The organism is Pseudoalteromonas sp. SG43-3, assembly GCF_014164385.1.
GTDB lineage: Bacteria > Pseudomonadota > Gammaproteobacteria > Enterobacterales > Alteromonadaceae > Pseudoalteromonas > Pseudoalteromonas distincta.
In genome coordinates, this window is record NZ_JACJFC010000015.1 from 1 (window position 1) to 112,905 (window position 112,905).

At 39.2% G+C, this 112,905-nt stretch carries 94 protein-coding genes, 15 tRNA genes and 1 pseudogene; 44 read left to right on the top strand and 66 right to left on the bottom strand.

Annotated elements, in window-relative coordinates; translation table 11 throughout:
* Window positions 1-450: 450 nt before the first annotated feature.
* Both H5157_RS14035 and H5157_RS14040 read left to right on the top strand, forming a co-directional pair.
* On the top strand, window positions 451-1,866 hold the full coding sequence (locus H5157_RS14035; RefSeq protein ID WP_182694390.1) for a sodium:alanine symporter family protein: 1,416 nt from the start codon (window positions 451-453) through the stop codon (window positions 1,864-1,866).
* 164 nt (window positions 1,867-2,030) lie between these two features.
* On the top strand, window positions 2,031-3,629 hold the full coding sequence (locus H5157_RS14040; RefSeq protein ID WP_182696262.1) for a BCCT family transporter: 1,599 nt from the start codon (window positions 2,031-2,033) through the stop codon (window positions 3,627-3,629).
* A gap of 469 nt (window positions 3,630-4,098) precedes the next feature.
* Here the strand turns inward: H5157_RS14040 and H5157_RS14045 are convergent.
* From H5157_RS14045 to H5157_RS14100, 12 genes are all read right to left on the bottom strand, one after another.
* Window positions 4,099-4,185: transfer RNA gene (locus H5157_RS14045), tRNA-Leu, on the bottom strand.
* 38 nt (window positions 4,186-4,223) lie between these two features.
* A tRNA-Cys gene (locus H5157_RS14050) sits at window positions 4,224-4,297 on the bottom strand.
* A gap of 19 nt (window positions 4,298-4,316) precedes the next feature.
* Window positions 4,317-4,392: transfer RNA gene (locus H5157_RS14055), tRNA-Gly, on the bottom strand.
* 49 nt (window positions 4,393-4,441) lie between these two features.
* Window positions 4,442-4,528 (bottom strand) — tRNA-Leu (locus H5157_RS14060).
* Between the two features lie 39 nt (window positions 4,529-4,567).
* A tRNA-Gly gene (locus H5157_RS14065) sits at window positions 4,568-4,643 on the bottom strand.
* 64 nt (window positions 4,644-4,707) lie between these two features.
* Window positions 4,708-4,794: transfer RNA gene (locus H5157_RS14070), tRNA-Leu, on the bottom strand.
* Window positions 4,795-4,831: 37 nt separating this feature from the next.
* Window positions 4,832-4,905: transfer RNA gene (locus H5157_RS14075), tRNA-Cys, on the bottom strand.
* A 31-nt stretch (window positions 4,906-4,936) separates the two neighbouring features.
* Window positions 4,937-5,012, bottom strand: a tRNA-Gly gene (locus H5157_RS14080).
* Window positions 5,013-5,224: 212 nt separating this feature from the next.
* Entirely contained in the window at window positions 5,225-5,770 is a 546-nt protein-coding gene (pgsA, locus tag H5157_RS14085; protein WP_032827134.1) for a CDP-diacylglycerol--glycerol-3-phosphate 3-phosphatidyltransferase, read from the bottom strand.
* Between the two features lie 42 nt (window positions 5,771-5,812).
* Window positions 5,813-7,636, bottom strand: coding sequence for an excinuclease ABC subunit UvrC (gene uvrC / locus H5157_RS14090; RefSeq protein WP_182724910.1), 1,824 nt, complete (start codon window positions 7,634-7,636; stop codon window positions 5,813-5,815).
* 9 nt (window positions 7,637-7,645) lie between these two features.
* A complete protein-coding gene (uvrY, locus tag H5157_RS14095; protein ID WP_002963136.1) occupies window positions 7,646-8,296 on the bottom strand; it encodes a UvrY/SirA/GacA family response regulator transcription factor in 651 nt (216 codons plus the stop codon).
* A 108-nt stretch (window positions 8,297-8,404) separates the two neighbouring features.
* Window positions 8,405-9,556: a dicarboxylate/amino acid:cation symporter gene (locus H5157_RS14100; RefSeq protein WP_182724911.1), complete on the bottom strand. Its 1,152-nt coding sequence runs from the start codon at window positions 9,554-9,556 to the stop codon at window positions 8,405-8,407.
* A 362-nt stretch (window positions 9,557-9,918) separates the two neighbouring features.
* Between H5157_RS14100 and cysK the strand changes: the two genes are divergently transcribed.
* Window positions 9,919-10,887, top strand: coding sequence for a cysteine synthase A (gene cysK, locus H5157_RS14105; RefSeq protein ID WP_002963138.1), 969 nt, complete (start codon window positions 9,919-9,921; stop codon window positions 10,885-10,887).
* Window positions 10,888-11,029: 142 nt separating this feature from the next.
* Entirely contained in the window at window positions 11,030-11,464 is a 435-nt protein-coding gene (locus H5157_RS14110) for a hypothetical protein (RefSeq protein ID WP_002963139.1), read from the top strand.
* 343 nt (window positions 11,465-11,807) lie between these two features.
* Here the strand turns inward: H5157_RS14110 and H5157_RS14115 are convergent, their stop codons facing one another.
* On the bottom strand, window positions 11,808-14,084 hold the full coding sequence (locus H5157_RS14115; RefSeq protein ID WP_182724912.1) for an acyl-CoA dehydrogenase: 2,277 nt from the start codon (window positions 14,082-14,084) through the stop codon (window positions 11,808-11,810).
* 167 nt (window positions 14,085-14,251) lie between these two features.
* On the opposite strand from H5157_RS14115, the gene H5157_RS14120 reads away from it, so the two are divergent.
* Window positions 14,252-16,099, top strand: a complete 1,848-nt coding sequence (locus tag H5157_RS14120; RefSeq protein WP_182724913.1) for a M2 family metallopeptidase — start codon at window positions 14,252-14,254, stop codon at window positions 16,097-16,099.
* Between the two features lie 66 nt (window positions 16,100-16,165).
* Here the strand turns inward: H5157_RS14120 and H5157_RS14125 are convergent, their stop codons facing one another.
* The 8 genes from H5157_RS14125 to H5157_RS14160 form a co-directional block, all read right to left on the bottom strand.
* Complete coding sequence (locus tag H5157_RS14125; RefSeq protein WP_182724914.1) at window positions 16,166-16,969, bottom strand: putative porin; 804 nt, start codon at window positions 16,967-16,969, stop codon at window positions 16,166-16,168.
* 664 nt (window positions 16,970-17,633) lie between these two features.
* The gene (locus tag H5157_RS14130; protein WP_002962833.1) at window positions 17,634-18,428 is read right to left on the bottom strand and encodes a putative porin; all 795 of its coding nucleotides are present in this window, start codon (window positions 18,426-18,428) and stop codon (window positions 17,634-17,636) included.
* Window positions 18,429-18,627: 199 nt separating this feature from the next.
* Window positions 18,628-19,002, bottom strand: coding sequence for a PH domain-containing protein (locus tag H5157_RS14135; RefSeq protein WP_007377979.1), 375 nt, complete (start codon window positions 19,000-19,002; stop codon window positions 18,628-18,630).
* Complete coding sequence (locus H5157_RS14140; protein WP_182724915.1) at window positions 19,002-19,910, bottom strand: ABC transporter ATP-binding protein; 909 nt, start codon at window positions 19,908-19,910, stop codon at window positions 19,002-19,004. Before H5157_RS14140 ends, H5157_RS14135 begins: the two co-directional genes overlap by 1 nt.
* Window positions 19,907-20,734, bottom strand: coding sequence for an ABC transporter permease (locus H5157_RS14145; protein ID WP_165740937.1), 828 nt, complete (start codon window positions 20,732-20,734; stop codon window positions 19,907-19,909). The genes H5157_RS14140 and H5157_RS14145 overlap by 4 nt, the downstream gene beginning before the upstream one ends.
* Before the next feature lie 143 nt (window positions 20,735-20,877).
* Window positions 20,878-22,059 carry a cystathionine beta-lyase gene (locus H5157_RS14150; RefSeq protein ID WP_182724916.1) on the bottom strand — a complete coding sequence of 394 codons (1,182 nt, stop codon included), beginning with the start codon at window positions 22,057-22,059 and terminating at the stop codon, window positions 20,878-20,880.
* A 9-nt stretch (window positions 22,060-22,068) separates the two neighbouring features.
* Window positions 22,069-22,989, bottom strand: coding sequence for an NAD(+) diphosphatase (gene nudC, locus H5157_RS14155; protein ID WP_002962842.1), 921 nt, complete (start codon window positions 22,987-22,989; stop codon window positions 22,069-22,071).
* Between the two features lie 174 nt (window positions 22,990-23,163).
* A complete protein-coding gene (locus H5157_RS14160) occupies window positions 23,164-23,667 on the bottom strand; it encodes an NYN domain-containing protein (RefSeq protein ID WP_182724917.1) in 504 nt (167 codons plus the stop codon).
* Between the two features lie 150 nt (window positions 23,668-23,817).
* On the opposite strand from H5157_RS14160, the gene H5157_RS14165 reads away from it, so the two are divergent.
* Entirely contained in the window at window positions 23,818-24,441 is a 624-nt protein-coding gene (locus tag H5157_RS14165) for a hypothetical protein (protein WP_182724918.1), read from the top strand.
* Entirely contained in the window at window positions 24,441-25,196 is a 756-nt protein-coding gene (locus tag H5157_RS14170; RefSeq protein WP_182724919.1) for a DUF3307 domain-containing protein, read from the top strand. Before H5157_RS14165 ends, H5157_RS14170 begins: the two co-directional genes overlap by 1 nt.
* Window positions 25,197-25,320: 124 nt before the next feature.
* Here H5157_RS14170 and H5157_RS14175 read toward each other — a convergent pair whose 3' ends face one another.
* Entirely contained in the window at window positions 25,321-26,715 is a 1,395-nt protein-coding gene (locus H5157_RS14175; protein WP_024595752.1) for a DEAD/DEAH box helicase, read from the bottom strand.
* A 362-nt stretch (window positions 26,716-27,077) separates the two neighbouring features.
* Window positions 27,078-27,917 carry an isopenicillin N synthase family oxygenase gene (locus H5157_RS14180; protein WP_182724920.1) on the bottom strand — a complete coding sequence of 280 codons (840 nt, stop codon included), beginning with the start codon at window positions 27,915-27,917 and terminating at the stop codon, window positions 27,078-27,080.
* A gap of 267 nt (window positions 27,918-28,184) precedes the next feature.
* Here H5157_RS14180 and H5157_RS14185 point away from each other — a divergent pair, with 267 nt between their 5' ends.
* A complete protein-coding gene (locus H5157_RS14185) occupies window positions 28,185-29,387 on the top strand; it encodes a bifunctional alpha/beta hydrolase/OsmC family protein (RefSeq protein ID WP_182724921.1) in 1,203 nt (400 codons plus the stop codon).
* A 58-nt stretch (window positions 29,388-29,445) separates the two neighbouring features.
* Here the strand turns inward: H5157_RS14185 and H5157_RS14190 are convergent, their stop codons facing one another.
* Complete coding sequence (locus tag H5157_RS14190) at window positions 29,446-30,198, bottom strand: alpha/beta hydrolase (protein WP_182724922.1); 753 nt, start codon at window positions 30,196-30,198, stop codon at window positions 29,446-29,448.
* 129 nt (window positions 30,199-30,327) lie between these two features.
* On the opposite strand from H5157_RS14190, the gene H5157_RS14195 reads away from it, so the two are divergent.
* Window positions 30,328-30,651, top strand: a complete 324-nt coding sequence (locus H5157_RS14195) for a hypothetical protein (protein ID WP_002959968.1) — start codon at window positions 30,328-30,330, stop codon at window positions 30,649-30,651.
* Between the two features lie 72 nt (window positions 30,652-30,723).
* On the opposite strand, the gene H5157_RS14200 is transcribed toward H5157_RS14195, so the two are convergent.
* The 3 genes from H5157_RS14200 to aspS all read right to left on the bottom strand — a co-directional run bounded on the left by H5157_RS14200 (window position 30,724) and on the right by aspS (window position 33,463).
* On the bottom strand, window positions 30,724-31,320 hold the full coding sequence (locus H5157_RS14200) for a pentapeptide repeat-containing protein (RefSeq protein WP_182724923.1): 597 nt from the start codon (window positions 31,318-31,320) through the stop codon (window positions 30,724-30,726).
* Window positions 31,321-31,334: 14 nt separating this feature from the next.
* Entirely contained in the window at window positions 31,335-31,565 is a 231-nt protein-coding gene (locus tag H5157_RS14205; protein ID WP_182724924.1) for a hypothetical protein, read from the bottom strand.
* Between the two features lie 119 nt (window positions 31,566-31,684).
* On the bottom strand, window positions 31,685-33,463 hold the full coding sequence (gene aspS / locus H5157_RS14210; protein ID WP_182724925.1) for an aspartate--tRNA ligase: 1,779 nt from the start codon (window positions 33,461-33,463) through the stop codon (window positions 31,685-31,687).
* Between the two features lie 247 nt (window positions 33,464-33,710).
* On the opposite strand from aspS, the gene H5157_RS14215 reads away from it, so the two are divergent.
* From H5157_RS14215 to H5157_RS14240, 6 genes are all read left to right on the top strand, one after another.
* Window positions 33,711-34,559, top strand: coding sequence for a DUF72 domain-containing protein (locus H5157_RS14215; RefSeq protein WP_182712731.1), 849 nt, complete (start codon window positions 33,711-33,713; stop codon window positions 34,557-34,559).
* A gap of 24 nt (window positions 34,560-34,583) precedes the next feature.
* A complete protein-coding gene (locus tag H5157_RS14220; RefSeq protein ID WP_165722927.1) occupies window positions 34,584-35,084 on the top strand; it encodes a M48 family metallopeptidase in 501 nt (166 codons plus the stop codon).
* Window positions 35,085-35,281: 197 nt separating this feature from the next.
* Complete coding sequence (locus H5157_RS14225) at window positions 35,282-37,465, top strand: YHYH protein (RefSeq protein WP_182724926.1); 2,184 nt, start codon at window positions 35,282-35,284, stop codon at window positions 37,463-37,465.
* 12 nt (window positions 37,466-37,477) lie between these two features.
* Complete coding sequence (locus tag H5157_RS14230; RefSeq protein WP_182692507.1) at window positions 37,478-37,987, top strand: hypothetical protein; 510 nt, start codon at window positions 37,478-37,480, stop codon at window positions 37,985-37,987.
* A 221-nt stretch (window positions 37,988-38,208) separates the two neighbouring features.
* Window positions 38,209-39,567 (top strand): ATP-binding protein, encoded by a 1,359-nt coding sequence (locus H5157_RS14235; RefSeq protein WP_259399365.1) that lies wholly within the window; start codon window positions 38,209-38,211, stop codon window positions 39,565-39,567.
* A gap of 4 nt (window positions 39,568-39,571) precedes the next feature.
* Entirely contained in the window at window positions 39,572-40,249 is a 678-nt protein-coding gene (locus H5157_RS14240; RefSeq protein WP_182724928.1) for a response regulator, read from the top strand.
* Window positions 40,250-40,401: 152 nt separating this feature from the next.
* On the opposite strand, the gene H5157_RS14245 is transcribed toward H5157_RS14240, so the two are convergent.
* Window positions 40,402-41,088 carry a DUF3334 family protein gene (locus H5157_RS14245; RefSeq protein WP_002959987.1) on the bottom strand — a complete coding sequence of 229 codons (687 nt, stop codon included), beginning with the start codon at window positions 41,086-41,088 and terminating at the stop codon, window positions 40,402-40,404.
* Window positions 41,089-41,204: 116 nt separating this feature from the next.
* On the opposite strand from H5157_RS14245, the gene cmoA reads away from it, so the two are divergent.
* The 5 genes from cmoA (at window position 41,205) to H5157_RS14270 (ending at window position 45,552) form a co-directional block, all read left to right on the top strand.
* Window positions 41,205-41,930 (top strand): carboxy-S-adenosyl-L-methionine synthase CmoA, encoded by a 726-nt coding sequence (gene cmoA / locus H5157_RS14250; RefSeq protein WP_007378000.1) that lies wholly within the window; start codon window positions 41,205-41,207, stop codon window positions 41,928-41,930.
* A 12-nt stretch (window positions 41,931-41,942) separates the two neighbouring features.
* Window positions 41,943-42,911 carry a tRNA 5-methoxyuridine(34)/uridine 5-oxyacetic acid(34) synthase CmoB gene (gene cmoB, locus H5157_RS14255; RefSeq protein ID WP_182724929.1) on the top strand — a complete coding sequence of 323 codons (969 nt, stop codon included), beginning with the start codon at window positions 41,943-41,945 and terminating at the stop codon, window positions 42,909-42,911.
* 190 nt (window positions 42,912-43,101) lie between these two features.
* Window positions 43,102-44,154, top strand: coding sequence for a phosphoribosylformylglycinamidine cyclo-ligase (purM, locus tag H5157_RS14260; RefSeq protein WP_182724930.1), 1,053 nt, complete (start codon window positions 43,102-43,104; stop codon window positions 44,152-44,154).
* A complete protein-coding gene (gene purN, locus H5157_RS14265; RefSeq protein ID WP_002959994.1) occupies window positions 44,154-44,801 on the top strand; it encodes a phosphoribosylglycinamide formyltransferase in 648 nt (215 codons plus the stop codon). The genes purM and purN overlap by 1 nt, the downstream gene beginning before the upstream one ends.
* Before the next feature lie 16 nt (window positions 44,802-44,817).
* Window positions 44,818-45,552: a DUF3108 domain-containing protein gene (locus H5157_RS14270; protein ID WP_002959996.1), complete on the top strand. Its 735-nt coding sequence runs from the start codon at window positions 44,818-44,820 to the stop codon at window positions 45,550-45,552.
* 58 nt (window positions 45,553-45,610) lie between these two features.
* Here the strand turns inward: H5157_RS14270 and H5157_RS14275 are convergent, their stop codons facing one another.
* On the bottom strand, window positions 45,611-46,375 hold the full coding sequence (locus tag H5157_RS14275) for a class II glutamine amidotransferase (RefSeq protein WP_182724931.1): 765 nt from the start codon (window positions 46,373-46,375) through the stop codon (window positions 45,611-45,613).
* A 323-nt stretch (window positions 46,376-46,698) separates the two neighbouring features.
* Between H5157_RS14275 and fadE the strand changes: the two genes are divergently transcribed.
* Window positions 46,699-49,155, top strand: coding sequence for an acyl-CoA dehydrogenase FadE (gene fadE / locus H5157_RS14280; protein WP_002960075.1), 2,457 nt, complete (start codon window positions 46,699-46,701; stop codon window positions 49,153-49,155).
* Here fadE and H5157_RS14285 read toward each other — a convergent pair whose 3' ends face one another.
* From H5157_RS14285 to dnaQ, 11 genes are all read right to left on the bottom strand, one after another.
* On the bottom strand, window positions 49,156-50,271 hold the full coding sequence (locus H5157_RS14285) for a DUF6136 family protein (RefSeq protein WP_182724932.1): 1,116 nt from the start codon (window positions 50,269-50,271) through the stop codon (window positions 49,156-49,158).
* Window positions 50,268-50,858, bottom strand: coding sequence for an ATP-binding cassette domain-containing protein (locus tag H5157_RS14290; RefSeq protein WP_182724933.1), 591 nt, complete (start codon window positions 50,856-50,858; stop codon window positions 50,268-50,270). The genes H5157_RS14285 and H5157_RS14290 overlap by 4 nt, the downstream gene beginning before the upstream one ends.
* A 550-nt stretch (window positions 50,859-51,408) precedes the next feature.
* Window positions 51,409-51,485 (bottom strand) — tRNA-Asp (locus H5157_RS14295).
* A gap of 54 nt (window positions 51,486-51,539) precedes the next feature.
* Window positions 51,540-51,616 (bottom strand) — tRNA-Asp (locus H5157_RS14300).
* Between the two features lie 37 nt (window positions 51,617-51,653).
* Window positions 51,654-51,730 (bottom strand) — tRNA-Asp (locus H5157_RS14305).
* Between the two features lie 38 nt (window positions 51,731-51,768).
* Window positions 51,769-51,845: transfer RNA gene (locus H5157_RS14310), tRNA-Asp, on the bottom strand.
* A 31-nt stretch (window positions 51,846-51,876) separates the two neighbouring features.
* Window positions 51,877-51,953 (bottom strand) — tRNA-Asp (locus H5157_RS14315).
* 41 nt (window positions 51,954-51,994) lie between these two features.
* A tRNA-Asp gene (locus H5157_RS14320) sits at window positions 51,995-52,071 on the bottom strand.
* Window positions 52,072-52,098: 27 nt separating this feature from the next.
* Window positions 52,099-52,175 (bottom strand) — tRNA-Asp (locus H5157_RS14325).
* A gap of 97 nt (window positions 52,176-52,272) precedes the next feature.
* Entirely contained in the window at window positions 52,273-53,643 is a 1,371-nt protein-coding gene (locus H5157_RS14330; RefSeq protein ID WP_182724934.1) for a TIGR03503 family protein, read from the bottom strand.
* 9 nt (window positions 53,644-53,652) lie between these two features.
* Window positions 53,653-54,366 carry a DNA polymerase III subunit epsilon gene (gene dnaQ / locus H5157_RS14335; RefSeq protein WP_182694170.1) on the bottom strand — a complete coding sequence of 238 codons (714 nt, stop codon included), beginning with the start codon at window positions 54,364-54,366 and terminating at the stop codon, window positions 53,653-53,655.
* Between the two features lie 68 nt (window positions 54,367-54,434).
* On the opposite strand from dnaQ, the gene rnhA reads away from it, so the two are divergent.
* A complete protein-coding gene (gene rnhA / locus H5157_RS14340) occupies window positions 54,435-54,899 on the top strand; it encodes a ribonuclease HI (protein WP_002963021.1) in 465 nt (154 codons plus the stop codon).
* Window positions 54,900-55,062: 163 nt separating this feature from the next.
* Here the strand turns inward: rnhA and H5157_RS14345 are convergent, their stop codons facing one another.
* Window positions 55,063-55,848, bottom strand: coding sequence for a class I SAM-dependent methyltransferase (locus H5157_RS14345; protein WP_002963022.1), 786 nt, complete (start codon window positions 55,846-55,848; stop codon window positions 55,063-55,065).
* Window positions 55,849-55,901: 53 nt separating this feature from the next.
* On the opposite strand from H5157_RS14345, the gene gloB reads away from it, so the two are divergent.
* A complete protein-coding gene (gene gloB / locus H5157_RS14350) occupies window positions 55,902-56,675 on the top strand; it encodes a hydroxyacylglutathione hydrolase (RefSeq protein WP_182721490.1) in 774 nt (257 codons plus the stop codon).
* A gap of 155 nt (window positions 56,676-56,830) precedes the next feature.
* Window positions 56,831-58,411 carry a LysM peptidoglycan-binding domain-containing protein gene (locus H5157_RS14355; protein WP_149602939.1) on the top strand — a complete coding sequence of 527 codons (1,581 nt, stop codon included), beginning with the start codon at window positions 56,831-56,833 and terminating at the stop codon, window positions 58,409-58,411.
* 69 nt (window positions 58,412-58,480) lie between these two features.
* Here the strand turns inward: H5157_RS14355 and H5157_RS14360 are convergent, their stop codons facing one another.
* The 3 genes from H5157_RS14360 to H5157_RS14370 are packed head-to-tail and all read right to left on the bottom strand — an operon-like array spanning window position 58,481 to window position 60,007.
* Entirely contained in the window at window positions 58,481-58,930 is a 450-nt protein-coding gene (locus H5157_RS14360) for a flavodoxin (protein ID WP_010553680.1), read from the bottom strand.
* A complete protein-coding gene (truC, locus tag H5157_RS14365; RefSeq protein ID WP_002963028.1) occupies window positions 58,930-59,694 on the bottom strand; it encodes a tRNA pseudouridine(65) synthase TruC in 765 nt (254 codons plus the stop codon). Before truC ends, H5157_RS14360 begins: the two co-directional genes overlap by 1 nt.
* The gene (locus H5157_RS14370) at window positions 59,687-60,007 is read right to left on the bottom strand and encodes a YqcC family protein (protein WP_002963030.1); all 321 of its coding nucleotides are present in this window, start codon (window positions 60,005-60,007) and stop codon (window positions 59,687-59,689) included. Before H5157_RS14370 ends, truC begins: the two co-directional genes overlap by 8 nt.
* Window positions 60,008-60,111: 104 nt before the next feature.
* Here H5157_RS14370 and H5157_RS14375 point away from each other — a divergent pair, with 104 nt between their 5' ends.
* Together H5157_RS14375 and H5157_RS14380 are read left to right on the top strand one after the other, a co-directional pair.
* On the top strand, window positions 60,112-61,140 hold the full coding sequence (locus H5157_RS14375) for a DUF3549 family protein (RefSeq protein WP_182724935.1): 1,029 nt from the start codon (window positions 60,112-60,114) through the stop codon (window positions 61,138-61,140).
* On the top strand, window positions 61,141-61,440 hold the full coding sequence (locus tag H5157_RS14380; protein ID WP_002963032.1) for a DUF3301 domain-containing protein: 300 nt from the start codon (window positions 61,141-61,143) through the stop codon (window positions 61,438-61,440).
* Between the two features lie 850 nt (window positions 61,441-62,290).
* Here H5157_RS14380 and H5157_RS14385 read toward each other — a convergent pair.
* Window positions 62,291-62,944 carry a GNAT family N-acetyltransferase gene (locus tag H5157_RS14385; protein WP_024597670.1) on the bottom strand — a complete coding sequence of 218 codons (654 nt, stop codon included), beginning with the start codon at window positions 62,942-62,944 and terminating at the stop codon, window positions 62,291-62,293.
* 153 nt (window positions 62,945-63,097) lie between these two features.
* Here H5157_RS14385 and H5157_RS14390 point away from each other — a divergent pair, with 153 nt between their 5' ends.
* The 3 genes from H5157_RS14390 (at window position 63,098) to H5157_RS14400 (ending at window position 64,484) form a co-directional block, all read left to right on the top strand.
* On the top strand, window positions 63,098-63,334 hold the full coding sequence (locus tag H5157_RS14390; RefSeq protein WP_002958240.1) for a DUF2789 domain-containing protein: 237 nt from the start codon (window positions 63,098-63,100) through the stop codon (window positions 63,332-63,334).
* Between the two features lie 96 nt (window positions 63,335-63,430).
* A complete protein-coding gene (locus H5157_RS14395; protein WP_007378199.1) occupies window positions 63,431-63,697 on the top strand; it encodes a hypothetical protein in 267 nt (88 codons plus the stop codon).
* A gap of 13 nt (window positions 63,698-63,710) precedes the next feature.
* On the top strand, window positions 63,711-64,484 hold the full coding sequence (locus tag H5157_RS14400; RefSeq protein ID WP_182724936.1) for a Zn-ribbon-containing protein: 774 nt from the start codon (window positions 63,711-63,713) through the stop codon (window positions 64,482-64,484).
* A gap of 66 nt (window positions 64,485-64,550) precedes the next feature.
* Here H5157_RS14400 and syd read toward each other — a convergent pair whose 3' ends face one another.
* Window positions 64,551-65,090 (bottom strand): SecY-interacting protein, encoded by a 540-nt coding sequence (gene syd, locus H5157_RS14405; protein ID WP_182724937.1) that lies wholly within the window; start codon window positions 65,088-65,090, stop codon window positions 64,551-64,553.
* Window positions 65,091-65,149: 59 nt separating this feature from the next.
* On the opposite strand from syd, the gene queF reads away from it, so the two are divergent.
* Entirely contained in the window at window positions 65,150-65,995 is an 846-nt protein-coding gene (gene queF, locus H5157_RS14410) for an NADPH-dependent 7-cyano-7-deazaguanine reductase QueF (RefSeq protein ID WP_039488544.1), read from the top strand.
* A gap of 205 nt (window positions 65,996-66,200) precedes the next feature.
* Here queF and H5157_RS14415 read toward each other — a convergent pair whose 3' ends face one another.
* From H5157_RS14415 to H5157_RS14425, 3 genes are read right to left on the bottom strand one after another with little or no spacing between them, the layout of a single operon-like run.
* Window positions 66,201-67,106: a peptidylprolyl isomerase gene (locus H5157_RS14415; protein WP_182724938.1), complete on the bottom strand. Its 906-nt coding sequence runs from the start codon at window positions 67,104-67,106 to the stop codon at window positions 66,201-66,203.
* Window positions 67,107-67,138: 32 nt separating this feature from the next.
* A complete protein-coding gene (locus tag H5157_RS14420) occupies window positions 67,139-70,828 on the bottom strand; it encodes a translocation/assembly module TamB domain-containing protein (protein ID WP_182724939.1) in 3,690 nt (1,229 codons plus the stop codon).
* Window positions 70,828-72,555, bottom strand: a complete 1,728-nt coding sequence (locus tag H5157_RS14425; RefSeq protein WP_182724940.1) for an autotransporter assembly complex family protein — start codon at window positions 72,553-72,555, stop codon at window positions 70,828-70,830. The genes H5157_RS14420 and H5157_RS14425 overlap by 1 nt, the downstream gene beginning before the upstream one ends.
* A 214-nt stretch (window positions 72,556-72,769) precedes the next feature.
* Here H5157_RS14425 and H5157_RS14430 point away from each other — a divergent pair, with 214 nt between their 5' ends.
* Complete coding sequence (locus H5157_RS14430) at window positions 72,770-73,105, top strand: ribonuclease E inhibitor RraB (protein ID WP_007378192.1); 336 nt, start codon at window positions 72,770-72,772, stop codon at window positions 73,103-73,105.
* Window positions 73,106-73,149: 44 nt separating this feature from the next.
* Here the strand turns inward: H5157_RS14430 and H5157_RS14435 are convergent, their stop codons facing one another.
* The 3 genes from H5157_RS14435 to H5157_RS14445 form a co-directional block, all read right to left on the bottom strand.
* Window positions 73,150-74,901: a DEAD/DEAH box helicase gene (locus tag H5157_RS14435; protein ID WP_182724941.1), complete on the bottom strand. Its 1,752-nt coding sequence runs from the start codon at window positions 74,899-74,901 to the stop codon at window positions 73,150-73,152.
* A gap of 124 nt (window positions 74,902-75,025) precedes the next feature.
* The gene (locus tag H5157_RS14440) at window positions 75,026-75,328 is read right to left on the bottom strand and encodes an H-NS family nucleoid-associated regulatory protein (protein ID WP_007586043.1); all 303 of its coding nucleotides are present in this window, start codon (window positions 75,326-75,328) and stop codon (window positions 75,026-75,028) included.
* 168 nt (window positions 75,329-75,496) lie between these two features.
* A complete protein-coding gene (locus H5157_RS14445) occupies window positions 75,497-78,313 on the bottom strand; it encodes a TonB-dependent siderophore receptor (protein ID WP_024597662.1) in 2,817 nt (938 codons plus the stop codon).
* A gap of 314 nt (window positions 78,314-78,627) precedes the next feature.
* Here H5157_RS14445 and H5157_RS14450 point away from each other — a divergent pair, with 314 nt between their 5' ends.
* The 3 genes from H5157_RS14450 (at window position 78,628) to H5157_RS14460 (ending at window position 82,850) form a co-directional block, all read left to right on the top strand.
* Window positions 78,628-79,791: a DUF547 domain-containing protein gene (locus H5157_RS14450; RefSeq protein WP_182724942.1), complete on the top strand. Its 1,164-nt coding sequence runs from the start codon at window positions 78,628-78,630 to the stop codon at window positions 79,789-79,791.
* A 63-nt stretch (window positions 79,792-79,854) separates the two neighbouring features.
* On the top strand, window positions 79,855-81,651 hold the full coding sequence (locus H5157_RS14455; protein ID WP_182724943.1) for a putative 2OG-Fe(II) oxygenase: 1,797 nt from the start codon (window positions 79,855-79,857) through the stop codon (window positions 81,649-81,651).
* A 5-nt stretch (window positions 81,652-81,656) separates the two neighbouring features.
* Window positions 81,657-82,850, top strand: a complete 1,194-nt coding sequence (locus H5157_RS14460) for a DUF547 domain-containing protein (RefSeq protein ID WP_182724944.1) — start codon at window positions 81,657-81,659, stop codon at window positions 82,848-82,850.
* A gap of 46 nt (window positions 82,851-82,896) precedes the next feature.
* Here H5157_RS14460 and H5157_RS14465 read toward each other — a convergent pair whose 3' ends face one another.
* The 3 genes from H5157_RS14465 to H5157_RS14475 form a co-directional block, all read right to left on the bottom strand.
* The gene (locus H5157_RS14465; RefSeq protein WP_182724945.1) at window positions 82,897-84,549 is read right to left on the bottom strand and encodes a tetratricopeptide repeat-containing sulfotransferase family protein; all 1,653 of its coding nucleotides are present in this window, start codon (window positions 84,547-84,549) and stop codon (window positions 82,897-82,899) included.
* Between the two features lie 58 nt (window positions 84,550-84,607).
* On the bottom strand, window positions 84,608-87,472 hold the full coding sequence (locus H5157_RS14470; RefSeq protein ID WP_024597657.1) for a TonB-dependent receptor domain-containing protein: 2,865 nt from the start codon (window positions 87,470-87,472) through the stop codon (window positions 84,608-84,610).
* 277 nt (window positions 87,473-87,749) lie between these two features.
* Complete coding sequence (locus tag H5157_RS14475) at window positions 87,750-90,089, bottom strand: DNA polymerase II (protein WP_182724946.1); 2,340 nt, start codon at window positions 90,087-90,089, stop codon at window positions 87,750-87,752.
* 108 nt (window positions 90,090-90,197) lie between these two features.
* Between H5157_RS14475 and H5157_RS14480 the strand changes: the two genes are divergently transcribed.
* From H5157_RS14480 to H5157_RS14510, 7 genes are all read left to right on the top strand, one after another.
* Window positions 90,198-91,931 carry a tetratricopeptide repeat-containing sulfotransferase family protein gene (locus tag H5157_RS14480; protein ID WP_182724947.1) on the top strand — a complete coding sequence of 578 codons (1,734 nt, stop codon included), beginning with the start codon at window positions 90,198-90,200 and terminating at the stop codon, window positions 91,929-91,931.
* Window positions 91,932-92,015: 84 nt separating this feature from the next.
* Window positions 92,016-94,091, top strand: a complete 2,076-nt coding sequence (gene dinG, locus H5157_RS14485; RefSeq protein ID WP_182724948.1) for an ATP-dependent DNA helicase DinG — start codon at window positions 92,016-92,018, stop codon at window positions 94,089-94,091.
* Window positions 94,091-94,867: a TSUP family transporter gene (locus H5157_RS14490; RefSeq protein WP_182724949.1), complete on the top strand. Its 777-nt coding sequence runs from the start codon at window positions 94,091-94,093 to the stop codon at window positions 94,865-94,867. Before dinG ends, H5157_RS14490 begins: the two co-directional genes overlap by 1 nt.
* 1 nt (window position 94,868) lies before the next feature.
* Window positions 94,869-95,477, top strand: coding sequence for a primosomal replication protein (locus H5157_RS14495; protein ID WP_182724950.1), 609 nt, complete (start codon window positions 94,869-94,871; stop codon window positions 95,475-95,477).
* Between the two features lie 13 nt (window positions 95,478-95,490).
* The gene (locus H5157_RS14500) at window positions 95,491-96,384 is read left to right on the top strand and encodes a histone deacetylase (RefSeq protein ID WP_182724951.1); all 894 of its coding nucleotides are present in this window, start codon (window positions 95,491-95,493) and stop codon (window positions 96,382-96,384) included.
* Window positions 96,385-96,435: 51 nt separating this feature from the next.
* Window positions 96,436-96,717 (top strand): late competence development ComFB family protein, encoded by a 282-nt coding sequence (locus tag H5157_RS14505; RefSeq protein WP_165725429.1) that lies wholly within the window; start codon window positions 96,436-96,438, stop codon window positions 96,715-96,717.
* Entirely contained in the window at window positions 96,701-96,853 is a 153-nt protein-coding gene (locus H5157_RS14510; protein WP_007584045.1) for a DUF2496 domain-containing protein, read from the top strand. The genes H5157_RS14505 and H5157_RS14510 overlap by 17 nt, the downstream gene beginning before the upstream one ends.
* Window positions 96,854-96,855: 2 nt before the next feature.
* Here the strand turns inward: H5157_RS14510 and H5157_RS14515 are convergent, their stop codons facing one another.
* Window positions 96,856-97,383, bottom strand: a complete 528-nt coding sequence (locus H5157_RS14515) for a sel1 repeat family protein (RefSeq protein WP_182724952.1) — start codon at window positions 97,381-97,383, stop codon at window positions 96,856-96,858.
* A gap of 105 nt (window positions 97,384-97,488) precedes the next feature.
* Here H5157_RS14515 and H5157_RS14520 point away from each other — a divergent pair.
* Window positions 97,489-98,372 (top strand): annotated as a pseudogene (locus tag H5157_RS14520) (DMT family transporter).
* A gap of 30 nt (window positions 98,373-98,402) precedes the next feature.
* Here H5157_RS14520 and H5157_RS14525 read toward each other — a convergent pair.
* The 3 genes from H5157_RS14525 to H5157_RS14535 are packed head-to-tail and all read right to left on the bottom strand — an operon-like array spanning window position 98,403 to window position 100,169.
* Entirely contained in the window at window positions 98,403-98,915 is a 513-nt protein-coding gene (locus H5157_RS14525; protein WP_182724954.1) for a CC0125/CC1285 family lipoprotein, read from the bottom strand.
* Window positions 98,916-98,943: 28 nt separating this feature from the next.
* Window positions 98,944-99,681 carry an anti-sigma factor gene (locus H5157_RS14530; RefSeq protein WP_182724955.1) on the bottom strand — a complete coding sequence of 246 codons (738 nt, stop codon included), beginning with the start codon at window positions 99,679-99,681 and terminating at the stop codon, window positions 98,944-98,946.
* The gene (locus tag H5157_RS14535; RefSeq protein WP_182724956.1) at window positions 99,678-100,169 is read right to left on the bottom strand and encodes an RNA polymerase sigma factor; all 492 of its coding nucleotides are present in this window, start codon (window positions 100,167-100,169) and stop codon (window positions 99,678-99,680) included. The genes H5157_RS14530 and H5157_RS14535 overlap by 4 nt, the downstream gene beginning before the upstream one ends.
* Before the next feature lie 131 nt (window positions 100,170-100,300).
* Here H5157_RS14535 and H5157_RS14540 point away from each other — a divergent pair, with 131 nt between their 5' ends.
* On the top strand, window positions 100,301-101,647 hold the full coding sequence (locus tag H5157_RS14540; RefSeq protein ID WP_182724957.1) for a S8 family serine peptidase: 1,347 nt from the start codon (window positions 100,301-100,303) through the stop codon (window positions 101,645-101,647).
* On the opposite strand, the gene H5157_RS14545 is transcribed toward H5157_RS14540, so the two are convergent.
* The 3 genes from H5157_RS14545 to H5157_RS14555 form a co-directional block, all read right to left on the bottom strand.
* Entirely contained in the window at window positions 101,631-102,584 is a 954-nt protein-coding gene (locus H5157_RS14545) for a surface lipoprotein assembly modifier (RefSeq protein WP_182724958.1), read from the bottom strand. The two genes, H5157_RS14540 and H5157_RS14545, sit on opposite strands and share 17 nt — an antisense overlap.
* A gap of 62 nt (window positions 102,585-102,646) precedes the next feature.
* Entirely contained in the window at window positions 102,647-103,528 is an 882-nt protein-coding gene (locus H5157_RS14550) for a hypothetical protein (RefSeq protein WP_182724959.1), read from the bottom strand.
* Between the two features lie 143 nt (window positions 103,529-103,671).
* On the bottom strand, window positions 103,672-105,825 hold the full coding sequence (locus H5157_RS14555; protein WP_220496861.1) for an exonuclease domain-containing protein: 2,154 nt from the start codon (window positions 105,823-105,825) through the stop codon (window positions 103,672-103,674).
* A gap of 128 nt (window positions 105,826-105,953) precedes the next feature.
* Here H5157_RS14555 and H5157_RS14560 point away from each other — a divergent pair, with 128 nt between their 5' ends.
* Window positions 105,954-106,448 (top strand): dual specificity protein phosphatase family protein, encoded by a 495-nt coding sequence (locus H5157_RS14560; protein ID WP_182724960.1) that lies wholly within the window; start codon window positions 105,954-105,956, stop codon window positions 106,446-106,448.
* Between the two features lie 8 nt (window positions 106,449-106,456).
* Here the strand turns inward: H5157_RS14560 and H5157_RS14565 are convergent, their stop codons facing one another.
* From H5157_RS14565 to H5157_RS14580, 4 genes are all read right to left on the bottom strand, one after another.
* Window positions 106,457-107,176, bottom strand: coding sequence for a DUF6445 family protein (locus H5157_RS14565; RefSeq protein WP_182724961.1), 720 nt, complete (start codon window positions 107,174-107,176; stop codon window positions 106,457-106,459).
* On the bottom strand, window positions 107,169-107,909 hold the full coding sequence (locus tag H5157_RS14570; protein ID WP_182724962.1) for a SapC family protein: 741 nt from the start codon (window positions 107,907-107,909) through the stop codon (window positions 107,169-107,171). The genes H5157_RS14565 and H5157_RS14570 overlap by 8 nt, the downstream gene beginning before the upstream one ends.
* Before the next feature lie 38 nt (window positions 107,910-107,947).
* The gene (locus tag H5157_RS14575) at window positions 107,948-109,504 is read right to left on the bottom strand and encodes a tryptophan halogenase family protein (protein ID WP_182724963.1); all 1,557 of its coding nucleotides are present in this window, start codon (window positions 109,502-109,504) and stop codon (window positions 107,948-107,950) included.
* A 71-nt stretch (window positions 109,505-109,575) separates the two neighbouring features.
* Complete coding sequence (locus H5157_RS14580; RefSeq protein WP_182724964.1) at window positions 109,576-112,869, bottom strand: TonB-dependent receptor; 3,294 nt, start codon at window positions 112,867-112,869, stop codon at window positions 109,576-109,578.
* Window positions 112,870-112,905: the final 36 nt, after the last annotated feature.

Genomic DNA, 112,905 nt, shown 5'->3' on the forward strand with positions numbered 1-112,905 from the left:
AGTAGGTTGGCTGTTAGAACTCAATCTGTACGAGTGCCCACACAGATGATTGCTTTATATTGTTAAAGAACGTTTTGAGTCGCTTTAGCGTCTCAAGGGATGCGAATAATACACCCTTTATTTTTTGAGTCAACACTTTGTTTTAAACTTTCTTTTTAGAAGATTTAAAACCGAAGTTTTATTTAACTCTCTGAGCAGTTCGTGCTTCGCTATGCTTCGGCGTTTCCCGTTTCAGTGGGGTCGCATTATAGGGAGCGGCGGATTTTACGCAAGCGTTATTTGCATAAAATAGTAATTAAAATTAAGCCCCAAGCAAGTGCACACGATAGGCACAAGTTACCCACAAAACCCTGTTGATAACTCTGTTTTTGAACTTTAAAACTAAACACTTTTATCCTGATGTGATAAGTTGCGGTCACTTTTTTTAACTCATGTATTTAGGCAGTATCCATGACAGACATAATAAATAGTATAAGTGCCCTTCTATGGGGGCAAGTTCTCGTCTACTTATTAATAGCAGCGGGCCTCTTCTTTACTTTTCGACTAGGCTTTATTCAATTTGTGCAATTCCCACATATGTTCAAAGTTATGTTTGGTTCTCGTAAATGTGCCGATAACGAAATTTCATCCTTTCAGGCTTTTTGTACTTCATTAGCAGCTCGTGTCGGTACTGGCAATATGGCAGGTGTTGCTGTCGCCTTATACCTAGGTGGCCCAGGTGCTATTTTCTGGATGTGGCTTATTGCATTAATAGGTATGGCTACAAGTTTTGCCGAGAGTACTCTAGCTCAGGCTTATAAAACAAAAGATGCAGATGGTAATTTTAGAGGTGGCCCTGCTTATTATATGCAAAACGGTCTAGGCAAACGTTGGATGGGAACTTTATTCTCGTTATGTTTAATTTTAGCCTTTGGTTTAGTATTTAACGCAGTACAGTCAAACTCTATTGCTGCAGCATTTGAAGTAGCGTTTGATGTACCTAAGTATATAGTAGGCATTTGCTTGGTTATTGGTTCTGGCATCATTATTTTTGGTGGCCTAAAAACAATTTCTCGCTTTGCTGAAATGGTTGTGCCATTTATGGCATTAGCTTACCTGCTGGTTGCACTTTATGTATGCGCCATTAACTTTACTGCACTACCAGATGTGCTAGTGCTTATTATAAAAAGTGCTTTTGGTATTGAACAAGCTGGTGCTGGTGCTATTGGTTATGGTGTTACACAAGCGATGATCCAAGGTATAAAGCGTGGTTTATTCTCAAACGAAGCTGGTATGGGTAGTGCAGCTAATGCCGCGGCTACTGCGACACCTTACCCTCCTCACCCAGCATCACAAGGTTATGTGCAAATGTTAGGCGTATTTATTGATACTATTGTTATTTGTACAGCGACTGCTTCTCTTATTTTACTATCGCAGCAATTAGTACCTGAATCTGGTGTTATGGGGATTGAACTTACACAAGCAGCATTACAAGAACATGTCGGCGACTGGGGTACTTACTTTATTGCTATTGCTATATTGTTTTTTGCTTTTACTTCTATTGTGGCTAATTACTCTTACGCTGAAACAAATTTAATGTTTTTAGAGCACAACTCTAATAAAGGTATGTTTATCTTTAGACTTGTTGTTTTAGGTATGGTGATGTTTGGTGCTGTTGGTGAGCTTGGTTTAATTTGGACGCTGGCAGATATATCAATGGGTTTAATGGCCATTGTAAACGTTATAGCGCTATTTATGCTTTCAGGTGTTGTTGTATGGCTTTCAAAAGACTATAACGAACAACGCAAAAAGGGCTTAATACCCACCTTTGATAAAAGTAAGCATCCTAAACTTGCTAAAGAGGTTGACCCAGAGGCCTGGGAATAGAAAATAATCAGCGAGCTACGGCTCGCTTTTTTAGTTCTAAAAATAACAAATACTACGCTTAATCATCTCATTTCTTATAAATAAAAGTTATATTAATTTTAAAACTATTTTATATTTAATTACGTAGGATGTATGAATTAAGTTATCTATAAAAAGGAGAACCGATGGATGACATGACAAAAAAATACAGTATAGACACTACTGATTACCAAGTTGGGCAAGATAATGTACAAAAGTGGGGATTTGATATCCATAACCCAGTATTTGGTATAAGCGCCTTCTTAGTTGTTTTATTTGTAATACTTACCCTAGTTTTTGACCCTACCGTTACCCGTGATGCACTAACCTCGACTAAAGACGCAATAATTAATCAATTTGATAGTTACTTTATGTTACTAGCCAATGCCTTTGTGATATTTTGCGTTATTTTAGCATTTTCTCCTTTAGGTAAAATTCGGTTGGGTGGCGTAAAAGCTCGTCCTGAACATGGTTACATGTCATGGCTTTCAATGCTCTTTGCAGCAGGAATGGGGATTGGCTTACTGTTTTGGGGAGTTGCTGAGCCAACTGCATATTATACTGGTTGGTATCATATGCCTATGGGCGTTGAGCCAAACTCACCGCAAGCACACTCTTTAGCTTTGGGTGCAACCATGTACCACTGGGGTTTACATGGATGGGCGATTTACGCTGTTGTTGGATTAAGCTTGGCTTTTTTTGCATTTAATAAAGGCCTTCCTTTATCTATACGTTCGGTTTTTTATCCATTATTTGGTGATCGCGCCTGGGGATGGCTCGGTCATATCATAGATATACTCGCTGTACTGTCTACTTTATTTGGTTTAGCTACATCGCTAGGCCTTGGCGCTCAACAAGCTACCAGCGGGATAAATTATCTGTTAGGCACTGATTACGGGACTGCTTTTCAAATATCTGTTATTGGTTTAGTAACGTGCATTGCAATTTTCTCAGTTATTAGAGGTATTGAGGGGGGTGTTAAAGTACTGAGCAATGTTAATTTAATTTGTGCATTTATTTTATTATTAGCCGTTATTGCCCTTACTTTCTCTGATGCAATTACTGCTATTTGGTTTACCCTTGGGGCGTACGTAGAGCACTTTGTACCTTTGAGCAATCCATTCAATAGACCCGATGAAGATTGGATGCACTCTTGGACTGTGTTTTATTGGGCATGGTGGATATCATGGTCGCCGTTTGTTGGGATGTTTATTGCCCGAGTTTCAAAGGGGCGCACTGTACGCGAGTTTTTACTCGTCGTCATTGGCCTACCCACGCTTCTTAGTTTGGTTTGGATGGGCGTATTCGGAAATATGGCAATTACACAAGTTATAGATAAAGTTGGCCCACTTGGACAAAATGGTTTAACTGATATCTCAGTGACTTTATTTCAAGTATACGAGCAGTTACCTCTTTCTAGTTTTATTTCTATTATTTCTATAGCACTCGTTTTGGTGTTTTTTATAACGTCGTCTGATTCAGGATCGCTTGTAATAGATGGTATAACTGCGGGCGGTAAAATAGATGCACCAGTGCCACAACGTATATTTTGGGCTACAGTCGAAGGCGTGATTGCAGCAGTATTGCTCTGGGTTGGTGGCTCGCAAGCATTGCAAGCGCTTCAGTCGGGCGTAGTTACTACAGCTTTGCCGTTTTCAATAGTACTTATTTTAATGTGTGTTGCGCTTATTCAAGGCTTGTTGAGCGAGTATCCAATTTACAAAGCTCAGAGTAAACTGCAATAACAATTTATCCTTTATAAGCGATCCTCAAGGGTCGCTTATAAAATCTTCGCAATTCGTATAACTATGTGCTTAACGCATTCCTTATACTCCTACCTTAAATTTATTTTAGACACCGCACTTCTATTACATTCATTAATGCCACCCCTCGTTAAAACTTAGGTACAGGAGTAATTGCCAAGAAAATTAAATAACCAGCGTTCTGATTTTTTGCTTTGTTATACACAGGTGCTCTTATACCAATTCAGTTAATTAACCAGCTGGGATAAAAGTAGTAACGGTTAATTACAAACAGGGAGCTTTATAAATGTATGATGATGAAACTCTAAGATAATAAAAAGAAATAGATTTTAAAGGTAAGTAGGTATTAAAAATAAGATTAGAGAATTTAAGTAAGAATAATTTTTGAATGTTTTAAAATTAGAAGCAATTTAGAATTTAAGTGAATTTTATCTGAGGATTTTAGTAAAGATGGTGCCCGAGGCCGGACTTGAACCGGCACGACTTGTTAGTCGAGGGATTTTAAATCCCTTGTGTCTACCAATTCCACCACTCGGGCATCGAGTTTGCTAATTAAAGCGTGTGGAGTAAATTATATGGAGGCGGAACCCGGAGTCGAACCGGGGTAAACGGATTTGCAATCCGGTGCATGGCCACTCTGCCATTCCGCCTAAATATTTCCAAATAATTTGGAGCGGTACACGAGGCTCGAACTCGTGACCTCGACCTTGGCAAGGTCGCGCTCTACCAACTGAGCTAGTACCGCAAAATACTATTTTATCAACTTTAAATTATCTTGGTTAAACAATTTAAAGTGGTGCCCGAGGCCGGACTTGAACCGGCACGACTTGTTAGTCGAGGGATTTTAAATCCCTTGTGTCTACCAATTCCACCACTCGGGCATCGAGTTTGCTATTTAAAGCAAGTGGATAAAACTAATATGGAGCGGTACACGAGGCTCGAACTCGTGACCTCGACCTTGGCAAGGTCGCGCTCTACCAACTGAGCTAGTACCGCATCATATTAATTCTAAATTAACCATTTTATAAATTACACTTGGTAATGCAATTAAACCACAAAGTGGTGCCCGAGGCCGGACTTGAACCGGCACGACTTGTTAGTCGAGGGATTTTAAATCCCTTGTGTCTACCAATTCCACCACTCGGGCATCGAGTTTGCTAATTAAAGCGTGTGGAGTGTTGAAATGGAGGCGGAACCCGGAGTCGAACCGAGGTAGACGGATTTGCAATCCGGTGCATGGCCACTCTGCCATTCCGCCCCAGTACGGGGTATTAACCTTAAGACAAACTTGGAGCGGTACACGAGGCTCGAACTCGTGACCTCGACCTTGGCAAGGTCGCGCTCTACCAACTGAGCTAGTACCGCATTTTATTTATCAGTTATTTGAATTAGCACATGATGATTTATGTGAACATTCAGGTAACTGATTAATTACCGTTTTGTTTATCTCGGGGGCTATGCCCTCTCAACACGGACGCATTCTACAGAGATTATTAAACGCGTCAATACAAAAAATGCTAGTTTTGAACTGTTTGCTTGTTTTTTATCTAAAACGGTGCGTTATTATACATTTAGAGTTAATTTTTAGTCAATTCACCCCATGCTGCACGTAAATATTGCATCATAGAACTCAAGGTTAAAAAGGTCGCAATGTACAGTAGTCCAAAACTTAAATAGTTCATCCATGTATCATATTGCCAAATCAAACCGATAATGGCTAACATTTGTGCAGCCGTCTTAATTTTACCCATGTTTGATACAGCGACATTACCACGCTTACCCTGCTCTGCCATCCATTCACGAAGTGCAGATATGATAATTTCACGGCTTATTATAATAAGAGCAGGTATTGTCATGTACATTGACTGGTACTGATCAGATAACGCTACAAGTGCGGCACATACCATTACTTTATCAGCAACAGGATCTAAAAAAGCACCAAAAGGGGTTGATTGCTCAAGCTTTCTTGCTAAATAACCGTCTAGTATATCGGTGATTGATGCAAGCCAAAAAATAAAGGCGGCAGCAAAAAAAGCCCAGCTATAAGGCAAATAAAATATCACCAAAAAAACGGGGATAAGAAAAAGTCTAAATGTTGTGAGTGTGTTTGGAATATTCCACATAACTACTTGGATATGTCTTTTTTGCTATATTCGCATGTAGGGCTAGCCCTTGTCATGCAAATGGTTAAATATCTTCTCAGCCATGTCAGGGCTGATCCCAGGAACTTTCTTTAACTGTTCTATATTAGCAGCTTTTACTCCCTGCATGCCCCCTAAATATTTTAATAATGTTTGGCGACGTTTAGAACCTACTCCATTTATTTCTTCTAATAGTGATTGTGTTCGTTGTTTTTGACGTTTATTACGATGCCCTGCAATAGCAAAGCGATGAGATTCGTCGCGTATATGCTGAATCAAATGCAGTGCAGGTGCATCAGAATCCATTGGGATAGTTTTTCGACCACCGTCAATCAATAGTGTTTCAAGGCCTGGTTTACGGCTAGTACCTTTAGCAACACCGACCAATAATGGCATTTTTGTATGCGGCCAGTTAGAAAAGTACTGCTCCGCGCGCCCCAGTTGCCCCTTACCACCATCAATAAAGATAACGTCTGGAATTTTGTCTTCATCTACTAATTTGTTGTAACGCTTATTAAGTGCAAACTCCATTGCAGCATAATCATCACCACCGGTTATACCCGTTACATTATAGCGCCTATACTCTCTCGTATTTGGGCCTTGTGAGTCAAATACAACACAACTTGCAACAGTGTTCTCACCCATGGTGTGGCTTATATCAAAACACTCCATTCGGGTAATATCATCAAGTCGCAGTGTTGCTTTTAATTGTGCATAACGTTTATTAATAGAGTCTTGGGTACTTTGCTTAACTGCAATACTGTTTAATGCATTTTTATTGGCCAGTTGTAAGTATTGAGCACGCTCACCACGGGTAACTACTTTAAGTGTTACTTTGCGCTCACTTATTTGTGTGAGTGCTTCACCGAGTGCCCCGCTCTCTTCTATTTCAAAAGGTAATATGATTTCTTTTGCAATACGCCCTGTTGCTCCTGGCGCTAAATAGTACTGTCCTAAAAATGAAGTCAATATTTCTTGCTCACTTGAATCTTTAGGTACTTTTGGAAAATACGTTTTACTACCCAATACTTTGTGATCGCGGATCATTAATAAATGAATACCATTTAAACCATTTAAATGAGCAAAACCAACTACGTCCATTTCAGCAAAATTACCTGATATAGACTGTTGCTCCTGCATTTTACGAAGTAGCATTATTTGGTCGCGAACTTTTGCCGCCAGTTCAAAGTTTAATTGTAGGCTGGCTGCTTCCATTTTTTTTATTAAATCAGCAATAACTTCGTGAGATTTACCCGTTAAAAACTTACGGACATAGTCAACTTGCTCGCTGTAATCATCATCCGTGACTTTATTCACACACGGAGCTGAGCAACGCTTAAGCTGATATTGCAGACACGGGCGACTTCTTGCGCGGTAATAGGCATCTTCACATTGACGAACAGGAAATATTTTTTGCATTAACCGCAAGCTTTCAGATACCGCTCCCGCGCTCGGGAAAGGCCCAAAGTACTCACCTTTAATTTTACGACTGCCACGATGAAACGCTAAACGAGGGTGTTTATGGCTAGTTAATAAAATATAGGGATACGACTTATCGTCGCGTAATAATATGTTGTAGCGAGGCTGGTATTTTTTTATTAGATTATTTTCAAGCAGCAGCGCTTCTGTTTCAGTATTAGTGAGTGTGACTTCGATGTCACAAATATTACTCACTAAAACGCGTGTTTTGCTATCGGTAATGTTACTTCTAAAGTAACTGCTCACACGCTTTTTTAAATGCTTAGCTTTACCAACATAAATAACTTGGTTGTCACTATCAAGCATGCGGTATACACCCGGCTCACTTGATAGCGTTTTGAGAAAATGTACGTGATCAAATTCAGACATAAATTATAGTTAGTACGAAACGTCTATATCAATCATTTTATGACGGATTGCTAAATGGGTAAGCTCAACATCACCACCTACATTTAGCTTTTCAAACATACGGTAGCGATAGCTATTTACTGTTTTTGAACTTAGGTTTAAACGCTCAGCTATATTTTGTGCTTTTTCACCTTTAGTGATCATAAGCATAATTTGCAGTTCGCGTTCAGATAAGCTCTGAAAAGGATTTTCGTCTGTGCGACCTGTCACTTGCGCAAGTGCTATTTGCTGTGCAATTTCAGGGGCAATATAACGCTGACCGGCATGAACACAACGAATGGCACGCACCATTTCGTCAGAGCCAGCACCTTTAGTTAAAAAGCCATGTGCACCAATTTGCATTACTTTACTCGGAAACGGGTCTTCACAGTTAACGGTAAGCACAATAATTTTTACATCAGGGCAGTAACGACAAATCTTTTTAGTCGCTTCTAATCCGCCCATGCCTGGCATATTCATATCCATTAATACTATGTTTGGCGCATGCTGACGACAAAACTGTACAGCCTCTTCGCCAGTTTTAGCTTCACCAATTACTTTAAACCCTCGTACATCATCAAGAATACGCTTTATTCCTGTTCGTACAAGTTCATGGTCATCAACTAAAAGTACATTAATCAATGGAACATCCTCACTTACCTAACAACATGCAATTTAATTAAATTAATTTGCCACAGTAACATACATAAAGCGAAACAATAACTAATATTATTGCCTCGCCCTAATAGTTTAAGATGACGATTTTTCGCTAAATCTGTCAACCCATAACGCAATGATACCATCACCCGTTACATTACACGCAGTACCAAAGCTATCTTGTGCCAAATAAAGTGCAATCATTAATGCAACTGCTCCTTCATTAAACCCAAGCATGCTTGTTAATAGACCAAGCGCCGACATAACTGCGCCACCTGGAGCACCTGGTGCTGCAATCATTACTACACCTAACATCATAATAAACGGTAGCATACCCATTAATGAAGGGACTTCCATGCTTGGCGATAAAAACATAACAGCCATTGCACAGGTTACTATAGTGATAGTTGAGCCAGATAAGTGAATAGTCGCGCAAAGTGGTACGGTAAAGTTTGCTACATCTTCTTTAACGTTATTTGCTTTACTTGATTGAAGCGATACTGGAATCGTTGCTGCACTTGACATAGTACCTAACGCTGTAAAGTAAGCTGGTAGCATATTTTTAACTAATTCGATTGGATTACGTTTCAATAGTACACCTGTCGCTATATATAAAACGCTTAACCATAACCAGTGCATAACAAGCGCTGCAATTAGTACTACGCCAAATGTTCGCAGTGTATCTACCACAGTACCCGCTACCGTCATTTCGGCAAATACACCTGCAATGTAAAATGGTAAAGCAGGGATAATTACTTTTGATAATAATCCGTCAATCACATCACGGCCCTGATCAGACAACTTTTTAAGCGTATCAAGCTCTAATTGGCTCATGCCTATACCAAATACAAAAGCAGTTACTAATGCGGTCATTACCCCCATCAAAGGTGGAATTTCTAAATCAATAAAGCTGCCAATTTCTGTAGCAACTTCTGCCTCGAATGTAATACCACCGCTTAAAAAAGGGATAACAGCACTTACTAATAAAAATGCAAGCGTACCTGCAATAATTGTAGAGCTATAAGCAAACCCGACTGTTTTACCAAGTAAGTGACCAGACCCTTTTGGTAGGCCTGCAATACCTGATGCAATAAAAAATAATATAATAAGTGGAATGGTAAAGGAGATAATTTGACCAATCAGCTCTTTTACTGTGAATAAAAGTTCAACACCAGTTATAGGTACATATAGTCCAACTAGGATACCGGCCACAATACCGGCAATTAATTTTAAGATTAATTTCATTGTGATTGCTTAATTGAATTTAGATACGTGTTTTTATCATGTTTTAGACGCATTGTGTGATAAAACTATTCAAGTTACATTCATATGCACAAATATTGAACAAACACAGCTTAATTCAATACTCTTTTGAACATTTTTTGACTAAACGAAGTTTTACTCTTTAAATTTTAAATTAAGCCCGCACCTATAATAACTAAAGCACCGCTAATAATTGATTTTTATTTCGACTGGTTATAAGCCCAATAGATATATGTTATAGCCAAACTTTACTTTAGTTTTTTTAAACTCACAGTAAAGTGTGTTTATATAGTTAGTAGCAAAGGCTATTAACACGTTGATCAGATTGCATCCAAAGGAACATTATGTCTACTATTTTTGAAGATAACTCACTAAGCATCGGTAATACACCGCTGGTAAAACTTAACCGTGTTACAGGTGGGAATGTATACGCTAAAGTTGAATCTCGTAATCCAAGCTTTAGTATCAAATGCCGCATTGGTGCATCGATGATTTGGGAAGCTGAAAAGTCAGGTCAGCTTGTTGAAGGTAAAGAACTTATTGAACCAACATCAGGTAACACTGGTATTGCACTTGCATTTGTTGCAGCAGCACGTGGTTACAAGTTAACGCTTACTATGCCAAACACCATGAGCCTAGAACGTCGCAAGCTATTAAAAGCATTAGGTGCAAATCTAGTACTTACCGACGGTGCAAAAGGTATGAATGGCGCAATTGAAAAAGCAAAAGAAATTCAAGCAACAGCACCTGATAAGTATATTTTATTACAACAATTCGAAAACCCTGCAAACCCAAAAATTCACTTTGAAACAACAGGCCCTGAAATTTATGATGCGCTTGATGGCAAAGTAGACTTTTTTGTAGCCGGTGTTGGTACTGGTGGTACTATTACAGGTGTTAGCCGCTACCTTAAAACAGAAAAAGGTCTAAACGTTAAGTCTATTGCTGTTGAGCCAACTAACTCTCCAGTTATTAGCCAAACGCTTGCCGGTGAAGAAATTAAACCAGGTCCTCATAAAATCCAAGGTATTGGTGCTGGCTTCATTCCTGGCAACTTAGATATGGACTTAATTGATGGCGCAGAGCTTGTATCTAACGAAGACGCAATTGCAATGGCGCATCAGTTAATGAAAAAAGAAGGTATTTTAGTAGGTATTTCGTCAGGTGCAGCGGTTGTTGCAGCTAAGCGAATTGCTGAAAAGCCTGAAAACGCAGATAAAAATATTGTTGTTATCCTACCTAGTGCAACTGAGCGCTACTTATCAAGCCCAATGTTTGATGAAGAGTTTAGTGAACAAGAACTAGTACAATAAGTAATTTTAAGATTTTTAGAAGGATGCTTTAGGCATCCTTTTTTATTATTTATTATCCAATTTTCTATTTATTGCCTGCCATACCTTTACATCTGCATAGATAAACCACACACTTTAAAAAAACTAATTAATAATAATTAATATGAAAAAAATCACGAGTTTATTAAGTTTGGTCATCTGTTTATTTTTATCAGCCTGTGGTGACGATACCAAAACACTTGGCGACACTCCTGGCGATACAGCAACCGCTTATTTTGATGCGCTTTATAACCAGCAAGACCTTCAAAAAGCCAGCACCATGGCAACCCCCAACCTTACACGTATAATGAAATCCTACGGCACCGCTAAACAGTTTTCTCGTAACTTAGTAAATATGCAATACGATGAAGTCACCATTGAAGTTGATATGACCAATATGAGCGTCCGTGAACAATACGGCGATAACGCTAAAATAAACCTTATTTTTACCGGCTATTTAAATGGTGATAAAATTGACGAAATGCGCAGTGTAAAAATGCTTCGTAAAAAGGGAAAATGGTATATAGATAAAATTGTTGCCGACCCTTACGCTCGTTAAAAATAAATGAATTAAACATAAAAAAGGCCTTACATTCGTAAGGCCTTTTTCGTTTTAGCAGGGCGTGTTGATCTTTGTGGATTGAAATTTGTTCAATCTAGGGGCGATTTAATCGCGGCGCGAGGTTTGTAACCTAGTGGGCTAAGTAAAAACCGAGCAACAAAGAGTTAATCGTCCCTAGAAAGAACCCAAAGGGCAGCGCATGTTTGGCATTTATGCTGCGTTATCGCCTATTTATGGGGAATAACCACACTACATAGGCTCTGCCTTGCCTAAAAACCAAACAGCCTGCTGCAAATTCAACCACGAAAGGTCAACACGCCCTAGTATTTAAAGTAGTGCGCTACAGCTCACCAGGTTGAAAGTTATCAACTGCAATGGCTTTCTTACGTAGCTTATTAGCATGATGCATTGCATCAGCATCCGTTTGCTCTAACAACTTATTTTCAAGCGCATAATTTATAGCACCTTCAATATCAAGCGTTGCAGGCACACTGCCCTTACGCTGCCATTGTTTTAAGTCTTTAAACTGCGCTTGCATATCATGCATAGCTAAAAATGCGCTTTCCATGACCCCTGTACCTGCATTTTCATCTACATAACATAAATGCGTTAAGCGGTTTCTAAATACACCAGGTTGAGTCATACGCTCGCAAATACTTTGTGCTATTTCATCACTTGGTCTGTGGTAATGGTTTCCAAGCGGGAACACGATACGTTTAAGGATAAAATTAACAACCGGGTTTGAAAAGTTTTTAAAGAAGCCATTAAACGCTTGGCCAATTTCAAATAATGAGTTCTCAATTGCATATTTTACAAATGGTAAATCCGCTTGTTGGCGCCCTTCATCTTCATAACGTTTTAAAACAGTTGATGCTAAGTACAAATGACTTAATACATCACCCAAACGCGCTGATATCATTTCTTTACGTTTAAGCTCACCGCCAAGCATTAACATTGCAACGTCTGTACAAATAGCTAAGCCTCGGCTCATTCTACTCAGTTGTTTATAATAAATAGCCGTTTCACCACCTACAGGCGCTTTAGCAAAGTAGCTACGTGTTAAGCCATGCACAAATGCCATACCTGCATTACTTGCTGCAAATATTATATGGTTCATTAATAAACCATCAAATTGTTCAAGTGCTGCGTCGTCATCTTCCATTGCAGCGGCTTCCATTTCTTTTAAAACAAATGGGTGGCAGCGCGTTGCACCTTGACCAAATATCATTAAATTACGCGTTAGAATATTCGCGCCTTCAACTGTAATTGATACTGGAATCCCCATATAGCCATGCGCCAAATAGTTATTAGGCCCTACTTGAATTCCTTTACCTGAATGAATATCCATTGCATCATTCATTATCGTACGACCCATTTCAGTCATATGGTATTTAGCAATCGCTGTTACAACCGATGGGCTTAATTTTAAATCAATCGCACCTGCGGTCATTAATCTGCACGACTCAAGTGTGTAAGTTAAACCACCAATACGCGCAAGTGCCTCTTGCACGCCTTCAAATTGCCCTATAGATACACCAAACTGCTGGCGTACCATGGCATATGCCGATGTCATTTTTGAAGCTAAATGCCCAGTTGCTGCACTTAATGCTGGTAGTGATATTCCACGCCCTGCACTTAAACACTCAACAAGCATTCTCCAGCCACGCCCTGCACACTCTTGACCACCAATGATCCAATCCAGTGGTATAAATACATCTTTACCGTAAGTGGTACCATTCATAAAGGCCATATTAAGGGGATAATGACGCTCACCCGTTTCAACACCCGGATGATCGGTTGGTATAAGCGCACACGTTATACCTAGCTCTTTTTTATCACCTAATAAAGCGTCTGGATCATACATTTTAAATGCTAAGCCGAGTACAGTAGCCACTGGTGCAAGCGTAATGTAACGTTTTGACCAATTTAAACGCAGGCCCATTACTTGCTCGCCATTGTGCTCACCCATACACACAACGCCTGAATCAGGAATGCTGCCAGCATCAGAGCCCGCCTCTGGGCCCGTTAATGCAAAACAAGGAACATCTGTACCATTAGCTAAACTTGGCAGCCAACGATCTTGCTGCTCTTTAGTGCCATAGTGAAGAAGTAACTCGCCCGGACCTAAGCTATTAGGCACCATAACAGTGACTGCGGCTGTTAAGCTTTTAGTCGAAATTTTTGACACTATCGTTGAATTAGCAATTGCCGAGAACTCACGACCGCCAAATTTTTCAGGAATGATCAGCGCAAAAAAACCTTCTGTTTTTAGGTAATCCCACACTTCTTTTGGCAAGTCTTTGTCTTTTTGTACAATTTGATAATCATCAAGCATCGCCAATAAGGTTTCTACTTGGTTAGCCATAAATGCGTTTTCTTTATCGCTAAGCTCTGGTTTTGGAAAGTGGTGCAGTTTTTGCCAGTCTGGGTTACCACTAAATAACTCACCATCCCACCAAACATCACCTGCTTCCATTGCCTCTCGCTCTGTTTGCGATAATGGCGGAAGCACCTTTTTGAACATTTTAAACGTAGGACGACTAATCAAGTTTAGGCGAATATCTTTAACCGCAAAAATAACCACCACCACGACCAGCAATATTATAAATATTAACATGCGCACATTCCTTACACATTGAATGAAAATAGTAACTTAATTATGACCCATCTTAATTTAAATACAATCATTGCACGACGAGTCGTGAGCCTTAACGCATTCATTTTATTGTTTTAAACATCACTGCTATTATCAACGTTTTAATAACAATAAATTAAAGGAATAGCATGACCCCCTTTCGATTTAAACTAAGTATGAGCGCCTTAATGGTAGCAAGTACTCTTGCTTTAACGGCCTGCGATGCGCAAGTATCTATCGACACTACCGATTCACCACACACTAAAAAAGCTGTAACAGCTAAAGATGCAAATACATTTATAACAAACACAGAAAAAGAACTAAGTGCACTTTATTTAGAATCGAGCCGTGCAGAGTGGATTTACGCAAACTTTATTACTCACGATACATCTGCTCTATCGGCTGAAGTTAACCGTAAAATGACCGAAACAGTCGTGCGTTTAGCAAATGAAGCTGCAAAATACGACGAACTAGAGCTTGATTACGATGCTCGCCGTAAGCTTGATAAACTAAAACTAGCACTTACACTTCCAGCCCCACAAGACGCTGATAAAACAGCGAAGCTTTCACAAATTGTTGCAGAGCTTGGCGGGCTATATGGTAAAGGTAAATACTGTAAAGAAGATGGCAGCTGTTTGAGCCTTGGCGACATGACCTCAAAAATGGCCACCAGCCGAGATTACAACGAACTACTTGATTTATGGCAAGGCTGGCGTGAAATATCAAAACCCATGCGCCCACTTTACGAGCAACAAGTAGCACTTACCAACGAAGGTGCGAAGGAGCTTGGTTATGCCGATACGGGCGCTATGTGGCGCAGTAAATACGATATGCCTGCTGATGACTTTACCACTGAGCTTGACCGTATTTGGGGCCAAGTTAAACCACTTTATAACTCGCTACATTGCCATGTTCGCGCAAAGTTAGGTGAAAAGTACGGCACCGACAAAGTACCTCAAGATCAGCCAATACCAGCGCACTTACTCGGTAATATGTGGGCGCAAGCATGGGGTAACATTTACGATGTTGTTGCACCAGAAAATGCCGATCCGGGTTACGATGTAACCGAGTTATTAGCTCAAAATAATTACGACGAGCTTAAAATGGTAATAGGGGCTGAAACCTTTTTTACCTCAATGGGATTTGAGCCACTGCCAGAGACCTTTTACGAGCGCTCGTTATTTGTAAAACCAAAAGACAGAGACGTGCAATGTCATGCATCTGCATGGAATATAGATAGCAAAGACGATTTACGTATTAAAATGTGTATTCAGCGCACGGGCGAAGAGTTCTCTGTTATTCACCATGAGCTAGGCCACAATTTTTATCAGCGCGCTTACAACAAACAGCCTTTATTTTATCAAGAAAGTGCCAACGATGGTTTTCATGAAGCCATTGGCGACACCATTGCCCTTTCGGTTACACCAGGCTACTTAAAAGAAATTGGCTTACTAGAGCAAGTACCTGATGAATCAAAAGACATTGGTCTATTAATGAAAATGGCACTTGATAAAGTGGCTTTTGTGCCATTTAGCTTAATGGTTGATCAGTGGCGTTGGCAGGTATTTTCAGGGGAAGTAGCACCAGAAAATTACAATAAAGCATGGTGGGAACTACGTGAAAAATACCAAGGAGTGCAAGCGCCTATCGCACGTAGCGAAAACGACTTTGATCCGGGTGCTAAGTACCACGTTCCGGGTAATACGCCTTATACACGTTACTTTTTAGCGCATATTTTACAATTTGAGTTTCATCGCAGCTTATGTGAAATTGCCGGTAACGATAAAGCCATTCATCGCTGCTCTATTTATAATTCAAAAGAAGCAGGGGATAGGCTAAACGCTATGCTTGAAATGGGTTCATCTCGCCCTTGGCAAGAAGCGCTTGAAACTGTAACAGGTAAGCCGCAAATGGATGCAACAGCAATGCTCGATTACTTTGCACCATTACAAACATATTTAGATAAACAAAACGAAGGCCGCAACTGCGGCTGGTAAATAGCGCTGAACAAAAAGCCCGCTCAAATGAGCGGGCTTTTTATTCATATTCTAATTTTAGTTAAATTAAAACTGTAAGCTTAAATTTGCAAAGTAAGCATCATAATCAGAATCATCCCAGTTATTGCCGTAACCTGCTTCTAAACCAACATTGTTGTTGAAAAAGTGTTGAGCACCAAGAGTGTAATCATCATTTTTATTAACTGTAACAAAAACCGATGTTGCTTTGCTGAAATAGTAGTTAGATGCTAATTCCCAGTTACTTGAACCGCCATCAACATCTTCAAGTTTACCTTCAACAGTCAAGTAGTTACCTTGCTGTAAATCAACAAAGTACTTAGCTGCTACTGCACGGTAATCAAACTCATCATCTGCTGTTACTGTAAAGCCAATATAATCAGTGCTGTTTAACTGGTGGTTATATGCCAAATCAAACACAAACTGATTGTCAGCATCTTCTACATCAACAAACGTAGCTTTTAATACAAGGTTTGGGTTAAAGAAGTAACCAGCTGAAAGTTCAATTACATCCGTGCTTGAGCCAAAATCACTATCGAAATTATTGTACTGTGCACCTAATACAAAATCTTCTACAAAATACTCACCGCCAATGCTAGTAACATCTGCAAAATCATTATCACTGTATGCACCATAAACATTTGTTTGCTTATTGATGTACTCAAATTGATCGTAAGGACCTAACGTCGCTTTTGGAGAAAAATAATAAGTTGAGTCAACACTTAGTGTGTCATCACCATCTACATCCACGTATCCTACATGGCTGATTGATTGGTAAGTATCTGCGGCTATTGCAGTGGTTGCAGCGCTTGATAATAAAATGCTCGAAATGATAACGGCTAATTTTTTCATTTTAAATTCCCTATAAATATTACTTTTATGCCTCAGCTGTCTAGCCAAAGTCGGGGCGCATCCTAACGCCAAAAAAATGAACAAAAACTGAATAAGAGGTTAGATTAAAACCACTTAAAATGTAAGTAATTACGAGCGAATGTAAATAATAAGTATCAACAAAATCTGCGTAACAATAGTCTGTCATCATTTAAACTTTAAAAGTAACAAATAAGGTACAAGTTGCCGCCAAATTGAGCACAACTTAATTATTCGATAAACCTCATTAATATAACCTCCCCTCACTAAATTTTTCTAATTTCTCAAAATAATGACTATAATTAATTCATTATTTCTGTATTTATAATGAAAAATAGGTTTGTATCAGTGCATATTTTTATCTGTTTTTTCCCAATAACCATTGTTTACTAGCAAAAACAACTCCAATACTTACTATTTTATAGCTATTATCATCGACTGCACTTAATGACTTTAATAACAATTTAGCCATTCATGGCGACTCTATTTATAATTTAAAAGAAGTATTTAGATGAGCATAATAAAAGCCGTAATTATGGTTAGTAAAAGTTTATAGTTAAAAGATCAAACGTTTAAAAACGACAAAGCCCGCTAAATTTAGCGGGCTTTTGATATTACTTTTGTATTAACTAAGTAGGGGACTTAATTAAAACTGAAAACGCATGTTAGCAAAGTACGCATCGTTATCAGAATCATCAGCGTTGTTTTCGTAACCCACCTTTACACCAATATTTTTATTGATGAAGTGTTGAGCACCAAAGCTGTAAGTGTCTTGCTTGTTGTAGTTAGCAAATACAGATGTTGCTTTTGAGAAGTAATAGTTAGTTTCTGCTACCCATTGGTTTTCTGCGTCATCAATGCTTTCGTATTTACCTTCAAAAGTTAGGTAGTTACCTTGCTGTAAATCAATAAAGTATTTAGCAGCAACTGCACGGTAATCAAAATCGTCGTCTGATGTAAGTGTAACACCTACGTAATCTGTGCTATTTAGCATGTAGTTATAAGCTAAATCAAATAATGCGTAATCGTCGCCGTCTTTGTTTTCAACTAGTGTTACTTTTGCAAGTAAATCAGGGTTGAAAAAGTAACCACCCGTCAGTTTATAAAGCTCACTGTTAGAACCTGAATCTGGGTCTAGGTTTTCGTAAGATGCGCCAACAACAAATTCATTAATAAAGTATTCACCACCAACCGATGTTAAATCGCCAAAGTCGTCATCAGCGTAGCCACCATATACGTTAGTTTGTTTATTGATGTATTCAAACTGATCGTACGGACCTAAAGTTTTTTTAGGAGATAAGTAGTAAATAGAATCTACAGCAACAGTATCGTTGTTATCGCTATTTTTGTAGCTTAGGTTACTAATTGAATTATAGCTGTCTGCAGCAGCCGCAGTGCTAGATAATAAAATGCTCGAAATAATAACTGCTAATTTTTTCATTGTAAGACTTCCCTATGTACATTGCTTTTTATGCTCTAGCTGTATTGCTAAAGTCGAGGCACATGCTAACGTTAGGAAACTGAATAAAAACTTAACTAACCATTTGTATTTATTAAGTTAATTGTAAGGAAGTGTTGTAAACTGTAAAATTAAAGTAGTTGCAACATCTAGTCAACAACTACTTAAAACATGTACCGTATTAAAGCGCGTGTTGGCTAATAATTCGGTAAACATCGTTAATATTATCGCCAGACTTAAACTCTTTACTAATTGGTGTTGGATCTGAGCCAACCCATATTTTTAGCTCGGCATCTAAGTCAAAATGGCCTGCACTTTCTTTACTAAACTTGGTAATTTTAGAGTAAGCAATACTCACCATTTCCATTTTAGAACCTGTCATACCTTGCTTATCAATTAAGATTAAGCGCTTATTAGTAAAAATAAACATATCACGTACTACTTTATATGCTTTTTCTACTTGCTCGCCGTCAATTAATGTATTGGCGAGGATTTTTTCTAAATCAGAATCGTCAACTTCGCTTGCATTACCCATAAGTCCGCTAAGTAAACCCATTATACTTTCTCCTGTTTAAATATTTGATTCTCTAATGTATGACCATTAACTAACTGCCGGTACTGCCAGTGTTGTTGATGACAAAAATTCAGTAGTGCAATATCAAGTGGATCGCTCGTTGGCTGATACTCAACTACATATTCTTTATGTTGGCTCATATACACCCGGCTCACCCCTGCAATTGCTTGAAGCTGTTGCTCAACATTCTGATAAGCCTCGCTTAGCATTAATGTATAAAAGTGTTTATCGGTATTATTAGTTTTTGTTTGGTGCTCGCTTAGTACGCCTTTATCTAAATGAAGTACCTGTGAGCATAGTCGCTCAAGCTCAGTTAAATCGTGAGAGCTTAAAATAAATGTAGCCTGTTCACTTAATTCTGATACCAGCTCACGTACTTCTCTGGCATGAATCGGATCAAGCCCTGCGGTTGCTTCATCAAGCATTACAATTTGTGGTGCGCCAATAAGTGCTTGCGCTATCGTAACGCGCTTGCGCATACCGTGCGATAAATCCCCCGCACGCTGCTTTGCAATTTCTTTTAAGCCAACTAAATCAAGTACACGTAGCGCCTCAGTTTGGCTTTGCTTAGCACCCATACCTTGTAGTTTTGCATAAAAGGCGAGTTGCTTGTCTATATTAAAACGAGGGTCAAGTTGTGCATCTTGCGGTAATGCACTTACTTGATTAAATAAAGCAGCACTACCTGGCTTATGCCCTAATATTTCAAGGCTGCCTTTACTTGGCGCTATATAGCCGCACAACAAACTAAATAAGGTAGTTTTACCCGCACCATTTGGCCCAACAAGCGCCACTGGCGCGCCTTTGTTAATTTCAAAGTCCACATTATTAAGCGCAAGTTTTGCACCATACGATTTACTCAAACCGCTAGCTGTAATTAATGGTCTCATAGTGAGCTCCTTGCAAAAATACGTTGAGCAACGCTTAGTAGCACCGCTGTTTGTACAAGGGGAATAGCAACAGCGCTTAATAATGGTAAATTTTGCCCCGCTAATAACTCTATTTGCACACCCGGAAATAAATAATCAAGCAAGCCTAATGCGGGTATTTGCCATTGCAATATACCAACTACAATACCGCCTGCTGCAAAATATAAAATTGCCAATACAATAGATAAGCGCGATGAACGAGCAAAGGTATTTATTAACGTCATAAGTGCTACAAATGGGCATAAAGTAACAACTAATATTAAAAATATAGAAAGTGCACGGGCAAAACCACCAGCCAGTAAACTTGGATCTCTAAACCCTAGTACAGCGAGCGTAGCCACAAGAGTAATGCCCACTAAGCAGGCTAATACCGCTAGCTGTCCTAAAAAACGGCCAAACAGTATTTCAAAGCGAGTGGAGCGCAGTGATAAAAACCTCAGTGTGCCACGCTCTCTGTCGCCTACCGTTTGGTCGCTACAAATAAATAAACCAAAAACGGGAAAGCTATACAGGGCTATTAACCAGTACATAGCAAATTCGGCCTCAGGCCAATCTAATAACTTACTTAAACCAATAGAACCTGATATATCACGAGCTATTTGCTCAAAATCGGGCGCACTTACAATGCCTACTGCTTGCCCTATTGGGTAGCGCAGTATGATTAGCCACACCAATGCAAAGGCAGCTAATGCAATAAGTCCACGTTTAGTTAAAAACATACGTACAAGCTCAAATCCCGCTATTTGCGTTAATCGCCCTACGTTTATCGGTAATGGTGTTGCCATTGACTATCCTTAATGACTTTTTATTTTCTGTGTATTTATCCACACTAAGTGTAAACACCTTGAATTACCAGCAAAAAAAAGCCCACCTATGGTGAGCTTTGTAACAATACATTTAAATGTAACAGCATAAATTGCGATATAAATTATAAATTCTGCTTATAAACCTCAAGTGCTTGGCTTAAATCGCTAATTAAATCTTCAACATCTTCAAGGCCAATATGCAGGCGAATAACCGGGCCTAAATCCCAACCTGTATTTGAACGTAGCCCTTTCATAGTTAAATTAGCCGTTACTAAACTTTCAAAGCCGCCCCACGAAAAGCCCATTTTGATATGCTCAAGGCTATCTAAAAATGCATCAATCGCTTTTTGATTACCGGTTTTCATTACAAATGAAAACAGCCCATTACTGCCATTAAAATCACGTTTAAAAAACTCATGTCCTGGGCAGGTTTCAAATACAGGGTGGCGAATATGATCAACAAGCTCATGTTGTTCAAGCCATTTAGCTACTTCTATTGCTGCTTTTTCATGTTGATTTAAACGCACACCCATTGTACGCAGGCCTCTAAGCGCTAAATACGCATCATCGGCACTGGTACATTGCCCTAGTAAGTATGAGTTTTCGCGCAAAGTTGGCCAATACTTTTTATTAGCAACAGCCACCCCCATCATCACGTCCGAATGGCCAACAATATACTTTGTTGCAGCTTGAATACTAATATCAACACCGTGCTCTAACGGGCGATAATGCAGACCGTTACCGTAGGTATTATCAAGCATGGTCATTACGTTGTGCTCATTGGCTACTTTTACCATAGCGGGCACATCTTGCACTTCCATCGTAATAGAGCCTGGAGATTCTAAAAACAACACTTTAGTATTTGGCTGAATGTAATCTTTAATACCTGCGCCAATGGTTGGCGGGTAGTACGAAGTGGTAATTCCAAGCCCTGCTAAAATTTTATCGCAAAAATCACGAGTGGGCTCATACACGTTATCAACCATTAAAATATGATCACCGCTTTTTAAAAACGATAAAAATACTTGGCTGATCGCCGCCGCGCCACACGGGTATAGTGCACACCCTTCACCGCCTTCAAGTTCTGTTATGGCTTCTTGCAGCGCAAAGTGTGTTGTTGTTCCCCGGCGCCCATAAAATAACGTTTTATCGCCACGGGTTTTAGCCGCTTCTTTTAAATCGGCTACAGTATCAAATACAATGGTAGATGCCCGTTGTACAACCGGGTTTACTACGCCGTGTGTATACGCTTTTTTGCGTCCTGATGACACTAGCTGAGTGTTTTTATTACTTTTACTCGACATTGTTAATCCTTAAGGGTTTGTGCGCCAATGCTCAATTAAATAACGAGAGATAGAGTCGGTTCTAGGCAGCTTTAAATGCTCACCTTCTTCGTGCCAATTACCAAATTGCTCTAAGTCTTCACGACTAAACCATTTTGCATCGTCTAGCTCTTCTTTATCTACGTTAATTTGCTCAGATGTCGCCTGTGCAAAAAAGCCAAGCATAATTGACGATGGGAACGGCCATGGCTGAGATGCAACATAACGTACGTTATCAACTTCTATGCCTGCCTCTTCTTTAACTTCACGCGCAACAGCTTGTTCTAGTGTCTCCCCTGGGTCTACAAATCCAGCAAGCGATGAATACATACCTGTGGGCCACGCAGCTTGGCGACCTAATAAACAGCGTTCTACTCCGTCAGCAAAGACTTTAGTAACGACCATAATTACCGCAGGATCGGTACGCGGGAATGTAGGATGCTTACAGTTTTCGTTTTCACATACACGAGAATGCCCGGCTTCCACTGAACGGTTTTTACTACCGCAGCGCCCACAAAAACGATGCGTGGCATGCCAATAACATAACCCTCTCGCAAGGGCGGCTATTGAGGCATATTTAATGGTTACTTGAGGCCCATATTGGCGAATATCAAAAAACTGAGCGCCCTCTATTAAAGGCGAAAGTACGCTTTCATCCAGATCAGAGACATCCAATGCAAACACACCATGTTTAGCATTGTTTAAACCAACAAAAATAGCACTCGTTAAATCTAAATGTGCCACTTGTTGATACGTTAAATAGCTTACTTTAGGGGTATCTTTAATAAATAGAGTTTGATTATTTTTAACTAAAACCCATTTACTTTGCGCCGACATTTGCGCTTTAAGCCACGATGGGTCTTTACGAAAATTTGAGCCTCTATCTAGTGGCATGTTGCTGTAATGAAGCATGTAAGTCCTTGGTAACTCGTTATGCTTTAAAATTACCATAATCATTTAGCAAACCCAATTGATTACAGTAATAAAAAAAGCCTATATAAGGCTTAATTCATCTATTACGACTTTGTATTAAAATCTCTCATGTTGCAGGCACTTAGCTTGCACTTTTTTAACTATTTTTTACTGTTAAAGTAGCAAAGTATTATCAATTAAATGAAATTGCTCTGCGCTTTGTTTTAATACCTCAGCAGTTAACCTGTCAGCACCGTATACATCGCACAGTACATTATATTGACTTTTTAAATGCCCAAGTAACAAGGCAAAGTCACCATCGCCAGAGAGCAAAATAACTTTATCAAGATTTTTACCCTGCTCTAACATGTCTATTGTTATGCCTACATCCCAATCGCCTTTAGCACTTCCATCACGGCGTTGAATAAATGGCTTTAGCTTTACGTCAAAACCAATCGCACGCAAAATATTTTGAAACTGATTTTGCTTTTCATCTCCTCGATAAATAGCATACGCAAAAGCACACTCAATATTGTATTGCGCCTCCATCATTCGCCAAAACGCATTGTAGTCAAAATTTTTCCCGTAACTCTCACGGCACGTGTAATAAATATTTTGCACATCAACAAAAATACCGACCCGTGGTTTCGTGCTTTGCTGCTCGTTTTGTAAAGTCATTTAGTGTCCTAGTGAGGATTAATAGCAATAAAAGTAACGTTATAAAATAAGTGTACCTTGCAATTTATATTTAAGTAACCTAAATTAGTTACATACCCTTATGTAACCAATATTGGTTACATGTTAAAAAGTAACCATTTTGAGATTTTTATGATTGGTGTGATCAGCGGCGATATTATTAAATCGCAAACAATCCCTAAGCAGCAATACGATGCCATGCTTTACCAACTAGAGCAAAGTTTGCGAAATATTTCGGGTGAGCAAACCCTTTGGAATATATACCGAGGCGATGCCTTTCAGTTACAAGTTAATAATCCTGAGCTCCTTTTTAAAAATGCCATACTTGTATATTTACACCTTAAATCGTCAGGTTATGAACTACGACAAAGCTTGGCGCTTGGGCAAATAGATAACCCACGCAGCGATATAAAAACAGCAACGGGTTCTGCTTTTACGCTTTCGGGGCAAGGCCTTGATAAAATAGGTAATCAACGCTTTGTTTTTAGCATTAACGAGCAGCAGCTCGATGAAAGCTTAAATATTAATTTAGCCTTTGCCGACGTATTGCTCACTAAAATCACGCAAAAACAATCAAATGCCCTGTATGTCTATTTAACATCACCAGACAACAGCCACGCGGCACTGGCTAAAGAGCTTAAAACAAGTCGCGAAAATGTAACCAAACTACTAAATTTAGCGCACTACCTACTTATAGAGCGCTTTATTAAGCACACACAAAACGTTGTAAAAAATATAATTAAAGGAGGTGAATAATGGAATTTTCACTTTTACTGGTCGCACTTATTATTGGCCACTTACTCGCTGATTTTTACTGGCAACCTATGAGTTGGGTAAACGAGAGAAACACTCGTCACTTTAAAGCCACTAAGCTTTATTTTCATGTACTCGTGCATGGTGTAACAAGTGCACTCATCGTTACCGTGTGGGAATACACATTTGGCTGGCAGCAACTAAGCAGTGTTTTAATTGCAACGGCAAGCATTATGGTGAGCCATTATTTTATTGATATAGCTAAATCGTATTCTAATAAAGGCGTGGTACCTTTTTTACTTGATCAAATAGCGCACATACTCGTTATTATTGCGCTCAGTATTTGGCTAACTGATAACAGTAGCTTTATGGCTGCAATTAATAATATGCTCACTGATCCCAAAATACTGTGGGTGGTATGCGGTTATTTAATTATTTTGAGTCCTAGCGCCGTATTTATAAGAATGATGTTAGAGCGTTTAACAAGTAACTTTTCAAGTACTGGTAGCTTAGTGCTTGCAGGGCAAAGCATTGGTATGTTGGAGCGCGTACTTATGCTGAGCTTTATATTGCTTGACCAATTTGCAGGGCTCGGCTTTTTACTTGCCGCAAAATCGGTATTTAGGTTTGGCGATTTAAGTGCCAGTAAAGATAAAAAACTTACCGAGTACGTTATGCTCGGTACACTACTTAGCGTAAGTGTGACTTTATTTGTAGGTTTAGGTGTTAACTATTTAATCAGGCAGGCAATACAGTAAGTACAAATTACAGACAATAAAAAACGCGCTGCTTCTATTTAATTAAAGAAGGGAGCGCGTTTTTTGTATCTGCCTTTAACTAAATTCTAAATTAATTAAACGCTAGTGCAATCACTAATAATGATTAATCGTTATTGGTGCGACGACGGCGTTGGCCATTACCGCCAACAGATTCACGCTTTGCCCATGGGTTTTGCGCGCTGTCATCTGTTTTAGCTGCTGGCTTTTTAGAACCACCACGGCGTGGGCCGGTACCATTACCACCATTGTTCGGCTTTTTGCTGTTAGGCTTGCTGCTATCAGATTTAGGCTTATTAAAAGGCTGCTTTTTCTTAGGCTTTTTAGCCGGCAGTGGGCGAGCATCTAATGCGCGTTCAGCTACTGGGTTAATAGGCTCAAAACCGTCTTCCTCAGCACGTGGAATAAGCTCACCAATAAAGCGTTCAATACCGTATAAATCAACAGCATCATCAACCGTTACAAACGAAATCGCATGACCTGACGCACCAGCACGGCCTGTACGGCCGATACGATGAACATAATCTTCATATACGTTTGGTAAGTCGTAGTTAACAACATGCGGTAATTCAACAATGTCTAAACCACGTGCAACAATGTCTGTTGCTACTAATACGCGTACTTCACCACTTTTAAAACCATCAAGTGCTTTAACACGTGCGCCTTGTGATTTATTACCATGGATAGCCGCGCCTACAATGTCATCGCGTTCAAGTTGTTTAACTAAGCGGTTAGCACCGTGCTTTGTACGGCTAAACACTAATACTTGTTGCCAATCGTTAGTGCGAATCAAGTGGCTTAGCAATGCTGTTTTACGTGTTTTATCTACCGCGTAAACGCACTGAGTAACACTTTTTGCAGTGGTATTTTTTGCTGCAACTGAAATTTCAACTGGGTCATTAATTAACCCTTTTGCTAATGCACGAATTTCATCTGAAAATGTAGCCGAAAACATCAAGTTTTGACGTTTAGCAGGCATTTTAGCAATTAAGCGTTTAATGTCGTGAATAAAGCCCATGTCTAACATGCGGTCAGCTTCATCGAGTACAAGCACTTCAACGCTATCAAATTTAACTGCATTTTGATTATGTAAATCGATTAAACGACCCGGCGTTGCTACTAAAATATCAACACCTTTACGAAGACGCTGCATTTGTGGGTTAATTTTAACGCCACCGTAAACTACAAATGAGCTCACATCAGAATGCTTAGCGTACTCTTCAACGTTTTCGCTTACTTGCAAAGCAAGTTCACGTGTAGGCGTTAAAATAAGCGCACGTACGTGATTGCTTTTAGCTTTAGGACCCGACGACAAGCGCTCAATAAGTGGTAATGTAAAACCCGCTGTTTTACCTGTACCTGTTTGCGCTGCTGCCATAACGTCACGGCGTTCAATAATTGCAGGAATTGCTTGAGCCTGAATCGGCGTTGGCGTTTCATAGCCCTTTTCTAAAACCGCATTAACCAAAGACTGTGATAAACCTAAACCTTCAAAACTCATATAAACTCTCTTTTAAATAAGGCTACATTAGCCAGTTGCGCGCATTATACCTGTAGTAGCTAAGAATGCATGCCATTATTTACGTTGCGAGCAATTGAGCATAGCTTATACCAATCTGCATAAATCTTTGATCAATTTAACGAATTAAATTTCACTATAACGTCGTTAAAAATTTTTCATTTAGAACAACTAGATACAAAAATTTTTGCCTAGTTATAGCGTAATTTTCTTAACGTTAAATAGACCCCATATATAAGCAGATTGGTATTAATAAAATTAAACCTGTGATCAAGTTGCTTAAAAATGCAAAAAACGGCCATAAGCCGTTTTATATTTATACTTAATTACTCTAAGTATAAGAGTTACTTAACACCTAACTCGCGTAAACGTTCTTGCAAGTAGCTATCTGCCGTGTAGCGCTCTGAAAGCACAACATCTGGATGCGGGTGTAAAAATAACGGCAGTGATATACGCGATTTAGTAGATGCTTTGCCCGTTGGGTTAATTACACGGTGAATTGTCGATGGGAAATACCCGCCCGACGCTTCTTGTAGCATGTCGCCAATATTAATAATTAAGCTGCCAAAATCACATGGCACGTCTAACCAACCGCCATCTGTTTTTTGAACTTGTAAACCAGGCTCATTAGAAGCTGGCAATACAGTCAATAAATTAATATCGCCGTGAGCTGCTGCGCGAATAGCACCTGGCTCTTCATCACCTGTCATTGGCGGATAATGTAAAATACGTAACAATGTTTGCTCAGAACCGGCAATCATGTCTTTTAAATCAATCGAAAACTTAGCACGTACATCAGCTGGAGATTCAGCCTGCACCCAGCTTAGTAAAGTACCAGCAAATTCACTTGCTAAACGGTAGTATTCACGTACATCAGCTTCAAGCTTTGCAGGAACGCGACCTTTAGGGTACACATGAAAGTACTCTTTAATGTCTTTTATTGTAAAGCCTTTCGCTACTTCTGATACTGAAGGCGGAAAGTAACCGTCTTGAGTTTCTTTAGAGAATAAAAAGTCGTGCTTTTGCTCTGAGTTAAAAAAGTCTTGCCAATTTTTGTAAATAGACTCAACTAAAGACTGTGGGATTGGGTGGTTTTTTAAAACGCCAAATCCAGTATTTCTTAACGATTCAACAAATTGTGCAGCCGCATCGGGAGCTTTATAATCAACAGTAGGTAATTGCATTGTACGTTCCAGTGAATAGGTTGTGTGAAGTGAGTTGCTTTTAATAGTGCTAAATTACTTATATAAAGTAGCAAAGCCTTCATTATAGCGCTATGCGAGGATAGACAAATGACCTCAAAAACATAAGGACATATGTCCGCAAAATATAGTCACTGTCACTTTGCTTGATCAAGATCAACTAATAAAAAAACGTTGAATTTGCAAGGTTTAGTAACTATCTCTGGTTTATTATTAGAATATATTTTATTTGTGTAAATAAGGCTCCCCATGCGACAAAAAGTATCTTTTAAAAGCGGCGATTTAGAACTTGCCGGCCAACTTGAACTTCCCTCTGGTGACGTTAAGTTTTACGCGCTATTTGCACACTGCTTCACATGCGGAAAAGACATAGCAGCAGCTACACGTATAAGCCGTGCACTTACGCAACAAGGCATAGCTGTACTGCGTTTTGACTTTACCGGTTTAGGCAATAGCGATGGCGACTTTGCTAACAGTAACTTTTCATCGAACATTCAAGATTTAGTTTCAGCGGCTGATCATCTGCGTAAGCACTTTGCAGCGCCGCAATTACTCATTGGCCACAGTTTAGGCGGCGCTGCGGTACTGGCTGCTGCTGAGCACATTCCTGAAGTATCGGCCATTACAACTATTGGTGCACCGTCAGATGCGCAACACGTAGCGCATAACTTTGAAGCACATCTCGATGAAATTAACGCAGCCGGCGAAGCAAAAGTAAGCCTAGCAGGCCGCGAATTTACCATTAAAAAACAGTTTATAGACGATATAGCCAAGTACGATAAAAGCCACATTAGTAAGCTTAAGCGCGCATTATTAGTAATGCACTCCCCTATTGATGCAACTGTAAATATTAGCGAAGCCGAAAAAATTTACGCATCAGCTAAGCATCCTAAAAGTTTTATTAGCCTAGATAACGCCGATCACTTACTTACTAATAAAAACGATGCCGACTACGCTGCAGAAATTATTGCAACGTGGGCTAATCGCTACGTTAAATATGACAAAACAAAATACGCCGCAAGCCTAACGGGTGGCAATGTACTTGTTGAAGAAAAAGATCATATATTTACTCAGCACGTAAGCACCAAAGATCATACTTGGCTTGCAGATGAGCCAATAAAGGTAGGCGGTAAAAACTTAGGCCCCGATCCGTATCATCACTTATTGGCGGGGCTTGGTGCCTGTACAGCAATGACACTGCGCATGTACGCTACACGTAAAAACTTAGCGCTAGAGCATGTCAAAGTAGAACTTGATCACACTCGCGATTACAACAAAGATTGCGACGATTGCGAGCAAACCGGTAACCTAGAAGCCATTACCCGTAAAATCACTTTAATCGGTGATTTAACACAAGAGCAGCGCCAGCGTTTACTTGAAATAGCCGACAAATGCCCTGTGCATAAAACACTACATAACAATCCTGTTATTGTAAGTGAATTGGTAGAGTAACTACCATAAAAGTAATATAGCGCAGGTAACACTGCGCTATGATTTAACTTTTATATACCTAACTTTTACTATCTAAAAATCCCTCTACTTCTTTACTCATTCTATCCACCAGCCATTTTGGCCCGCCATCGTACATATCGTTATGACGCGATTTTTCTATCATTATTTGCGTAACGGGAAACTTATCCAGCTCTGAATCGTTTAACAGCACATCCGCATCAGCTGGGTAATCACTACCGCGAAGTGTAAGTACGCGTATATTTTTATTGCGTGGGATCAACATGCGGCGATGATCGAGCGTAATAATTTGGCTTACTTCATTGGGGTAAATAGAGCCATATAATGACGAAATATCCCCGCCGTTTGAGTGCCCAAATAAGGTGAGTTTTGTAAAGTCGTACGCTGGGTATTTACTAGCTAGCTCATTAACTAAAAACTTAAGCGTTACTACGCCACGATGCCAGTTTTTCATGCGAGTTGTTAAGTAAGGCTGCTCACGATTAAGGTCAGGGTCGGTTTTTAATTCATGTGCAACTGCTACTGTTAAGTATCCGCGCTGACTAAACGCATTACTGGCAAACGTATACCCGTTATGGCTAATCCCGTAACCTGCGTTAATAAACGCTACAGGGCATTTTACTTGTTCAGTGCACTTAGCATTGTTACTTGGTAGTGTGATATTGATAGGAATAGTGCGATTACGGCTTTCATCAGTTATAACACCATCGTTTGCATAGCTTGTTGCGCCTATTACTGATGTACTTAGAGCTAGTGCGCTTAATATAAAAAGCTTTTTAAGTGTTTTTTGCATATTTAAATTTATATAAATTATTGTTTTTAATTAAAAATAACTTTTACTTTATAGGTTTGCATTCTCTATTGTCAAACTATGCGATAATAGCCGCCATTGTTTAAATATATTTAGTAAAAGATCCAATAAATGAAATCATACAATAGCATTCAAGAACGTATAGAAATTTTAGAAGACAAACTAACGGCAATACATGACGAAATCGAAACACTAAAAACCCCTGCTAAAAACAACAATGAACGTATTATTTTTAAGTTTATTGAAACAGGCAGCACAGGTAAAACGAAGGATTTTGTTCGTGAGTTAGGTATTAAATCACCACGTGACGGTTTGTTTTCGTCAGGTGACGTTACAAAACTAATTAAAGATGGCGCTGAAGATATTTCACCTGCGTTATTAGAAATCGCAAGACAGCTTGCCAGTGCACGTAATAAAAATGGCCCTAGCCGTTAATTACGCAGTCACGCAGTATCTAGAAGCCCAGCCAAGCTGCCGCTTCTAGATATGTAATCATATTAAACTAAATTAATCACATAGTTCTATATTAAGGCTGGTAAGCAAGTTTAGTGCTTCGAAGCGATCAAACTTAGCATTCGCTAAAATATTATTATTCAAATCTATATTAAACGCTGTCGCACCTACAAAATCACATTTTGTTAAGTTAGTTTGAAAAAACTCACTATCGCGAAAATCTGTTCCTGTAAATTCACTACCGCTTAAATCAGCATGTCTAAAATCAACATTTTTGGCAAAGCAGTGTGTTAGTTTGAGGGCTTTGAGGGTTAATTCAAAAAAAGAACTATTACTGAGCTCGCAATAATTAAAACTCACCGGTGCGTTAATACTAAGCGCTGGCCAATCTACGTCAGTCCATTGCAGACTATTTAATTTACAGTGGCTAAAACTTACATCTTCAAGCGAACTGTAGTTCCATTTTAGTGACGATAAATTACAGTTTTTAAAACTACATTCTATAAATCGGCAATTTTTAAACTGCCCGCCTGAAAAGTCGCAATCGGTAAATGTGCACTCTTCAAACTCAGAATTTTCAGTTAGTTGCTCTTCGTGCTGCAAAGCATTAAATTGCTCGTCGAAGTAGTGATTATTATTTGAAATTGACACTATTAACCTAGTTTTTAATGGGCATAGACGCTATTTTTAGGTAAATCTTTTTTAAGCGCAAGCACTGCAATAAAAATCAAAGCAAATAGTGGAAATAGCGCTAAACAGCCACCCACAAAAGCTAAAACCCCCGGCATAGTACTTTTACGCTTACCTATTTTGTAGCAAATTACAGCAAAAATAGGAATACTCAGCACAATAAAAAAAACTAAGAACTCACCAAATAAGGTTGCATTGATCGACATAATAATTCCTTTTTCGTCTGTTCGGTTAAAATACACTCTGCTGTAAATTTAACCACAAAAAAACCCTTAAGCATATAACTTAAGGGTTTTTAAATTTAGCTCAATAAGCTAAACAAAAATTACTCTTCGCTAGGTATCGATTTTTCAACAACACTAATTGCAAGCTCAGCTAACGAATCCATATTAGGCTTACTAGGCGCGTTAGTTAATAAACACGACGCTTGTGTTGTTTTAGGGAAAGCAATAACGTCACGAATGTTATCGGTACCACATAAAAGCATTGCTAAACGGTCAAGACCAAATGCTAAACCAGCATGTGGTGGTGTACCGTATTTAAGTGCATCAAGTAAAAAGCCAAACTTGTCTTGTTGCTCTTGCTCGTTAATACCTAAAATTCTAAATGCAGTTTCTTGCATATCTGCATTATGAATACGTACCGAACCGCCACCCACTTCGTAGCCATTCAATACCATGTCGTAGGCATCTGAAATAGCCGCAGCTGGATTTGCTTCAAGCTCACTTGCAGTAATATCTTTTGGTGCAGTGAATGGATGATGCACAGCATGTAATGTGCCTTCGTCATCTTCTTCAAACATTGGGAAGTCTACAACCCAAAGTGGTGCCCAGCTATCAAGGTTAGTGATTTCTAAGTCAACACCAATCTTAACGCGCAGTGCGCCCATTGCTTCATTTACTGTGTTGCGCTTATCGGCACCGAATAAAATGATATCGCCAGACTGAGCATTAGTACGCTCAAGTAATTTAGTAATTACGTCTTCGCTTAAAAACTTAGCCACTGGTGATTGAACACCTTCAGCGCCTGCAGTGTGGTCATTTACTTTCATCCACGCCATACCTTTAGCGCCGTAAATACCAATAAACTTAGTGTAATCGTCAAGTTGTTTACGAGAAAGCTTAGCGCCACCCGGTACAGTTAATACAGCAACACGACCTTTTTCGTCGTTAGCTGGACCTGAGAAAACATTAAACTCTACGTCTTTAACTAAATCTGCAACATCAACTAACTTCATTGGGTTACGTAAATCAGGCTTATCAGAACCGTAAAGGCTCATTGCCTCGCTGTAAGGCATGATTGGAAAATCGCCTAAATCAACGTTTAACAATGTTTGCCACATCTCGCGGATCATTTTTTCAGTCATACCACGTACTTGATCAGAACTCATGAACGAGGTTTCTATATCTATTTGGGTAAATTCTGGTTGACGATCGGCACGTAAATCTTCATCACGGAAACATTTAACAATTTGGTAGTAACGGTCAAAACCCGACATCATCAACAATTGCTTAAATAACTGTGGAGACTGTGGTAAAGCGTAAAAACTACCTTTATGAACGCGGCTTGGCACTAAGTAATCGCGTGCGCCTTCTGGCGTTGCTTTAGTAAGTACAGGTGTTTCGATGTCTAAAAAGCCGTTTTCATCTAAAAAGCGACGAACAAAGCTGCTTGCTTTAGCACGTAATTTAATACGGTCACTCATTTCTAGACGACGTAGGTCTAAGTAACGGTATTTTAAACGACGCTCTTCTGAGTTTACTTGGTTAAAATCAAGTGGAAGCGGTTCAGAGCGGTTAATAATTGTAAGCTCAGTACCTAAAACTTCAATTTCACCTGTTGCCATATCTTTATTTACTTGGCTATCAGGGCGTGCACGTACAGTACCTTTTAGCTGAACACAAAATTCTTGGCGAAGTGTGTTAGCTGAACTCATTAACTCTTCAATGTCAGAGTCGAATACAACTTGTACTAAACCTTCTCTATCGCGTAAATCGACAAAGATAAGTCCACCAAGGTCACGTCGTTTGTTGATCCAGCCACATAGTTCAACTTCTTGATCTACGTGAGTTTTATTTAGCTGTCCGCAATATATAGAGCGCATAGTTTTCCTGTCAGATAAAAGGCTTAAACGGTTATATTTATTTGTTTTAAGGCGTGTGATTTAAAAAACAGGTCACCACAATACAAATAAAGCCGCTAGCAATCTAAAAATAATCAAATTAAGCCCTGCATTATACTCAACTAACATTAAGATGCTAGGGCGTGTGCCGCTTTTGCCCCTGAATTTACAGCAGCTCGTTTTGTTATTTGCTACACTATCGCCACTTTATAATAAGGCGCTAGTTTGTATGTTATATATTGGATGCCCGCAGTGGTCGAGTAATGCATGGAAAGGCAATTTATTTTCAAGCCAATGTAAAAACGCCGATATGCTTAGCCAATACGCCCAACACTTTAACTCAGTTGAAGGCAATACCAGCTTTTACGCTGATCCTTCGCCAAGCACCGTATTGCGCTGGGCAAACAGCGTACCCGATGATTTTAAATTTACGTTTAAGTTTAATCGTCGCTTTAGCCACGAGCTGCATCTTACTAATGTTCAAACCGAGCTTACTGATTGGCTTAACTTGTTCTCCCCTATTTTAGAAAAAACCGGGCAAATCATGCTGCAATTACCTAAAGCATTTGGCCCTGGTGACTTACCCAAACTCGCCCAATTTATTAGCCTGTTACCAAAAGAGGTTAATTACGGTGTAGAGGTACGTCATACTGCGTTTTTTCAAAAGGGTGAAGCCGAAATAGTGCTTAACCAATTATTAATGGCAAACAACATAAATCGTATATCGATGGATACTCGCGCCCTATTTGCTGTAAAACCAACAACCGAAGCGCTAATAGATGCACAGCAAAAAAAGCCCCACTTACCGGTACATGCAATAGCTACTGGCTCAGAGCCTATGGCGCGCTTTGTAATAGCCGATTTACAAAACGACTATAAACCCTTTTATAAACCGTGGCTAAGTAAAGTAAAACAATGGCTTGATGAAGGAAAAACGCCTTATGTGTTTTTTCATACGGCAGATAACCGAGAAGCGCCATTATTAGCAAGGCAGTTTTGTAAAGACCTTGGTTATCATCACAAAGCATTAAACCCATTTACTGGCGAAAAAGAAGCCCACCAGCCAGCACTTTTTTAAAAGTAAAACGACAGAGAAACAATAATGAGTGAATACGCACGTTACTTTACCGGCTACCCAGCTAACATTGTTGAGCAAGTATTAAGCCTTATAAATAACAAAAAGGTATGTGACTACTTACTTAAAAAGTATCCGCAAGCACATACCATTACTAGCGATAAACTACTTTATAACTACGCAACCGAGCTTAAAAAACAGTATTTAAAAAATGCACCACCGTTTGGGCGCGCAGCATTTAAAAAGCAAGGCGACATGGTCACCAACGCACTTGGTACACATACGTATCGAATGCAAGGTAAAACCCGTAAGCACGATTTAGCGATAAACAGCGACTTGCTCCGCGCTCCCGAGCCGTTATTAAAAGCGTTAGTGGTACATGAGCTCGCCCACTTTAAAGAAAAAGACCACAACAAAGGCTTTTATCAGCTTTGCTGCCATATGGAGCCGAGTTACCACCAGCTAGAGTTAGATTTAAGAATTTTTTGTGTGGTAGTCGCAATGGGAGAAAATCCTTATTTAAAATAAGGATTTTAGCGTTATTTAACTGAGTGAAAATAAAGCTCATGCTTAAGTTTATGTTTCCTTCCATACCCAGTCTTTTATCTCCGTAAGCAGCTCACAACTTAACGCCAGCCCTTAATAAAAAAAGTTTAAAACTACATAATTGCCCTACATTTGAGAACTAGACTCTTAAAAGTTAATTTAATCTTTGGAGTTTTTAAATGATGAAAAATACCCATGCCATTTTACTCAGTGCACTGTGCTGCTTAACCTTAAGTGCCTGCAACGAGCAAAACAGCCAATCGCTTGAACAATCAAACCTCAATGATTTTACTCTAACCAGCTCAAAAGTAAGTGATGGCGGTAATTTGCCTATTACTTATACATGCGATGGGCAGAGCATTAGCCCCCCACTTAACTGGAGTGGAGCACCTAAGGCAACCAAATATTATGCGTTAATTATGGATCATAAAGCGCCAGAGGGAATGCATTGGTATTGGACCATGTACAATATTGCCGCCGATAAAACACAAATTAAAGCGGGCGAAACCCTCGGTGAAGTGGGCTCTAATAGCGTAAACGATTTAAACCAATACGCGCCGCCTTGCTCTAAAGGTCCAGGTGAAAAAAGCTATACTTATACTGTGTACGCGTTATCTGCACCGGTTACCTTTAATAGCGATACAAAGGTAGATCGCTCAGCATTACTCGCTGCTGTAAAAGATATTACGCTCGATACTGCAAGTATGACGGTTAAATACTCGCGAAGCGCCAGTAGCGCCGAACACAAACCTAATACAAGACCAAAACCAAATGAGCAACCAAAGCCTGATAAATCATATTTAACCGCTAACGTAAAATCACCTCGTTGCGATGCTATTACACAATCAGTAAGTAATGCAGGGTTTGATCAAAGCGTATCTGTTACGTGCGATGAACAATATGCTTATATTGCCTCATCTACTTATCCTGATCATGAAGTAATGACTGGTATTACAGGTACTAACGAGCAAATACCTGTTCCAGCTAAAGACTACGTAGCACCTATAAAGCTAAATCCTAAAAAAGCAAAAACAATAACAACAATTGATGCAGCCGTAGGTGTTGCCGTTAACGGCGTACCAATATACGACTATTCTTCGCAAGGTGAGTTGGACGTAAATAGCTACGATGAAAAACACGACACTTTAGCACTCGGACAGTTAGATATATGTGGCGGACACGCAGGACGAGGTGATGACTACCATTATCATGTATCGCCAACGTGTATGATTGACACAATGAAAAACCAAACAAGCGATGCCATTATTGGTTGGGCTTACGATGGTTACCCGCTGTATGGCAGTAAAAACCCAGACGGCAGTGCAATTGCCAAAGGTGACCTTGATGTATGTAACGGACAAACCGACGACACATTTGGCTATCGCTACCAAACATCAGCTACGCCGCCGTATATTATTCAGTGCTTAGTTGGTGAAGTAGATACCGCAAAATTACCAAGAGTGTCACCACTTAGTGGCGATACTCAAGGTATAAGAGCCGACTTACGCCCGCCACAAGGAGGCGTTGAAAACCTAACGCACACAATCTCTGAAAACGGCAGCCGTACAATGAGCTACTCATACAAAGGCGAGAACTACTTTACTACCTACAGCCCTGCATCACAGGGAAAAGACTGCTATAGCTTTAAACAAAAAACCATCAGTAATAGTGGCAAAGTTCAAACAGGTACATTTTGTAGAGGTCCGCAACCAAATCACCTTACTCCTACAGTCACTAAGCAAAATATAAATTCTGCCATTACGGGCAAGCATAACTTAAAGCTAGAAGCATGGGCTGATAACTGGTTTACAGCCTACATAGGCGAGCAGTTACTTGTTGAAGATTCTGTACCTATAACTACAGAGCGTTCATTTAATGCCGAAAGTATTACGTTTTCTGCAAACTACCCTATTGAGCTTAATTTAATAATTAAAGACTTTAAGCAAAACGACACTGGGCTTGAATACATCGGCGCTAAAAATCAGCAAATGGGTGATGGCGGTTTTATTATGCAACTTACCGACACCTATACAAATAAAGTAGTTGCCGTAAGCGATAAAAGCTTTAAATGCGAAATACTTCACAAAGCGCCGCTTAACAAATTATGCGAAAGCGAAACAAACCCTGTAGCGGGCGAAGGCGCTTGTACGTTTATGTCAAAAGAAGCACCAACTGACTGGCTGCAAAGTAACTTTGACGATACGAATTGGGCTAATGCAGTAGAGCACAACTTTGCCGATGTAGGACCAAAAGACGGTTACGACGATATTAACTGGGATGAAAATGCAAAATTCATATGGGGCGAAGACTTAGAAACCGACAACACCCTTATTTGTAAAGCAATTATTGAGCAACCTCAATAAAAGGTAGTAATTATGTATTTTTTAAAAAAATTAAAATGGCTAATGCTCGCGTGTATTTTAACAAGTATGAGCGCTCAAGTGAGCGCCCATGTATTAAAAAACACAACAGCCCAAGTAATTTTAAGAGACGGGCAAGTTGAGGTTAAAGTATTAACTAATGCTGAGCACTTAATTTCAGCGCTGCAAAGCGAGCAAGCATGGCTTATGGGCGATATTGATAAGCTTATGCCTACAAACTTAAGTGCAGAGCAACAAGAAGAGTTTGCAAAAAATGCACTTAAACAAAAAACGAGCTTACGTGTAAATCAGCAAGTTATCGTGTTTGAACGCGTCACTTTTACCACCAGCAACAACAACGAAGCGCACGACCTAGAAATTGTTTTTCAAGCGAAGCACACATTTACAACAGTAGATGAGCTTGCCATATCGTTCCCTAAAAGTTTAGGTGCAGTTCACGCAAGCTTTGTAAAACCACAATATAAGTTACTGGGTGCTGGCGATACCGCAAAAATAAAGTTCTAGTCCAAATATCAACATACCTAAAAGCTTACTTAAAAAGGATTTTAGTAAGCAACTCCCTAAATACGCTAATTGTAGGCACATAATCAATATGCAATACTGCTTGGTACGTTAACGTCATGATTTTTACTATTTGCCAATCAGTGAAATTAATACATAAATTCTTTTTAGCTTTTTTTATCACTAATATCGCCCTTGTTGGACTTATGTTTGTGTTTATATACATGACCTTTTCGTCAGGTTTTAACGACTTTGTTGAACAAGAAGAAACAAAGCATGTCGCAATGGTTAAGCATCAACTTATTGAGCTTTATAGCGAATTAGGCAGTTGGCAACCCATTACGCAAAACACGCAATTATGGCGCTCTATTGTAGAGCCACAAAAAAAGCCAGGCGAGCCTAAAACGAATAAACACACAAGCACCCCACCCAAACCAAATAGCAGCAATGCAACGCCCTCTTTATTGTGGGTACACTTACCTGCAGGTTCCCTTAAAACAGGGCAACGTATAAGTTTGTATGATCAAAATAAAAAGGTTGTTGTTGGTAGAGCTAATTTAAACGACAACCCACATATAGAGCCTATTTTATTAAACAATAACGTTATAGGCTGGATAGGTTTAGTCCCTTCAAAACTTGTACAAAGTAGCCCAGCAGAAGCCTTTTTAGCAGCGCAATTTCATAACTATTTTATGATCACGTTACTCGTTATTGTGCTCGCATTTATTATGGCTATTATGTTATCTCGCCATTTAATAAAACCAATAAAGCAAATAGTGACTGGCACCGATGAGTTAACAAAAGGAAATTTTGCCAGCAGAATAATTCCCTCTAGTAAAGATGAGCTAGGTACCCTATCCAACAACTTTAATGCCTTAGCCCACACGCTTGAGCAAAACCAACAAATGCGGTTTCAATGGGTGTCAGACACATCCCACGAATTAAGAACCCCACTTACCGTACTACGCTCGCATTTACTAGCCGTTCAAGATGGCGTATTTACGGCCGACACAAAGCGCATTAATTTACTCATAAACCAAGTAGATAACTTAAGCCACATTGTTGACGACCTAGCCCAACTAGCACAAACAGATAGCGTTAATTTAACCTATAACAATGCGCGCATTGATTTAATCACTATTTTTGAGCAATCAATTGAAAACTACACCGCTCGCTTTAAAGAGCATGAATTAAATGTAGATAGCAAAAGCTTAACCAAAGCCGGCAAATGTATAATAAATGGTGATAAAGAACGCCTTATACAATTATTTTCAAACCTGTTAGAAAATACCTGCAGATACACGCATAAAGGTGGGCAAGTAATAATACTTGCCCACAAAAGACCCAATAACATTGAGCTTATTTTACAAGATTCAGCCCCAAGTGTTTTACCAAACGACTTACAAAAATTGTTTGAGCGTTTTTATCGCGTTGAAAAATCTCGAAGCCGAGAGCACGGCGGCTCGGGCTTAGGGCTTGCACTTTGCAAACAAATAGTAGAAGCACATGGTGGTCAAATATCGTTGCACAACTCACCACTTGGTGGACTAGAAGTTAAAATAACGCTGGCACTTTTGGGTTAAAATAATGGCATCACAAAAAATACTTATCGTTGAAGACGAAGAAAACATTGCCGAGGTACTTATTGCCTACGCTAAGCAACAAAATTACGAAACTGAGCACTTTAATAGCGGCAAAGGTGTAGTTAGTTTTGTAAAACAAAACGCAGTAGATTTAATACTTCTTGATTTAATGTTGCCAGATGTTGATGGCATAGAGCTATGTAAGCAAATTAGAGCCTTTTCAAGTGTGCCTATTATTATGCTTACCGCAAAAAGTGAAGAAATAGACCGCTTGCAGGGTTTAGAGCTCGGCGCCGATGACTACATATGCAAACCCTTCAGCCCCAATGAAGTTGTAGCACGCATAAAAGCCGTACTAAGAAGGACCAGCCAGCCTAAAACCAACATCATTAATCATAATAATTTCCAATTACACAAAGACGATTACGAAGCACGCCTAAACGACAAAAGTATTGGCTTTACCGCCGTCGAGTTTAAAATATTTTTATTATTTATAAGCCACGTAGGGCGTGTTTTTACCCGCGAAGATATTATTAATAACGTATACAGCGACACAACCGACATATCCGATCGCAACATAGATACACATATTAAAAATATACGAAAAAAGATTAACGACATTCAAGCAGGACTAAACCCAATAGCAGCGGTTTATAGTGTGGGCTATAAATTTAAAGAGTAGGTTTACTTATTCAAATAAAGCTAACATGACGCAAAAGCGCGATATAAATCGCGCTTTTATTTTAATCACTAACCTGAACACTCATAACTAAAGATTAATAGCTGAGCAGTCGTTGGGTTTCGTTTCTCTCAACCCAACCTACGTAAATAGACTTAAAGCCCTAGGCCTGCCATAAAATCATCATCGCCATCATCTTGTTCTACTGCTTTAGATGATTTTTCTTTGTCCGCTTTTTTTCGTGCTTCGTTTTCAATTATATCGTCTGGGTCGAGTGCTTCTGCAATATCAAAGTCGTGTAATTTAATGAACTCTGTTTTATCCATCGCTAATTCCAAGTAAAAAATATTTTGCTTACTTGTCGTGAATGTTACGCGGCGGGCTTGCGGGCGATCCATCGTGGTATCTACCGATATTTGCACTTGCTTGTTTATTGCCATCATTTTTGGCTGGTTTTGCGTAATAGACGTATGTAATTGCTCACGCACTTTAGACGTAAAGTCGCCAACAATTTGATTCATCAACTCGCCTAGTACGTTTGATACGTCGTCTGATAAATGGCTATGCGCTATTTCATCTTCTGGCATTCCCATATTGCGCATGTAATCGCCATAAATTTCCATCGCCGCTTGCGAAGTAAAGTTGGTAATTACGAGCCCTGTAAAACCGCCGTCAAATAAAACAAAGCAGCCAATATCTGGTCGCATGCATGTACGTGTTATTTTTTGCACCATGGCTGAGTAGCTAATACCATTACCGCTGGCTGATGTGAGTACACCTGTCACTGAATGACAAAGGGTTGCTAATATATCGTCTGTGCTGATGACCTTACTTTTGCTCATTTAATCTTCTCTTTTGTACTTATTATTCATAATTCTAGTCAAGCTACTGAATTTATCACTGACTATCCAGTATAAAATGTTAAAATAGCGCCATTATTTACAAAGAGACTGCCTTCGTGACCATAAAAGACAGTATTTATGCCTCTGAGCAACAAGTAAAAGATTTTAGCTTTGACCAAAATGTAGTCGAAGTTTTTCCAGATATGATCCAGCGCTCTGTACCTGGGTATGCCACCATTGTAAGCACTATGGGTAAACTTGCGGGTGAGTACGCACAAAGTAACTCAAATCTTTATGATTTAGGCTGCTCACTGGGCGCAGTCACGCTTAGCATGCGCCGTAACATTCGCACCGATAACTGCCATATAATAGCGGTAGATAACTCTCAAGCTATGGTTGAGCGTTGTAAGGTGCACTTACAAGGTTTTAAATCGGATGTTCCGGTTACTGTTACTTTGGGCGATATTAACGAGCTTGAGATTCAAAACGCCTCAGTAGTAGCAATGAACTTTACGTTGCAGTTTATTCCACATGCGCAGCGCCAAGCCGTGCTTGAAAAAATATACGCTAATTTAAAGCCTGGTGGTGTATTGCTGCTAAGCGAAAAAATTAAAGCCGAAAACGAGCAATGCGATAACCTATTAATTGATTTGCACCACGACTTTAAACGTCACAATGGCTACTCAGAGCTTGAAATAAGCCAAAAACGTACCGCCATCGAAAACGTTATGCGCCCAGATACACTAAGCGCTCACTTTACTCGCTTACAAGATATTGGTTTTAGCCAAACTCAAGTGTGGTATCAATGTTTTAATTTTTGCTCAATGGTAGCAATTAAATAAAGAGAGTCATCCATGTCTCAATGGTTTAACCAATTTTACGCATCTATCGCACAAAGCCCACTTAGTCACTGGCTAGAAACCCTCCCTGCTCAATTAAAACATTGGCAAAACGAGGCTAGCCATGGTGATTTGCCTAAATGGCAAAAAGTACTTAAAAACTTGCCTGAGGTGGCAACTTCCCATGTTGATATTTCTACAAAGGTAGAAATTGGCGCCGCTGGCGAGATGAGTGATGGCGAGCAAAAGCAAGCCATGCATTTATTAAAACGCATGATGCCATGGCGCAAAGGCCCATTTAGTGTGCACGGTATTGAAATAGATACAGAGTGGCGCAGTGATTGGAAGTGGGACCGCCTGCTTCCTCATATTGAGCCATTAAAAGGCCGCACTGTTTTAGATATTGGTTGTGGCTCGGGGTATCATTTATGGCGTATGCGCGGTGAAGGCGCAGAGTTTGTAGTGGGTATTGATCCATCTGATTTATTTTTATGTCAGTTTCAGGCAATTAAACACTACAACCCAGATGAAAACGTACATTTACTGCCACTAGGCGTAGAAGCATTACCCGAGCTTAAAGCGTTTGATACTGTTTTTTCTATGGGTGTACTTTATCATCGTCGCTCACCTATCGACTTTTTAGCGCAGTTAAAAGCGCAGCTTCGCCCAGGCGGCGAACTCGTACTTGAAACCCTAGTAATTGAAGGCGACGAAAACACGGTATTAGTCCCTACCGACCGCTACGCTAAAATGCGCAACGTTTGGTTTATTCCTAGTACTGCAGCATTAAAGCTGTGGATGGAGCGCGTTGGCTTTAAAGATGTGCAAATAAAAGATTGCGCTATTACCACGCTTGAAGAGCAACGTAAAACCGACTGGATGGAAAACGAATCGTTAATCGATTTTTTAGATCCAAACGATACAAGTAAAACAATTGAAGGCTACCCCGCTCCACTTCGAGCCATATTAACCGCAAAAGCATAGCTGTTAATTTAACGCCTTTAATACTAAAAAAACGCCTACGGGCGTTTTTTTGTTTATTTAAACAACAAACAGCGGACAAGTGTCCTTGTTAATTATTTCAAAATTACATTTACGCTAGCCGCGACCTTGCAATTGTTGTAAAATACGCGCGTTTCTAAGCAACCCAAAACAACTATTTTGAGGAAAACCTGTGAGCGAACAAAAACAGTCTCTAAGCTATAAAGACGCGGGCGTAGATATCGACGCTGGTAATGCACTTGTTGAGCGTATTAAAGGCGTAGTTAAAAAAACTCGTCGTCCTGAAGTAATGGGCGGAATTGGTGGTTTTGGCGCACTTTGCGAAATTCCTGAAGGCTACAAGCAACCAGTATTAGTTGCAGGCACAGATGGCGTTGGTACTAAACTACGTTTAGCAATCGACTTAAAAAAACACGATACGGTTGGTATTGATTTAGTTGCAATGTGTGTAAACGACTTAATTGTTCAAGGTGCTGAACCCCTGTTTTTTCTAGATTACTATGCAACTGGTAAACTAGATGTAGACACAGCAGCTGACGTAGTGACAGGTATTGGCAAAGGTTGTGAAATTTCAGGTTGTGCCCTAATTGGTGGCGAAACAGCTGAAATGCCAGGTATGTATGATGGTGAAGACTACGACATGGCAGGCTTTTGTACAGGCGTTGTAGAAAAATCAAAAATTATTGATGGCACAAAAGTAGCAGCAGGCGATCAGCTTATTGCACTTGCTTCAACCGGTCCTCATTCAAATGGCTTCTCTTTAATTCGTAAAGTACTTGAAGTGTCAAAAGCTGATACCAGCGCTGACTTTGAAGGTAAAACATTAGGCGAAACTCTACTTGAGCCTACGCGTATTTACGTAAAACCTTTACTTGAGTTATTCAAAAACGTTGACGTACATGCGCTTTCGCATATTACTGGCGGCGGTTTTTGGGAAAACATTCCACGCGTATTACCCGCTTCAGCAAAAGCTGTAGTTAAAGGTGATAGCTGGCAGTGGCCACCAATTTTTAATTGGTTACAAGAAAACGGCAACATTACTACACACGAAATGTACCGTACATTTAACTGTGGTGTAGGCATGGTTTTAGTAGTCCCTGCTGACAAACTTGAGCAAAGCTTAACAATGCTAAAAGACTTGGGCGAAAATGCATGGCACCTTGGTGAAATTCAAGATGCAGCAGCTGGCGAAGAGCAAGTTGAAATTGTAGGTGGTGCTAAGTAATGGCACCGACTCGTCTGGTAGTTTTAATCTCAGGTAGTGGCTCTAATTTACAAGCCATCATAGATGCCTGCGAACGTGGCGAGATAAACGGGCATATAGCGGCTGTTATTAGTAATAAAGCAGACGCTTATGGCCTAGAGCGTGCAAAACAAGCAGGTATTGCTACAAAAGTGCTCAGTCATAAAGATTTTGACTCGCGCGAAGCGTACGATGCGCAATTAATGAACGTTATCGACTCTTTTATGCCAAATCTAGTTGTATTAGCTGGGTTTATGCGTATTCTTACTCCTGGCTTAGTGCAAAAATATGTTGGAAAAATGTTGAACATTCATCCATCTTTGTTGCCTAAGTATCAGGGGCTGAATACCCACCAAAGAGCAATTGATGCAAAAGACGATGTTCATGGCGTAAGTGTTCACTTTGTTACTGAAGAATTAGACGGCGGTCCCGTTATTCTTCAGGCGCAAATACCTGTACTCAAGGATGATACAGCAGAAACATTAGCAAAACGCGTGCATGAGCAAGAGCATATAATTTATCCTTTGGTGGTCAAGTGGTTCAGTGAACACAGACTTACTATGGAAGCAGATTATGCAGTTCTTGACAAAAAACAACTTCCTGCACACGGCGCGCACTACCCACAATAAAAAAATAAGTGCCCTGTTGTTATGTGCGGGCGCTTTACTTCCAACTAGCCTAATTGCAGGCGAATTGACCCAGTATCAAGCTAATTACGATATTTTACGCAAAGGTAAAAATCATGGTGAGGCTGTTCGTGAGCTCAAAAAAACGGGCGACGATACTTATGAACTTACATACCACAGCAATATTGAGTGGATGATTTTCTCTGACTCTCGTGAAGAAACATCAAAGTTTACCTTTAAAGATGGCAAGGTTACCCCGCATCATTACAACATGATTCGTACAGGGACAGGCCCAGATAAAGATTACAAAATTGATTTTGATACAACAAACAAAGTAGTGACTAGCAGCGCTAGTGAATACCCACTTAAATGCGAATGGACTGATGAATTTCAGGATGCTATTTCGTACCAAGTGCAAGTGCGCGAAGGATTGAAAAAAGGCGAAACAAGCTTTTCATTCCCCCTTATAGATAAAAAAGGTAACCGCCGCGACTACAACTTTGAAGTTGTTGAAAAAGAGATGATCTCCTTACCTATCGGTAATGTAGAAGCCATTAAAGTGAAGCGTTTATACGATAACGATAAACGCCAAGCAATTGCATGGTTTGCGCCAGAAATGGATTACATGCTGGTACGTATGTGGAAAGGCGAAAAAGGTATGGAGCAGTTTGAAGTTCAAATGAATTCATTTACTGTTACTGCGCCTACAGCTGTTGCGCCTGCTACAGCACAACAACCTCAAGAAGCTAACTAAATTTAATTAAACCATAGTTAAGTTAAGTTAAGTTAATTTAGTATTTAAAATAGGTGGGCTAAATTAGCTCACCCATTTTAAACAATGCAAATTCCCCAGGCTCCATTTTTTGCCAGCGCTCATCATTCGTCAAAGGCCTTGTAGCTATAACTGTTACTACATCGTTTGGTGTGGTCTCTTGTTGAAAATCAACCACCATGTCGGCATCAATCAACGTTGCTTTACCAAATGGCGCACGGCGCGTTATGTAGTGTAAGTTATTAGTGCAATACGCTAAAACAAACACCCCATCGGTCAATAACATATTAAACACGCCTTTTTCACGCAGAGTTTGCGAAAGCTTAGCCGCGTATCTAAAAACCGACGCCATATTACTTGGACGCTTTGGGTATTTTTCGCGAATTTTATCAAGCAACCAACAAAAAGCGAGTTCGCTATCGGTGTTACCCACTGGGCGATAGTACTCTGTTTTTAAATCATGATAATTAGATAGCTGCCCGTTATGAGCATAGGTTATTTCACGCCCCCACAACTCACGAGTAAACGGATGAGTATTTTCAAGACATACCCGACCTCGATTACCTTGGCGAATGTGGCTAATAACCGAGACACTTTTAATGGGGTATGCTTTAACGAGCTTTGCAATTTCAGATTGATAACTCGGCTCAGGATCTTTAAAGGTTCTACAGCCTTTACCTTCGTAAAATGTAATACCCCAACCATCTTTATGAGGACCTGTATTACCACCACGCTCTAAAAGGCCTGAAAAACTAAAACAAATATCGGTAGGCACATTGGCTGACATGCCAAGTAATTCACACATTAATAAAATAACCCTTAAAAACCATACATTAAAATAAATAGCGAATATTTGTGTATTAAGCGTACACTAAATTGCAGCCCGCTATAACGGCTATACTTACTTAAAAAGTGTCATTTTGCTATTAGATTTATTTATTTTTACGTTAACACTACTTACGGCTAATGCTTTGACTATACGATAGTTATTGAGCGTTCCTCTGTCGGGTAATTAAATATCGTATTTAAGTTACTTTCTACTACAATTTAACATCGTTATGTACTTGAAAATTACTGTTACTAGCGCTACTCTAAGTGAGGTGGTCTGACCTCTATTAAGGAATAAAAATGACACTCATATTTACACTGGTTCTAATCGCGTTGCTTTGCACTGCGGTTTACCACAGAGCAAGTTGGAACACAGCACTTGGTGTTTCGGCTATAACTTTATTAATTGGTACCTTTGCGGGTGCTTTTGGTTTAATTAGCTGGTTGATCTTTTTGATCATCGCGGTTCCTCTTTCTGTTACTGGCCTTCGTCAGCAATATATCATCAAGCCTATTTTTGCTACGTTTAAAAAAGTAACGCCAAGCATGTCTGATACTGAAAAATCAGCTATTGATGCCGGTACGACGTGGTGGGAAGCTGACTTATTTTGCGGTAACCCAGATTGGAAAAAACTTCACCAATACCCAGTTCCTAAACTTACTATTGAAGAGCAAGCCTTTGTTGATGGCCCTGTTGAAGTAGTATGTAGCATGTTGGACGATTGGGAAGCAACGCACGAACTAACCGACCTTCCTCAAGATGTATGGCAATATCTAAAAGATAATAAATTCTTTGCCATGATCATCAAAAAAGAATACGGCGGTTTAGAGTTTTCTGCATTTGCACAGTCTTGTGTACTTCAAAAACTAACAAGTAAATCAACATTACTTTCGTCAATTGTTGGTGTACCAAACTCTTTAGGCCCAGGTGAATTATTACAACACTATGGTACAAAAGAGCAAAAAGATCATTACTTACCGCGCCTAGCGAGCGGTCAAGAAATTCCATGTTTTGCATTAACTTCGCCAGAAGCGGGTTCTGATGCAAGCTCAATTCCAGACTACGGTGTGGTATGTAAAGGGCAATGGAATGGTGAGGAAGTTGTGGGTGTTAGTTTAACGTGGAATAAGCGTTACATTACACTTGCCCCAGTGGCTACCGTACTTGGTCTTGCGTTTAAGTTACAAGATCCAGATGGGCTAATTGGCGACAATAAAGAGCCAGGCATTACCTGTGCACTTATTCCAACGGACACTCCTGGAGTTGAAATTGGTCGTCGACATTTCCCGCTTAACGTACCATTTCAAAATGGTCCTACTCGCGGTAAAGATATTTTCGTACCACTTGATTATATTATTGGTGGTCCAGATATGGCTGGTCAAGGCTGGCGCATGCTGGTTGAGTGTTTATCGGTTGGTCGTGCAATAACGTTACCGTCAAACTCTGCCGGTGGCATTAAAATGATTGCCGTTGCAACGGGTGCGTATAGCCGCATTCGTCGTCAGTTCCGTTTACCTATTGGTAAAATGGAAGGTGTTGAAGAGTCACTAGCAAAACTTGCTGGTTACGCTTACAGCTCTGATGCTGCGGTTAGTATGTCTACGGGTGCGGTTGATTTAGGCGAAAAGCCATCGGTAGTTTCTGCCATTATTAAATACCACCTGACAGAGCAAATGCGTGATGCAACTATTCATGCAATGGATGTACTTGGCGGTAAGGGCATCATGCTTGGGCCAAATAACTATTTAGGTCGTGGCTATCAAGGTGCACCTATTGCCATTACCGTTGAAGGTGCAAACATCTTGACCCGTAATATGATTATTTATGGTCAAGGTGCGATTCGCTGTCATCCATTTGTACTTACCGAGCTTGGTGCGTGCGAAATTGAAGACCGCGAAGAGGCGCTTAACGTATTTGATAAAGCGCTAATGGGTCACATTGGTTTTACTATGTCGAACCTTGTACGTACTAAGTGGCTTGCTCTTACCGGCGCTCGTTTTACAAGTGTGCCGTACAACGACGAAACCGCTGAATTTTACCGTATAGCGTCACGCTTTAGTGCATCACTTGCACTTATGTCTGACATTAGCATGGCAGTATTTGGTGGCTCACTAAAACGTAAAGAACGTATTTCAGCACGTTTAGGTGACTTACTTAGTTACTTATACTTAGTGTCTGCAACGCTTAAGCGTTACAACGACGAAGGCCGTAAAAAAGAAGATTTTGCTCTAGTAAAATGGAGTTGCCAAGATCACCTTTATCATTGCCAACGCGCACTTGCTGATTTAATTAATAACATGCCTTCGGCTCCACTACGTGCCGTGTTAAAAGTATTGTTATTCCCGTTTGGTCGCCCGGTTCGTAAACCAACTGACCAACTTGAGCATAAACTTGCGCAACTACTACAAGTACCTAGTGAAACGCGTAACCGTTTAGCAAGCTACGTATACTTAAAAAATGAGCCGCTTAACCTTGTGGGTCGTCAAGAGCAAACGCTTAAAGACATCTTAGACGTTGAGCCATTATTTGAAAGAGTATGTAAAGAGAAAGGCCTTAAACTGCCATTCTTCCAGCTTGATAAAGTAGCGCAAATGGGACTTGAAGCAGGCATTTTAAGCCAAGCAGAGGCTGATAAACTAGCTGCTGTTGAGCAATCTCGTTTAGATGTTATTAACGTTGATGACTTTGACCCAGCTGATTTACTTGCAGGCAAAGCAGCACGTAATAGCGTTAAAAAAGAAGCTGATGCTGCGTAACTAATTTAGTAAAGCAAGCAGCCCAGCTATAAAAACAATCCAAACCAGCGCATAATGCGCTGGTTTTTTTTGTGCAAAATAAACCTGCAACAAACACCACGGTAAACCTAAACTCAACAAAATAATGTTTAATCTCTCAAACGTAATGCTGTAAGTTACAAAGGTCGCTAAAAATAACAGCATACTAGGTATAAACTGGCTAATATAAAACGTCCGTGCTTTTTGGAATGTATTAAAAAACAAGCGATATTGTGCATAAACTTTAGCGCAATCAAATTGTAATGAGCTGCAAAATAATACAATAAAAGCCATCGCCACAGCATCAAGTATATTAACGAGATCGGCACGCTCAGCGACTAACGTAGACGAGCCCATAAACACACATAAAAGTAACGACATACGCCATACCAGTGTCCAGCTATGGTTTATAAAGTAGCAAAACCAAAAGCCAAATAATGACCGAACACTAACACGCCCATTTATATTAACTCTAGGTATAAGCAAGCTAATGCTAAAGATGATTGAAAAACCAATATGATAAATAAGCGGCGGTATGTCGATGGGAGTAAATAAAAATAGGCCGCTTAATATGAAACCATAAACTAGTGCACTAGGTTTGTATAAACATACAACACCTAACCCTAACTGAAGGCACATAAACACTATAAAATGCGGTACTTTTAACCACTGTACCAAGGTAAGGTCAAGTGCTATCAACAAACTAGCGATAAGCCAGCCATTGCTGATAAATAACAATTTAATATCGGCTAGGTGAAGCCAGCTAGGGTGAGCGATCGTAAGTTGAAACATCCGTTGGTTACTATTTTTAATCGCCAGTTTCATTGCGCTTATCATCACGCTTTGCAATAACAAGTAAAATAGTGCCATTTGCGCGCCATATAAAGGCGTATCTGCACTGTCTATAATTTTTCCAAGACCTAAAAAAAGCAATAATACAAACCCAAGAGCGGATGATCCCAACACAACTAAAAATAACAAACTAAAGTTTTTTAACTGCTGAAGCAATTGCTTAAGCTCAAACGTGTACGCTAAATACCGATAACTTATAAACGCGAGATACTGATTAAGTTTACTTTTTACGCTTATGATACTCATAGCGAGATACACTTAAAACCATGCTCAATAAATACAGCTGGCTCATGGCAAGTAATGATAATTTGCCTATTGGGTTTATCAGCCAAATAAGCATCGAGTTGGCTCAAAAGGTAAAGAATACTGGTTTGATCGAGCGCAGCACTTGGCTCATCTAGTAATAAATAAGGGGATTTACGCATTAATGCTAAAATTAGCTGGCATTTTTTTTGATTTCCCGACGACAGTGCCTCGAATCGCGTATTTAAAAATGCATTAAAGTTAAACCCGTTAACCAGCGAATGAGGCCAATCGCAACCTAATGTGTTAACAGATAAATCAATAATTTGATTTGCAGTTAAAAAATCTGGTAACGCAATACGGTCACTGGCAATTGCTACGGTTTTTGTTGGAGTGCTCAACCGATTACCTGCGAATAAAAGTGAACCACTTTGTGGCTTCTCAAGTCCTGCTAGCATCATAAGTAATGTCGTTTTTCCTTGACCGTTAGGCGCTTCAATACACCCCTTTTGATCTGAAAAAACTTTGCTGTAATCCTTAAAAACAACATTGTCAGAAAATTGCTTATTTAAGCCTATGACTTCAATCATAAAATATCCCTCTAAACCGATTATTCATTATAAGAATTCTGTTATGAGAAACAACTAATACTAATTCGCTTAATTAAGTGATCTATTTTGAGGATGGAGAAACGTGTTGATAGCTAGGCAAAAAATTCGCTATTTAGTTTTTCTAAATGAGAATTTTTTAACAAAGGTAGCGACACGTTTAGCCCCGCAAAATGATTAAGTATTATTGCGGATTGGTATAATGATTGGAGTGATGCTCCAGCTCACACTGCATACTAACCATGCAAAAAATTAAAGTTGTTAAAATCACTGAAATAGCCTCTACCACGAGTAAATACTTTAAACTAGCGTTATAACCGATAGGAGCTAATTACGTCATGTGTGACACCATAGGGCAATTTAAGGCTGGAGCGGTATTCAGTGCTAAGTTTTTAACTATTCATGGAGATAGAAAAAAATGAATATTAGTAAGGTAATATTAAAAAGTCGATTTTTTAGCTGATAGCCAAAAAAGTTTTACTAAATTATTTAATCAAGGATTTTATAAGCTTGTTATTGAGGAAATAACAAGTGGCGGAGTGGACGGGACTCGAACCCGCGACCCCCGGCGTGACAGGCCGGTATTCTAACCAGCTGAACTACCACTCCGCAGTGGTATGTGCATGGGGTAATGCACTTACTAATTTTAATCATGATATCAAATGGCGGAGTGGACGGGACTCGAACCCGCGACCCCCGGCGTGACAGGCCGGTATTCTAACCAACTGAACTACCACTCCGCAGAGATATCATTATACTTGTTATTACTTAATTTGTTGGCGGAGTGGACGGGACTCGAACCCGCGACCCCCGGCGTGACAGGCCGGTATTCTAACCAACTGAACTACCACTCCAGCATACAAATTTTGTAATATAACATTGTTTAAATAGTTGGCGGAGTGGACGGGACTCGAACCCGCGACCCCCGGCGTGACAGGCCGGTATTCTAACCAACTGAACTACCACTCCAGCGCATATTTAAACTGTTATTTTTTCTTATTGGCGGAGTGGACGGGACTCGAACCCGCGACCCCCGGCGTGACAGGCCGGTATTCTAACCAACTGAACTACCACTCCATAATAAGAATATGTTTTACAACCATACGTTGTGTAAGTGTTGGCGGAGTGGACGGGACTCGAACCCGCGACCCCCGGCGTGACAGGCCGGTATTCTAACCAACTGAACTACCACTCCAGCTTTTACTTACAAGTTTTACGAAATTGGCGGAGTGGACGGGACTCGAACCCGCGACCCCCGGCGTGACAGGCCGGTATTCTAACCAACTGAACTACCACTCCATATTTTCGTTGCTGTTTAGGTCTCCCTGACAGCGGCGTGAATAATACGAACCAACCCCTATTTCGTCAAGGGCTTTTTTGTTTTTTTATAGGTTTTTTAGTCATCTGTCATCGAAAGGTTTAAAATTTCACCTGATCTGTCATTTTTTGAGCCATTTTTACCGACTTGATTTTTTCCTGTGTCGGCAACACCACCTTCACTTGTTTTCTTTTTCTTTAAAAAAGGCAGCTTCACTTTAAATTTAATCGGTTTTTTCTGAACAAATATACGAATTAACAACCAACCGAGTAATAAAATGAGCGTATTGCAGCCTACAATTAAACTAATAATTGCCGATGTGGCCATTTTTTCTTCAACAGGCTCACTCTCAATCATTTTATCTGGCGTAATAATTGTTGCCGAATCAATTTCGGGCACCGCTTCTATGGGTCGTTCTATCTCAAATTTATACGTTGGTAGCGTTGCCATAAATTCACGGCCATTAATATTAGTGCCAAAAACAGACAGTTCAACACTATATCTACCCCAATCATAATTTTTAACACTAAGCTGACGTGAGTCTTTAGCTGCAGCATCTATGGTAAACATTTGCTCTTCGTTATTGGGATAGTAGATTTTTCCCTGGATGATGACTGTCTCTGGCTTAACAATACTTGGGTCTATATTTATAGTTAACAGATGCTCGTCTGTGTCTTGCTCTGCTAACGCGGCTTCGGTTACAAAAGGTGGCTCGTGCACTTCTATTGTATTTTGCACAATGCGACGCTGCAGCAGAGGTGTTGCCACGTAAAGCTCTGGTGTCCATTCACCCGCAGGAAAATCTAAAGTAAACTCGCCGGTAAACACACCATCTTTAGGACGCTCATCAAATCCACGTCCATCGTCTTTAAATTCCGCTACTTCTTGAATGCCTGCGCCAAAGTTAGCAAAGTTTTCATTGTTGGTACTTACAAAGTCAACATTAAGGCTCACAACATCCCTAAATAGGTTTGTGTTAATTGGCTCACCGTCGTTTAGTATTTTCCCGGTGATTTTTATTGTCTCCCCCCTAAACAACATTGAAGGAAGAGGCTCTGCCTCAAGAGATATTTCGCCTAATACAACTATTCTGCTGTCGGGTAAAATACTGCCTATTACTTGCCAAGGACCCGCCATAGGTTTTTTTATGGTAACTAAATCGTAGCTGAGTTCGTCAAACCAATCTAAGTTAGGGTTTTTAACTGAGTCAGTAGCAAAGTACTTACTGCCATCGGGCCGCACTAAAATAACAGCAGGGGCACCTGATTTTCTAAAAAACAGCAGTGTTATTTCATCTATTTTGCTATCTATGCGAAAACGATTATCAAGTAAAGGGATCTCATTTTGATGCCCATCGCGCTTGAGCACTTCTACTTGTTTTACGCCATATGCATTGCCAGTAAATAAACTAGCGGCACATAACGCTGTTACAAAATACATCGTCTTCATTAAATCGCCTTATTCTGCGCGCCATATACATTGGCCGCCTTCTTTGTTTACAAGATCTAATCGTGCTTCGTGTGCGCTTTGCTCAGCGTCGCTTGCTCGCAATACAACTAATGGGGCTCTATCACTATTTAAACGCTTTATACCGCCTTTCTGTTGCTCGCTGCCGTCATCTTTGTTTTGATTCAAATTCAGCTTTGTTTGACCACCCGTCATGGCAAGGTAAACATCGGCTAAAATTTCAGAATCCAGTAGCGCGCCGTGAAGTGTTCGCTTTGCGTTATCTACATCGTAACGACGACATAATGCATCAAGATTGTTCTTTTGACCTGGATGCAAGTCACGCGCCATTTTAAGCGTGTCGAGAACTTGACAAAAAGTCTCTGTTTTAGGATAGCCCTGATTAAGTAGTGCAAATTCATTATCCATATGGCCAATATCGAACGGCGCGTTATGAATAACTAACTCTGCCCCTTCAATATAGTCGAAAAACTCTTGGGCAATTTGATGAAATAACGGTTTATCACGTAAAAATTCGTTAGTGATACCGTGAACGTCGATTGCTTCTTCTTCACTTGGGCGTTGTGGGTTTATATAAACGTGAAAATTATTGCCTGTTAAACGGCGATTTACTAACTCCACACAACCAATTTCTATAATACGGTGCCCTTGTTTAGGGTCGATGCCGGTGGTTTCTGTATCTAAAACTATTTGTCTACGTGCCATATCGAATTTAGCCTGATTCTGGTATCTTTCTATAATCACTTTATTGTACATAAGATCAAGGTAAAACAGTGCAAAAAACCGTAGAGATTTACACCGACGGCTCATGTTTAGGTAATCCAGGCCCCGGCGGTTATGGTATTTTTATGATTTATAACGGCCACGAAAAAGAAATGAGCCAAGGTTATAAACTCACAACAAATAACCGAATGGAAATGCTCGCGGCTATTGTAGCCCTAGAATCACTCACTCGAGAATGCGATGTAAACCTAACAACCGATAGCCAATATGTTAAGCAAGGCATTGAATCGTGGATCACTAACTGGAAAAAACGTGGCTGGTTAACATCAGCTAAAAAGCCGGTTAAAAACGTCGATTTATGGAAACGCTTAGATAAAGCCTGTAGCGAGCACAATGTAACTTGGAAGTGGGTTAAAGGGCATAGCGGCAATAAATACAACGAAATAGTTGACGATTTAGCGCGCGATGCCGCTGGCAGTAAAGATTTACTAGAAGATGTAGGCTACCAGCCTTAAATTTATTCTAAGCTAGTTGTTATACCAATTTTATTAAAAACATGTTCATTCTATCGCATTAAATAACTCACTAACTGCGTTAAAAATTATTCATATAAAACAACTATATGTCACAATTTCCGCCTTGTTAATGTGCTATTTTCTTAGCGCTATGATAGATCACTTATTTAATGCAATTGGTATTATTTTTTTGCTCGCACGATTTAAAGTGTTGCTTTGACGTTTGTCTAAGCCCTGCCCCTTTTACTGGTGCAAACTGCGGCCTAGCATGCCACTTAGGTTTTATCGGCGTAAGTGGCGCAACTCTTTTTCGTGCCACCAGCATATAAACACTGCCCATTGGTTTTAAATACTGTTTTGCAAAAGTCCGCCAAAACTCAAATCTTGATAACCTGTTACCTCTTGCCAGTGATGAATAAATAAAACGTTCGTCACTTACAATTTCAAAACCCAATAAATTTAGCCAATCTTTAACCCTCGCAGGGGTAAAAAAGCGCCCCGTCCATGGTAACTTCTGACCACTAAAAGGCAGCATTTGTGCAAGCCCACACAAACTAAACGGATTAAAACCAGTCACTAGTATATAACCGCCCGGAATAAGCGTGCGATGTGCTTCTCGTAAAATGTGATGTGGGTCTGAATGATACTCTAAGCAGTGGCTTAGTATACAAGCATCAATACTGTGCTCGTAAAATGGCAATTCATCTATGTCAGCAACTACCCCAGTGTAAGGCCCAGGCTCTGCAACACACACTTGGTGTTTAATCGTACTTATACTTGTGTTTAATTCGCCACTTAAATTACCCAACTTAAGCATATGATAGCCAAACATACGCGGAAGCCATTGCTCCATTTTACGTTCAATATCTGTGCGTAAATAATCCCCATGAGGAAACTGCTGCCACGACAGTGGTTTGGGTCCTTCTTGAAAACTAAGGGCTGGTTTCATTTTTTGAGCTCGTTATACTATGCGATAAGTGTCACTTTATAGAGCAATTTACCATGGTGCAAGTCAAAGCAATTAAAGCCTTTTCTGATAATTACATTTGGTGTTTAACTACCGATAACAGTAACCAAGCATGGGTAGTCGATCCAGGCCAAGCACATCCCGTATTAACGTACTTAGCTGAGCACAAACTAACGCTTGGTGGCATTTTAATTACGCATCATCACTACGACCACACTGATGGCGTAGCTGAATTAGTTGACGCCTATCCAGATATATCGGTTTATGGCCCTGCAAATAGTCCATTTAAAGGCGTCACTCACGCACTCACTGATGGACAAAGCATCAGTGTGCTTAATATTAACTTTACTATTTTAGCAACTCCTGGGCATACGCTTGATCATATTTGTTACACAAATGATGAACTTGCTTTTACAGGCGATACATTATTTAGCGGCGGATGTGGGCGCTTATTTGAAGGCACGCCAGAGCAAATGTGGAAATCTTTTAATAAACTAAGAGAGCTGCCTGCAAGCTGTGTTGTTTATTGCACGCACGAATACACGCAAGCTAATCTTGCCTTTGCCGAAGCAGTTGAACCACGCAATCCAGAACTCCTTGAGTACAGTAAAAAAGTAGATGAATTACGCAGTAATAATCAAATTTCTCTACCGACCTCTATTGGACAGGAGCTAAAAATAAATCCATTTATGCGTAGCGATTTGCCAACCATTATAGAGTTAGTGCCAGAGAAATTTATCTCGGTTACAAAAAACAATGAACCTTGGGGAAACTTTGCGAGTCTGAGACAGTTCAAAGACAATTTTTAATGCAAAAACTAATACTTTAATATTTATTTCATTAGAATCATTAACTTAAGATATAGTGATGATTCTATTTCTGCGTTTTAAAAAGTCATTAAGTGGCAATGTTAACTCATAACAGGTAGTATTCGCCGAGTTTTTTACCCGATGTATTGGTATTTATGAATAAATCTCCCCTATTAGTAGCCTTGGCGTTAGCGCTAAGTGGTTGTCAAACTGTGACAACATTAGAGTCAGACTCTCAAGTTGCCACGCAAGCAAACCAACAACTCGAAGGCGCAAGTCCTAACGACATTAACAATGCATTGATGGTAAACGCACAATATCAGCAAGTTGACTCTGATGAGCAAGAAGCGCCCGTGTTTGATGATGTGTGGGAGCGAATTCGCTACCAACTTTCTATCGAAATACCGCAAAACCGCCCTGTTGTTACTGAACGTAACTATTACGCTCGCCACCAAGCCTATTTAGATCGTATTTCTAAACGTGCAGAACCTTACTTACACTTTATTGTTGAAGAAGTAGAAAAGCGCGAAATGCCAATCGAAATTGCACTACTGCCTATTGTAGAAAGCGCATTTGACCCATTTGGTTATTCTAATCGCAGCGCATCGGGCATTTGGCAGTTTATGCCTGCAACCGGTGAGCGATTCGATTTAAAACAAAACTGGTGGTACGACGGTCGTCGCGACATAGTGCAGTCGACTCGCGCAGCACTTGACTACTTGTCGTATTTACATAAAACACTTGAAGGCGATTGGCTAAATGCGATTGCTGCTTATAATTCAGGTGAAGGGCGCTTGATGCGCGCTATTAAAAAGAATCGTAAAAAGCATTTACCTACCGATTTTTGGTCTCTTGATTTACCTAGCGAAACAACAGCCTACGTACCAAAGTTATTAGCACTTGCCGATTTATTAAAACGCTCAGATGATTTTAACGTTACATGGCAACCAGTAATTAATGCACAAGTGGTTGAAGTGGTTGATGTTGGCTCGCAAATAGATTTAGCACTTGCTGCTGATATGGCCGATATGACGCTTACTGAGCTATACAGATTAAACCCTGGTTTTAACCGCTGGGCAACTGATCCTAATGGCCCACATTCTTTATTACTGCCAGTAGATAAAGCAGAGCAATTTAGCCAAAAACTAGCAAACACTGATGTTAAAAACAGATTACGCTGGCAACGTTATATTGTGGCTCGAGGCGACAGCTTATCAGTAATTGCCAAAAAGTTTACAACGAGCTCAAGTGCAATCCGATCGCTTAATAAACTCAAATCAAATACGATTAAAGTAGGCCAAGAATTATTAGTCCCGCTTACTGATGGCGCTATAAATAGCGAACATTTACCAAAGCAGATGCGCTTAGCTGCTAATAAAGCAACTCGCACAAAGCTTTCGCACACAGTTAAAAGTGGCGACACGTTATGGGACATTAGCCGCGAATATGACGTAACTATGGATGAGTTGGCTAAATGGAATAAGCTAAAGAAAAACTCTGTACTGCGCCTAAATCAAAAACTTACTGTGTATAAGTCAGCTAATAAACCACAAGCAACGGCAAGTACCAACCGTACTATTACATACAAAGTACGCCGTGGTGACTCACTTGCACGTATTGCGTCTAAGTTTAATCTAAGCGTTAACGAAATTATTAAGTGGAATAATTTAGCCGGTCAAAAATACTTACAACCTGGCCAAAAGCTAAAACTTAAAGTAGATGTCAGAAGTAGTTAATTTATAAAACTATATTAAAAGTAAAAAGGAGCGCATGCGCTCCTTTTTTAATACTTTAAAATTAAAGGATTAAGCAGGTAGTTTTTCTAGCCATACTTTTAACCAAGGCTCGGTTACCGGCCACGGTTCAAAATCTTCACATGCATCTATTTCTAGGCGGTTGCCCACAGGCTTTGCTTGTAAATCACGAAGTAGCTCGTCAAAGCTTCGCCCTGCGCCACAAAATGTATCGCCGTAACATCTGTCACCCATTGCAATTACACCAAACGGTTTATCGGTAAGCATTGGGAAAGTGCTATTCATTGCAAAGTACAATCCGGCCAAATTACTCGGTACATCACCTTGGCCTGTTGTGGAGGTAACAATTAAAATATGCGATGCATTTTTTATATCATCAAGCGATGCTTCTGTAATTACTGTAGCAGTATGACCCGCTTGCTCTATTGTGGCTGCAACTTCATCGCTTAAACGCTCTGCACCGCCATTAACGCTGCCTACAAAAATACTAATATGTGCCATTAATAATCCTTTTCTTGCTCTGGCCAACCTAGCTGCTTACATATTTCAAGCATGTCTTCACCTAGTGGCGCTTTAATTGTTATTGATTCATTACTATAAGGGTGCACAAAACTAAGCTCTGTTGCAAATAACATTAAGCGTCTTAGCTCAAAATGCTCTCTAAAAAATTGATTATGCTGGTTATCACCATGATTTACATCACCAATGATAGGCAGTGATAAGTGCTTTAAGTGTCTGCGAATTTGATGCTTTCGCCCGGTTTTTGGAAAACACTCAACTAACGAGTAACGCACTGTTGGATACTTACCTATAGGAATAGGCAATGCAGCTTGGTGCAAGCAATTAAACTGGGTTTGCGCTTCTTGCGGTGCTTTATCTTGATCTGCAAACTTATCGGCTATTTTATCAAGTTCTTCTTTAAGCGGTTTATCTAAAAATACTGACTCTGGCGCAAAGCCGCGCACTAAGGCCAAATAGCGCTTAGCAATAGTACCTTCAATAAATAGCTGATTCATATCGCGAGCTGCTTCAGAGCTCAGTGCAAACAGCAATACGCCCGACGTAGGTCTATCGAGCCTATGTACTGGAAATACATGTTGCCCTAGCTGGTCGCGCAACATTTGCATAGCAAACTGGGTTTCGTGTTTATCTAAAAACGAGCGATGCACTAATAAACCTGAAGGCTTATTTATAGCCACATAGTTTTCATCTTGATACAAAATAGTCAGCTCGCCATATTCAATAGGCGCTGGACGCTCACTCATTTGGTTCTCCTAAAAAGGTATCAAGGGCTGTTAGTAATTCAATAATTTCATCGCTTCCTGCTTTATTCACAAGTGTCATTTGCGCCATAGGGGCAATAGCAAAGTTACGCGGCAGTGGTTGCCTATGTGTTATTAATTGCTGTATTTTTTCAATAAATACAAATTGTAACCACTGCTCAAATGCCATTGTATCGTGACAAAAAGGAGTATTTGAAAGCAGTGCCTCAGCGTCTATTGGCTCACTTTGCCAAAGCGCGTGTTTTTGTAAAAGTGCCGTTAGCTGCACTAAATAAGTTTGGGTTTGCTGGTACATAACCACCCTCTTTTATATATGTAATGCAATTATACCCTGTTCCCTCACAAGCGGCTATGACGTATAATTAATGTAATTTTGCAGTAAAAACAGTTGAGAAAACAATGAGTGATCAAATAGCTACATTAGGTCAGCTTTTAGATAGTGCGGGTACTCAGTGGCGTGCTTTTGATATTGGCAGGCACATTACTAAGCTTGATAAAAAACAATTTTTAGCTATTGAACAAGCTCAAGTGCCTTACCCTTATCCACTTGCTGGTCATGCATGGCTCGCTATTCAATTTTGGGATACTAAAGCCAGTAAAGAACCGTATGTATGGTTTTTAAAATTCCCCCTTGATGAGCAAAGTATGCTGGTAAGTGCTAGTCGCGATCACTTTGCTGATATGGTTATTCAAGCGCTAGGCACTGAAATTACAGGCGAGCAAGCCGATGGAAAGCTTGATAATAACCCTTATGTTTTTACACCAAACGCAAATAAATTAGCGGCATTTAACGCCCAAGTAAAAGTACTATTAAAACAGCCTGCATCGCAGTATTACGAGCATGCACAATTGTACTTTAGCGGTAAAATTGGTTTTGATAATTGGCAAAGTGTTGCACTACAGGGTATTGCCGATTTTGCACTACGCTTAGACAGCGATACAAACTTAAGTAATCTGCAAAAAGCATGGGCGCATTTACCTATTGAAGTACTACAACCACTCAGTGCAATGCTTGAACACGTTGAAATACCAACATCAATGAGTGAGTTACTTGTTGATTACACCCAGGGTGCAATTAGTAACAACGACACAGTGGCTATAACCGCAGCACTAAGATCAGCTTCAAAAGGTCAAGCTCAAGGATTATGCGCTCAATTAGTTGATACTGTACTAAGCTCACCAGTGAAGCACGACTCAGACGTGTTACTAACAATAGCTGGGCGGTGTTTTAAACAATTAGAAAACCCTGAACGCTTACATGTATTTATGGATAATTGCGCGCATCATCAAAAAATTGAAGAATTGTTTCCAAGTATTTTTGCTGACTTAGTTGCAATACCAACTATTCGCCCGCATTTATTAGGCTTATTACGTAAAGAAAATCGTAGCGAAACCCTCGCGCGTGCAATTGGAAGGTTATTCTCTTAAATGGCAAGTTTATGGACGTTCATACTTATTGGTAGTGTAATTTACTTATTTTGGCTTAACCGAAAGGTTGCTGAAGCGGCGAACGTTCATGCTAAACGTCAAAGTGAGCAACTGCAGGTGCAGTTAATGAGTGTTGCATGCACAAAACGCCGCTTTGGTTTTTTAAAGAACGGCAAGCCAGGCATTAAAAGTGAATTTATATTTGAGTTTTCAAGCGACGGTGAAAATGCTTATCAAGGTGTGTTAATTATGGAAAATGAGTTTTTGAAAAGTGTGGTTGTTCCACCCCATAAAATATAAAACTTAATATACTTTAGGAGTATATGTCTTAAATTAATAAATTTAATTCAACACAAAAAACTAAGGCGTAACTAAAGTTACGCCCCAATTGGACTGCATCCTGCTAGATATCCATTATCTTAAATCCGTATTATCATCCCCTGAACGAGTAAACAACCTTGTTTACCCTCACATTGCATCCTGCAATATCCATGGCCACCTTGGCAAACCCACGAAATCTATCGTTTGGCTACATCCGTAGCATCATCCCTGGTAATCCTTTAAAGTAGCTCCTGCCACTTTTGCATCCTGCAATATCCATAGCCATCTTGGCAAACCCACGAAATCTATCGTTTGGCTACGTCCCGTAGCATCATCCCTGGTAATCCTTTAAAGTAGCTCCTGCCACTTTTTGCATCCTGCAATGTCCACTTGCCATCTTGGCTGTCCTGCGTAAACTAACGCTCCTGCTACTTCCTGTAGCGTCATCCGTGATTATCCTAAAGTAACTCCTAGCTACTAAGTGCTTCATGCACTTCCTTATTCTTCCTTGTATCCGTTTTAGCTTGTCCTTTATGCTTCCTGCTAGCGTCTGCTATGTTGCCTATTCCTTATCCTTGGCAGTAACTCAATCATTGAGCTATGTCGTCTTGACAAAGAGAAGTTTAAAGCAATCAGGGGAGAGAAATAGGACTTAACATTAAATAAATAAACGTCACAAAAATGAAAAAACAAAATAAATACTGCAGAACAATAGCTTAGAACAAAAAAGGCTACTTATTAGTAGCCTTTAAGTGACAATGCTTACGATGATGTGAGATATATCTCACGGTCTTATGTCCGTTTGGGCGCATTGGCTTACATTATAATTTTAAATAGTTGGCTCAATTATTGATTTAAACAGTAACTCGCCCTCTACTTGGTTAAAAGTAAGGTGTTTAAATGCTTCAAACTTTTCAGTTTTAAAAAATTCAATGTGCTCCTTACGTGTTACAAATACAGCCATCCCTGTAGACTCAGCGTTACATTTAACTAAGTCGTCAAGCCCACGTAGTAAGTAACGACCAAAGCCTTGTCCATGAAAATGCGGATCTACGGCAATAAAAGCTAAAAAATAGTAATTGCCTTTTTGCTTAAGGGCGTCTCTAATTGTTTGTTCTTTATCTATTAATTGATTTGTTTGCAAGTAGCCCGCACTCAGCATTAATTTTAAACGCCAGTGCCAATAACGCTGCGCTTGTAATTGGCTATTAGATTCAAATACACACGCTACTGCTTTTAATTTATCGTTGCGGTATAAACCAATTAATGGCTGTTTTTCTTGCCAAAAACTACTGAGTTCTTCGCGAATTAATGATCGTAATTTTTTTTCGTAAACTGATTTATTTTCGTCATTGTAGCTAAGCATGTTTAGTAATACAGGATCGTCATGATAAGCCTGATAAATTAGGCTCGCTGCAGTACTAATATCTTCTGCAGCTAAATACTGTACGCTGAACGTATCAGCTGGTGTGGTTACACTCATTGTATTTCCTTTATTATTTTAGCTATAGGCTGTTTAACTTTAAACCTAACTATATACCTAAAATTATTAACCGTAAATTCAGCGAGAGTTTAACTAGCAGGAGGTACAGTTAGGTACTAGTATGAATTTTCATTCATTTAAAGGAGCAATTTCATGGATACGACAAAACACGACATTAACACACTTTTTGCACAGCTTGGATTACCAAATAGTGATGAGCAAATAGATGCATTTATTGCCTCACATGAATTAGAAGACACAACACTACTCCAAGAAGCTTCTTTTTGGGATGAGGCACAACAGCACTTTTTAGCTGAATCCCTCGCACAAGACGGAGATTGGAGTGAAGTAATTGACGAGTTAGATGTACGCATTCGTCAAAGTAAGTAATTTTATTTAATGTACCCTCCCTTATTTATTGCTAACATAGCATCTGCGCAGCATTTATATGCTGCGTATTTATTTTATTAAAGAGTTATATATCTAATGAATTCAGTTGTATTTGATGCAATCAAAGCCCTTCTCGATGAAGGCAAAACCCCTACTGTAGCACTAACTAAAAGCCGTTTGGCGCAACCGGTTCCAATGCCGATGATTATTGCAGCAGTAAGCCAATATAAAAACAATCCTGATTCAATTAATAACTTCATGAGAAACCCACAGCAGTCAGATAATACTGAGCTTAAAACAAGTCAATTAGATAGAATTGAGCAAAAACTCGATAAACTTCTTGCGCTGCTAGAACAAAAATAATTTGAGACTATAAATGTTCGTTGTTGATTTAACTTTTGATTGCTACCAAGACACCACCCTAGAACAAGCCGAACAAGCAATAAATCGCTTAGTAAATGCACTGCGTTTTAATGGTCAAATAATGGGGGATGAATTTCCAACCGTTTTAAAAGATGGATTTTTTATTACCCGCGTTATGTGCCCGACCGAAGATGCAATGCACCCGCTAAATAACAGCCCGTTTGTTAAGCACAGTATCGAAAAGTTACATAGTGCTGGGCTACTTGCGCCAAAAGTAAAAGTGATCGGACAAGATATTCACTCCAACGGCGCTGATTGCTGCAAAGAACCATCAAGTTATATTTTATATACAACCTATGTGCATACGTGCAGCCCGCTTTATTGTGGTGATGACTTTTTGCCTGTGCCGCTATTTCGTATTCCGGCAATTGCTAATGGTGACTATAAAACGCTTATAAAATGGCAAGAAGATTGGCAAGCCTGCGATCAAATTCAAATTAACGGCGCAACCCGTTGTGAATTTCCGGCGCTTGAAGAAATATCGAGTATTAAAAGCGACTTATATAGACGCGGAAAAGACATAACAAAGCGAATTAGTTTTTTAACTAAAAAGCCAACCTATTATTATTTATACCGTGTAGGCGGCGTAGATAAAGCGTCTGAACTTGAACGAAAATGCCCTAGTTGTAATGGCGATTGGAAATTACCTGAATCGTGGTTTGGGTTATTCGACTTTAGGTGTGAGCCCTGTGGCTTAGTGTCTAATATATCGTGGGATTTTCAGTAGTTACACTAAATTAATGAGCAACAATAGCTTGGTGCTAACTGCACCAAGCTGATTGTTGAATAGACTCTAAACCTCTAATGCCTTTAAAAAAGCATTAATGTTGGGAGCAAGTACATGGTGTGTGTTTTTGCCAACATGCTCTAAACATACTTCACCAGTGTGCACCAATACACTTACTAGTAAATCATCTTGATCTGTTAAACCAATAAATACTGTTTCTGGCTGCTTGAGCTTGCGTTTCATTAAAACGTGACCCGTTATATTTTGCTGTAACAAATTAAAGTCTTCTTCGTTCCATGCTTGTAGTAATTCAACCTGGTGCCCATCAATACTTGCTAAAATACTTCCACCGTACATATGTCCGTATAGCTCGCTAAGCGCTTTTGGAAACTCAAGCTCAAGTGCACTGGCTAAATCATTAAGCGAACCTGCAGGTTGCTGACGCGCCCCCTGCCATTGAATGTTTCCTTGCTCGTCAACCTCACCAACTTCACATGGGCTTGGCCATTGCTCGTCGTGCGCAATAAGTGGGTACTTTGTAGTGTTTTTAAGGGTATTTTCGCTAAATGTTTGATGAAGTTGTTCTATAAGCAATGCAACAGGCATACTGTGAAACTCATTTAAATTAGATATAATGTCCCTATTGTAACTATTTAAGAGCAAACATGACAGATTACAGCAATTCTCCAGACCTTAAAGGTAGCGTATTAGGCCAATCTACTGAGTATGTAGATGTGTACACGCCAAGCTTGCTTTTCCCTATTGCGCGCAAACTAAATCGTGATGCTTTAAATATTGACGAAGCAGAGCTTCCATTTAAAGGCCAAGATATTTGGACAGGTTACGAGCTTTCATGGCTAAACAATAAAGGTAAACCGCAAGTTGCCGTGGCCTTATTTACCTTTGAATGCCAAAGCAGCCATATTATTGAGTCAAAGTCGTTTAAACTTTATTTAAATAGCTTTAACCAAACCCGATTTGAAAGCATTGATGTAGTAAAACAGCATTTAATTGATGATTTATCAAACGCAGTTAACAGCCCTGTCAAAGTGACTTTATATAATCCTGATGATTACAATTGCTTACCGTGTACGGCGCTGCCAGGTGAATGTATTGATGATTTAGATATTGAGATTAATAATTACGATATTGATGCTAATTCACTTAAAGCAAAAAGTGATGAAGTAGTTACTGAAACGCTCTACAGCCATTTACTTAAATCGAACTGTTTAATTACCTCCCAGCCTGACTGGGCAAGTGTAATTATACGATACACAGGCGAGCAAATATGCCGTGAGTCGTTATTGCGTTATTTAATTTCATTCAGAACACATAACGAATTTCATGAGCAGTGTGTTGAGCGTATTTATAGCGATTTAACAACACAACTTAATATTAAAGAGTTAGAGGTTTACGCGCGTTATACTCGTCGCGGTGGGCTTGATATAAACCCGTATCGCTCTACACATTATAACGATACGCCATTTGCAGTTAAAATTAATCGTCAGTAGGTTATTTTTAATTGGAATATGGGTATTAAAAAAAGGAGCCTAGGCTCCTTTTTACATTTTTTAATTAATACCAATTCCATTAAGTATGTGATCTAAATTTTACGCAGAAAAAACAATTCAGTTCTAGGCGTAAATTGATGTAAATGGTTGTCCCCTTTGCGAAATTTACAACAAAGAAATGGGTTGTTTTAGCAAGTAAAATAGATCAGCTATTTATTGGAATTGGTATAACTTCGCGCTTAGTGGGTATGGGCATACCACACACGTCAACGTAGTTATGTGCTTTAACAAACCATGGCTCAACACGGTTTTTACGAGCATTTATTAAGTTTTTAAACACCGATGAGTTTGTTTTCATCACTTTAAATATACTTTTATCGCTTTGTACATCACCAAGTACTTGTATATTGGTAATTGGGTTAAATGCTTTTCCTTCAGTTGGTGTACGCGCTAAACGGTTAAAATGCTCTATACCTTCGAGCAATCGACCAAACACAGTAATATTTTTATCAAGGTAGCGCGGGCCTTGCCCTATTGTTACAAAAAACTCCGTACTCGCACTGTTTATATCGTTGTCGCGCGCCATGGCAAACACGCCACTACAATGCACTTGCCATGTTTGCGTATGTGCTGAGTTTTGAGCTACTGCAAAGCCGTTTAAAAAGCCGGTAACTGGTGCATATCCGTCGCCATTTAGCTCAGTAATTAAAAGTGGTTTGTTTGTTGTTAAATAAAACTCAGCAGGGACTGTTTTATCTGCCGTTTTAATTAACTTTTTACCCAAGCTGTCGCCACCTTGCGCTACAAAACCCTCAACAAACCGATAAACGCTGGTATTTTTATAAAACCCTTCTCGTGCTAACTTTTTAATGTTTTGAACGTGCTTTGGGGCAAGCAGTTCATTAAGTTCAATGTACGCATCGCCCGTTGGCAGCGTTATCTTTAAAATATTTTGGGCGTTCACTACTCGCCAGTCATTGTCTGTTGCACTAGCAATAACTTCACTCGCGCTCAATAAAGGTAGCTCTTGATTAACAACATCATTGCCAAATTGTTGAGCACAACCGCTTAATAAAACACTAAGCAGAGCTGGCAATATAATTTTCCTCATCGCTTATATCCTTATAATTATTATAGTTTTGGTTATTCCCAGTCAAACTTATATAGCACATCAACATTTTGATATAGGCCGCTCGTTATTTCTATGTATAACTGTGAAAGTAACTGATAACGCACAGCCACTTCACTGAGCGAATCAAATACACCCACGCTATATTTAACTTGTAAGCTGGGTGCTACGTAACCAGATATTTCTACTTTGGTGCTATCACCACTACCTGATGAGCTTAAACTTACATCTGACAGCCCAAAGGTTTCACCTACCTTAGAAACAACCCCTTCGCTGCGGCTAACCCCTTGAGAGAGTAATAACTGTGTAAGCATAGCATCGCTTGACGAACTTTCTCCATCACCTAAAGGTTGGCCATTAAGTAAATATGCAAGTGCTTGTGCTTGATCCATCGCAGGCTCAGAAAATATTTTGAGCGTTGGTTGTTCAACATTACCTGTGAGCGTAACCCCTGCAATGACACCATTTGCAGTCGTATCGGGGTTACGTATTGCTTTAATATTTAAAAATGGTTGTTCAATTGAACCGCTAAAACCGACTTGCCCGGTGCTGATTATTAAATCTTGCCCAAAGGCTAAGTAAGTACCTTCAATTAAGTTAAGCTCACCTGTGGCTATAATTGGTGCTCCTTGACTCATTTTTATCGCTAAATCACCCGCAACTTTTGATTCCAAGCCAAACGATTCTACTTTTACATCGTTTTTGACAATCACTTTTAAATCTATGTCGTAATCAAACGGAACTGTTTCGGTGGCCTCGGTTTTTTGATCAACAATAATTTCATCATCGCTAACTTGCACTGCGCCCTCTGGGAGCTCTTCAATCATTATACGACCGTAAGGCACAACTACCTCACCAGCAAGCTTGAGTGCATTATTAGCCAAGCCTATTTTTAAATCCGGCGATACTTTAAAAGTAACCCCTTGCTGCGCACGTACATAAAACTGCTCGCCAACTACCGCCACATTTACAGCAGGTTGCGCACCTTGCCAATCAACGTCACCGGTGAGGTTTATTTTACCGCCCTGGTTGTCGTTTAAGTTGCCTTTTATTGTGGCTGTTGTTTTATCAAACAATACGTTTATATTTGATTTTTGCAGCGCTATAGGCAATTGCTCGCCCTCTAAACTAATATCGCTCACATTAAGCTCGCCATTTAATAATGGATCTTTTAACGTACCTGCTAACGCGACTTTTCCACTAATATCACCTTTTAACTGCTCAAGGGTTTCAAGAAATGGTTGTAAGTCTGAAAGGAGTATTTTATCAATATTAATAGTGCCGTTAAGCGCTTGCGTATTTTGTATGTCGTCAATATCAATTTGTGTGTTTATTTTACCAAGCACACTTGATTCTAAATTAGCTTCAAGCTTGCCAACTTGAGAGTCCGAAAATGCACTAACAGTTAGAGTTTCGATTGGTAATTTAAAACGATCTTCTTCCGAGGTAAGCACCGCTTCTAAGTCGCTAGAATCGATATTTGCGCGTAATGTTTTAAGCGCACCACTTTGCCAATTAAGCGCTACATCGCCAGTTATATTACCGCGAGTACGAATGCTATTAGGTAAAAAGTGCTTAAGCTCCTCAAGAGCTAAATTGCTTAGTTTAGCATTTAGCTGACCGAGGTTTTTTGATTGGGCTAAGGTGTCTATGCACAATTTACTTTGCTCAGATGCCCAACAATGTGCACTTACATCAAAGTCGCCACTTTGCGTATTAACCATAATGGCAATATTTTTAGTATTACTAAAACTAAGCTTTTTATCGCTGAGCGTTACATTACTAAGCTCGCCATTCCAAGTGGTATTATTAATTTTGCCATTAACTTCAAACTCTACACTGCCTTGCTCAGCATCTACAGATGCCGTAAGTTGGTGATCTGTTTTGTCGCCGCTAATATCAATTTTAACGCTATTAATTTGCTGTTCGGCTACAAGCGCCGAACCAACACTTACCGAAACATCGGTTTGCCAATCGGCTGCGGTATCTAACTGCCCTTTTACTGATAATTTATTAATGTTTATTTCATCAAAAATAAAGCGATCGAGTATTAGCGCTAAATCAACAGAGGGCGTTAACCTTTCCCCTCTCACTTTTAAATTTGCGTTGCCATCAGCAGTAAATGGAATATTAGCTTTTTCATCACTTTTAAGCGTTACTTTGCCATCAACCTGCCAAGTGTCATCAACTTGCCCGCTTAGTGCTAATTTATTGGTGCCGCTACTTAAATAAAAACTATCAATATTAGCTTTTAACGTGTTGTCGAGCTTAAAGTTTGAGGCAAATTCTAGTGGCACGTCGTTAAGTAATCCGTTTAACTTTGTATTATTCATTTGTAGCTGCCACTTGTCGTCAGCTGCATTAAACGAGCCTTTAAACTGTCCTGAAATATCACTGGTAGCGGCATCAGTTAAGTACTGCGCTTTTAAGTTAGCAAGCGTGCCATTAAAGTTAGCCTGTATGCCTTTTTGCCAATCAACATTGGCTTTTATAGTTGCACTGCTTTCGTTCGCTTTAATGCTTAGCGCTTGTAAAGTTGCTTTGGTGAGACTGCCTTTTAATTGGGTATTTAAGTCAACAGCTGGGTACGCGCCTAATTGGCTATTCCCCTGCAGGCTAAGCTGGTAATCGTCGGCATTACCTTGTGCATTGAGGCTTACATTTCGCACTTTAAGCTCATTACTTTGTGCATCAATAAGCCACTGTTTAATTTTGCCATTTAACTCAAACGGATAGTTTTTTTGCTTTAAATTTGCCGTTGCCGTTAAACTAAGTGGATATTGCCCCTGCGTTTCTAAATTTAAGTTTAGATTTGATAAGTCACCATTCAACTGCAAATTGGCTTGGTGCTCATCACTTTGTAAAACAACATCCCCTTTTACGGGCAAGTTCCCTGCAAGCTCAGCATTAAGGTGCGTATTAAGCTGCCACTGTTCATACTTTGCTGAGAATGACTCTAAATTAATAACCGCATCTTCCACACTTAATTGCAGCGAGATGTTTTCAATAACATGTTGGGCTTCGTTTTGCTCAATCGTAATGTTAGCTATTTCAAAGTCTTCAACAACTAAGTCAAGTGGCGAAGTAAATTCTATATTAGGTAATGCGGGTAGGTGCGTTAAAGGCGCTTGAGTATTTTGCGCCGTTTGTGTTTTCGCATCTTGTTCTTGCTCTTTTAAAGCAACAAGTATGGTGGGAATATTCAGGCTTTTAACCGTCAGCTTTGAACCCTCTGCTTTTGCTGAGAGTTTAAAGTGATTAACGCTTACGTTTGCACTTGGGTGCTCTAGAGTAAATTTATTGATCGCAATGTTTTTTACAGCAATATTAAAAGGTAAGCTGATTTTTTCAAGCGGCTCTGCAGCGGCTTCTTCTTGTGACTCTGCAGTTTTTGGTAATGTTAAATTTATAGATTTAGCACTTAAGTTATCTATACAAATTCCATCGCACTGCCACCAAAACAAATCAATTTTCAATTGTTGTGCATTAAAATCCAAGCCATTGCTAGTAAAGCGCACATTAAAGGCATCATTATAAATAAAACGGCCATCTTTAATTACGATATGTAGTCCATCTACCGCTTTGTTTGCACTATAAGCAATAAATTGATTACCGGGTGCGGTAAATAACAAACAAAATAGTGCAACAACTAACGTGACAAAAATAGCACTTACGGCGGCTGTTATCTTTTTTAATACTGACATTAAATTTCTGGCCCTATGGTAATACTTAAACGTGTGCTTTTACTTTCTTTTGTTAATCCCCAAGCGTGGTCTATACGCACTGGGCCAACGGGTGTTAAATAGCGAAAACCAAAACCAGCGCCTACTTCAAAGTCATCAGAAAAATCATTCGTTGCTGTACCACCGTCAACAAATAAAGCTGCGCGCCAGTTTTGAGCAAACTGATAGTTGTACTCTATTGTACTGGTTAGTAAGTATTTACCACCGATGAGGTCGCCATCATCATTTTCTGGCGATATTGATTGGTACGCAAAACCACGAACACTTTGATCGCCACCTGCGTAAAAACGCAGTGAGTAAGGTACGTTTTCAATATCATCAACAAGCATTGCACCAACATTTGCTTTTAAAAACACTAAATGCTTATCTAAGTATGTACGTAACCACGCATGTTGCATTTGCACCCTAATCAGATTAGTACTCGAAAGCACATCATCTAAACCAAACTCAGCAGATATAAGCCACTGCTCTCCCCAGTATGGAGTCGTGCCGCCTTTTGATTTTTTGCGGGCGTAGCTAATGCCCGGCATTAACATTTCGGTACTTTCTTCCTCTTCATCACCGATGCGGTAGGTTTCTTGGTCGCGGCGTAAAAATGCAGTACGCACCCACTTATTTTCGGTTAACCATTGGCGCTGAATTTGCCCCGTGAGTATTTCACTGTAGGTATCGTTTGTTAGTTCATCCTCTAATTTATATCCAGCAGAAAAACGCCATAAATCATCATTCGGATCATCAACTGGAATGGTATAAGCCATGGAAATATCTTGCTGCTTTTGCGCCACATTTAAATTAGTTTCGAGATAATGGCCGTCTTCTGTGATCCACGGTTTACTCCATTTAAAACGCACTTTGGGCCCTAAGTCAGTACTAAAACCGCCGCCAATTTCATAGCTATTTGCAGGCTTGTGCAACACATCTACCTTAATAGGTACTTGGCTATTTTTACGCGCAGCAATATCGGCGTAAACGCGCACGCTTGCAAAATAAGGGGTGCTTGATAAATCCAAATTATAGTCAGCAATATGTGTTGATTTATAAGGTTGACCCTGAGTAAAAGGCGCAAGCGAGCGTATGTATTTTTCAGCAGGCGTATTACTAGCTATTTTTATATCACCAAACTGGTATCTAACCCCAGTATCAATTACAAAAGTAATAACAGCACTATTTTTCTTAAGTGACACTTCTAATTTGCGCGCTGGCCACTTTGCATCAAAATAGCCAAGCTCCAATAGCATAGATTCTATTTTTTTATGAGCAGAGTCGTATCTACCATGATTTAAAACATCACCTTGTTTTAAGTTGGTATTTTTAATTAATGCCTGTAATTGTGGATCATTCTGGCCAACGCCGTTTAGCGTAATATTAATTGCTTCTATGCGAGTTGCAGGACCTCGCTCAACTTTAACAATTAACTCGCTGTCGTCTTTATCATAAATAACCTCGACGGTCGGGCTATAATAACCAAGTGCTTTAATGCTATTTTGTACTTGCTTTTGGGCATAACGACGAAGTGTACGGGTTGGTTTTTCACCAATTAATTGCTTGAGATAAAGGGCTACGTTATTTTCTAAATCGCCACTTAACCCTTTAATTTCGTAATCTTCTATGACTTTTTCTGCCGCATAGCTATTTGTCGCAATTAAAGCGCTCACAACACATATGCAACGTAAAAACTTAATAAACAAGTAAATATCCTTACTTTTAATATCTTACATAAAACTGGCTGATTACGCGCATATTAGCATAGCCATAATGAGCAACACATTAACTTAATGACAATCTAACGCGTAAATTTAACTTTGAATAAGTATCAGCATAATTAAAATTAGTACGCGTTAAGACAATATTTTAGTTACAATAGTGCCTACGAATAAAAAATTAATTTTAAATGAGTTTTTAATGCAATTCCCTGATGATGATAACGGCCAACTTTTAGCCGAAATAGCCGCTGCTGGCATTGATTTAAATAAAATGCACCAAGTCGATTTTTTTATTTTATTTGAACAAGAAGCCGATGCTGAAAAATTTGCTAAAGAAATAGTCTCTGATGCATTAGTTCAAAATGCTGAGCTTGAAAAATGTAAAGACACTGGCGTTTGGGAAGTAATCACTCAAGTACAAATGGTGCCAGAGCACACCCTTTTAGGCCAAGCTGAGCAATACATTGAAAGCATTGCTAATAGCTTTAATGGATATGGTGACGGCTGGGGATTAATGGACGGTGACGAGGCTTAGTTGCCTTTTAATTGTATTAGTTCAATGTACTCTATCAGTTAAGCTTAACGGCTTAACTGATTTGCCTTCCTAAAATTGCCTTTATAGTCAAATAGCTTATCAGCCACTTTCCAACCATACTTTTTGCTTTTTCGTGCAATAACAAAATCTGGTGGTACTAATTCAAATTGTGCGCTTACTACTTGCGCTGCAGTTTTAAAATTAATAGGTGTTTGTCCAAGTCCTACTCGTAGACCAAATTGCTTATTAAATATAAATTGCCCGCCCTTATTTGCGAGGTTATATACCTCATCGCAACTTGCGCCATCTTCATCAAAATACGTTACTTTAATAAGTTCATCTTTAATTTGAGTAACCGATAACCCACTACATCGAAGCACAAGTGCGTCTTTTAAGTTTAATGCATTGCGTAACTTATCATCAGGGTCGGCCATTACCGCGCCGCAATCATGGCATTTACGTGCAGCAATATCATTTTGGGCACCGCACTGCTCACATTCTTTAAACCTAAAACGATAATCGCACTGCTCTTTATGCCCATCATCATCTTCTAACAGGCCTTGGCAACGCCTGCCAAAGTGCTCTATTACTTTGCCAGTGGAGTCTGTTTTACCCCAAAATATATTCGCAAACCCACAACCTGGGCAAAGTACCTGCACAGGTTCATTATCACTATCGCCTTTTTTATCACCTACTTCTGGGTGAAATAAATTAAAACCATTGCCAGCATAATCTATTACTAAGCAATCCGTTTTTGATTCAGATAACCTTAAACCTCGCCCCACAATTTGTTGATATAAACTAACTGATTCTGTAGGTCTTAAAATAGCTATAAAGTCGACATGTGGCGCATCAAATCCTGTAGTTAATACCGAAATATTAACTAAATACTTTAATTGCTTAGCTTTAAATTGCTTAATGATTTTATCGCGCTCAGTGTTTGGCGTATCACCTGTGATTAGTGCACTTTGATGAGCTGGCAAGTAGCTTAATATTTCCTGGGCATGCATTACCGTGGCGGCAAAAACCATAACCCCTTCGCGCTCTTCACTGTATTGAATTACTTGCTGTAATATAGCCTGCGTTGCGCGCTCACTGTTTTTTAAAAGCGCATTCATGTCATCAGTCTTATATTGCCCAAATGCATTGCTATCTAAGGACGAAAAATCATAATGGCTAATTGCTGCATCAACTTCGTTAGGGGGCGTTAAATAATTATGTTTGATCATATACCTGAGCGGCAATTCAAAAATACAACTTTTAAACGGACTTTCTTGAGTACCCTTAACAAAACCATGATAATGGTGGTGGTATATCCACCCCATTCCTAACCGATAAGGTGTCGCTGTTAAACCCAATACTTTTAACTGAGGGTTATACTCTTTTAAACTGTTTATTACTTTACCGTACTGACTTTTTTTATCCCCATTTACCCTGTGGCATTCATCAATAATAAGTAATGAATAATGCTCATTTAATTTATTTAAATTACGAGAAAGTGATTGCACACTGGCAAAGGTTACTTGATGGTTTAATGATTTTTCTTTTAAGCCTGCTGAAAATATACTCGCCTCTAAACCAAAACTTTTATATTTTTGCGAATTTTGCTCTACCAGCTCTTTTACATGAGCAAGCACTAATATTTTTTGCTTAGCTATACGCGCAAGTTCAGCAATAACCAAACTCTTACCTGCGCCGGTTGGTAGTACAATAACGGCAGGATCATTACTCTTTCTAAAGTGTAAAACAGTGCGTTCTACGGCTTCTTGCTGGTAAGGTCTTAGTTTATAGCTCATGGGAAAACAAATAGATTTTAATAAGGGGATTTTAGCAAATTACTGCTATGACATTTAGACTTTAATTATATTTTATTGAGGGGTAAACAAAAAAGAGAAGCCGAAGCTTCTCTTATATTTAGCTTTAAGCTAAAAACTTTTCAAGCTCAACACCTTCAAACGCTTTAGGACGACGGCCACGGCCAGTCCATTCAATAGTCTCACCATTAAGTTCCATACGGTACTTAGGCTTAACTTTAGTGCGCTTGTCTGATGCTCCATCTTGTAAATCTTCTAGCGTAAGTCCTTTTTCTTTTAAAAGATCCAAAACTTCCTGTTTCGCTTTTTGCTGCTGGGTATATTTTGAAATTGCATCATTGATAAGCTGTTGGGCTTTTTCAAGATCCGTTAATGATGCTGTTTTAATAAAAGATCGGACTTCTTTCATCTATATCTCGCTAAATTGTGTGATTGGAATTATTTAAATATTCTTTTTTAGTATAAGGCTATTTTTCAAAAATAACTACGGCACATAATTTATTAATGTATATAAAATTTATTCATAAAAAAACCGCGATTAAAATCGCGGTTTTTATCGTTCTTATATAAATAACAATTAGAATTTAGTAGTAAAACTCAATTGGAAGTAACGACCAGTTACGTCATAAGCTTCACCAACAGTGTTTATACCTGATGCTCCACTTACTGAACTTTGGTTTGCTACAGGAGGTTGCTTATCGAAAACATTCCGAACTGACAAAGTAACGTCTGTTCCAGCAGTGATGTTATAAGTACCTGATAGATCGTGATAAATAACAGTCGGGAAGCGATTAAACTTGTCTAAAGGGGCTCCCGTTGAAAAATTTTGATTCCCTTCAATATTACTATCATTTGAGCTTGCCCAATACTTCATGCGCCATGATACTGCAAAGTCATCAACTGTATAGCCTAAATTTAAATTTGCACGATTAGTAGGAGTTAATACCTCACCTCTGTAATCAATCTCTTCACCAGATTCAATTGATGTTTCAACATACTCATACAAATGATTCCATATCAAGTCCGCTGATAATTGCCCGAAAGCAAATTCTTGCTTATAACTTAATTCTATATCTAAACCTTTTGTGCTTAAATCATTTTCATTGCTAGTCCCTGAGCTAACTTCTGTCAAGGCACCTCTTGTATCACGTATTGCCCCACCACATGTAGCATCAAAGTCAGATGGATCAACACCATAGCATCGGTTCAATACAGTTGTTCTAGCAGTAGTAGCAATAGCGTCATCTACAGCAATATCGTAGTAGTCAAGCGTTAATGAAAATTCATCTGTTACTTGCCAAATAGCGCCAACGCTAAATGAATCAGATGTTTCTTCTTTTACATCTTCATTACCACCAATATAACCACCAGTGCTCTGACGTTCAATAGTTGTCAAATTGAATGCGCCTTCAGCAGCAACTCTATTAGCCACTTCAGCGATAGAAAGACAATTAGCAGCTACATTTCCTGTAGATGATGCAGTAATTGCATCACAAGGATCTGCAACACCTGAAAAAGTTTCGCCTCTACCACCGAATAAGTCAGCAATATTTGGAGTTCTAATAGCTCGTGCTGCTGATGCTCTTAATTTTACTGTATCTGTAGGAGAGTATTGTACACCTGCATTCCATGTTGTTTGTCCGCCAACAATTTCATGGTCCGAATAGCGAGCCGCTAAATCTAGTTCAACATTTTCTAGAACTGGTAAAACAGTTTCAACAAAAACGTCGTTAGTGTAGAAGCTACCATTTGTAGGCTCAGATTTATTTGTACTTGAAGCACCAGTTTGCGCTAAATCACCTGGAGAGTATGAACCTTTTTCAAGACGATGTTCTGCACCAACAGCTAGCCCAACCATACCACCTTCTAACTCAATTGGTAATTCACCAGAAAGGGTTGTTGAAAATATAAACTGCTCAACTTGACCTTGAGATTTTGCAGGTGATCTTACATATGCAACGGCTTCATCAGACAAAGTTCCTGCACCGAACAAATCTAAAGGCACACACCCTTGAAGTACTGCTAAATCATTAGAACATTGAACGTTACCTTCTGCATTAGTATATACATCTAATGCATTTGCAGCACGTTCAACATTTATTTGACCACCATTTTCTTGGCGCTGGTCAGTTTTACCCCATGAGATATAAGAGTTTAAAAGCCAGTTGTCATTAATTTCCCAATCTATACCTGTCGCAATACGAATAGTATCACGCTCTAAATCTGTTGAGCGAGCACCAAACTCAACCATACGGCGAACTAGCGTTGGGATATTATCATCCATTGTCAAATCAGGATTATCAGACATTAAATTTTGGCGTAAAAGATCTGGAACTAAAGGGCTTCCCAGCTTAATACCACCAACGCCACCACGTGAAGGTAGATATACATCATCCGTAGTGAAAGGAGTCGGTTCAATAGTCGAGTTGTATGTTTTAGATGAATTCCAGTTTACTTCCGTGAAAGAGTGAACACTATCTGAAATATCTTGTTTAAAGTTAACTGCTGCGTATTTACGCTCAAGCGGAGTCACTAACTGTCTGTAAGATGCACGATTGAATGAATTCTCATCACCTACATATGGTGTACCATCTGCATTATATCCGCCAACACGGCCTTGAGGTGGGTATGAAGAGTTTTGAACACCTACATATTCACCACCTTCATCATTCAAAAATATAGCTTCATCATACCTTGAGAAGTCTCGATCGGATGACTTCAAACCCTTATCATCATCATATCCAGCAGCAATTGTTACACTACCTGAATCCCAGCTATTACCAGCAGTAAGGTTTAAAGAATATTTTTCGCGATCAGATTCATCTGAAACACCTGTTTGAGCGTTAACTTCAACACCTTCAAAATCGCTTCGCGTAATTATGTTCACAACACCAGCAACAGCATCTGAACCATAAACTGCTGAAGAAGCACTTTTAAGAATATCAATACGTTCAATCATTGATGCTGGTATTGCATTTAAGTCAACCGCATAACCGCTTGAAGGAGAAACACCTGATACAAAGCGACGACCATTCACTAACACTAAAGTTCTTGAGGAACCTAAGTTGCGTAAAGACGTAGTGTTAAGACCAACACCTGTAGTACCGAATGCACTATTTGATTGATTTGAACCAGCGATAGTGACCGGAGATTGATTCAAAACATCGGCTACATTCAATGCGCCCATTTGAATAATATCGCTTCGGCCAATTGATGTAATTGGTACAGTTGTTTCAATATCAGTTCGCTTTATGCGTGAACCAGTAACTTGAATACGCTCTACTTTTTCTACACCTTCGTCAGCAGCTATCGAGTTTGCAGAAAATACAGCTGTAGATGCCGCGCCAAAAGCTATCGCTAAGCGAACAGCTTTTGAAACTTGATTATTTAACATTGGATTCTCCCTAGAATATTTTTTAATTATTTTGTTTTCAAAACGGTCTGCAATTCATCACAGTACCTATTTCGGTTTGAATAGTAGGCCCAACTCAAGCAAAAGGTCAACACTTTGACAACGAAAAAACACATTAATTTACAACAACTTAAAGAAACAAAAAACTAACACATTGCGATATCATCACCATTAACCAAAGAGCAATATTCCACTTTTTGGTGCCATGCTAATAAAATGAAATTAAATGTAAGCAAAACTTGAAAGTTAATTAACATTTGTAGATTATGGTGTTCCTAACAAACAAAGGAATTGCTATGAAAACTCACCTCGTATGTATTTTAATACTCACTATCTCATTCTCGGCTTTCGCTGACTTAAAAGAGCTTCCGGAAGAATTTTCAGATTTTAGTTTAAATAGAGATATTACTGTCTCATATGATGACTTAGATACTCTTCTAAGTTTTACTGTAATTGATACTGGAGCATCAGATCGTTCCAAACTAAATTCTCAAGCCTCCATCGGTACAAGAATGAAGTCGCATAAAAATAACGACACAGCATTAGAAGCAAATCGTTTCTTCTTTGAAGAAGTAACAAAATCAGAGATTAAAGACGGTTTTTATAAGATCAGAGTTAGCCTAGAAAGTCTGCCAAATGAAATCTCACTTAACGAACTCAGCCTTGATGAGCAACTTGCTTATTGGTTAAACCTTTACAATACAGCCATGTTAGAAAAACTAATCACACACTATCCTATTCGCGATACAGAAGATTTACTCTTTGGCAGCAATTCAATTTTAGAGGATGAGTTTTTAAATGTCGCTGGCCATAAACTTTCTTTAAACGACATACAACAAAATATTGTTTTTAAAAAGTTTGGTATAAAAAAACCAATAGTTATGTATGGGTTTTATCAAGGAAATATAGGAAGTCCTAACATTCGTGCCGAAGCATATAAAGGAAACAAGGTTTATCATCAATTAGTTGAAAACGCTGAAGAATTCGTCAATTCAAATAGAGGAACTAGTATCAAGCGAAAAAATCGCCTTTATGCCTCTAAGTACTATGAGCAAGTTAAACCATTATTCGAAAACTTCGAGAAAGATTTACGAGAGCACCTAAAAGACTATGCAAACCCGCCAATGAGCTCTGATATAAAATATGCTAAGAGCTTTAAAATAGGTATTGAAGATTGGAGAATCACTGATATTTATGGCACAGAGCGAAAGTTTGGTAGCGCAGCGTCAACAAATCCTGCCGCCATGCTCAATGCTGTTGCAAATAACTCATCAAAACCAATAGGAGCTGATGGCGCAGGTTCAGGACTAGGTGCTGTTAACATAAGCTTTTTATCTAATTCTATTTCGGAGAAAACGATGGACTTTGGCCGCTTTTCTCCAGAAATGCTCGAAAAAATTAGAGCTCTCAAGCTAAAAGAAACTGATAATAGTGGCTCTGTAAAAATAAAAGACCTTTAATAAATTTTATTATTTAACTTTAAAAAACACCCTGTTAACATGGTACGAAAAATAGGGTGTTTTATGTCTAACTTTCTTAACTCTGCGCTCGCTGCTTATAATTCACGCCAATATAACCAAGCTATTCTTTTTTTAAACAAATGTGATATTAAAACTGTTGATTGGTATATTTTACTTGCCGCTACATATAGCGCACTTAACCAAAATGAAAATGCCGAACAAACATATTCTTACGCAGTAAATAAGTTTCCTTCATCCCTCCCTCTAATTGAAAACTATACAAACTTGCTGTGCAGAACTGCTAAACATTCGTTATGTTTAAACTTTTTAAAAAACACAAGGTATTTGGCATTAAGCAAAAAGGTATCTCTGAATTTTATAGAAAGCTTGATCAAAACCAACCAGTTGTTACAAGCAAAAAAGGAACTTTCTAAAACCGTATCTGATGAAACCTTAAAAGAGAGATATCACTGGTTAAAGCTTGAATTACTAGAACGTTTGGGTGACTTAGAATTAGTTGAAAGCTATTACCTCTCTTTACCTGCCGATTTAAAAAATCAATTTTTATTTAAATATAAACGTGCTTGTAATTTTCGCAATATGGGTAAATTCGACAATGCTTTAGATATATTTTTAATGCTAAGCGATAAGCAGAACAAGTATAGCCCCGAGGTTAACTTTTTGATTGGCTGTACTTACTATGATTTACTAAAGTTTGAGCTCTCAGAGCAGTATTTAAAACGATGTCTTGAACAGGCTCCTAACTATATACCTGCGCATGAGTGTTTAAATAAATTATACTGGGATCGTGCAAACAAATCAGCCCTTATGAGCTCCTACAATAGTACATTCTTAAATCATGCTAAAAACCCACAACTAGTTCAATCACAACTAGCTCAGCTTTTACATTTTAAAGATTTTAATCAAGCCCTTGATGTATCTTCACAAGCAATTAGGCTCTTCCCTGATAACTTAGACATAAAACATGCTCATGGCATCATTTTAGGTAAGCATGGGCAAAGTGATAAAGCATTCATTATATTAGATGAGCTTGTATCACAGGCTCCCCAATCAGCAAGATATAGTGTAGATTTGGCAAACTACTGTATTGAAAATTTTGAATATAAAAAAGCAATATTGCACTTAAACACTGCAGTTAAACACAACCCTTTTAATCAAGAAATCTGGGCTTATTTATCCACAGCTTGGCGCTTAGCTAAAGACGATAAATATCATTGGTTAACTAATTACGATATGTTTGTTAAAACAATGGCTCTACCTACGCCTAAAGGCTACAAGTCGTTTGACTCTTTTGGGAAGGAACTCAAGGAACTATTACTTACTTTACACACTAAAGAACAAGACCCGCTTGATCAAAGTGTTCGAAGAGGAAGTCAAACTGAAGGACACTTACTCTATCGCTCAAATACGTTACTCTCATTATTTAAGCAGTCAATGGAGTCATGTATATCTACTTACTTAAATGATTTACCAGCAGATAGTATGCACCCATTAACGGCAAGAAATAGCCTAAACTTTACTGCCAAAGGCAGCTGGTCAGTAAAACTAGAAAATGGAGGATATCATGCCAATCATATTCATCCTCACGGTTGGTTGTCAGCACCCAGCTATATTTCTATACCTGATGAAATGAGTAAAAATGATCCACTTAAAAATGGCTGGTTAAAGTTAGGAGAAACATGTCTTGATCTAGGAAAAAGAGAATCAATAGATCGCGAGATATGCCCTGAAAGTGGACAAATTATCATTTTTCCCAGCTATATTTGGCATGGCACAAATGAGCTTAAAAGCGATAGACCTCGCTTAACAATACCTAGCGATATTATGCCAATTGGTTAATCTAGTTGATTGAAATTCAAACTAGTGCTATAAAAATAATCAAAAACAAAGGATTGATCATGATAAAATGCTTGCTACTTATAATCGCTATTGTTTTTATTCCAGTGAAAGCTGAAGAATTCTCTTTACCCGAAGAGTTTTCAGATTTTGGCTTAAATAGGGATATAAGCATATCTTATGAAGACCTAGACCAACTTCTAGAGTTAACCGTTATTGACATGGGCTTATCTGATAGGACTATTCTAAAACCAATAGTAGGTAATGGCACAAGGTTACGGTCTAATAGAGACAGAGATACGGCTTTAGAGGCTAACCGCTTTTATTTCGAAGAAGTTGTAAAATCGGATATTAAGCTAGGTTTTAAAGTAATTCGCCAAAGCCTAGAAAAAGTACCTGAAGAAGTCCCTTTAAACGCATTAACCTTAGATGAGCAATTAGCTTATTGGCTAAACTTATATAATACAGCCATTATTGAAAAGTTAATTGAACATTACCCAGTTCGAAATGCAAAAAAATTACTCGAAGGTGAAAGCTCAATACTAAACGATAAATTTATAAATGTTTCAGGCCATACCTTGTCACTTAATAATATTCAACATGATATCGTTTTTAAGAAATTTGGGAATAAGAAAATAGTAATGTATGGCTTCTATCAAGGGATAATCGGAAGTCCGAATTTACGTAACGAAGCTTACACAGCTGATAAGGTATATAAACAACTTTCAGGTAATGCTGAAGAGTTTGTAAACTCCAACCGAGGCGTTCAAGTTAAAAGAAATCGTCTAAACGTTTCTATTTTTTATGATCAAGCAAAAATTTTATTTCCTGACTTTGAGAACGATCTACTAAAGCATATTTTAAACTATTCTGATTCTTCTATTAACTCACAAGTAGAAGATTCGGAAGAATTAATTCTAGCTATTGAGGACTGGAATGTAACCGACATATACGGCACTGAGCGCTCATTTGGTGAGGGTAATGCCACCAACAAAGCGGCCTTACTAAATGCTGTAGTAGGCAATAGTAGCGTACCTGGTGCAGGGGCTATGAACCTTAGCTTCCTAAGCGATATGTTATCCTCTAAAGTTAGCTCTCAATCTCGCTTTTCACCTGCAGTATTAGACAAAATTAATAAGCTTCGTCTCAAGAAAAAAATCAATAGTAGTAGTGTTAAAATAAAAGACTTACCCACTAAATAATTAAATTGTATTCAGCGCTCTATTGAGTGCTGAATACTCTCAGTGATTAATCTAATACATTATTAAACTCTTCAAAATCAGAAATAGATAAGCTTTCTTTAATATACCTACTGAAATTTTTATATCTTCCCGATGAAGATGTATAAAGAGGCTTTCTCACCTGCCAAACACTAGCAGTACTTACAATATTTTTTTGTTGATGAAATAAACCGCTTTCACCTTGATATTTTACGCCTAAAAATTCGAACAGAGGCAATAATACCCCCTCGGGCTTTGAAACAAGTTCATCATAATTGACTGTAAAAATATCATTAGGATACTTTTTTAGCCAATGTGCTTTAACACGCTGCTGCGCTTTATGATAGTGCACTGTATCATTCAGTGCGGTCGCATAATTCAAACTTGGGCCTAAATGTTGAAAGTAAGCTGATAAACTGTTATCTCTAATATCGCGCTGTGTCCAAATAACTTTTGCTTCAGGGTACATCATTTTAATTATATCAATGTATAAGTAGTTCTCAGGCCGTTTATCAGTAACAAGACTACTTTTTCCCGCTCTTAACTTTAATTCTTTCTCATAACCTTGCTGAAATAATGTTGAGTTAACCGTGCTTGACAGCACTTTAGGCTTATCAATTAGATTGAATAGTTGCTTATGCAAGTAATCAATCTCTCCTCCATTGCTAATCACCTCAGAAGTGCAAATTATTTGTTCTATTAAGGTTGAACCAGACCTAAACATGCCACAAATAATAATTGGAAAAATATCGCCAGTCTTACTTTTTACGTTACTAAGCTCTCTTGCTAGTGTGTTACTTACTTGATGTTCGATATCAACCCTGTTGTATTGCGGGATATATTTTCGATTAAAACTATTGGCTTTAGTATAATAAGACCATGATTTTTCATAATCTTTGCTATCGTCAAAAGCTTTTCCAAGCGCATAATACATATCAGCTTTTAACACATCATCTTCTGTAGCTTCTAAAATAGATAGGCTTTTTAGTTCGTATTCTAACGCTTCTTTTTTATTAAATGTTTGTATATCAGCAATTCTCGCATGCGCCAGACCATATAAAGGATTTATCTTTAATACCTGATTAAAGCTCTTTAAACAGTTTTGCTTATCACCAAGCTGCTCATATATATTAGCAAGATTAAAATAGGCATTAATTTTATTTGGTTCAACTGTAATTGCCTGCTGTAAATAATTAGTCGCAGTCCCATAATCAATTAAAAGCTCAGAGTAGACGGATGCTAACTCCACATAAGCGGTATATATGTCGTGATAACCAAGCTCGATAGCTGCTAAGAAAGATGTACTTGCAAGAGTACCTTTGCCATCTTTTTTTGCCATTTCACCCAATTGAAAATATGACATTGCGCTATCCGGTACTATTTCAGTGTATTTTTTAAGTAAGTCTATTGCTAAAGAGAATTCATTACTGGCGGCATATAACTGACAAAGAGTATTTACATAATCGAATTTTTTGGGGGCTATTGAAATGAGTCTTCTACAAACTTCCTTACTTTTTAGTAAATCTCCTTCATTCATAGCTACTTTAAACAATACAGCTAAAGCTTGCTCATTAACTTCAGGGTTGTCGCATAAACCTTCTAGGGTTGCTTTTCCTGCCACAATCTTTCCACTATTCAATTGCTGTATTGCAAACAGTAAACTTTCTTTTACCGATTTCATTTTTTCCCCATAAAAAAAGCGAGCCTAAGCTCGCTTAATATACATTAATTAATTCAAATTAGAATTTTAATGAAAGGCTCGCATGGAAGTAACGACCTAACGAATCGTAGTAACCAGCAATAGCATTTGCGTTTGTTGATAATGAACCACCAACTAGAGGTGCCTCTTTATCCATAACGTTGTTAACACCTACTAATAAAGACGTGTAATCATTAATAGTAAATGTACCTTTAAGGTCAATATAGCTTTGTGAGCTAATACCGTCGTCTTGTACTAATGTATCAGCACCAGTGTAATCGTTTACACCGCTGAAGAAACGCCATTTAGCAGTAGCTCTCCACCAGCTGCCCGTGTCGTAGCTAGCAGATACAACATGACGCCATTCTGGTTGAGGGAAACAACCGTTATCTAATGAGTCAACACAGTCATATACTTCACTTACACCAGGAATATTATCAAATTCCTTAGTTAACATGTAGGTACCAATGATACTAGTTTTTAATGTACCTTCAGCAATTTCCATATCGTAGTTTGCGCTTAAATCGATACCTTCGTAATGGATATTACCTAAGTTAGTATTTGTAGCAACAACTTGGCCAGAACCTATCCAAAGGCTACCACTACCAGGTGTACGGTCTACGTTATCACAAAATACAGCCGCGCCGCTTTTACCACATTGTGTAACTAGAATTTCTGGGTCAATATTACCAATCGCGTCTTCAAGTTCAATATCCCAGTAATCGATTGAGAAGTTGAAGTTTTCAAATGGGTTACCAACAACACCTAAAGTAATAGTATCAGCAATTTCTGGAGATAAATCTGGGTTACCACCAAACAGAGCATTATATTGATCCGCAGGGCTCTTACCTACATTGCCATACTGACTTGCAGAAACACCTGTATTTGCACACTCAGCAGCTGTTAGGCTTGGTGTACCAGCACATGGATCAGTACCGGCCCATAAACCAGTGCTTTGTTGAGCGAATAGCTCACCATTGTTTGCTGCACGAACTGCACGGTTGTAGCTTGAACGAATTTTCCAATCGCCTGTTACATCCCAGTTCATTGCCACTTTATAAGTCGGCTCAGCACCTGAAGTGCTATAATCTGACCAACGGTAGCCTAATTCAACAAGTAAACTTTCAACTAACGGTAAATCTTCAACGATTGGCAGGCTAAGCTCACCAAACACTTCACGTACTTGATAACCACCATTTAAACTCTTAGTAGTACCACCTTGGCCTAGTAATAGACCTTGTGCATATACTTCATCAGCTGTTCTACTGAATGTTTCTTCACGATACTCTGCACCAAATACTGCAGCAACTGGGTACTCTGAAGATGGAAGTGAGAAATCGAATTCGCCAGTAACAAAACCACTTACAATCAATTGCTCAGTAACACCGTTCAAGATTGCCGTACCAGTAAGTGACTGTGCAGCTTCTTCTGTTACACCATCAAACTGAAAAACATCGTACGGAATACAACCAGAAGTCGCGCTACAATCTTCACCATTTGCTGATAAAGCGGTGATTATACGCGGACCAAAGAAATCATTTTCATATGCTGAAGAAGATGAAGTTGAACCGTATTGAGCAAATGCTTCGTAAGACCAAAGGTCGTTAATTTCGCCTTTACTACCTAACACTAAACGGAAAGAGTTATGTTCAAGGCTGTCTGCACGAGGGCCACCTTCAACGTTACGCTTACCAATATAAGTTGCAAACTGATCACCAGAAGTCAATCCAAAGCGCTCAGTTAGTTGTGCACGTTGTGTATCATTTAATAATGGGCTATCAAAATCAATTGAGTAATTATCATTAAAGAACGTACCAGACTCAGCAATCTGCGCTGTAGTGCGGTTACGCATAAACATTGCTTCCATGAACGGACGGAAGCTATCATTTATTTCGTAGTTAGCAAACATACCTAATGTATGACGTTCATCAGGACGCATAAAGTGGTTAATTGGCGCGTAGTTATATGTATTACCAACTGAAGGAATAAAGCTGCTATCTTGACCTAGAGTCCAGTATTCGTACTGGCCTTCACCAAAGTCTACAACACCGTCAGCGTTAGGAGCTGAGATATAAAAGTTAGGGTTAACAGCATTACCTGAACCACCACAAGCTGTACCAGCAGCATTTAGAGCACAAGATGAGTAATCACGTGCACCTTGGCGTAATTCATTTTGTCTGTTGTAAGTAAAGTAAGCTACTGCATGACCCCTACCACTATCAAATGCACCACCTAGAGTCGCTGCAAAATCAAATGACGCGCCATCAAGACCCGTATTACCTTCTTCATATTCAAAGCCAGCATCATCCATTAGGCCTTGCATGTATTCATTATCGTTATTATGTTGGTAAGCAGTTGTACCTACATTAACTTCAAAACCTTCAAACTGATCGTTCATTACAAAGTTTACAACACCAGCAACAGCATCTGCACCGTAAGTAGATGAACCACCACCAGTCATTACATCTACGCGTTTAATTAGCGCAGCAGGAATTTGGTTAATATCAGCTGATTGTGTGTAAATACCACCTGCTTGCATACGACGACCGTTTACAAGAACAAGAGTACGCTGAGGGCCCATACCGCGTAAATCAAGGGTTGCAGTTCCCGAAGCACCATTTGATTGGAAAGAAGTATTAGACGCTTCTAGTTGCGGTAAGCTATTCATCATGTCTTCAACACGAGTAAAACCTGCAACAGCAATTTCTTCAGCAGTTGTTACTTGCACTGGGCTAGCTGTTTCCATATCTGTACGTTTGATACGTGAACCAGTAACTTCAATTCGTTCAACCTTATCAACTTTTTCTTCATCAGCAGCAAACGAACTTGCTGAAAAAGCAGCTGTTGAAGCTGTACCGAAAGCTATCGCTAAGCGAACTGCTTTTGAAACTTTATTATTTAACATTTGATTCTCCCAGAATACTTTATATTTTTTATATTTTTTGCTTGATTACCATTTGTTAATAAATGGTAATCATACGTTATGATAATACCAGCAATACAATGCGGTCAACATAAAATTAACTTATTGTTAATTACCAACACTTTCACAGCTAAAGCATTACAATTTAAAATCAAAAAATTTACATTGGCATTATTAAATAGCGCCATTACTGCATTAGGAGAAATTATAAAAAGGGGGGGATTGAATTCACAAAGGTTAACTTTTAGCTTACGGTAACTTAAAAGAGAGAGGTTTGAGTGCTCTTTGATAGCGTCACTTCCATAGCACTAAAAATCATTTCGGCTATTGGGTCTAATTGTTTTTTTATATACAAAGGATAATTCAGTCTTTTATTTGTATCACTGAGCTCTGGTCCATCAAATGTGTAAACATACTCTATAATTTGCCCTCGTTTCACCTCAAAGTTTGGGTTCTGGGCTTTATATTTTTTAACTGCTTGGACATGTGGTGGAATATTCTTTTTATATTCAGTTAAATTTTGTCCTAACCTTTTTCTATAAATTAATTTATCGTCAAATTCTCCATTTTGTAAACGCCTAGAGTAAGAATTAACTAACTCCTCTAAAAGGCTTATTTTATAGTCACTACTGAACAAAGTTTCAAACAACTCTACTTGAAACTCTTGAGCGAACTCAGTCCAATCACTTCGAACTGCTTCAACACCTTTAAATACTAGCTCATTGTGATTTTTGTTAATTTTTTGACCTACATATCGTTTTTTAGAGCCCATCGTTTTCCCCCTAATTGTAGGCATAAAAAAAGGACTGTATAAGGTTTCAAATTCAATCTCCAAAAAGCTCTCTAAGTCGTGCTTCTGACTAATTTCTTGTACCCACTGTTGATTGATATTAATAGCTAATTGTTTACCAATTTCATCGCATTGAAGCGTATTCAAACCGTCATCCAAAGTAATGAATATTGAATCTGTATCGCCATAAATTACATTGTACCCACACTCCTCTATCCATTTTTTTGTGGTTTGCATTATATCGTGCCCACGTAGTGTGATTGAACTTGAAAGACGTGGATCGTAAAAGCGACACCCCCGAGAACCAAGCACTCCATATAAGCTATTCATAATAATTTTTATAGCCTGCGATAACATAGGTTTTTGGCTATCTTTTGCTTCTTGTCTTGTTATTGATAGAGTTTTTATAAGGGCTGGTAAATGATTTTTATGTCTTGAAAAAAGTGCATTATTATATCCTGAAATTGCATCTTTTGGATTGAGCAACCCCTCAATTAAACCAAGAGGGTCTATACAAAAAGTACGCATAATTGATGGATATAAGCTTTTAAAGTCGAGTACAAGTACATTTTTATAAAACCCCGGTTTTGAAGACATTACATACCCTCCAGGACTATCAAAACTTAAGCCATGATCTCCTAAATTAGGTGCAACATAACCACTTCGGTGAAGTAAGGGCAGATAAAGGTTAACAAATGAAGCGACTGAACCGCCCATTCTATGAAGTTCAAGCCCCGTTAATTGACTCCTAACAACAGCAAAATCAAGTAAATTTAATTTGTTAAAAATACGTAGAACCAGTACGCAATCTTGTCTATTGTATTTCGCAAGGGATAACTTATCATCATTAAATTGGCGTTCAATTTCTGCTAACTGGTCACTTGAACTGATGAACTTTTTCTCACCAAGCTCCTTAGCAGCTACATTTGACAGGCTAAAGCTATCATAGTGGTAGGTCGCATTTTTTAACGTGTCTATACCGTCTATAACAACTCTTCCTGGTATAGTTAATCGAGTATAATGGCCTACTCGTAATTTTATTTTTTCGTTATTACGTCCAAGACGCAATTCTATACCTAGAGTTTCAGCTCTGGAGTGAAGAACAGAAAAATCAAACTCAATGACGTTCCAACCAATAATAAGATCTGGATCTGTTTTTGCTATAAAGTGCTGTAATTTTTGTAAAAGATCGATTTCATCAACACACCATATTATTTCAATTGCATCACTATATTTAATAGGACTGCCAATCATTAATACACAATCAATACCATGACCGACCAAACCAATAGAAAATAATACCCCTTCTCCATTGCACTCGATGTCTAAAGAAACTGTTTTAAACTTAGGATTTACATCTGGGTTATTTTTAAATTGGCAATTGGTTAACAGCCTATATCCGTCTTTTTGTGTAATATCTCCTCTCACCCATGTGGAGCCTCTAATAAATCGCTCCATTAAAAAGCGATCTATAGGGCGTATGTCATCTTCGTATGTCACAATGCCCTCTGCGCTTAGAGCTTTTAACGCATTGTAGTAATGTTTAAGTGATTTAAAGTAGCAACCAGCCACAGTCCCCTGCTGAAAATCTTTTAATTCTACAGGGACAATTTCAAAAGAAACATCTGAGAGCCGCAGTACTTTTTCTACCGTCGCTTTATCCTTTAACTTGATAAAAAAAACAACTGACTCTGGTAAGCTAATTGCTTTTAATGGCCCTTTTTCAGTTAAAAGCCAAATAACAAAACTTACGCCCAAAGGTGAATCAACTGTTTCTGTAGAGAGAATAAACCCCGAGTCTAAGTGCATTAATGAAATAAGCCTTGTAATAAAAAACGACAAAAATAAAATTTGTAAAGCAGGTTATATTTTATTTCTTTCTAAGTTAGTCTTAAGAAAAAATAATATGAGCATTCAATGAGCCCTTCTGAAATTATCCAACACGCTAATAATCTCCTACAACAAAACAAGCTTCAACAAGCCAAAAAAATAATATTATCTTTAATTCAAACTGCACCAGAGCACCATCAAGCTTGGCAAGTATTAGCCCAAGTACATCGACAGTTAAAAGAGCAAGAGCAATACCAGCAAGCCATTAAACAATATGAGATGATTGCTTGGTTTAACCAACGTTTAGATAAAGCGAATCAGCATCTATTAAACAAAGAATTAAAACCAGCAGAAAACATTGCCCATGAGTTGCTCAAGCTTGTAGCGAATGAATACCGTGTTTTAGTGTTATTAAGTAAAATAGCTTTTCAGGCAAACGACTTAAAAACGTATTTGGCTATTACTTCTCATAATATAAATATAAATAGCACAAAATCAGCCGCTTATGATGCGCACATTGAAGCATTATTTAATACAAAGCAATATTTAGAGCTAATCTCTTTTTATAATAGGTCGACCAAATTAGTTACTTTACTACCACAATCCCAAAGTCTACTCGCTGCTGCCTATGTAAAAATGATGGACTTCAAAAATGCATCTCTAAATTACCAATCTTTGTTAAATAAAAATTATTACCCCGCATATTGCAATTTAAGACTTGGAAACATAGAAAAGATAATTGGCAATAACCAAAGTGCTATTGCGTACTATTGCAAAACAATAAAACTAGCTCCCCATATCGGCGAAGCCTATTGGAACTTAGCAAACTTAAAAACATATACTTTCACTCAGCTCAATATAGCTAATTTAGAACAGCAGATAACAATAGACTCAAATAAATTAAATAGAGCACAACTTCACTTTGCTTTAGCTAAAGCATATGAACAACATAGCAGATACGAAGATGCCTTTTTGCAGCTAAGAATAAGTAACGATTTACAAAAGTCACTTACCCCTTACATTACTAATGACTTTAATGAGCGCTGTAAAAAATACCTAACCAAAAAAGTAGCCAATACAGTACTTTCCTCAACCGAAAATGAAGTCCAGCTGATATTTATTGTAAGCTTGCCTAGAAGTGGCTCTACACTTATTGAGCAAATACTGGCATCGCATAGCCATGTTGACGCTAGCTATGAATTATCAGAAATCAATTCTATTGCAGTAGAGTTAGAAAACCTTCAGATAAAAAGCAACGTACCTTATAAGCTAAATAGTTTGACTCAAGAGCACTTGGCAACATTAGCCAAACGCTACTTAAAATTCATTGAACCTTTTCGCAATAACAAGCCTTACTTTATTGATAAACAACCAGTCAACTTTCAACATATTGCTCTTATCAAAACTTTATTCCCTAATGCAAAAATAATCGATGTACAACGAGATAAAAAAGCGACTGCATGGAGCCTTTATAAGCACTCATTTTCACAAGGCCATAGTTATAGCTACGATCAGGAAGATTTAGCTCACTACATGAATGAATATTATAAGCTGATGACACATTGGCATAGCGTATATCCTGACGAAATATATACAATTAATTATGAAAGCTTAATAAACAACTTCACTGAAACGGTTAATGATTTATTTGAACATTGCAATTTAGTAGTAGAGCAAGCGTGTTATGAGTTTTATAATAACCAACGCCCTGTTTTAACTCCCAGTTCAGAACAAGTACGTAAGCCAATTTACAAAGAAGCGCTGACTGACTGGAAAAAATATGCAAATCATCTAACGCCACTGCTTAATAGGCTAAATTAGTAAACAAGCTGCTTGTAGTTACACTCTTATAACTCTAAAATCCATAGCACTGTAATTATATACATACTTTAGGTAAATCATCCCATGCTTTCTGACTCACTAAAAAAAACAATTAGGCAAGTACACCAGCATGTGGCTAGTAACCTAAAAGATTATCGCCCTCGTAGCAGTCAAAATTATCTTGTAGCCGAAATAGCAAAAACACTTGCTGGCGAATACCATAAAAAGCAGCGCATTTGCGTAATTGAAGCAGGCACCGGTACCGGTAAGTCTCTTGCCTATTGTTTAGGCGCGTTGCCTCTTGCCTTAGCGCAAAAAAAGAAGCTAGTTATTTCTACCGCAACCGTTGCACTGCAAGAACAATTAATAGCAAAAGAGCTCCCATTTTTTAAAAAGCATTCAGGCCTCGACTTTAAATTTGATTTGGTAAAAGGTCGCCATCGTTATATTTGCGCTCACAAATTACATAATGCTGTAAACGGCGATAGCCAAACACAAATGGACTTTATGCCAACGCTTACTTCACCATTGAGCGCAATGGAAACCAAGTGTTTGAATGAGCTATATAACGCCTATGTGAATAAAAAATGGCAAGGCGATAGAGACAGCTGGGCCGATACCGTACCCGACAGAGTATGGAACTTAATAGCGTGCGATAAACATTCATGCCAACGCCAAATGAAGGCCCATCAAACGTGTCCGTTTCAGCTTGCTCGTAATCAATTAATGCAAATGGATGTGCTGGTAATTAATCACTCTTTATTACTAGCTGATTTAGACTTAGGCGGCGGTAAAATTTTACCCGAGCCCGACAACACCATTTATGTAATTGATGAAGCGCATCATTTAGCACATATAACACGCGACTTTTCATCGGCCGCAGCAACAATTAAAGGTACAATAGAATGGCTTGATAAGCTCACCAAGTTTAGCGGAAAAATGGCAAAGGTTTTAGTGGGGCAAAGAGCCATTGGCCAAAACTTTAAACTTTGCGACAGTATTAATGACGCGAATAAAGATTTAAAAGTAGTTCGCGATATTCTCGATAATGCTGACTTTGAATATTCGAAAGACGATACTTATCGCTTTGAGCACGGTGAAATCCCAGAATCATTGCACAGTAAAGCTAAAGATATAAGCGAAGCCACGCAAGATGCGCTGCGCTGTTTAAACAAAATGCACGACACCCTTACCCAAGATGTTAGCGATGGCGATATAAAACCTTACGTTGCCGACCCCATATTGGGCGAAAGCGGACAATACATAAACCGATTAGAGCAACTAAACAAACTATGGTTTAGTTACGCAAAAAAAGGGGAAGGAGCTCCTCATGCACGGTGGATAAAACGCCTTGAATACAAAAGCCATCACGATCACCTATTAAGCGACTGCCCTATCGAAGTAGGTTACTACCTAAAAGATAAATTGTGGCGAGAATGCGCGGGCGCTGTTTTGTGCTCTGCGACATTAAGTGCACTGGGCTCGTTTGATCACTTTGCCTACGAAACAGGACTTGCTAAAGAAGAAGGCGTTAAATTTATTAAAGTACCTTCTCCATTTGATTACCCCAAACAAGCCACTTTACGTATTCCGGTATCAAAAGTAGAACCTACCGATAAAGACTTTAGTGATCACTTAGCTAAAACATTACCAGAGTACATAAATGATAAAAAAGCGAACCTTGTACTATTCGCTTCTTACTGGCAAATGGACCACGTAACAAAGTTTCTTAGAACAAAAGGTTTTAACTTATTAGTACAAGGTGAAATGTCGCGAGAAGCATTGCTTAAATTACACACTAAAAATGTAGACGAAGGCAAAGGCAGCATTTTATTTGGAACACAAAGCCTTTCGGAAGGTCTTGATTTGCCTGGGAAATATTTAGAGAACTTAATAATTACTAAAATTCCGTTTGCTGTACCTACTTCGCCAATAGAAGAAGCGCAAGCAGAGTTTGTACAAAGCAAAGGTGGCAACCCGTTTTTAACGATTACCGTACCAGACGCCGCAAAGAAATTGGTGCAAAGCTGTGGTAGACTGCTGCGAAAAGAGAGTGATGAAGGCTGTATTACTATTCTCGATAGACGCTTAGTTACTAAGCGGTACGGTAAAGCCATGCTCGACACCCTACCACCTTTTAAAAGACAAATAGATTATTAATGTTTGAACTCGCACTCGATCCAACAACCTGGGCTGTTTTATGTGCTGTTGCACTTGCCGCAGGTTTTATAGACGCTATCGCCGGTGGCGGTGGCATGTTAACTGTGCCCGCTTTATTAACTGCAGGCTTACCTCCACATTTAACATTAGGCACCAATAAACTCGCGGCTAGCTTTGGCTCGTTAACGGCAAGCTATACATACTATAAAAAGAACTTATTTAGCCCGAAATTTTGGGCAGCCTCCATCATAGCTACTGCAATAGGTGCATTGGTAGGTACTGTTATTGTTGATCATTTAAGTATCGATTTTTTAAACAAACTACTACCCATTATTATTATTTTAGTTGCCGCCTATAGCTTATTTGGTAATTTAAGTACCACAGAAGGCGATGAACTGCCTAAACTCAACAAAGCGATGAAAATAAAACAATGGCTACAGGGTTTAGCATTAGGCTTTTTTGATGGTTTAGCAGGCCCAGGTACGGGTACTTTTTGGACTGCTTCTAATGGCATGCTTTATAAAATGAACCTGCTACTCAATTGTGGTTTAGCGCGTTCAATGAACTTTGTTTCTAACTTTATATCGCTCATTACCTTTGTAGCACTCGGACATGTAAACTTTTTACTTGGCATTACTATGGGCTTTTTTATTATGCTTGGTGCATGGATTGGAGCGCATTCAGCAATACGGTTTGGTAGCAAATTTATTCGCCCTGTATTTAATACTATGGTTATACTTTTAGCATTAAAGCTAATTTATGAGGCTTACTTTTAATATGCACCCTACAGCTTTAGATAAACTACGCCAACAAGTTGCAACGCTAAAACAACAAGCTGAGCAATTTGATAAAGCTAAACTTTTTTCTAAAAATCGTTACATGCAAGCGCAACCTAGCTTGTTTGACCGCGCCGTTTTTAGTACAAAAAGCATGAACCTAGTCGATTACGTAATAGAAATAGAAGACGAAGTATCACGATTACCGCCAAGTGAGCATCGCCATGCTTATACCTACGCGCTTGAACGTATAGGAGCTCAGGTACAAGCTGTATTCAATGTTATTAAATCAACGCCTATTTGGGTTAAAGAAAACAAAAGCCATTATAAACCTCGCCCTAAGCAAACTGTTTATAAGCACGCTGTACAAAAAATAATGCAATCATCGCATGAGCTTTACGACGAATTAAAACAAAACCATGAGTTTGAACGCCGTTTAGTACTCATGATTGAAGAACGTAAAATGCAAATGGATAAAGCCTCGCCAGCTAAAGCACAAAAACTTAACCTTGAAATATTAAGCACACACGCTCGATTAGGTCGCTGCAGAAAAGCAATTTCTGCCACCGAGGACAAAATACAACAAGTAGAAAAACAGCAGCTGCGTTAAGGCGCACTTTACTATGCAGCTTTATTATCATCCATTTTATTCAGACCTTATACTCCCAGAACGTCATCGATTCCCTATTCAAAAGTATCAGTTACTTAAAACCGAAATAGAAAATCTAGGTGTTTCGGCTATTCACTTTCAAGAGCCTAAAAAAGTAACCGCATCTCAACTTGCGCTATGTCATAGCCAACGTTATATAAATGACTTTTTAAATGGTACGCTAAGCGATAAAGCGATTAAAAAAATGGGATTCCCCTATTCGCAGCAACTTGTAGAGCGTACTCTTTTATCAATTGGCGGGAGTATTCAAGCTGCTGAAGCGGCTTTTAGTCACGATCTAACCTTCAATTTAAGCGGTGGTTATCATCATGCCTATAGCGATTTTGGCAGTGGCTTTTGCATTTTTAATGATTTAGCTATTGCCGCTACACATTTAATAGATACAGAGCAAGCCGACACTGTTTTAATTTTTGATTGCGACGTACACCAAGGCGATGGCACAGCACAAATCACTCAAAACTATAATCAAATTATTACCTGCTCAATTCATTGTGATCAAAATTTCCCGCGCAATAAGCAAGAGTCTACTTACGATTTTGCATTGCCCGCTAAAACAGCCGACGATGAGTACCTTGTTACATTAAGGCAAGCTCTCGATTTTTGCGTGCGCATACATAACCCTGATATTATTTTGTATAATGCAGGCGCTGATATTTACACTAAAGACGAGTTAGGCTTGTTTAATATATCTCTCAATGGCGTATATGAGCGCGACTTGTTTGTTCTCAACTTCTGTAAGCAACATCAAATCCCACTAATGTGCGCTTTAGGTGGCGGTTATCAGCGTAATTTGAGTTCACTAATTAATGTTCATAAACAACTATTTAAAGCCGCTATCGATTTATAGTAAGCCTTAGTATAGACTCAGTTAAACGGATTATTTTAAAGCGGTGGGAATATGCGATTACACGAAGATATACACAACTATTACGAAAAGATTGTAGTTGAAGAAATCATCAAACTTAAACTTGATGAAAAATATGGTGAAGATGTAATGGCTGACTTTTGTTGTACGGTACTAAATCAGCTCCCGCCACGATATATTCGCTACGATGTAGATATGGCGTTTTATTTACCGCAATCAGAACGCATACATATGGAACAGCGTGTGCAAACAGCAATAAATGTCGCCATTAGTCAAATATCAAAAAAGAAAGAGTTAAATGACAAGCCCACTTGATCAAGCCCCTACACATATTAAACTTGCAGTAGATTTAATTATGATACTAGAGCAACACGATGTTGCTCCAGAAGAGGTCTTAAAAGCACTCGATATTGTTAAAAGCGACTTTGAAAAAAAGCTAGAAAAGCCATAACTCTATTCTATTATTTGTATGTCGTACTCGGTAACGATACCTTCGTGCTTAGTGCAATCAATTTTAACTTCACCAAATGTGCGCCTAGGCGAAGTTGAACGACGACAGGTCATATTTTGTGCTTTAACGCCAAATTGCGTTATATACAACGCAACTGTTTCATCTATTAGTTGTTTTTGCTGTGTACTCGCTGCACTATAAAATGCATCGTATTGCGCAGTCCAATTTTCAACCCCCGCTTCTTTTGCAACGCCTAGCCAGCCCATCCCTAGTTTAGTAGATTGCTCCAAGTATTGGCCTTTCAAAAACATAAACGCCAACGTGTATTGTGCGCTTTTATAGCCTAGCCCAGCAGGCTCTTTTAAATAATTGAAAGCGGCCTCAAACTGTCCTTTTCGATACGCTTTAATACCATTGTATTCATTCTTTTTCATGGTGGTATCACTGTAAAGGTTGATTGGGCTTGAATTACATCCACCCAACAAAGTGATAAATACCATAGAAGCTGCAGCTACTGAGAACTTTTTCATTCTTATCCTTAATTTATTATTTTTATATGCCGGCTCTGAATATGGCTTACAGTGTTTATAAACCCTGCTATTCTAAAAGCCAATCAGCATAATTAAAATACTATCATGACCTTAGCAAGCTTACTGCGATTATTTTTTCTGGCCGCTATTTGGGGCGCATCATTTTTATTTATGCGAATGGCAGCTAACAGCTTGGGGCCTGCGGTATTAATTGAGCTTAGAGTAGGCTTTGCTGCAGTTACTTTATTTATTGTTGCTTTGTATTTAAAACGCCGCTTAGCCTTTACTGAACACAAAAAACACTTTTTTATTATAGGCGCGTTTAATTCTGCTCTACCATTTTTATTTTTTGCTTACGCAGCTCAAACTATAAGCGCTTCTACTTTATCAATTTTAAATTCAACAACCCCTATTTGGGGCGCAGTAGTTGGCATTTTATGGACAAAAACAAAGCCCACCAAAAGTATAGTGCTTGGCTTATTGCTTGGCTTGATAGGTGTTGCAATACTTGTTGGGCAAAATCACTTTGTATTAAATAGCCAATCAATTATAGCCATAGTAGCAGCATTAAGCGCTTCACTTTGCTATGCCATTGCATCGCATTACACTAAAAATGCGCCCAAATTGGCTCCATTCGATAACGCTCATGGCTCAATGTGGGCGTCGAGTTTTATGGTATTGCCACTTATTTTATTTATGCCAATACGTGAAGTTCCAACCACCAACGTTATGCTAGGTGTATTAGTACTGGGCGTAGTATGTACCGCGCTTGCGTATATTTTATTTTTTAAACTTATTGACGATATAGGCCCAACCTCTGCACTCACTGTCACCTTTTTAATTCCATTATTTGGCATATTTTGGGGGCATTTATTTTTAGATGAGCAAATAGGGCCAAATACATTACTAGGCGCACTATTTGTAATTGTAGGCACAATGCTGGTTACTGGTTTTTTACCACGAAAAGGCACTTAGCGAAAACAAGCTAAGTGCTTATATCAAGCGCTTTTACCAAACGTTTACTTTTGCGCCTTTTTACTTAAGTTTTCAATTAAATCTTGGGCGCTAAAGCTGTTGTCGCTTGGTTTTATCCCTTTGCCCATTTTAATATCAATCAAGGTGTGCACTTCTTTGTGTTTATCATTATTGCTCACTTGTACGCCTACACTATTGCTCGGGCGTAAGCGTGTTTCGCAGGTTAATAAACCGCAGTTTCGCTCATATTGCTGGCTGTGTAATGCACTAATAGATGACGCGGGGGCTTGCGATTTAGACTCAACAAAGGTTTCTTTGTTAGTTACAACAAACCAGTCGTAGCCTTGTGCTTGGGTAAGCTCAGCCGCGCGTAATAATGCGTAATCACCCGCATCGGCTACGTTGTTTGACACACTTTTAAACTCGACTCGGTATTGATCGTCGCTAATTTTTTGCTCGCTGTAACCTTGTGAACCATTATTCGCAGCGCGGTAATCAGATTTAGATGCACAACCCGCAATAAGTAAAATACTGATAATTAAAATAGATGTTTTCATTATTCACCTCGTTTTATAAAAACTATTATTAGTTTAACTGCCACTTTGCGCTAATTGCTTGCTGCTCTTGCGCTCTATCGAGTGGTGCGCCGCTGATCATGCTATCTATAACAGCATCTAAGTCACTGTTATTAGACGCCGTTTGATATTGCGCGCCATTGTTACTTTGCTGCGTGGCTGATTGCGCTTTAATTTGCCAACCGCTTTGCGTTTTACAAGCAATGCTTGTTTGCGTTGTATTATTTGAGCTTAGTGCATACTGCCTACAAAGCTCACCTTGCTGATTTTTAAAACTAAGCTGTGCGCTAAATACTGAGCCATCACTTTGCTCAAACACACCACTACTTAGCTGCGTATTAAGTGCTGTGGCTATGTTACTGGCTACTAAATTTTGCGACTCATTGGGTTGTAAATAGCTCGTCATTGCAATACCAAATACCACAGCAACGCTTGCTGCTATTGCTAAACTTTTATTAGCCGATTGCTTAACCTTTTGCCAAGGCGTTAACGTTACTACATTACTGTTTAACGTGTTTTTTGTCGTTGCCATATCAAGCTTTGCAACCGTTTTAGCTAATGAGTCACTAAGTGGTGCGTCGTCAATACTTGTTGCGTGCTCTTTTACTAACATGTCTACTTCGCTTAGCTCTGCAAGTCGCATTACTAGCTCATCATCGGTTTCAAGGGCTTTGCGCACTTGCTCCATTTCGTGCTCGCTTAGTTCTGAGTCTAAAAAGGCGCTAAGTGTTTCGTCGTTAATGTTCATACTTGCTCCTTTTTAAAGTCGGGTTTTATTAAGTTATAAAGTGTAATGCGTGCGCGCGATAATTTACTCATTACACTGCCTATAGGTATATCGAGTGTATGTGCTACCTCTTTATAGGCCATGCCCTGCACTGCCACCAGCGATACTATGGCGCGTTGCTCTTCGGGTAATTGCCCAAGTGCTGTATTTACATTTTTAAGCATTTGTATGTTTTCGAGTGCTTGGTGCTCATTACTTGATATTGGCTCTGGTAAAATATCGGCCTGAGCCGTATTTTGCCTTACCTTGCGTGAGCGGTATTCGTCTATCCACACATTACGGCAAATTTTAAATGCCCATTTAGCAGGCTCAACGTCATCCGGAATGCCTTTTACTAATAGTTTTTCAATAGTTATTTGCACTACATCGTCTGCATCTGCTTTACTACCCGTTAGCGAATAGGCAAAGCGCCTAAGCATGGGCAATAAGGTTTTTAGAGTTTCGTTCATTGATTTTTACCCCTTTTATAAAGAAGACGATTCAAAAAAACATTTATTCCCAAATAATTTAAATAATGAAATATTTCTATGTGTTAAACGTTAACTAACCAGCATGATAAATTTAATAGAAGTAACCCACTATGAATATTAAAAACACACGCGTTAAACACATAATAACCGCTTCGCTTTGTATATTTAGCGCAACGAGTTCAGCCAACATAGTAAGAGTCGATCAGGTGCTTGGGCAGCTAAACCCAATAGAGCAGCGTATTGAGCAAACTATAGAGCGAGCACAGCGCCTGCCGCTTCCGGTGCCTGTTCCACAAATATCGATTGATGAACTAAAAGCGCAAATTAGTGAGCCAATTAGCAGCTTACCCAATGTGCTTAACATTAATATAAATAGCCAAAACACCGCATTTGTTGAAGTAGAGCTTGAAAACGGCTTTAGAGCAATAGAGCGCCAATGGTTATTAATGGCAAATAGCCAACAACTTAATACCCTAAAGCAGCAAAATGTAACCATTGTATCGGTAAAAAATTACAACGCACTTAACATGAGCTTAGTGCGCTTTAATGTACCCCAAGGTGTTAACTCTAAAAGTGAGTTATTAAAAGCACTTAACTTAGATGAGTCTGCAATACTTGACCGAAACCACATTTACCAAGCGCAAACAGGCGAGCCTAGCGTGAAAGTAACACCAAATAAGCCTGTTGCTCCTTACTGCACACAAAGCGTAAAAATTGGCATGATCGACAGCGCAATTAATACCAAACACAACGCTTTTAAAGGCGCAAATATCACCACGCAAAGCTTTTTACCTAAAGGGTTAAGCTCGCCAAATTTACACGGCACCGCCATAGCGGGGTTAATTACAGGTAAAGGAGTAATGCTCAGCCCGCTTTTAAGCAGTGCCAAGCTTTACAGTGCCGAGGTGTTTTATAGGCAATCTGAATATGCACAAGGGGCTACATTATTTGCCATAGTAGAGGCACTTAACTGGCTAGTTAGTAATAAAATACCCGTAATAAATATGAGCCTAACGGGGCCAAATAACGCAATTTTAGAAGCAAGTATTACTGCAGCAATAAAACAAAACGTACTAATTGTAGCTGCTGCGGGTAACCAAGGGCCGGCGTCGCAGCCGTTATACCCAGGCGCGTATAAAAGCGTGATAGCGGTAAGTGCTATTGATTCAAAAAACCACATTTATAGATGGTCAAATAAAGGCGATTACATAGACTTTGCAGCCCTTGGTGTAAATGTTGTTACAAGCCAAGGCAATGGAAAATTTGGGAGGGAGTCGGGTACGTCAATGGCGGCGCCGCATGTAAGCGCGGCATTAAGTTGTTTATTGTTAAAGCATGGGAATAATAAAACCAAAGCACTTAACGAGCTTACATCGCTGGTCGTCGATTTAGGCGAGCAAGGCAAAGACACCACCTTTGGTTATGGCGCCATTTACCCACCTAAAAGTGCACTTTAACTGACGCCGATAAAACCGATTGCGTATAGGTATTACTACTAAGCTTTGATTGATAATCGCCATATTCAGCCTCGGCTATTAGCGTTACGTGCTCAAACACAGCTACGTTATAAAACGCATTAACTACATTTCGGTGCTCATCTCGCGACGGTATTTGCTCAAAAAAATCATCCGTTGTTTGCTCATCGTAATCTTTATTTTGATAACGCCAGCCAGCCCCTACTTTGTTAGCCACATTAAAGGCCGTAAATTTGTGCGTAACTTTAGTAGTAAAGCCGTAGCCGTTAAAGTCGTATTGGTTGTCGTCGGCGTTTTCTTTATCAGCACTTAGCGTTGCCATTAGCATGGTTTGCCCATTATTTATAAAATGATAAAGCGCTACATCGGCACCTACACCATCGGCATTACGTGCTTTTGCAGTAGCAAAACGTTTAGCTTTGGTTTTTATGCTCATACGCAAATACGTATGTGGGTTTAAAAAGTGGCCATAGTAAGCACTAGCTTGATTAAAATGTAAAAATGTTTCGCCATCTACATTTGCTTTTGCGCCATCGTAACGAACCCCTAGCTCATGGCTATTAAAGCTGTAGCTGCCATCTAAACCATATTGATGAAGGTCTAAATCGTATTGATCAAATTCATCGTAGTCTTGTTGTTCAAACCGATAGCTTGAGGTTAATTTGGCGCCTTTGGTTAATTGCCATTTTGCATTAACACCGGCTGCGGTTTTTATGCCACTGTCGCTTTGTGACGAAATATCGTCAAGCTCCTGAACAGAGAGCGCTGAATTGCTTAATACCCCAACTTCTGCATCTGCATTTAGCTCAAAGCTACTTTTAAAGGGTTTATTTTGCTCAGGTGTTTTAACGTGGTTAGTTTGTGCAAGCACCGCTTGGACACTAAAAACACACAAAGTGGCGGTTATAACTGCTTTCATATTTATTCTCCAACAGGCCGAATAGGTTTCCCTATTCGGCATTTGTGCAAACACGCGGCGTATTAAAGGCCTAGGTCTAAGTCGTTAGTAATGTTGGTTACTACTTCACTTGCAGTGCTAAGTGCTACATCATTACTAATTTGATCAGTGACCGCTGCACTCACCTGCCCGCTAACACTTTGCTGTACCGTGCTTTGTAAACTGCTAACCGTACTATCTTGCACGCTGGCAATTAAAGATTGCTGAACACTACTTACAACTTCATTACTGGTATTAATTGCATCACCTACCTGCAGTGCAGAACTCACTGAGTTTGCAGCCGTATTCGTAATTGCTAATTGGTTTGTAAGCTCACCCGCATTAAGCGCACTCGCTGCATCAGCTTCTGTTACTGAATCGGTTGCGCTACTCACATTTGAAAGTAAAGAGGCATCTGTTGGTGTATCAGTAGTATCAGGCTGAGCGGCTTGCTCAGAGGTAAGTCCAAGTAATGACGATTGACTCACAGCGGTTGTTAAATTACCCGCCGATGAGGTTAACTGCGTTGTTGCATCGAGCGCTGTGTTGACTGTGGTATTGCCTGTGGCATTTAAAGACGAGGCCGATGCGTTCAATGCATTATTTAAAGATGAGCTGGCAGATGCAACTAATGAATTTGCAGGCTCTGCGGCCTCACTGCTTTCTTGCGCTGGAGTTTGCGTGTTATTCGCCGTTGAATCTGTGTTTTGCGAATCATCAGCCGTTACTTGTGTATCGTTAGATACGTTTGACTCGTTGCTACCACTGGCTGTTAAACCATTTTGTGAAAGCGCAATAGATGTAGATGTTTGTTGCTGCGCCGACGTTGACTGGGATATTTCAATATCAGCGGCATGCACTGCACCTGTAAAAGTACACACACCGCTTAACATCATTACGCTTACAATTTTATTTAATTTAGTCATTGTTTTGTCCTCTAGTTTGTCGGATTGACATAAAGAAGACGATTTACAAAAACACTTTATTCCAAAATAAATTAAAAAATTACAATAAAATCACTTATTAACTAAATTTCAAATACTTAAAGGTAAGCCAATACCCTACGGCGTTAGCTTTCACTATTTTGTATCAGCAATAACAGCTCCGCAGTGGCGGTTGCGTCGGCCAATGCGCGGTGATGGCTAGTTAAATTTAAATTAAAATGCGCGCTAAGGTTACCAAGCGAATAAGACTTTAAGCCTTTAAACGCTTTGCGCGATTCAACCACGGTGCACATTTTTGGCATTTTAAAAAAGTGCCCTGCAACCTCGCATTCTTTTTTAATAAAACCGTAATCAAAATTAACGTTATGGGCTACAAAAATACTGCCTGAGAGTTTATCTAATAGCGGCTTGGCTATATCGGCAAATACAGGCGCGTTGTAAACCATACTGTCGCTAATACCGGTTAATGACGTAATAAAGCCAGGTATATGGCGCTGCGGATTAATAAGTGTAGTCCAAGTATCAATTACTTTACCGTGCTGTACTTTAACTATGCCAATTTCGGTAATTCGGTTGCCGCCTTTTAAGCCGCCCGTGGTTTCTATGTCAACTACGCTGTAAACACGGTTTGGATCTACAAACCACTTAACTGCGGCAATATGTACCGTAAAGCCCACATTTTTTAAATTATCAATAGTTGTAAGTTGGTTGCGCCTAAGCTTATCGCCTGGAGCTTTTACTTCTTCAAAATGTACTTGGCCATTATTAATGACCATTAAATCGGGGTAGCCGTCTTTTAGCTGTAAATAATGTTTACTCATAGCCGTTAAGTGCGCAATTAGTGCCTCAAGTGGGCTGTTTAAAATAAGCGCTTCTAGTGGCTCTAATAAATTGCTGCGCCATCTAAATAAGCCATTGGGCTGATCAAAGTATTGCGCTGCATTTTTGCACACTAAATTAAGTAATGCTTGCGACGTTTGGCACTGAGCTAAGCGCTCGTTTATCTGTGTTTGCTGCGCTTCATAAAAATTACCAAGCCTTAATACTTGCGGATAAATATCAAACTCATTGCATGGCGGATAAGGCGACTCGACAAATAACTCGTGCCAAAATACTAAACCAAACAAACTTTGCCAAAGCGTGTTTTCGGTATTAAATACAGCCATACCTTCGCGAGTATAATAATCGTTTACGCCCTGCTCTACTTCACCTCGGTACAGTTCATCTATTTCTAGCACGCACTGAGTGTCGGCAAGCATGGCACTTAAACGCGAACGTGTTTTTTTATTAAACTTACGCATTAAAAAATCGTCAGCAAAATAAAGTAAATCATCAGTAAGTGGGTTTTCGATAATGGCTTCTAACCGTGCTTTTACCCACTCTTTATTGCCAAGCCTGTATTGCTCTCTTATTTGAATTTCTTGTGCTTCGCTATCATCCACGCACCCTTCAAGTAAACTAAAAGCAAGTTCGCTATCAACTGTTTTTAGCTGCCTATAAAGCCTAACTAATAGTTTGTTTTTTAATACAACGGCAATTGCACCATGTGCAGCTTGCACTAAAACCTGCGACGCTAAAACAACATAGTCGCTCTCATCTGTAATATTTTTAAATGCTAACCGGTAACGGTTTAATAAATAGTTTGATTGCGCTTCGTCAAGTGTTTCAAAACGCGACAAGCTCTCGCTGTGTCCTTCGCGCGTAGCGGTTAAGCCTAAGTCTCGCATTACAAAACGGTTTTGATGATTCACATCACCACTGCTTAGTTTGCCTGCAAATAAAAACTCAAAATACTCGTAGTAATCACTGCGGTTGTTAATTACATACTGGCTATAAAGTGGCGCAAGCTCTTTTGGGCATGCTCTAAAAAACTCACGCGCAATATCCACCAGCGCGCCTTTAGCGGCACTCTTTTTAAAACTTATTTGCTCACTGTAATTACTTAGCAACTCAACCAAAGAAGGCTTAGTTAAGTGCGCTAAAAGCTGCGAATAATGCTGCTCGTTTGGCTCAAATAAAATACCGGCTTTTTTTAGCGTATAAATAGCCTGATGCGGCGAGGTTATTTCTTCATAATTAAGCGATTGCGCCTGCACTAAATAAGGCTTTCGCGAGTACACACGCGCCAACATGCATTGGCTTTGCTCATCTAGCTGATTAATTTTACTAATGAATTCGCTGTGTTTGGGCTCAAGTAAATGCATACATTTACTTGTTACAAACTCAATAAGCTCTCTAAAATGCGCTAAATAGTATTTTGCTGGTAATTCTTTTTTCATAATATCGCCACAACTGTATATAAAAACAGTATCTAGTATTTGCGCTTATTATTCAATCTTAAACTTGTAACTAAAACACGCTATAGTGAGCTTATTAAAGCAAATTCATTAAAAATAAAGGACTTACCATGAGCGCGCATCCGTACGATGTTTTATCACTCAATAACGGCGCAAATATTATTTTTACGCCCTGCCCTGGTACAAAAACGCAAAACCTAGCGGATTCAATCAATACATTAAAAGCAGCTGGCGCTAACGTGCTGCTGTCGCTTATGCCGCAAAAAGAGCTTGAAAAAAACAACGTAGAAACAATTAATAGTGAGTGCAATAAGCACGATATAACGTGGTTTCATTTACCAATAAATGACGACGAAGCACCCAAACAGCCTTTTACATCAAGCTGGAACACCCATAAAATCGACATATTACAGGCCATACAACACAAACAAACCATTGCCATACATTGCAAAGGCGGCACTGGCCGCACAGGGTTGGTCGCTGCGCTTATTTTAAATTCGGCAGGTTACACAAAAGAAGAAGTATACAGCCTAGTACAATGCATTCGCCCTAAAGCGCTTACTATAGAATTGCAAAAAGAGTACTTTGAGAGTTTTAGTCGGTAATAAAAAAGCTAGCGCAAAACAGCAAAGCTACTGATAGTTAAACGCCCATTAACTGGGTCACAGGAATAACCATTAGACGCGTTTATATTACCGGAATGCAATAAATTACTTGGGTATATAACTGCCCGATTTAGCTTAGCCTCTACACTGTAAACTTGCTCAAACAAAGTTGTACTTCCATTTATATATTGTGGATTTTTATGAAGTTTTTGCGCCATGGCTTGTTGCTTAATAGCTTGCCTATAAAGCATAAGCCGCTCTTTTGTTATACGTTCATACCCTAGGGCTCTATGCTTATAAAATGAAGTGCCACCATGAGTTTCATCACATAAAAAGTGCACCATAGCAAGTTGATTCATATTAGGTGTATCAAAATGAGGGAGCATTTGTATTGGCCTGAGCTTATCAGGCTCAGTGCATGCAATTGAAAAAGCAGAAAGAATTACATCGAACTCGCTTTTATCCGCCATATCAAAGTGTGAATTAATAATTGGCGCAAGCGCTTTTAACCGCTCGATATAACTAAGCGGTGCTGCTTTTCTTACTCCTGGGTAAAAATCACTTTCTTGTGCGCAAAACGCTTCTCTAGCACTTTGAGAAAACGCAGCAAAATTAATAAGCGCATCTACATTATTTACAAAATCATCAATAACAATAATTGGGGTTTTTTCTTCCCCTACAGTATGTATGTGTAACGCCATATTTTCGTTTAGTTTAAAATCAATCATCGGCTAAATTAAGCACTGCATTTTTACGCTCTATCAATGGGTATATTTGGCCAAGTGAGGTTATAACAGTATAAATAGCGGGTAATAAAGCGCTTTGATGTAAAAGCGTAATTTGATCACTATTAAGTTGTGCGAGTCTTTCTTGGTTAATAGTGTATAGGCCGTTTAACTTTGTTTTTTGACTGTTCTGAAACGTGACCTCAAGCGATAATGGCTGCAGTAGATCATGCTGTAACAAGGTATCAATTAACTTTTTATTGTCTATTTCGCCCTGTAGTAAATGCCCTAAACACTGCTTTATTTGTTTGAAATAGCTACTTTCTTCTGCGCTTTGGGTATAAATTGGTTCTAAATTATTCTGGCTTTGCGCTCGATTATTAACGACTGCTGGGCTATTTAAATTAATACACACAGGGTATTGAGTTTGCTGCGCATGAGTATCACCAACAAAAAATGGCTGACGCTGTAATTGAAGCGGTAAATACACACCCTGCCACTGCGAGTTCTGATAAAACAAGTTCTCATGTTGCTCAAAGCCTAATAAAGCATTGAGTGTAAACTCCCCTGTTTCTGAGTTTTTTGCAAAAACTATAGGCTGCTGAACAGCAATTTGATTAAGTTCTGCCATAACAACAGGGACCATATTAATGTTTTCTGCGTGTGATTGTGCCTTTTGTGTGTCTATTTTTATGTGCTGATGAGCACTTTGTTCTAATGCGACTAAATTTTCCATGTGTGTCTCTTTATTGTTTTTATGTGTAAATTTTTAAGCTAAATAGTGCTAAGCCCATGATTCTTAACTTTATTTAACAATTCTCGGTTACTAGGTAAGTTAGTTACAGCTTGGTTTATCATGCTCTTATTTTTATCAAACTGACTTTTAGCAAAAACAGTGTCTTCAAGCATATAGGCAGTTGTGCTGTAATCACTTTTAAAGCCCATACCATATAAAACATATTGATAACTCGCCGCTGGAAACACCTCATTGTTACTTGTAAAATCGTGATCAGCAGGGGCGCGGTATTGCCATAGTTTCATTAGATCTTGTAAGCTTTGAGGAATCGTTTTAGGGTCTCTGTTATCGCTCCAAAATGCGTTATCGTCACGGGTTGATAAAATATAATGTAACTTTAAAAAGTCGATTATTTTTTCCCACCTATAGGTAAACGTCTCATTAAAGCGTTTGGCGGTAATATCCATAATATCCCGGGTATGGGGAAGTTGTTCGCTTATCATTTGCGCTGACATTTCTACTAATACCAATGCAGAAGCTTCTAGTGGCTCTAAAAAACCAGCCGAAAGCCCAACCGCAACACAGTTGTTTTGCCAAAAATGTGAGCGGTGGCCACTTTTAATAGGGATTTTTCTAATTGTTAACGACTCTATTTTATCGCCTACATACTCTCTAAGTTTTTCCCTTGCTTGCGACTCGGTACTGTACTTACTGGAGTACACATAGCCCACCCCACGGCGGTGCTGTAATCCTATATCCCATATCCAACCCGCTTCTTGCGCTGTTGAAATTGTGTGAGATGCAATACTGTCATTTTCATCTTCATAAGGGACTTGCACTGCTAAGGCGGTATCAATAAACAGCACATCATCGCAGGGCTGAAAAGGAATCTTATAATGCTCGCCTAACAACAATGATGAAAAACCAGTGCAATCGATAAATAAATCACCGCTAATTTCACCTTGTTGCTTTGTAGTAACGCTTGCAATATCGCCATTTTTAGCATTATTGACCTGCGTTACATCAGCTAAAATATGTTTAACGCCTAGCTGCTGAGTACAATGTTTTTGTAAAAAAACGGCAAATTTTGCAGAGTCTAAATGGTAGGCATAATTGGCTATAGCAGCATATTCTGGTGTACGAATTGTTTTAGGGGCAAGCCCTTGCTCACAAATAGCTTCTTGGTAACACACTGCGTTTGAAAAAGACGTTGACTCTGCTGTGTTATTTAACCAATGCCCTGCCATATCGGTTTTTGAAAAGCCCTGCGGCAGAACTAATGGGTGATAGTAAAAATCATCATCGCTGCCATCCACCCATTTGGCGAATTTTGCTCCTTGCTTAAAGCTTGCTTCACACTCGCGTATAAAATCGGTTTCGCTAATACCAAGTGCTATTAATGTACTACGCATGGTAGGCCAAGTGCCTTCACCAACACCTATAATTGGTACATTTGGAGATTCAACTAGCACAACATTAAGACCATCGGGGGTATTACTTTTATGGTGCGCCGCTAATCGACCAGCTGTTAGCCAGCCTGCTATACCACCACCAACGACAACCACTGTTTTTATTTCTTTATTTTGCTGGTTCATGCTTGTTACCTATAAAGGCGTATTTAAAAAGTGGCTATTACTAAATGTAAAAGCCACTTTTATTATTTAAGTTAGAAACTTCCACGAACACCTAACGCAAAACGTCGCCCGCTATCTTCAACCATTAGTAATTGATTAGAGAAGCGACCACGTTTGTGTACGTATTCTTCGGTTAAGTTTATACCCTCAAAGAACACCGATACATTTTCGGTAATATCATAGCTGCCACTGGCATCGAATTGTGCATAGTCTTCAACTATCGTCACACCATCACCATTTAACTGTGTTAGTGACTGTACAAAGCTATCGCGCCAGTTATAGGCTAAACGCGCCTGAAATGGGCCATTCTCATAAAAGCCAACCACATTATAAGAGTCGCTTAAGCCTGTTAATGCAAATACTTGAGTTATATCTGCAGGGTCTAGTTCTGCATCACTATCAACAAATGTTGCATTAACCATAAAACCAAAGCCACTATCAAAACTATGCTGTAAGGCTATTTCCCAGCCATCAACAATCGCCGATTCGCTATTATTTGGTAATGTGTTTGTAAATACAGCCGTCGAGTCAGCAGCGTCAGGGTTATCTACATCGTTACCTGTTGAGGGGTCAGTCAACAATCCGCCGTCAGACAATTCAAAGGTTAAATCTTCAGTGGTATTGATAATGAAGTTAGCAACATTCTTTCTAAAGTAACCAGCGGATAAATAACTGGCATCAGCGTAATACCACTCTAATGATAAATCTAAGTTATCAGAGGTAAATGGCTCAAGCGCAGGGTTACCAGAGCTTGATGTTAAATTGCCCCCTTGGCGCGTTGTTTCAATTACTGTTACAGGCGACATACTATCGAGTGTTGGTCGCGTAATTGTTTGTGATACAGCAGCACGTGCTATTAGCTCATCGCTTATTTCAAGCTTTACGCTAAAGTTAGGTAAAATCGCTTCGTAATCTGAACTTGCTGAAATATTTTCTACGGCGCCGAAATTAGCAAGCATTTCTGTTTTATCTAAGATAGTTAACGCGCTAACCGGCTCATCTGTGCCCTTTACTTTTACATCGGTGCTTTCAAATCTAAAGCCCGCTGTTGCGTATAAAGGCATGCCTGCAAGTTCAGCTTCAAAATCAAATTCTGTATAAAACGAGAAAGTATCTTCAGTTATCTCAAACGACTTATTACGTTTAACTGCATCAAAACTAATAGGCTGACCATTCGCCGCAGCTATTTGCTCAAGGTACGCAAAGTTTGCCTCTCCATCATGTGCAAGCCATGACGTTGGCATACGACCGCTGCCGCTCACATCACCTAAAAAGTCATCTCCTGCGTCAAATACAAATTGCGCTAAGCCATCCATACTTGGGTCATCTGGGTAACCACAAAAGGTACAGTGAATACCTACGCCTTCGTTGTCCCAACGATCAAGGTTTTTAGTTTCAGTTGAATACATAGTACCAAATTTAACCGAAACTAGGCCTGAGCTGCCATCGTTATGCCAAATGCTATCCCAACGAAACTGATCCACAGTATCTTCTACAGCCCAACCACGGCGAAGCATTACGTGTGCACGGCTGTTGGCTGTATCTAAATGATTTGATACGCCATCAGGTGCAACTGCAGGGTTATAAGCAACACCGTCCAGCTCTTGCTGGCCGCTATAAATGTTAGGGTTAGCAGAGGCAAACTCACTCGCGTAAGGTAAGATACCGCCATCCACTTCAAATCGAACTCGGTTAGCATAGCCAATCAACGATAGCTGATCGCCACCGCCATTATTAGCCTCACGCTTGGCTTTTGAGTGGCTCAAATCAAACTTCATATTTAAGTTATCGTTTACATGCCAATCAAAGTTTAAACCTAATGCGCTAGAGTTGGTTAAACGATCAAACTTTTTAGCGTGCATATCGGTGGCAAGACCTACCTCTTGATATAAATCAACCACAGTGCCATTTTCATCAACGGTTGGGCCTGCAGCATCACCAAAGCCTTCTAAGTTTGGCGCTGTAAACCAGTGCCCGTAAGACGTTGTGTCTGCTTCTACATCAAAATCTGAATAGAGCGCATCAGCAGTGATAACTAAATCATCTGAAGGTGCATACTGTATAACTAAATTTGCATTAGTGCGTGTACGTGTCTCTGTAGTAACTTTATGATCGTAATTACGTGGCGAGAAAATATTACCGGTGTATGCTTGCCCGCTTTGAGTTTGAGGATTTGGGACGCCCACGTTTTCTAACCAGCCGTCTACCTGTGCCTGATTTAAGCGTGTTTCGCGTTCTTGACGAGAAACGGCAAACAACAAACCCAGTGTGTCATCATTAAATGTATTACTAATTAAGCCAGAAATCTCAGGTGTGGTTTCTTCACTATTTTCATCGTAAATACCTTTAACACTACCCGCTATTTTAAAGCCACTAATCGCAAATGGACGTGCCGTATTAACGTTTACTGTTGAGCCAATACCACCAGATTGCATAGTGGCTGTTGAGGTTTTAAATACATCTAAGCTTTTAACCAATTCTGATGCAATGGTATCAAAGCTAAATGCACGGCTTTGATTCTCTGATGCCATTTGGCGTCCGTTTACTAGTACAGTATTAAACTGCGGGCCAAAACCACGCACCGTAATAAGCTGCCCTTCGCCGCCTGAACGGTCTATTGAAACCCCAGTAATACGTTGCAAAGACTCGGCTAAATTTGTGTCAGGAAATTTACCAATATCTTCTGCTGAAATGGAGTCAACCACGCCACCGGCTTCTCTTTTTGCATCCATGGCTCGACCAAGCGAGCCTCTAATTCCGCGTACTTCAATTATTTCTGGTTCTTGTGCTGCTGTTTCTGCTAATGCAGGGAGCGTTGTCATTGTGCTTAGTACAGCAAGTACTGCACTGGACACGCCATTTTTTTTATAGTTAGCCATGTTGTCAGTTCTCTCGAAGCTAGGGTCTATTAAAATAGAAATTTGCCCATCTTCGCTAACTTGCATTTGCAAGCCGGTACTTTCGAGTAAAGTCTGTAATGCATTTATTATTGAATACTCGCCAGTAATAGTATTTGTTTGTAACTGTTGAATTTTATCCAACGGAAAAAGCAAAGTAATATCGGCTTGCTCGGCAAAGTTTATTAGCGATAAATCGGCCCTTTGTCGAGGAATGTTAAACATTGCTTTTTCGTCCACCGAGCTCGCTTTCACCTCTGTGGTGACTAAGCTAAAAACAAGCACATATAGCGGTAAACAAAGTGGCAAATGTATACATTCCATGCGTATAGTTTTTGGCCATACACAGGATGAAGACGAGTGACTTTTTATTTTCCTCCATAAATATTTTTTATTTTTTTCAAATAATTTATTTTTTTGACTAGCCATACTTATTATTACTAAACCTTTATTATTTTTTGGTGT

Coding starts and splice junctions, on each gene's coding strand:
- H5157_RS14505 (WP_165725429.1), top strand. CDS start 96,436: ATGCGATTACACGAAGATATACACAACTATTACGAAAAGATTGTAGTT.
- H5157_RS14440 (WP_007586043.1), bottom strand. CDS start 75,328: ATGAAAGAAGTCCGATCTTTTATTAAAACAGCATCATTAACGGATCTT.
- H5157_RS14435 (WP_182724941.1), bottom strand. CDS start 74,901: ATGAGCTATAAACTAAGACCTTACCAGCAAGAAGCCGTAGAACGCACT.
- H5157_RS14525 (WP_182724954.1), bottom strand. CDS start 98,915: ATGAAAACATCTATTTTAATTATCAGTATTTTACTTATTGCGGGTTGT.
- H5157_RS14475 (WP_182724946.1), bottom strand. CDS start 90,089: ATGCACTTAGACTCGGGGTTTATTCTCTCTACAGAAACAGTTGATTCA.
- aspS (WP_182724925.1), bottom strand. CDS start 33,463: ATGCGCTCTATATATTGCGGACAGCTAAATAAAACTCACGTAGATCAA.
- H5157_RS14165 (WP_182724918.1), top strand. CDS start 23,818: ATGATTGGTGTGATCAGCGGCGATATTATTAAATCGCAAACAATCCCT.
- H5157_RS14290 (WP_182724933.1), bottom strand. CDS start 50,858: ATGATTGAAGTCATAGGCTTAAATAAGCAATTTTCTGACAATGTTGTT.
- H5157_RS14115 (WP_182724912.1), bottom strand. CDS start 14,084: ATGTTAATATTTATAATATTGCTGGTCGTGGTGGTGGTTATTTTTGCG.
- H5157_RS14370 (WP_002963030.1), bottom strand. CDS start 60,007: ATGTACCAGCAAACCCAAACTTATTTAGTGCAGCTAACGGCACTTTTA.
- pgsA (WP_032827134.1), bottom strand. CDS start 5,770: ATGTGGAATATTCCAAACACACTCACAACATTTAGACTTTTTCTTATC.
- nudC (WP_002962842.1), bottom strand. CDS start 22,989: ATGCTTCATTACAGCAACATGCCACTAGATAGAGGCTCAAATTTTCGT.
- H5157_RS14180 (WP_182724920.1), bottom strand. CDS start 27,917: ATGCAATTACCTACTGTTGATTATAAAGCTCCCGATGCGGCTGCACAA.
- H5157_RS14140 (WP_182724915.1), bottom strand. CDS start 19,910: ATGAGACCATTAATTACAGCTAGCGGTTTGAGTAAATCGTATGGTGCA.
- H5157_RS14175 (WP_024595752.1), bottom strand. CDS start 26,715: ATGAGTTTTGAAGGTTTAGGTTTATCACAGTCTTTGGTTAATGCGGTT.
- H5157_RS14355 (WP_149602939.1), top strand. CDS start 56,831: ATGAATAAATCTCCCCTATTAGTAGCCTTGGCGTTAGCGCTAAGTGGT.
- H5157_RS14465 (WP_182724945.1), bottom strand. CDS start 84,549: ATGAAATCGGTAAAAGAAAGTTTACTGTTTGCAATACAGCAATTGAAT.
- H5157_RS14540 (WP_182724957.1), top strand. CDS start 100,301: ATGAATATTAAAAACACACGCGTTAAACACATAATAACCGCTTCGCTT.
- fadE (WP_002960075.1), top strand. CDS start 46,699: ATGACACTCATATTTACACTGGTTCTAATCGCGTTGCTTTGCACTGCG.
- H5157_RS14400 (WP_182724936.1), top strand. CDS start 63,711: ATGTTCGTTGTTGATTTAACTTTTGATTGCTACCAAGACACCACCCTA.
- H5157_RS14395 (WP_007378199.1), top strand. CDS start 63,431: ATGAATTCAGTTGTATTTGATGCAATCAAAGCCCTTCTCGATGAAGGC.
- H5157_RS14195 (WP_002959968.1), top strand. CDS start 30,328: ATGAAATCATACAATAGCATTCAAGAACGTATAGAAATTTTAGAAGAC.
- H5157_RS14110 (WP_002963139.1), top strand. CDS start 11,030: ATGAAAAAAATCACGAGTTTATTAAGTTTGGTCATCTGTTTATTTTTA.
- syd (WP_182724937.1), bottom strand. CDS start 65,090: ATGCCTGTTGCATTGCTTATAGAACAACTTCATCAAACATTTAGCGAA.
- H5157_RS14285 (WP_182724932.1), bottom strand. CDS start 50,271: ATGAGTATCATAAGCGTAAAAAGTAAACTTAATCAGTATCTCGCGTTT.
- H5157_RS14530 (WP_182724955.1), bottom strand. CDS start 99,681: ATGAACATTAACGACGAAACACTTAGCGCCTTTTTAGACTCAGAACTA.
- H5157_RS14430 (WP_007378192.1), top strand. CDS start 72,770: ATGCAATTCCCTGATGATGATAACGGCCAACTTTTAGCCGAAATAGCC.
- H5157_RS14580 (WP_182724964.1), bottom strand. CDS start 112,869: ATGGCTAGTCAAAAAAATAAATTATTTGAAAAAAATAAAAAATATTTA.
- H5157_RS14145 (WP_165740937.1), bottom strand. CDS start 20,734: ATGGCAACACCATTACCGATAAACGTAGGGCGATTAACGCAAATAGCG.
- H5157_RS14560 (WP_182724960.1), top strand. CDS start 105,954: ATGAGCGCGCATCCGTACGATGTTTTATCACTCAATAACGGCGCAAAT.
- H5157_RS14035 (WP_182694390.1), top strand. CDS start 451: ATGACAGACATAATAAATAGTATAAGTGCCCTTCTATGGGGGCAAGTT.
- H5157_RS14125 (WP_182724914.1), bottom strand. CDS start 16,969: ATGAAAAAATTAGCCGTTATCATTTCGAGCATTTTATTATCAAGCGCT.
- uvrC (WP_182724910.1), bottom strand. CDS start 7,636: ATGTCTGAATTTGATCACGTACATTTTCTCAAAACGCTATCAAGTGAG.
- H5157_RS14245 (WP_002959987.1), bottom strand. CDS start 41,088: ATGAGCAAAAGTAAGGTCATCAGCACAGACGATATATTAGCAACCCTT.
- H5157_RS14415 (WP_182724938.1), bottom strand. CDS start 67,106: ATGAGGAAAATTATATTGCCAGCTCTGCTTAGTGTTTTATTAAGCGGT.
- cysK (WP_002963138.1), top strand. CDS start 9,919: ATGTCTACTATTTTTGAAGATAACTCACTAAGCATCGGTAATACACCG.
- cmoB (WP_182724929.1), top strand. CDS start 41,943: ATGTCTCAATGGTTTAACCAATTTTACGCATCTATCGCACAAAGCCCA.
- H5157_RS14150 (WP_182724916.1), bottom strand. CDS start 22,059: ATGTCGAGTAAAAGTAATAAAAACACTCAGCTAGTGTCATCAGGACGC.
- H5157_RS14205 (WP_182724924.1), bottom strand. CDS start 31,565: ATGTCGATCAATGCAACCTTATTTGGTGAGTTCTTAGTTTTTTTTATT.
- H5157_RS14230 (WP_182692507.1), top strand. CDS start 37,478: ATGTATTTTTTAAAAAAATTAAAATGGCTAATGCTCGCGTGTATTTTA.
- H5157_RS14490 (WP_182724949.1), top strand. CDS start 94,091: ATGTTTGAACTCGCACTCGATCCAACAACCTGGGCTGTTTTATGTGCT.
- H5157_RS14575 (WP_182724963.1), bottom strand. CDS start 109,504: ATGAACCAGCAAAATAAAGAAATAAAAACAGTGGTTGTCGTTGGTGGT.
- H5157_RS14215 (WP_182712731.1), top strand. CDS start 33,711: ATGTTATATATTGGATGCCCGCAGTGGTCGAGTAATGCATGGAAAGGC.
- H5157_RS14220 (WP_165722927.1), top strand. CDS start 34,584: ATGAGTGAATACGCACGTTACTTTACCGGCTACCCAGCTAACATTGTT.
- H5157_RS14330 (WP_182724934.1), bottom strand. CDS start 53,643: ATGAAGACGATGTATTTTGTAACAGCGTTATGTGCCGCTAGTTTATTT.
- H5157_RS14160 (WP_182724917.1), bottom strand. CDS start 23,667: ATGACTTTACAAAACGAGCAGCAAAGCACGAAACCACGGGTCGGTATT.
- H5157_RS14470 (WP_024597657.1), bottom strand. CDS start 87,472: ATGTTAAATAATAAAGTTTCAAAAGCAGTTCGCTTAGCGATAGCTTTC.
- H5157_RS14235 (WP_259399365.1), top strand. CDS start 38,209: ATGACCTTTTCGTCAGGTTTTAACGACTTTGTTGAACAAGAAGAAACA.
- H5157_RS14130 (WP_002962833.1), bottom strand. CDS start 18,428: ATGAAAAAATTAGCAGTTATTATTTCGAGCATTTTATTATCTAGCACT.
- H5157_RS14170 (WP_182724919.1), top strand. CDS start 24,441: ATGGAATTTTCACTTTTACTGGTCGCACTTATTATTGGCCACTTACTC.
- dinG (WP_182724948.1), top strand. CDS start 92,016: ATGCTTTCTGACTCACTAAAAAAAACAATTAGGCAAGTACACCAGCAT.
- purN (WP_002959994.1), top strand. CDS start 44,154: ATGGCACCGACTCGTCTGGTAGTTTTAATCTCAGGTAGTGGCTCTAAT.
- H5157_RS14500 (WP_182724951.1), top strand. CDS start 95,491: ATGCAGCTTTATTATCATCCATTTTATTCAGACCTTATACTCCCAGAA.
- H5157_RS14445 (WP_024597662.1), bottom strand. CDS start 78,313: ATGTTAAATAATCAAGTTTCAAAAGCTGTTCGCTTAGCGATAGCTTTT.
- H5157_RS14420 (WP_182724939.1), bottom strand. CDS start 70,828: ATGTCAGTATTAAAAAAGATAACAGCCGCCGTAAGTGCTATTTTTGTC.
- H5157_RS14570 (WP_182724962.1), bottom strand. CDS start 107,909: ATGGAAAATTTAGTCGCATTAGAACAAAGTGCTCATCAGCACATAAAA.
- H5157_RS14345 (WP_002963022.1), bottom strand. CDS start 55,848: ATGAAACCAGCCCTTAGTTTTCAAGAAGGACCCAAACCACTGTCGTGG.
- H5157_RS14100 (WP_182724911.1), bottom strand. CDS start 9,556: ATGAAATTAATCTTAAAATTAATTGCCGGTATTGTGGCCGGTATCCTA.
- H5157_RS14275 (WP_182724931.1), bottom strand. CDS start 46,375: ATGTGTGAATTACTTGGCATGTCAGCCAATGTGCCTACCGATATTTGT.
- H5157_RS14360 (WP_010553680.1), bottom strand. CDS start 58,930: ATGGCACATATTAGTATTTTTGTAGGCAGCGTTAATGGCGGTGCAGAG.
- H5157_RS14450 (WP_182724942.1), top strand. CDS start 78,628: ATGAAAACTCACCTCGTATGTATTTTAATACTCACTATCTCATTCTCG.
- H5157_RS14515 (WP_182724952.1), bottom strand. CDS start 97,383: ATGAAAAAGTTCTCAGTAGCTGCAGCTTCTATGGTATTTATCACTTTG.
- truC (WP_002963028.1), bottom strand. CDS start 59,694: ATGAGTGAGCGTCCAGCGCCTATTGAATATGGCGAGCTGACTATTTTG.
- H5157_RS14225 (WP_182724926.1), top strand. CDS start 35,282: ATGATGAAAAATACCCATGCCATTTTACTCAGTGCACTGTGCTGCTTA.
- H5157_RS14555 (WP_220496861.1), bottom strand. CDS start 105,825: ATGAAAAAAGAATTACCAGCAAAATACTATTTAGCGCATTTTAGAGAG.
- H5157_RS14495 (WP_182724950.1), top strand. CDS start 94,869: ATGCACCCTACAGCTTTAGATAAACTACGCCAACAAGTTGCAACGCTA.
- H5157_RS14240 (WP_182724928.1), top strand. CDS start 39,572: ATGGCATCACAAAAAATACTTATCGTTGAAGACGAAGAAAACATTGCC.
- queF (WP_039488544.1), top strand. CDS start 65,150: ATGACAGATTACAGCAATTCTCCAGACCTTAAAGGTAGCGTATTAGGC.
- H5157_RS14185 (WP_182724921.1), top strand. CDS start 28,185: ATGCGACAAAAAGTATCTTTTAAAAGCGGCGATTTAGAACTTGCCGGC.
- H5157_RS14535 (WP_182724956.1), bottom strand. CDS start 100,169: ATGAACGAAACTCTAAAAACCTTATTGCCCATGCTTAGGCGCTTTGCC.
- H5157_RS14380 (WP_002963032.1), top strand. CDS start 61,141: ATGGCAAGTTTATGGACGTTCATACTTATTGGTAGTGTAATTTACTTA.
- gloB (WP_182721490.1), top strand. CDS start 55,902: ATGGTGCAAGTCAAAGCAATTAAAGCCTTTTCTGATAATTACATTTGG.
- H5157_RS14510 (WP_007584045.1), top strand. CDS start 96,701: ATGACAAGCCCACTTGATCAAGCCCCTACACATATTAAACTTGCAGTA.
- H5157_RS14565 (WP_182724961.1), bottom strand. CDS start 107,176: ATGATTGATTTTAAACTAAACGAAAATATGGCGTTACACATACATACT.
- H5157_RS14375 (WP_182724935.1), top strand. CDS start 60,112: ATGAGTGATCAAATAGCTACATTAGGTCAGCTTTTAGATAGTGCGGGT.
- H5157_RS14190 (WP_182724922.1), bottom strand. CDS start 30,198: ATGCAAAAAACACTTAAAAAGCTTTTTATATTAAGCGCACTAGCTCTA.
- H5157_RS14385 (WP_024597670.1), bottom strand. CDS start 62,944: ATGAGTGTAACCACACCAGCTGATACGTTCAGCGTACAGTATTTAGCT.
- H5157_RS14120 (WP_182724913.1), top strand. CDS start 14,252: ATGACCCCCTTTCGATTTAAACTAAGTATGAGCGCCTTAATGGTAGCA.
- H5157_RS14545 (WP_182724958.1), bottom strand. CDS start 102,584: ATGAAAGCAGTTATAACCGCCACTTTGTGTGTTTTTAGTGTCCAAGCG.
- H5157_RS14480 (WP_182724947.1), top strand. CDS start 90,198: ATGAGCCCTTCTGAAATTATCCAACACGCTAATAATCTCCTACAACAA.
- H5157_RS14455 (WP_182724943.1), top strand. CDS start 79,855: ATGTCTAACTTTCTTAACTCTGCGCTCGCTGCTTATAATTCACGCCAA.
- H5157_RS14550 (WP_182724959.1), bottom strand. CDS start 103,528: ATGACTAAATTAAATAAAATTGTAAGCGTAATGATGTTAAGCGGTGTG.
- H5157_RS14390 (WP_002958240.1), top strand. CDS start 63,098: ATGGATACGACAAAACACGACATTAACACACTTTTTGCACAGCTTGGA.
- dnaQ (WP_182694170.1), bottom strand. CDS start 54,366: ATGGCACGTAGACAAATAGTTTTAGATACAGAAACCACCGGCATCGAC.
- H5157_RS14040 (WP_182696262.1), top strand. CDS start 2,031: ATGGATGACATGACAAAAAAATACAGTATAGACACTACTGATTACCAA.
- H5157_RS14135 (WP_007377979.1), bottom strand. CDS start 19,002: ATGGGTTTACTTAGCGGACTTATGGGTAATGCAAGCGAAGTTGACGAT.